General features: G+C 68.3%; 109 protein-coding genes (2 of these 109 only partly in view). 72 read left to right on the forward strand and 37 right to left on the reverse strand.

Features of this window, described 5'->3' with window-relative positions:
• From VMT65_RS27715 to VMT65_RS27800, 18 genes are all read left to right on the forward strand, one after another.
• On the forward strand, positions 1-307 hold the 3' portion of the coding sequence (locus tag VMT65_RS27715; RefSeq protein ID WP_326311387.1) for a TetR/AcrR family transcriptional regulator. Its footprint begins 302 nt before the window's first position; only the last 307 of its 609 coding nucleotides appear in the window; its start codon lies beyond the left edge, outside the window; its stop codon occupies positions 305-307.
• Between the two features lie 48 nt (positions 308-355).
• Positions 356-1,789 carry an MFS transporter gene (locus VMT65_RS27720; RefSeq protein WP_326311388.1) on the forward strand — a complete coding sequence of 478 codons (1,434 nt, stop codon included), beginning with the start codon at positions 356-358 and terminating at the stop codon, positions 1,787-1,789.
• A gap of 198 nt (positions 1,790-1,987) precedes the next feature.
• Entirely contained in the window at positions 1,988-2,470 is a 483-nt protein-coding gene (locus VMT65_RS27725; protein ID WP_326311389.1) for a hypothetical protein, read from the forward strand.
• Positions 2,471-2,481: 11 nt separating this feature from the next.
• The gene (locus VMT65_RS27730; protein ID WP_326311390.1) at positions 2,482-3,612 is read left to right on the forward strand and encodes an acyl-CoA dehydrogenase family protein; all 1,131 of its coding nucleotides are present in this window, start codon (positions 2,482-2,484) and stop codon (positions 3,610-3,612) included.
• A gap of 10 nt (positions 3,613-3,622) precedes the next feature.
• On the forward strand, positions 3,623-4,675 hold the full coding sequence (locus tag VMT65_RS27735; RefSeq protein ID WP_326311391.1) for an SDR family oxidoreductase: 1,053 nt from the start codon (positions 3,623-3,625) through the stop codon (positions 4,673-4,675).
• Complete coding sequence (locus VMT65_RS27740) at positions 4,672-5,958, forward strand: aspartate aminotransferase family protein (RefSeq protein WP_326311392.1); 1,287 nt, start codon at positions 4,672-4,674, stop codon at positions 5,956-5,958. Before VMT65_RS27735 ends, VMT65_RS27740 begins: the two co-directional genes overlap by 4 nt.
• A 12-nt stretch (positions 5,959-5,970) precedes the next feature.
• On the forward strand, positions 5,971-6,429 hold the full coding sequence (locus VMT65_RS27745) for a type II toxin-antitoxin system RatA family toxin (protein WP_326311394.1): 459 nt from the start codon (positions 5,971-5,973) through the stop codon (positions 6,427-6,429).
• Complete coding sequence (locus VMT65_RS27750; RefSeq protein ID WP_326311395.1) at positions 6,426-7,463, forward strand: DUF2156 domain-containing protein; 1,038 nt, start codon at positions 6,426-6,428, stop codon at positions 7,461-7,463. Before VMT65_RS27745 ends, VMT65_RS27750 begins: the two co-directional genes overlap by 4 nt.
• Positions 7,464-7,474: 11 nt before the next feature.
• On the forward strand, positions 7,475-8,872 hold the full coding sequence (locus VMT65_RS27755; RefSeq protein ID WP_326311396.1) for an NAD(P)/FAD-dependent oxidoreductase: 1,398 nt from the start codon (positions 7,475-7,477) through the stop codon (positions 8,870-8,872).
• Entirely contained in the window at positions 8,869-10,179 is a 1,311-nt protein-coding gene (locus VMT65_RS27760; RefSeq protein ID WP_326311398.1) for an NAD(P)/FAD-dependent oxidoreductase, read from the forward strand. Before VMT65_RS27755 ends, VMT65_RS27760 begins: the two co-directional genes overlap by 4 nt.
• A gap of 6 nt (positions 10,180-10,185) precedes the next feature.
• A complete protein-coding gene (locus VMT65_RS27765) occupies positions 10,186-11,124 on the forward strand; it encodes an alpha/beta fold hydrolase (RefSeq protein ID WP_326311399.1) in 939 nt (312 codons plus the stop codon).
• On the forward strand, positions 11,114-12,034 hold the full coding sequence (locus VMT65_RS27770; protein ID WP_326311400.1) for an alpha/beta fold hydrolase: 921 nt from the start codon (positions 11,114-11,116) through the stop codon (positions 12,032-12,034). The genes VMT65_RS27765 and VMT65_RS27770 overlap by 11 nt, the downstream gene beginning before the upstream one ends.
• A gap of 5 nt (positions 12,035-12,039) precedes the next feature.
• Positions 12,040-13,845: an NAD(P)/FAD-dependent oxidoreductase gene (locus tag VMT65_RS27775; protein ID WP_326311401.1), complete on the forward strand. Its 1,806-nt coding sequence runs from the start codon at positions 12,040-12,042 to the stop codon at positions 13,843-13,845.
• Entirely contained in the window at positions 13,842-15,167 is a 1,326-nt protein-coding gene (locus VMT65_RS27780; protein ID WP_326311402.1) for a cation:proton antiporter, read from the forward strand. The genes VMT65_RS27775 and VMT65_RS27780 overlap by 4 nt, the downstream gene beginning before the upstream one ends.
• Positions 15,164-16,519 (forward strand): cytochrome P450, encoded by a 1,356-nt coding sequence (locus VMT65_RS27785; protein WP_326311404.1) that lies wholly within the window; start codon positions 15,164-15,166, stop codon positions 16,517-16,519. The genes VMT65_RS27780 and VMT65_RS27785 overlap by 4 nt, the downstream gene beginning before the upstream one ends.
• Positions 16,516-17,379: an SDR family NAD(P)-dependent oxidoreductase gene (locus VMT65_RS27790; RefSeq protein WP_326311405.1), complete on the forward strand. Its 864-nt coding sequence runs from the start codon at positions 16,516-16,518 to the stop codon at positions 17,377-17,379. The genes VMT65_RS27785 and VMT65_RS27790 overlap by 4 nt, the downstream gene beginning before the upstream one ends.
• Positions 17,376-18,851, forward strand: a complete 1,476-nt coding sequence (locus tag VMT65_RS27795) for a flavin-containing monooxygenase (protein ID WP_326311406.1) — start codon at positions 17,376-17,378, stop codon at positions 18,849-18,851. The genes VMT65_RS27790 and VMT65_RS27795 overlap by 4 nt, the downstream gene beginning before the upstream one ends.
• A gap of 25 nt (positions 18,852-18,876) precedes the next feature.
• Positions 18,877-19,440 (forward strand): flavin reductase family protein, encoded by a 564-nt coding sequence (locus VMT65_RS27800; protein WP_326311407.1) that lies wholly within the window; start codon positions 18,877-18,879, stop codon positions 19,438-19,440.
• Positions 19,441-19,471: 31 nt separating this feature from the next.
• Here VMT65_RS27800 and VMT65_RS27805 read toward each other — a convergent pair whose 3' ends face one another.
• A complete protein-coding gene (locus tag VMT65_RS27805) occupies positions 19,472-19,978 on the reverse strand; it encodes a pyridoxamine 5'-phosphate oxidase (protein WP_326311409.1) in 507 nt (168 codons plus the stop codon).
• A 59-nt stretch (positions 19,979-20,037) separates the two neighbouring features.
• On the opposite strand from VMT65_RS27805, the gene VMT65_RS27810 reads away from it, so the two are divergent.
• The 10 genes from VMT65_RS27810 to VMT65_RS27855 all read left to right on the forward strand — a co-directional run bounded on the left by VMT65_RS27810 (position 20,038) and on the right by VMT65_RS27855 (position 30,353).
• Positions 20,038-20,541, forward strand: a complete 504-nt coding sequence (locus tag VMT65_RS27810; protein WP_326311410.1) for a winged helix-turn-helix transcriptional regulator — start codon at positions 20,038-20,040, stop codon at positions 20,539-20,541.
• A 224-nt stretch (positions 20,542-20,765) separates the two neighbouring features.
• Positions 20,766-21,809, forward strand: coding sequence for a sensor histidine kinase (locus tag VMT65_RS27815; RefSeq protein ID WP_326311411.1), 1,044 nt, complete (start codon positions 20,766-20,768; stop codon positions 21,807-21,809).
• Entirely contained in the window at positions 21,806-22,582 is a 777-nt protein-coding gene (locus VMT65_RS27820; protein WP_326311412.1) for a LytR/AlgR family response regulator transcription factor, read from the forward strand. Before VMT65_RS27815 ends, VMT65_RS27820 begins: the two co-directional genes overlap by 4 nt.
• 23 nt (positions 22,583-22,605) lie before the next feature.
• On the forward strand, positions 22,606-23,004 hold the full coding sequence (locus VMT65_RS27825) for a hypothetical protein (protein WP_326311414.1): 399 nt from the start codon (positions 22,606-22,608) through the stop codon (positions 23,002-23,004).
• Positions 23,004-24,665: a sodium/solute symporter gene (locus tag VMT65_RS27830; RefSeq protein WP_326311415.1), complete on the forward strand. Its 1,662-nt coding sequence runs from the start codon at positions 23,004-23,006 to the stop codon at positions 24,663-24,665. Before VMT65_RS27825 ends, VMT65_RS27830 begins: the two co-directional genes overlap by 1 nt.
• A gap of 87 nt (positions 24,666-24,752) precedes the next feature.
• On the forward strand, positions 24,753-25,091 hold the full coding sequence (locus VMT65_RS27835) for a DUF485 domain-containing protein (protein WP_326311416.1): 339 nt from the start codon (positions 24,753-24,755) through the stop codon (positions 25,089-25,091).
• Entirely contained in the window at positions 25,088-26,689 is a 1,602-nt protein-coding gene (locus VMT65_RS27840; RefSeq protein ID WP_326311417.1) for a solute symporter family protein, read from the forward strand. The genes VMT65_RS27835 and VMT65_RS27840 overlap by 4 nt, the downstream gene beginning before the upstream one ends.
• Positions 26,690-26,731: 42 nt before the next feature.
• The gene (locus VMT65_RS27845; RefSeq protein ID WP_326311418.1) at positions 26,732-28,042 is read left to right on the forward strand and encodes a 2-isopropylmalate synthase; all 1,311 of its coding nucleotides are present in this window, start codon (positions 26,732-26,734) and stop codon (positions 28,040-28,042) included.
• Positions 28,042-28,989 (forward strand): ketopantoate reductase family protein, encoded by a 948-nt coding sequence (locus VMT65_RS27850; RefSeq protein ID WP_326311419.1) that lies wholly within the window; start codon positions 28,042-28,044, stop codon positions 28,987-28,989. Before VMT65_RS27845 ends, VMT65_RS27850 begins: the two co-directional genes overlap by 1 nt.
• On the forward strand, positions 28,989-30,353 hold the full coding sequence (locus VMT65_RS27855; RefSeq protein ID WP_326311421.1) for an MFS transporter: 1,365 nt from the start codon (positions 28,989-28,991) through the stop codon (positions 30,351-30,353). Before VMT65_RS27850 ends, VMT65_RS27855 begins: the two co-directional genes overlap by 1 nt.
• Here the strand turns inward: VMT65_RS27855 and rplL are convergent.
• The 3 genes from rplL to VMT65_RS27870 are packed head-to-tail and all read right to left on the reverse strand — an operon-like array spanning position 30,313 to position 31,511.
• On the reverse strand, positions 30,313-30,696 hold the full coding sequence (gene rplL / locus VMT65_RS27860; RefSeq protein WP_326311423.1) for a 50S ribosomal protein L7/L12: 384 nt from the start codon (positions 30,694-30,696) through the stop codon (positions 30,313-30,315). The genes VMT65_RS27855 and rplL overlap by 41 nt on opposite strands.
• Positions 30,697-30,738: 42 nt before the next feature.
• The gene (locus VMT65_RS27865; RefSeq protein WP_326311425.1) at positions 30,739-31,128 is read right to left on the reverse strand and encodes an acyl-CoA thioesterase; all 390 of its coding nucleotides are present in this window, start codon (positions 31,126-31,128) and stop codon (positions 30,739-30,741) included.
• Positions 31,128-31,511, reverse strand: coding sequence for an acyl-CoA thioesterase (locus VMT65_RS27870; RefSeq protein ID WP_326311427.1), 384 nt, complete (start codon positions 31,509-31,511; stop codon positions 31,128-31,130). Before VMT65_RS27870 ends, VMT65_RS27865 begins: the two co-directional genes overlap by 1 nt.
• Before the next feature lie 79 nt (positions 31,512-31,590).
• Between VMT65_RS27870 and VMT65_RS27875 the strand changes: the two genes are divergently transcribed.
• From VMT65_RS27875 to VMT65_RS27885, 3 genes are all read left to right on the forward strand, one after another.
• The gene (locus tag VMT65_RS27875) at positions 31,591-32,583 is read left to right on the forward strand and encodes a GlxA family transcriptional regulator (RefSeq protein WP_326311429.1); all 993 of its coding nucleotides are present in this window, start codon (positions 31,591-31,593) and stop codon (positions 32,581-32,583) included.
• Positions 32,584-32,598: 15 nt separating this feature from the next.
• A complete protein-coding gene (locus VMT65_RS27880) occupies positions 32,599-33,330 on the forward strand; it encodes a DJ-1/PfpI family protein (RefSeq protein WP_326311431.1) in 732 nt (243 codons plus the stop codon).
• 66 nt (positions 33,331-33,396) lie between these two features.
• Positions 33,397-34,590, forward strand: coding sequence for a cytochrome P450 family protein (locus VMT65_RS27885; RefSeq protein WP_326311433.1), 1,194 nt, complete (start codon positions 33,397-33,399; stop codon positions 34,588-34,590).
• A gap of 33 nt (positions 34,591-34,623) precedes the next feature.
• On the opposite strand, the gene VMT65_RS27890 is transcribed toward VMT65_RS27885, so the two are convergent.
• Positions 34,624-35,010, reverse strand: a complete 387-nt coding sequence (locus VMT65_RS27890; protein ID WP_326311435.1) for a hypothetical protein — start codon at positions 35,008-35,010, stop codon at positions 34,624-34,626.
• 308 nt (positions 35,011-35,318) lie between these two features.
• Here VMT65_RS27890 and VMT65_RS27895 point away from each other — a divergent pair, with 308 nt between their 5' ends.
• On the forward strand, positions 35,319-36,005 hold the full coding sequence (locus tag VMT65_RS27895; protein ID WP_326311437.1) for a hypothetical protein: 687 nt from the start codon (positions 35,319-35,321) through the stop codon (positions 36,003-36,005).
• Positions 36,006-36,192: 187 nt separating this feature from the next.
• On the opposite strand, the gene VMT65_RS27900 is transcribed toward VMT65_RS27895, so the two are convergent.
• Positions 36,193-36,681, reverse strand: a complete 489-nt coding sequence (locus tag VMT65_RS27900) for a MarR family winged helix-turn-helix transcriptional regulator (protein WP_326311439.1) — start codon at positions 36,679-36,681, stop codon at positions 36,193-36,195.
• 83 nt (positions 36,682-36,764) lie between these two features.
• Here VMT65_RS27900 and VMT65_RS27905 point away from each other — a divergent pair, with 83 nt between their 5' ends.
• Entirely contained in the window at positions 36,765-38,009 is a 1,245-nt protein-coding gene (locus tag VMT65_RS27905; RefSeq protein WP_326311441.1) for an FAD-dependent oxidoreductase, read from the forward strand.
• Positions 38,010-38,089: 80 nt separating this feature from the next.
• On the opposite strand, the gene VMT65_RS27910 is transcribed toward VMT65_RS27905, so the two are convergent.
• The 10 genes from VMT65_RS27910 to VMT65_RS27955 all read right to left on the reverse strand — a co-directional run bounded on the left by VMT65_RS27910 (position 38,090) and on the right by VMT65_RS27955 (position 48,011).
• Positions 38,090-39,124 carry an AI-2E family transporter gene (locus tag VMT65_RS27910; RefSeq protein WP_326311443.1) on the reverse strand — a complete coding sequence of 345 codons (1,035 nt, stop codon included), beginning with the start codon at positions 39,122-39,124 and terminating at the stop codon, positions 38,090-38,092.
• Between the two features lie 161 nt (positions 39,125-39,285).
• Complete coding sequence (locus VMT65_RS27915) at positions 39,286-39,897, reverse strand: HdeD family acid-resistance protein (protein WP_326311445.1); 612 nt, start codon at positions 39,895-39,897, stop codon at positions 39,286-39,288.
• 249 nt (positions 39,898-40,146) lie between these two features.
• Positions 40,147-40,761, reverse strand: coding sequence for an SDR family oxidoreductase (locus VMT65_RS27920; protein WP_326311447.1), 615 nt, complete (start codon positions 40,759-40,761; stop codon positions 40,147-40,149).
• Between the two features lie 28 nt (positions 40,762-40,789).
• Complete coding sequence (locus tag VMT65_RS27925; protein WP_326311449.1) at positions 40,790-41,470, reverse strand: SDR family oxidoreductase; 681 nt, start codon at positions 41,468-41,470, stop codon at positions 40,790-40,792.
• 19 nt (positions 41,471-41,489) lie between these two features.
• Complete coding sequence (locus VMT65_RS27930) at positions 41,490-43,142, reverse strand: sulfatase-like hydrolase/transferase (protein WP_326311451.1); 1,653 nt, start codon at positions 43,140-43,142, stop codon at positions 41,490-41,492.
• A gap of 125 nt (positions 43,143-43,267) precedes the next feature.
• Entirely contained in the window at positions 43,268-44,098 is an 831-nt protein-coding gene (locus VMT65_RS27935) for a class II fructose-bisphosphate aldolase (RefSeq protein WP_326311453.1), read from the reverse strand.
• Positions 44,095-45,045 carry a hexose kinase gene (locus VMT65_RS27940; RefSeq protein WP_326311455.1) on the reverse strand — a complete coding sequence of 317 codons (951 nt, stop codon included), beginning with the start codon at positions 45,043-45,045 and terminating at the stop codon, positions 44,095-44,097. Before VMT65_RS27940 ends, VMT65_RS27935 begins: the two co-directional genes overlap by 4 nt.
• On the reverse strand, positions 45,042-46,199 hold the full coding sequence (locus tag VMT65_RS27945) for an N-acetylglucosamine-6-phosphate deacetylase (RefSeq protein WP_326311457.1): 1,158 nt from the start codon (positions 46,197-46,199) through the stop codon (positions 45,042-45,044). The genes VMT65_RS27940 and VMT65_RS27945 overlap by 4 nt, the downstream gene beginning before the upstream one ends.
• On the reverse strand, positions 46,196-47,137 hold the full coding sequence (locus tag VMT65_RS27950; protein WP_326311458.1) for an ROK family protein: 942 nt from the start codon (positions 47,135-47,137) through the stop codon (positions 46,196-46,198). Before VMT65_RS27950 ends, VMT65_RS27945 begins: the two co-directional genes overlap by 4 nt.
• 10 nt (positions 47,138-47,147) lie before the next feature.
• On the reverse strand, positions 47,148-48,011 hold the full coding sequence (locus tag VMT65_RS27955; protein WP_326311460.1) for an SIS domain-containing protein: 864 nt from the start codon (positions 48,009-48,011) through the stop codon (positions 47,148-47,150).
• Between the two features lie 265 nt (positions 48,012-48,276).
• Between VMT65_RS27955 and VMT65_RS27960 the strand changes: the two genes are divergently transcribed.
• From VMT65_RS27960 to VMT65_RS27980, 5 genes are all read left to right on the forward strand, one after another.
• On the forward strand, positions 48,277-49,518 hold the full coding sequence (locus VMT65_RS27960; RefSeq protein WP_326311462.1) for an extracellular solute-binding protein: 1,242 nt from the start codon (positions 48,277-48,279) through the stop codon (positions 49,516-49,518).
• 62 nt (positions 49,519-49,580) lie between these two features.
• Complete coding sequence (locus VMT65_RS27965; protein WP_326311464.1) at positions 49,581-50,435, forward strand: carbohydrate ABC transporter permease; 855 nt, start codon at positions 49,581-49,583, stop codon at positions 50,433-50,435.
• Positions 50,432-51,310, forward strand: coding sequence for a carbohydrate ABC transporter permease (locus VMT65_RS27970; RefSeq protein ID WP_326311466.1), 879 nt, complete (start codon positions 50,432-50,434; stop codon positions 51,308-51,310). The genes VMT65_RS27965 and VMT65_RS27970 overlap by 4 nt, the downstream gene beginning before the upstream one ends.
• Complete coding sequence (locus VMT65_RS27975) at positions 51,307-52,098, forward strand: DeoR/GlpR family DNA-binding transcription regulator (RefSeq protein WP_326311468.1); 792 nt, start codon at positions 51,307-51,309, stop codon at positions 52,096-52,098. The genes VMT65_RS27970 and VMT65_RS27975 overlap by 4 nt, the downstream gene beginning before the upstream one ends.
• A 72-nt stretch (positions 52,099-52,170) precedes the next feature.
• Complete coding sequence (locus VMT65_RS27980) at positions 52,171-53,370, forward strand: FAD-dependent monooxygenase (RefSeq protein ID WP_326311470.1); 1,200 nt, start codon at positions 52,171-52,173, stop codon at positions 53,368-53,370.
• Here VMT65_RS27980 and VMT65_RS27985 read toward each other — a convergent pair.
• The gene (locus VMT65_RS27985; RefSeq protein WP_326311472.1) at positions 53,336-54,088 is read right to left on the reverse strand and encodes an SDR family NAD(P)-dependent oxidoreductase; all 753 of its coding nucleotides are present in this window, start codon (positions 54,086-54,088) and stop codon (positions 53,336-53,338) included. The two genes, VMT65_RS27980 and VMT65_RS27985, sit on opposite strands and share 35 nt — an antisense overlap.
• Positions 54,089-54,271: 183 nt before the next feature.
• Here VMT65_RS27985 and VMT65_RS27990 point away from each other — a divergent pair, with 183 nt between their 5' ends.
• Both VMT65_RS27990 and VMT65_RS27995 read left to right on the forward strand, forming a co-directional pair.
• Positions 54,272-55,357, forward strand: a complete 1,086-nt coding sequence (locus VMT65_RS27990) for a CSLREA domain-containing protein (RefSeq protein ID WP_326311474.1) — start codon at positions 54,272-54,274, stop codon at positions 55,355-55,357.
• Positions 55,358-55,616: 259 nt separating this feature from the next.
• Positions 55,617-56,252, forward strand: coding sequence for a hypothetical protein (locus VMT65_RS27995; RefSeq protein WP_326311476.1), 636 nt, complete (start codon positions 55,617-55,619; stop codon positions 56,250-56,252).
• Between the two features lie 82 nt (positions 56,253-56,334).
• Here the strand turns inward: VMT65_RS27995 and VMT65_RS28000 are convergent, their stop codons facing one another.
• Entirely contained in the window at positions 56,335-57,183 is an 849-nt protein-coding gene (locus VMT65_RS28000; RefSeq protein ID WP_442790316.1) for a DUF1460 domain-containing protein, read from the reverse strand.
• 59 nt (positions 57,184-57,242) lie between these two features.
• Between VMT65_RS28000 and VMT65_RS28005 the strand changes: the two genes are divergently transcribed.
• Positions 57,243-57,977: a class I SAM-dependent methyltransferase gene (locus VMT65_RS28005; protein WP_326311480.1), complete on the forward strand. Its 735-nt coding sequence runs from the start codon at positions 57,243-57,245 to the stop codon at positions 57,975-57,977.
• Here VMT65_RS28005 and VMT65_RS28010 read toward each other — a convergent pair.
• From VMT65_RS28010 to VMT65_RS28020, 3 genes are all read right to left on the reverse strand, one after another.
• Positions 57,974-59,530, reverse strand: a complete 1,557-nt coding sequence (locus VMT65_RS28010) for an AIM24 family protein (RefSeq protein ID WP_326311482.1) — start codon at positions 59,528-59,530, stop codon at positions 57,974-57,976. The two genes, VMT65_RS28005 and VMT65_RS28010, sit on opposite strands and share 4 nt — an antisense overlap.
• Positions 59,531-59,700: 170 nt before the next feature.
• The gene (locus VMT65_RS28015) at positions 59,701-59,874 is read right to left on the reverse strand and encodes a hypothetical protein (protein WP_326311483.1); all 174 of its coding nucleotides are present in this window, start codon (positions 59,872-59,874) and stop codon (positions 59,701-59,703) included.
• Between the two features lie 108 nt (positions 59,875-59,982).
• Positions 59,983-60,576, reverse strand: coding sequence for a TetR/AcrR family transcriptional regulator (locus VMT65_RS28020; protein WP_326311484.1), 594 nt, complete (start codon positions 60,574-60,576; stop codon positions 59,983-59,985).
• Between the two features lie 111 nt (positions 60,577-60,687).
• Here VMT65_RS28020 and VMT65_RS28025 point away from each other — a divergent pair, with 111 nt between their 5' ends.
• Positions 60,688-61,386 carry an SDR family oxidoreductase gene (locus tag VMT65_RS28025; RefSeq protein WP_326311485.1) on the forward strand — a complete coding sequence of 233 codons (699 nt, stop codon included), beginning with the start codon at positions 60,688-60,690 and terminating at the stop codon, positions 61,384-61,386.
• Positions 61,387-61,416: 30 nt separating this feature from the next.
• Positions 61,417-61,839: a tautomerase family protein gene (locus VMT65_RS28030; RefSeq protein WP_326311486.1), complete on the forward strand. Its 423-nt coding sequence runs from the start codon at positions 61,417-61,419 to the stop codon at positions 61,837-61,839.
• Here the strand turns inward: VMT65_RS28030 and VMT65_RS28035 are convergent.
• Positions 61,833-62,999, reverse strand: coding sequence for a glycosyltransferase 87 family protein (locus VMT65_RS28035; RefSeq protein WP_326311487.1), 1,167 nt, complete (start codon positions 62,997-62,999; stop codon positions 61,833-61,835). The two genes, VMT65_RS28030 and VMT65_RS28035, sit on opposite strands and share 7 nt — an antisense overlap.
• A 239-nt stretch (positions 63,000-63,238) precedes the next feature.
• A complete protein-coding gene (locus VMT65_RS28040; RefSeq protein ID WP_326311488.1) occupies positions 63,239-64,108 on the reverse strand; it encodes a LysR family transcriptional regulator in 870 nt (289 codons plus the stop codon).
• Positions 64,109-64,191: 83 nt separating this feature from the next.
• On the opposite strand from VMT65_RS28040, the gene VMT65_RS28045 reads away from it, so the two are divergent.
• On the forward strand, positions 64,192-65,196 hold the full coding sequence (locus VMT65_RS28045; RefSeq protein ID WP_326311489.1) for a bile acid:sodium symporter family protein: 1,005 nt from the start codon (positions 64,192-64,194) through the stop codon (positions 65,194-65,196).
• Positions 65,197-65,211: 15 nt separating this feature from the next.
• On the opposite strand, the gene VMT65_RS28050 is transcribed toward VMT65_RS28045, so the two are convergent.
• The gene (locus VMT65_RS28050; RefSeq protein WP_326311490.1) at positions 65,212-65,610 is read right to left on the reverse strand and encodes a DUF4870 domain-containing protein; all 399 of its coding nucleotides are present in this window, start codon (positions 65,608-65,610) and stop codon (positions 65,212-65,214) included.
• A 117-nt stretch (positions 65,611-65,727) separates the two neighbouring features.
• Here VMT65_RS28050 and VMT65_RS28055 point away from each other — a divergent pair, with 117 nt between their 5' ends.
• Positions 65,728-66,522 carry a maleylpyruvate isomerase family mycothiol-dependent enzyme gene (locus VMT65_RS28055; protein ID WP_326311491.1) on the forward strand — a complete coding sequence of 265 codons (795 nt, stop codon included), beginning with the start codon at positions 65,728-65,730 and terminating at the stop codon, positions 66,520-66,522.
• Here the strand turns inward: VMT65_RS28055 and VMT65_RS28060 are convergent.
• Both VMT65_RS28060 and ligD read right to left on the reverse strand, forming a co-directional pair.
• A complete protein-coding gene (locus VMT65_RS28060; protein ID WP_326311901.1) occupies positions 66,512-66,970 on the reverse strand; it encodes a CapA family protein in 459 nt (152 codons plus the stop codon). The two genes, VMT65_RS28055 and VMT65_RS28060, sit on opposite strands and share 11 nt — an antisense overlap.
• A 125-nt stretch (positions 66,971-67,095) precedes the next feature.
• Positions 67,096-68,055 (reverse strand): non-homologous end-joining DNA ligase, encoded by a 960-nt coding sequence (ligD, locus tag VMT65_RS28065; RefSeq protein ID WP_326311492.1) that lies wholly within the window; start codon positions 68,053-68,055, stop codon positions 67,096-67,098.
• Positions 68,056-68,188: 133 nt separating this feature from the next.
• On the opposite strand from ligD, the gene VMT65_RS28070 reads away from it, so the two are divergent.
• The 6 genes from VMT65_RS28070 (at position 68,189) to VMT65_RS28095 (ending at position 76,098) form a co-directional block, all read left to right on the forward strand.
• Positions 68,189-69,793, forward strand: a complete 1,605-nt coding sequence (locus VMT65_RS28070; RefSeq protein ID WP_326311493.1) for an FAD-binding protein — start codon at positions 68,189-68,191, stop codon at positions 69,791-69,793.
• Between the two features lie 72 nt (positions 69,794-69,865).
• A complete protein-coding gene (locus VMT65_RS28075) occupies positions 69,866-71,485 on the forward strand; it encodes an adenylate/guanylate cyclase domain-containing protein (RefSeq protein ID WP_326311494.1) in 1,620 nt (539 codons plus the stop codon).
• 151 nt (positions 71,486-71,636) lie between these two features.
• Positions 71,637-73,034, forward strand: coding sequence for a nucleobase:cation symporter-2 family protein (locus VMT65_RS28080; RefSeq protein ID WP_326311495.1), 1,398 nt, complete (start codon positions 71,637-71,639; stop codon positions 73,032-73,034).
• A gap of 107 nt (positions 73,035-73,141) precedes the next feature.
• On the forward strand, positions 73,142-74,659 hold the full coding sequence (locus VMT65_RS28085) for a cytochrome P450 (protein WP_326311496.1): 1,518 nt from the start codon (positions 73,142-73,144) through the stop codon (positions 74,657-74,659).
• A gap of 9 nt (positions 74,660-74,668) precedes the next feature.
• The gene (locus VMT65_RS28090) at positions 74,669-75,415 is read left to right on the forward strand and encodes a TetR/AcrR family transcriptional regulator (protein ID WP_326311497.1); all 747 of its coding nucleotides are present in this window, start codon (positions 74,669-74,671) and stop codon (positions 75,413-75,415) included.
• 80 nt (positions 75,416-75,495) lie between these two features.
• Positions 75,496-76,098 carry a dihydrofolate reductase family protein gene (locus tag VMT65_RS28095; protein WP_326311498.1) on the forward strand — a complete coding sequence of 201 codons (603 nt, stop codon included), beginning with the start codon at positions 75,496-75,498 and terminating at the stop codon, positions 76,096-76,098.
• A gap of 5 nt (positions 76,099-76,103) precedes the next feature.
• Here the strand turns inward: VMT65_RS28095 and VMT65_RS28100 are convergent, their stop codons facing one another.
• Positions 76,104-76,352 (reverse strand): hypothetical protein, encoded by a 249-nt coding sequence (locus VMT65_RS28100; RefSeq protein ID WP_326311499.1) that lies wholly within the window; start codon positions 76,350-76,352, stop codon positions 76,104-76,106.
• A gap of 389 nt (positions 76,353-76,741) precedes the next feature.
• Positions 76,742-77,620 carry an alpha/beta fold hydrolase gene (locus VMT65_RS28105; RefSeq protein WP_326311500.1) on the reverse strand — a complete coding sequence of 293 codons (879 nt, stop codon included), beginning with the start codon at positions 77,618-77,620 and terminating at the stop codon, positions 76,742-76,744.
• Between the two features lie 97 nt (positions 77,621-77,717).
• Here VMT65_RS28105 and VMT65_RS28110 point away from each other — a divergent pair, with 97 nt between their 5' ends.
• A complete protein-coding gene (locus tag VMT65_RS28110) occupies positions 77,718-78,122 on the forward strand; it encodes a winged helix-turn-helix transcriptional regulator (RefSeq protein ID WP_326311501.1) in 405 nt (134 codons plus the stop codon).
• On the opposite strand, the gene VMT65_RS28115 is transcribed toward VMT65_RS28110, so the two are convergent.
• Both VMT65_RS28115 and VMT65_RS28120 read right to left on the reverse strand, forming a co-directional pair.
• Complete coding sequence (locus VMT65_RS28115) at positions 78,119-78,766, reverse strand: response regulator transcription factor (RefSeq protein ID WP_326311502.1); 648 nt, start codon at positions 78,764-78,766, stop codon at positions 78,119-78,121. The genes VMT65_RS28110 and VMT65_RS28115 overlap by 4 nt on opposite strands.
• Positions 78,763-81,009: a sensor histidine kinase gene (locus tag VMT65_RS28120; protein ID WP_326311503.1), complete on the reverse strand. Its 2,247-nt coding sequence runs from the start codon at positions 81,007-81,009 to the stop codon at positions 78,763-78,765. The genes VMT65_RS28115 and VMT65_RS28120 overlap by 4 nt, the downstream gene beginning before the upstream one ends.
• A gap of 556 nt (positions 81,010-81,565) precedes the next feature.
• On the opposite strand from VMT65_RS28120, the gene VMT65_RS28125 reads away from it, so the two are divergent.
• Positions 81,566-83,014 (forward strand): lipase maturation factor family protein, encoded by a 1,449-nt coding sequence (locus tag VMT65_RS28125; protein WP_326311504.1) that lies wholly within the window; start codon positions 81,566-81,568, stop codon positions 83,012-83,014.
• A gap of 6 nt (positions 83,015-83,020) precedes the next feature.
• Positions 83,021-83,776, forward strand: a complete 756-nt coding sequence (locus tag VMT65_RS28130) for a hypothetical protein (protein WP_326311505.1) — start codon at positions 83,021-83,023, stop codon at positions 83,774-83,776.
• A gap of 4 nt (positions 83,777-83,780) precedes the next feature.
• Here VMT65_RS28130 and VMT65_RS28135 read toward each other — a convergent pair whose 3' ends face one another.
• Positions 83,781-86,045, reverse strand: coding sequence for a phosphocholine-specific phospholipase C (locus VMT65_RS28135; protein ID WP_326311506.1), 2,265 nt, complete (start codon positions 86,043-86,045; stop codon positions 83,781-83,783).
• 153 nt (positions 86,046-86,198) lie between these two features.
• Between VMT65_RS28135 and VMT65_RS28140 the strand changes: the two genes are divergently transcribed.
• The 3 genes from VMT65_RS28140 to efeB all read left to right on the forward strand — a co-directional run bounded on the left by VMT65_RS28140 (position 86,199) and on the right by efeB (position 90,099).
• Complete coding sequence (locus VMT65_RS28140; protein ID WP_326311507.1) at positions 86,199-86,708, forward strand: GtrA family protein; 510 nt, start codon at positions 86,199-86,201, stop codon at positions 86,706-86,708.
• Positions 86,709-86,772: 64 nt separating this feature from the next.
• Positions 86,773-88,848 carry an iron uptake transporter permease EfeU gene (gene efeU, locus VMT65_RS28145; protein WP_326311508.1) on the forward strand — a complete coding sequence of 692 codons (2,076 nt, stop codon included), beginning with the start codon at positions 86,773-86,775 and terminating at the stop codon, positions 88,846-88,848.
• Positions 88,849-88,866: 18 nt separating this feature from the next.
• A complete protein-coding gene (efeB, locus tag VMT65_RS28150) occupies positions 88,867-90,099 on the forward strand; it encodes an iron uptake transporter deferrochelatase/peroxidase subunit (protein WP_326311509.1) in 1,233 nt (410 codons plus the stop codon).
• Here efeB and VMT65_RS28155 read toward each other — a convergent pair.
• The 4 genes from VMT65_RS28155 to VMT65_RS28170 all read right to left on the reverse strand — a co-directional run bounded on the left by VMT65_RS28155 (position 90,056) and on the right by VMT65_RS28170 (position 94,255).
• Complete coding sequence (locus tag VMT65_RS28155) at positions 90,056-91,090, reverse strand: lactonase family protein (RefSeq protein WP_326311510.1); 1,035 nt, start codon at positions 91,088-91,090, stop codon at positions 90,056-90,058. The genes efeB and VMT65_RS28155 overlap by 44 nt on opposite strands.
• Positions 91,087-92,472 (reverse strand): sugar porter family MFS transporter, encoded by a 1,386-nt coding sequence (locus tag VMT65_RS28160; protein ID WP_326311511.1) that lies wholly within the window; start codon positions 92,470-92,472, stop codon positions 91,087-91,089. The genes VMT65_RS28155 and VMT65_RS28160 overlap by 4 nt, the downstream gene beginning before the upstream one ends.
• A 136-nt stretch (positions 92,473-92,608) precedes the next feature.
• Entirely contained in the window at positions 92,609-93,412 is an 804-nt protein-coding gene (locus tag VMT65_RS28165; RefSeq protein ID WP_326311512.1) for an NAD-dependent epimerase/dehydratase family protein, read from the reverse strand.
• Positions 93,413-93,430: 18 nt separating this feature from the next.
• On the reverse strand, positions 93,431-94,255 hold the full coding sequence (locus tag VMT65_RS28170) for an IclR family transcriptional regulator (protein ID WP_326311513.1): 825 nt from the start codon (positions 94,253-94,255) through the stop codon (positions 93,431-93,433).
• A gap of 215 nt (positions 94,256-94,470) precedes the next feature.
• Here VMT65_RS28170 and VMT65_RS28175 point away from each other — a divergent pair, with 215 nt between their 5' ends.
• The 5 genes from VMT65_RS28175 to VMT65_RS28195 are packed head-to-tail and all read left to right on the forward strand — an operon-like array spanning position 94,471 to position 100,198.
• On the forward strand, positions 94,471-95,349 hold the full coding sequence (locus VMT65_RS28175) for a LysR family transcriptional regulator (RefSeq protein ID WP_326311514.1): 879 nt from the start codon (positions 94,471-94,473) through the stop codon (positions 95,347-95,349).
• A 16-nt stretch (positions 95,350-95,365) separates the two neighbouring features.
• Positions 95,366-96,280 (forward strand): 5-dehydro-4-deoxyglucarate dehydratase, encoded by a 915-nt coding sequence (gene kdgD, locus VMT65_RS28180; protein ID WP_326311515.1) that lies wholly within the window; start codon positions 95,366-95,368, stop codon positions 96,278-96,280.
• A gap of 10 nt (positions 96,281-96,290) precedes the next feature.
• Positions 96,291-97,436: an L-talarate/galactarate dehydratase gene (locus tag VMT65_RS28185; protein ID WP_326311516.1), complete on the forward strand. Its 1,146-nt coding sequence runs from the start codon at positions 96,291-96,293 to the stop codon at positions 97,434-97,436.
• Positions 97,437-97,454: 18 nt separating this feature from the next.
• The gene (locus VMT65_RS28190; RefSeq protein WP_326311517.1) at positions 97,455-98,933 is read left to right on the forward strand and encodes an aldehyde dehydrogenase (NADP(+)); all 1,479 of its coding nucleotides are present in this window, start codon (positions 97,455-97,457) and stop codon (positions 98,931-98,933) included.
• The gene (locus VMT65_RS28195; protein WP_326311518.1) at positions 98,930-100,198 is read left to right on the forward strand and encodes a glucarate dehydratase family protein; all 1,269 of its coding nucleotides are present in this window, start codon (positions 98,930-98,932) and stop codon (positions 100,196-100,198) included. Before VMT65_RS28190 ends, VMT65_RS28195 begins: the two co-directional genes overlap by 4 nt.
• Here the strand turns inward: VMT65_RS28195 and VMT65_RS28200 are convergent.
• A complete protein-coding gene (locus tag VMT65_RS28200; protein WP_326311519.1) occupies positions 100,179-101,576 on the reverse strand; it encodes an FAD-dependent oxidoreductase in 1,398 nt (465 codons plus the stop codon). The genes VMT65_RS28195 and VMT65_RS28200 overlap by 20 nt on opposite strands.
• Before the next feature lie 597 nt (positions 101,577-102,173).
• On the opposite strand from VMT65_RS28200, the gene VMT65_RS28205 reads away from it, so the two are divergent.
• The 10 genes from VMT65_RS28205 to VMT65_RS28250 are packed head-to-tail and all read left to right on the forward strand — an operon-like array spanning position 102,174 to position 114,670.
• Complete coding sequence (locus tag VMT65_RS28205; protein ID WP_326311902.1) at positions 102,174-104,717, forward strand: sensor histidine kinase; 2,544 nt, start codon at positions 102,174-102,176, stop codon at positions 104,715-104,717.
• A complete protein-coding gene (locus tag VMT65_RS28210) occupies positions 104,714-105,139 on the forward strand; it encodes a roadblock/LC7 domain-containing protein (RefSeq protein ID WP_442789961.1) in 426 nt (141 codons plus the stop codon). Before VMT65_RS28205 ends, VMT65_RS28210 begins: the two co-directional genes overlap by 4 nt.
• Complete coding sequence (locus tag VMT65_RS28215) at positions 105,136-105,492, forward strand: DUF742 domain-containing protein (protein ID WP_326311520.1); 357 nt, start codon at positions 105,136-105,138, stop codon at positions 105,490-105,492. Before VMT65_RS28210 ends, VMT65_RS28215 begins: the two co-directional genes overlap by 4 nt.
• Complete coding sequence (locus VMT65_RS28220) at positions 105,473-106,057, forward strand: GTP-binding protein (RefSeq protein ID WP_326311904.1); 585 nt, start codon at positions 105,473-105,475, stop codon at positions 106,055-106,057. Before VMT65_RS28215 ends, VMT65_RS28220 begins: the two co-directional genes overlap by 20 nt.
• 14 nt (positions 106,058-106,071) lie before the next feature.
• On the forward strand, positions 106,072-107,853 hold the full coding sequence (locus VMT65_RS28225) for a gamma-glutamyltransferase family protein (protein ID WP_326311521.1): 1,782 nt from the start codon (positions 106,072-106,074) through the stop codon (positions 107,851-107,853).
• A gap of 57 nt (positions 107,854-107,910) precedes the next feature.
• Positions 107,911-109,548, forward strand: a complete 1,638-nt coding sequence (locus VMT65_RS28230; protein ID WP_326311522.1) for an ABC transporter substrate-binding protein — start codon at positions 107,911-107,913, stop codon at positions 109,546-109,548.
• A gap of 5 nt (positions 109,549-109,553) precedes the next feature.
• Positions 109,554-111,200, forward strand: coding sequence for an ABC transporter substrate-binding protein (locus tag VMT65_RS28235; RefSeq protein WP_326311523.1), 1,647 nt, complete (start codon positions 109,554-109,556; stop codon positions 111,198-111,200).
• A gap of 6 nt (positions 111,201-111,206) precedes the next feature.
• Positions 111,207-112,163, forward strand: coding sequence for an ABC transporter permease (locus VMT65_RS28240; RefSeq protein WP_326311524.1), 957 nt, complete (start codon positions 111,207-111,209; stop codon positions 112,161-112,163).
• Between the two features lie 16 nt (positions 112,164-112,179).
• Positions 112,180-113,034, forward strand: coding sequence for an ABC transporter permease (locus tag VMT65_RS28245; protein ID WP_326311525.1), 855 nt, complete (start codon positions 112,180-112,182; stop codon positions 113,032-113,034).
• A 10-nt stretch (positions 113,035-113,044) separates the two neighbouring features.
• The gene (locus VMT65_RS28250) at positions 113,045-114,670 is read left to right on the forward strand and encodes an ABC transporter ATP-binding protein (protein ID WP_326311526.1); all 1,626 of its coding nucleotides are present in this window, start codon (positions 113,045-113,047) and stop codon (positions 114,668-114,670) included.
• On the opposite strand, the gene VMT65_RS28255 is transcribed toward VMT65_RS28250, so the two are convergent.
• Positions 114,654-115,343, reverse strand: partial view of an EI24 domain-containing protein gene (locus VMT65_RS28255; protein ID WP_326311527.1) — the 3' portion only. The gene runs 84 nt beyond the window's last position; 690 of the gene's 774 nt are visible here — the last part of the coding sequence; the start codon falls outside the window, past its right edge; it ends in the stop codon at positions 114,654-114,656. The genes VMT65_RS28250 and VMT65_RS28255 overlap by 17 nt on opposite strands.

A 115,343-nucleotide genomic window follows, 5' to 3' on the forward strand; every position in this document is an offset into this window, starting at 1 on the left:
GCCCCTCTTCGCGGGCGGCTGTTTCCAGGCCGCCAATCTCGCCGAGTTCGACAGCAGGCCCGGCCCCGTGCGTGACGCGCTCGTCCGCACCCAGCGGGCCTGGATCGACCTGCTGTCGACCGAACTCGGCCGGGCCGTCGCGCAGGGCGAAATCGCCGAACTGGACCGCGATCTCGTGGCCTTTCAGATCGATGCCGTGCTGCGCGCGGCGAATACGGAATTCCGTCTCGGGCACGAGGGTGTCGGCGACTGGATCCGGCGTTCGGTGGAGGGCCTGCTGGTTCCGCGGAATCGATTGCGCGCGTAGTTCATTCCCGCGGTTGTTAATACATACGAGCGACCGTATTCTTTTGGTATGACCCTCTCTGAACCAAGGCAGACCGCCACATCCGTGCCAGTGCCCGAACAACGGGAACGGGACCGCTCGACGCTGATCCTGCTCACGCTGTGTTCGGCCGCCTTCATGGCCATGCTCGATGTCTTCGTCGTCAATGTCGCCTTCCGGTCCATCGGTGAAGCCTTTGCCAGATCCTCGCTCTCGAACCTCAGCTGGATCCTGAACGGGTACACGATCGTGTTCGCGGCCCTGCTCATTCCGGCCGGGCGACTGGCCGACCGCTACGGCCGCAAGGCCGGATTCATCGTCGGGCTCTCGGTGTTCGCGGGGGCCAGCCTGGCCTGCGCGCTGGCACCGAACCTCTGGTGGCTCATCGCATTCCGGGTCCTGCAGGCCGCGGGCGCGGCGGCCCTGCTGCCGACCAGCCTCGGGCTGCTGCTTACCGCGCTGCCGGTGGAACGGCGGGCCGGGGCGGTGAAGATCTGGGCCACCTCGACCTCGCTGGCCGCCGCCGTCGGGCCGGTGGTCGGCGGAGCGCTGGTGAAGGCGTCGTGGCAGTGGGTGTTCCTGATCAATGTTCCGATCGGCGTGCTGGCCCTGATCGGTGTCGTCCTCCTGCTGCCCGAGACGAAAGGCCCGGTGCAGTCCAAGATTCCGGACATCCTCGGCGCTGCCGTTCTCGCCCTCGCCCTCGGTGCGCTGTCACTGGCGTTGGTGAAGGGCCAGGAATGGGGGTGGAGCGGGACCGCGACCGTGGTCTCGTTCGTGGTGGCGGCGATCGCGTTCGCGACGGTCGTCGTGCGCGTCCTGCGGCATCCCGCACCGATCATCGATCCGACCCTGCTGAAGGTGCGGTCCTTCTTCTGGGCGAACGTGACGACCATCCTGTTCTGCACGGCCTTCGGCGCGGTGCTGCCCAGCGTGATCTTTCGACTGGAGACCGGCGCGCACTACGACACCCTGATCACCGGCTTGGCGGTGGCGCCCGGGCCGCTGATGGTTCCGTTCTTCGCCGCGGTGAGCCAGCGGGTCGGCCGCTACCTGTCGGTGGCCTGGGTCGTCGCGATCGGCAACGTGCTCGTCGGCCTGGGCGCGGTGGTAATGGCGGTGAGTGCGCGCGAACAGGTGCACTACGCGACGCAACTGCTGCCGGGCTGGCTCATCGTCGGTATCGGCGTCGGCTTCACACTGCCCAATCTGTTGGCCAAGGCCACCGTGGACCTGCCGCCCGCCCAGGTGTCGACGGGTAGCGCCATCGTCAACACCAGCCGTCAGCTGGGCTACGTCTTCGGCGTCGTCATGCTGGTCGCGATCCTCGGCACCTTGACCGCCGCGACGAATTCCGATGCGCTCGACTCGTTCCGCTGGGGCTGGTGGGCCATTGCCGCGGTCGGGTTGCTGAGCACCTTCACCGCGTTCGGCATCGCGCCCGCGCGCAGCGCCGACAAGTAGATATACCGAGTTCCACTGATTCACCGGCTGCCCACCGGCGCGTTCACTCGCTGAACGCCGGTGGGTAGCCGTTTTTTCATATGCGTTTGCAGCCCGCCGCGAAATTTGAGTTTTTGACAAATTCGCATTCCCATGCCTGTTTTGAATCGTCTTTGTGGTCGCTTGACGTTCGGCGCGAATCGGCTGATTCTCTTCGCTATGGACAATGTGAACCGATTCGAGACCAAGGCCACCCATACGCTCGCTCGTGCCGAGTGGTTTCTCGGGTTGGTCACCGCAGTTGTCGTTGCTATCATCCATATCGGCCAGATCAACTGGGCGGTATTCATCGGACTATTTCTGGTCATTGATCTCATCGGGTACATCCCGGGTGCCATCGCCTATCGGCGTAGTTCGGACCATCGAATCCCCAAGGGCTATTACGTCGCCTACAACGTGATGCACAGCCTCCTGACCTCGGGAGCGATTGCCGCGATATGGTCGCTGATCTTCGGTCCCGAATGGGCACTGCTTGCCCTACCTATTCACTTGTTCGGCGATCGCGCGCTTTTCGGGAATACCATGAAGCCCTTCGGCATCTCGTTCGAGCCGGTGAAACTCCCGCAGTTCGAGGGTTTCGAGCGCGCCTACCGCCGCGTCGATTCCGCGCCCAGCTCGTCCAGTTCGCTGGCGAATTTCTGAGAGCTCATGACATGTCTTTTCTGCAGCGCGAACGAATGGCCCTGGAACAGTTCTTCCCCGGCCTCGACAAGGCCTTGGCCGATATTCTACTCGACGACCTGGAAAGCCCCGGATCGCCCGGCATCGAATTGCTGAGACAGGCCGGGGGAGTCGGCCTGGTCATTCCGGTCGAATTCAAGGGCAAGGGGGCGAGCGCCCTCGACGCGGTCCGCGTCCAGCGCGCGCTGGGCGCCCGGTCACCCTCGCTGGCGGTCGCTTCCACCATGCACCACTTCTCGGTCTCGAGCCTGGTGCTGCTGGCCGCGAACGGCGGCAAGGAATGGCTGCTGCTCGAGGCCGTCGCCGCCAACGACATGCTGGTGGCGTCGGGCTTCGCGGAGGGCCGACCGGACGGCCGCATTCTGGCGCCGACCATGGACGCCACCGTGGTTCCCGAGGGCGTGCGGGTCAGCGGGCTCAAGCGTCCGTGCAGCCTGGCCCGGTCGATGGATCTGCTCACCGCCAGCCTGCGCCTGCCCGCGCCCGACGGCAGTGGCGACCGGCTCGCCGTGGCGCTGATCCCGGCCAAGGACCCCGGGGTCACGGTCTCGCCGTTCTGGTCCAGTTTCGCGCTCGCGGGCGCCGAGAGCGATCAGGTGCGCATCGACAACGTCTTGGTGCCCGAGGCGCTGGTGGTGCTCACCGAGGTCACCGACGAGGGTCGTCTCGACAGCATCCAGACCGCGGGGTTCGTCTGGTTCGAACTGCTCATGTCGGCCTCCTACCTCGGTGCGGCCAGTGCCCTGGTCGAGCAGTTGGTGGATGTCGATCAGGTATCCGAAACCGAACGGCTGCAGCTGATCTCACGGCTGGAAGGGGCGGCCGCCGGTATCGAGAACATCGCCCGCCAGGTGCCGGACTCGGTCACCGATTCGCGGCTGCTGGTCGACACGCTCCTGGTGCGCTACGCGGTCCAGGACGCCATTGCCGCCGTGGTTCCCAAGGCGGTCGAGCTGCTCGGCGGCTTGCGGTTCATGACCGCGAACGACATCGGATACCTGTCCGCGGCCGTCCACGGCCTCGGCTTCCACCCGCCGTCCCGGGGGCGGATGGCCGGACCGCTCACCCGGTATTTCGCCGGTAGCCCGCTCGAGATCGTCTGAAGGACAAGCGATGACCACAGAGATGACGTGGCGTAAGAAGACCATTCTGCTCACCGGCGCGGCCGGAGTCGTCGGCCGGGCCCTGATCGATGAACTGGCACCGGATTTCGACATCGTGTGCATGCGCCATCGCACCCCGGTCGCCGATGTCCGGGTCAGCGAATTCGGCGGATCGTTCGACGAGCCGCGGCTGGGGATGTCCGCCGACGACTACGCGGTGCTGGTGCGTCGGGTGGACGCGATCGTCCACGCGGCGGCGGCCACCAGTTGGAAGGAGGACCCGGCCCGGATCCGCGAGGTCAATCTGGGCGGACCGACCGCGCTGTTGCGGCTGGCCGAGCAGGCCTCGGTACCGCTGTATTTCCTCAGCACCGCATTCGTGGCGAATCCGCCAGCGGCGAACGGGCATTCGCCGGGAGCCGCCGCCTACGTGCACTCCAAGATCGAGGCCGAGGAGCTGGTGCGGTCGCATCCGGCCGCCAGCGTGATTCTGCGACCCTCGATCATTACCGGTGATTCGGTGGACGGCCGGATGTCCCAATTCCAGGGCATCCATGCGGTATTGGGCGCGATCGTGCGCGGGGCCGCGCCGATGATCCCCATGCCCGCGGACGCGTTGATCGATTTCGTGCCACAGGATCTCGTGGCGGCGGTCATCGGCAAACTGCTCCGCGAGGGCGTCGAGACCGGCGAATTCTGGCTCACCGCGGGCGATCAGTCCCTCAACGCCCGCGACATCATGGACCTGTGCATGGGCCTGGCCGCCGAGCTGGGGCTGGCGACCAAGGAGCCGCGCCTCATCCCGACCGAGGCCGTGGACCGTTTGATCATTCCGCTGCTCGAGGATTCGCTGCCGCCCAAGCTGGCGGCGAAGTTCCGCGACCTGCTCGAGTTCTCCTGGCTGTTCCAGAGCGCCGAGCCGCTGCCGAATTCCCTGCCGGAGTTGGGATTCGGCAAGCAGATCGAAAAAGACGCGCTGCATCGGGCCGCCTACAACTCGATGTACTACTGGGCCCGGGTCAAGGGGCTCGCCCCGGCCGACGGCAAGGTGCGGGTCGCATGACCGCCCTCGAGAACGACACGTGGGCGGGCGAATTCGATATTCGGTCGCGTCTGGACGAGACCGAGGCGCTGTGCCGGGCGCATTCGGGCGTCGGGCGCGCCGCGCTCGGACGTCTACTGGGCGGAATGCAGGAGATCGCCTCGCAGGGTGCGTGGGTCACCGTGCACGACGGGCGGCGCTTCCTCAATTTCGGCGGGCACGGGGTGTATCTGCTCGGACACCGGCACCCGGTCGTGACGGCGGCGGTGCACCGGCAGATCGACGAGCATCCGATGTCCACCCGGGTGTTCTTCGAACCGGTCGCGATTCACGCCGCGGCGGATCTGGCCGCGGTGGCACCCGCCGGACTGGACCTGGTGCACTTCGTCAACTCCGGCGCCGAGGCCACCGAGGCGGCGCTGAAACTGGCTCGCGCACACGGCAAATCCGCGCTCGTCACCACGCACAACGGGTTCCACGGCAAGACGCTCGGGGCCTTGAGCGTGACGGCGCGGCGGGTCTTCCAGGAGCCGTTCGAGCCGCTGCTGCCGGACGTGACGGTGGTGCCGTACGGGGATGCCGACGCGCTCGACACGGCGCTGGCGGCGGTGGCGGGGCGCGGTGTGTTCATTGTCGAACCGGTGCAGGGCGAGGGCGGGGTGATCGTGCCTCCGGCGGGTTACCTTGCCGCCGCGGCGGATTCGTGCCGTCGGCACGATGTGCTGCTGATCGTCGACGAGATCCAGACCGGACTGGGTCGGCTGGGCAGCTGGTGGGGTGTCGACGATGAGGGCGTCACCCCCGACATCATGCTGGTCGGCAAGGGCCTGTCCGGCGGGGTGGTCCCGATCGGCGCGGTGGTCACCACCGCGCAGCTCTACGCGCCCTTCGCCAAGGACCCCTACCTGCACTCGTCGACCTTCGCGGCCTCGCCGATCGCGTGCGCGGCGGCGTCCGCGGCGATCCGTGCCCTGCGCGCGGAGAACATCGTCTCCCGAGCCGCCGGGCTGGGTGAACGGCTGATCGACGCGGTGCGCGAGATCGTTTCGAGCCACCCCGGGTCCGGTCCGATCGAGGTGCGGGGCCGGGGCCTGCTGATCGGCATCGAATTCCCGGAGCCGGGACTGGTCGGCGATCTCTACCTGAACCTGGTGGATCGCGGTGTGCTGGTCAATCATTCGCTCAATTCCCCGACCGTCCTGCGGCTCACGCCGCCCGCGGTGCTGTCGGCGGACGAATTGGATTTGTTCACAACGGTATTCGCCGAGGCATTGGCACAGACCCTGTCGCGGTCGGCGTCGTAGCGAGGAATCATCATGCGCACTGTCACTCTGTCCTTCGTCTGTCCGGGCATCGATCCGGTCGCCGCCTTCGATCGCATCAGCGACTTCGAGAGCTATCCGAACCTCACCGACGCGGTGGTGGCCGTCGAGATCCAGCCCGGCGAGGGTGTCGGGGTCGTCTCGAGCTGGACGGTCAAGTTCCGCAAGGGTCTGCTGCGCTGGACCGAGCACGATGTGCTCGATCGCGAGGCCGGCGAGATCGAATTCCGGCAATTGGAAGGGGATTTCGAGATCTTCGACGGTGCCTGGCGGGTGCGCCCGGCGCAAGCGGGTTCGGAGGTGGTCTTCGACGCGCGTTTCGACCTCGGGATCCCCTCGCTCGCCGAGCTGCTCGATCCGGTCGCCGAAGCCGCGCTGAGCGACAATATCGCGCTCATCCTGGCGGGCCTGTTCGGCGAGATCCGCCAAGTCGCGCCGATGGTCAGATCATGACGGTCACGCAGGGGCACGCGCCCGGCCCCCGGGACGTGCTCGGCCAACGTGACGTGCTCGACGTCGTGCGCGATCTGGGGCAGAGCTCCTCGGTCTTCCTGGCGCTCAACGAGGGCAACCGCTATTTCACGGTGCCCGAGCGTCGGGGCCTGATCACCTATCGGCCCGCGGGCCGCCGGTACTGGGTGCAGTTCACCGGGGCCTGTGCCGCCGAGGCCGATCGGGCCGCGCTCGATCACGCCTTCGCCGCCGCGGCCGGGGACGCCGGAAAGCGGGTCATCGCCGTGCAATTGGGCCGCGGCGACGCCGAACGCGCCGTCGCGGATCACTGGGTGGTGAATCAGTTCGGGTGTTCCTACAGCATCGATTTGACGGTGTTCGGGCTGCGCGGCCAGAAATTCGTCAAGACGCGCAATATGATCACCCGCTCGCGACGCGAGGGCGTCACCGTCTCCGAGGCCGCATCGGGGCGGCTGGCCGATCCGGACTTCGCCGCGCAGCTGGACGGCATCGACGCCGCCTGGCTGCGGAACAAGGGCCGCCACGTCAAGGAACTGCGGTTGATGATCGGGGAGCGCGGTGGCGCGGTCCAGGGTCAGCGCCGGTTGTTCGTCGCCGAGGCGGGCGGCCGGGTCGTGGCCTACATCTCCTATTCGCCGGTCTTCGGCGACCGGGCGGGGTGGCTCTACGACCTGACCCGCCGCGCCCCCGACGCGCCGCCGGGCGTGATCGAACACGTCTTCGCCGAAGCGGCGCAGACCTTCAAGGACGAGGGCGCGGGGTGGCTGCATCTGGGCCTGACGCCGTTCGTCGGACTGGAACCGAGCTACGACCTGCCCGGCGCGTCCCGGCTGTTGGCCCGGGCGCTCGCGCTCATCGGCGAGCGCGGCGCGGCGCTGTATCCCGCCAAGACTCAACTGGCTTTCAAACTCAAGTGGCGTCCGCAACTGGTGACGCCCGAATACATCGCATTCCCCGGCCGCATTCGCTTGCGAGACATCTGGTGTCTGGCCCGGGCGACCAATTCGCTCTGAAGGAAACAATCATGGTTGACGCAACCAGGTGCCTGGACACCGCACCCATCTGGGTTCAGCTGTCCGATTACGTGCCGACCGGACCGGCCCTGCGCGGCTCGACCCGTGCCGATCTGGTCATTGTCGGCGGCGGGCTCGCGGGCTTGGCCACGGCCTACTACGCCGCCCTCGCCCGGCCCGATCTGAAGATCACCGTGCTGGAGGCGGGCCGCATCGGCGCCGGTGCGACCGGCGCGAGCACCGGCATCGTCGGTCCAGGTCTGAAGATGGCGATTCCGGTGCTCCGCAAGAAATACGGGGATACCTTGGCGCGGGCCGCGTTCGACGCCTCGCAGCACGGGGTCGAGCTGTTGGCCGAGCTGATTCGCGCGGCGGCCATCGAGTGCGACGCCCGGCCCGAACCGCACACCCTCGCTGCCCTCACCCCGCGTCAGCGCGACCGGATGGCGGTGCATCTGAGTCACCTCGAGCAGCTCGGCCGCGGCATCGGCTGGCTGGACCCGGAGGAGCTGACCGAGCGCGCCGGGCCGGGCTTCCTCGCCGGATTCTCCTACGACAACGTGCTTTTGGTGGACCCCTACCGATTGCTGGTGGGTCTGGCCGACACCGTGCGCGAGCTCGGGGTGCAGGTGCACGAGTACAGCCGGGTGCTGGAACTGATTCCGGCGCGCGGGCAGACCACCAGGCTGACCACCACCGCAGCCGACATCACCGCCGATCGGGTGCTGCTGGCCGTCGACGGCTATGCCCGCGACCTGAACCCGTTTCCGCATTCGGTGGTGCCGATCCGGGCACACGTGCTGGCCACCGCACCGCTGACCGACGACCAGATGGCCGGACTGGGCTGGAATGGGCGCGGCGGAATCATCGACCAGCGCAACTATTTCAACTACTACCGGATGACCGCCGACCGGCGGCTGGTTTTCGGCGGCGGCCCGGTCATCGTCCCGACCGGTGATCCGGTGCACGACGCGCGCAGCGCCGACGCCGTGCATCAGCGACTGCTTCGCGAGATGACCGCCAGATTCCCTGTGCTGCATGACATCCCGGTGGTAGCGCGCTGGACGGCCCGGGCGGCGAGCACCCAGGACCGGCTGCCGGTGGTCAGTCCCGTGCCCGGCAAACCGGGGGTCTACCACGCGGGCGCGTGGTGCGGCCACGGCTTGTCCCTGGCGGTCGACTCCGCCTGGCGGTTCGGCGGATTCCTCAGCGGCCGTACCGATTCCGAGCTGCCGTGGACGCAGCCGCGCGGGTTTGCGCTGCCCAAGCGCGCGCTCGAGGCCGGTACCCGTGCCTACCTGCGCGCACTCGACATCGCCGACCGGCAGGACATGCGCGATGCGGTGCCGGTGACGCCCGCCGCCGCGCCCGCACCGAGGACTTCGTCGAAGGAGGTTGTCCACTCATGACCGAGTCGACTATTACCAACGAGCCGACCATTACGAAGGAGACCGCCGACATCGTCATTGTCGGCGCGCGAATCGCCGGATGCGCCTTGGCCATTCGGTTCGCCGAGGCGGGCAAGCGGGTCGCGCTGCTGGATCGCGGCGAGCGCGAGACCGATGTGCTGTCCACCCACTATCTACAGGACCTGCGGCTGTGGGACGAGCTGGGCGTGCTGCAACAGCTGCACGAACTCGGGGCCCCGCCCCTGCACGCGACCCGCACCGTCATGGACGGCGTGGATCTGTCGGTGTATCACCCACAATGGCCACGAATGTGCGTGCGCCGCACCGGACTCGATGAAATGCTGCGCCGTCGAGTGGAAGCGGTCGGGGTGCGGGTCCGCACCGGGGTGACGGTCAACCGGCTGCTCGAGGAGCGCAACGGTCGGGTCGGCGGCGTGGTGGCCACCGGACCGGACGGCGAGCGGCTGCACATCTCCGCGCCGCTGGTGGTCGGGGCCGACGGCCGCAACTCCACGGTCGCGAAGCTGGTGGGCTCGAACAAATACGCCGTCACCACCAACGACCGCGACGCCATCTGGCGCTACTATCGAAACCTTCCCGTACCACCGGAATTCCAGCTGGTCCGCGACGGCCGCGAGATCTTCTTCATGGTGCCCTGCGACGACGGCATCACCCTGGTAGTCGCCCAGCCCACCCGCGACGATCCCCGCGACTACCGCGACCGGCAGGTTTTCGAGGAGTGCGCCCAGCGCATCATCCCCACGCTGCGCGGCCTGATGGACGGTGCGCAGCAGGTGGGCGAGGTCCGCCAGGTGCGCCGGATGAACGGCTACTTCCGGGAGGCGGCGGGCCCGGGCTGGGTGCTGGTCGGCGACTCCGGGCATTTCAAGGATGTCATTACCGGGCAAGGGATCTCGGATGCGCTGCGACAGGCGCGCGCCCTGACCCGGCGGCTGCTCCCGGAATGGGGCAGCCCGCGCACCATCGACCGGGCCACCGCGCGCTGGTGGCGCGAACGCGATGCCGAGGCGCGCCCGATGTACTACTTCTCCCGGTCCATCGGGCTCGGGTTGGCGACGAATTCCGTTGACCTCGAACTGTTCCGGTACATCAGCGCCTCACCGCGCCGCCGCGACAACCTCACGCTCATGCTGCGCCACGAATACAACCCCCGCCGCCTGATGGGCCTGCCCGCGGCGGTGTCCATGGCGAAGGCGATGAGCCGCTCCGGCAATACCGTCACCGGCGTCATCGGCGATGCCCAGGCCTCCCTGTACCGCCAGTTCGGTCGCAAGCAAGCGAAGTGAGATGTGATGTCCCGCAACCGATATGAACCAGGCTGGCGACACGAAGAGCTGGGTGCGCCCGGGACCGTCCCGATCGCGTCCGGCGCGGTGCGCTACTTCGAACGCGGCGCGGGCGAACCGATCGTACTGGTGCACGGCGCGATGGTGAACGCCAACCTGTGGCGGCGGGTGGTGCCGCTGCTGGCCCGCCAGTTCCGGGTCGTCACCCTGGATCTGCCGTTCGGATCGCACGATCACGCCCTCCCGCAGGTGGATCTGTCGGTCCCCGGCATCGCACAGCTCGTCATCGAATCCCTCGAGACGCTGGGACTGGCCGGAGCGACCCTGCTGGCCAATGACACCGGGGGAGCGGTGGCCCAGGTGGTGGTGGCCGAGCGTCCGGATCTGATCGGCCGGCTCGCGCTCACCTCCAGTGACGCATACGAACACCTGCCGCCCCCGGCATTCGATTACCTGAGACTGGCGGCGGCGATCCCCGGCGCTCTTTTGCCGATCCTGGCACCCTTGCGCATTCGCGCCCTGCGCGGACTGCCGATCGCGCAGGGGTGGCTCACCCGTCGCGCCCTGGATCCGGTCGTCTCGGATTCCTATGTGCTGCCGTCGATCACAGACCGCGGGGTGCGCCGGGACCTCGCCCGCGTGCTGGTCGGGCTGCAGTCGCGGCACACCCTCGCGGCGGCCCTGCGCTTCGCGGACTTCCACCGTCCGGTGCTGATCGCGTGGTCGCGGGAAGACCGATTCTGTCCGCCCGCCAATGCGCACCGGCTCGCCCGGGACTTCCCCAATGCGCGCCTGGAGTGGATCCGGGACTCCTACACCCTCTCGCCGGAGGACCAGCCCGAACGCGTGGCGGCGCTGGTCTCGCACTTCATCCTCACCACCGAAACCGCAGAATCCACCGAATCCACCGAAACCACCGAACCTGGAGTCGCACATGTCCGATGACCATCGCGCCCGGTGGCGTCACCGCAATCTCGGTGTGCAACGGGAGCTTTCGCTGTCCAGCGGTCGGCTGGCCTATTTCGAGGTCGGCGACGGTGAGCCGCTGGTCTTCCTGCACGGCCCCCTGATGAACGCCAATGTCTGGCGCAAGGTGATAGGCGGTCTGTCCGGGCGCTTCCGCTGCATCGCCCTGGACCTGCCCTGGGGAGCGCACGCCATCCCGATGCCGAATGCCGACCTGTCCTTCGCCGGGCTGGCCGCATTGGTGGCCGAAGCGCTCGAGCAGTTGAATCTCGCCGGCGTGACGCTGGTCGGCAGCGACGGCGGTACGCCGCTGGCCCAACTGCTGGCGCTGTCCCGGCCCGATCTGGTGGGCCGGCTGGTGTTGACCTCCGGCGGGGCCTACGACAATGCCCCGCCGCGCAGGTACCGGCCGGTCATGTCGGTGATCTCGCACGTCCCGTTCGCCCGCGAACTCGTGCTGGGGCCCTTGCGCATTCGCGCGCTGCGGCGGCTGCCCTTCGCCCAGGGCTGGCTCGCGCGTCGCCCGGTGGAGGCCGCGACCTCCGATTCCTGGGTGCTGCCCGCCCTGATCGACGACGAGATCTACGCCGACCTGCGCCGTGCGCTGCGCAGCCTGGATCCGGGCGAGGTGCTCGCGGCGTCGAAACGGCTGCGCGAGTTCACCGAACCCGTGCTCATCGCGTGGGCGGCGCGGGATCGGCTCTTCCCGCCCGCGCACGCCGAACGCCTGGCCGACGACTTCTTCGACGCCCGGCTGGAATGGGTCGCCGATTCGCATGCCCTGGTACCCGAGGATCAGCCCGCGGCCCTGGCCGGTCTGATCGCCGATTTCGTACCCCGCACCCGACCGGTGCGGGTGACCCCCCTCTCCCTCGTGAACGAAAGCTGAAGGCGATGCTCGAAATCAGTAAGTCCGATGTCGGAAACGGCAGCCGCTCTTTCGATGTGATGATCATCGGCGGTGGTATCGGCGGCACCACCCTGGCCGCGATCCTGGCCCGGCACGGGGTGCGGGTGGGCCTCATCGAGGCCGGGGGTCATCCCCGGTTCGCGATCGGTGAATCCACCATTCCGGAGACCATCGTCGGCCTGCGGGTGCTCGCGCGCCGCTACGACGTTCCCGAAATCGGGTACCTGGCCGGGCATCACACGCTGCGCCGCAAGGTCAGCGCGTCCTCCGGGGTGAAACGGAACTTCGGTTTCGCCTATCACCGCGAGGGTGAGCCGTTCCGGGCCGAGGAGTGCACCCAGCACCCGACGTGGAGCCCCCCGATCGGGCCGGACTCCCACTTCTTCCGCCAGGACATCGACGCCTACCTGTTCCAGGTGGCGGTGTCCTACGGTGCCACCGGCCTGCAGTACACCCCGGTGACCGGCGTGGATTTCGACTCCGACGGCGCGACCGTGCGCACCGCGAGTTCCGGTGAGTACCGGGCGAAGTACGTGGTCGACGCGGGCGGCATGCGCAGCCTGCTCGGTGAGCAGTTCGACCTGCGCATCCAGCCCGCGCCGTACCAGACCCGCTCGCGCACCATCTTCAACCACTTCGTGGGGGTGGAGCCCTTCGACGATGTGATTCCCTCCCGCAAGGAACATCTGATGCCGAGCCCCTTTTCCCAGGGCACCCTGCATCACCTGTTCAAGGGCGGCTGGGCCTGGGTCATCCCGTTCGACAATCACATCGGCACGACCAGCCAATTGTGCAGTGTCGGAATCAATCTGGATTTGGATCAGTACCCCAGGCGAGACGGCGAGTCGCCGGAGGACGAGTTCTGGGCGCACGTCAATCGGTTCCCCACCTTCCGCGCCCAGATGCGCAAGGCCCGCGCGGTGCGGCCCTACACCTCCTCGAACCAGAGTCAGTTCGCGTCCAAGCAGATCGTCGGCGACCGGTGGTGTCTGCTGCCGCACGCCTCGGACTTCATCGATCCGCTGTTCTCGAGCGGCCTGGCCGTCACCATGATGATCCTCAACGCGCTCGGCCACCGGCTCATCGACGCGGTGCGCGAGGACGACTTCGCCACCGAGCGTTTCGAATACGTGCAGACCTGGACCAAGAAGTCGTTCGCCTACTACGACAATCTGGTCTCCTACTCCTACACCTCCTGGGACAACTTCGATCTCTGGAACGCCTGGCATCGGGTGTGGTGCGTGGCCACCATGTACGGCGCGAACTCCCAGATGCAGACCGTCTTCGACTACGAGAAGACCAAGGACAAAAGGGCTTTCGACCGGTTGGAACAGGCGCCCTACCGGGGTCTGCAGGCGGTCGACAACCCGCAGTTCGCCACGCTGTTCGAGACGGCGTGCGCGGCCATGCAGTCCTACCGGGACAAGGACATCGACGCCGCCGAGGCCGGTCACCGGATTCACGTGGCACTGCGCGACAGCGGCCTGGTGCCCTCGCCGCGCTGGACCGGTTGGCGCGCACTCGATCCCGACAACCGGCTCCCCACCGGGGCGTTCACCCTGCTGGGCATGACGCGCGTGCTGTTGTGGGGCAAGTTCGCCAGCCCGGCCCATGTGCGCGGCACGTATTTCACCAACGGATTCACCGGGGTCTCGAAGGAGGCCGCGAAGCTGTATCTGAGCGAGGTGGCCCGCGGTGCGGGATTGGGCACCCAGGTGGCGCGCGACATGCTGACCTACCGAAATCGCGACTGGCGCAAGGTCGGTGGGCTGGACAGGCGCGCACGATGACGGTCGCACTCGGCTCCTTCGCGCCGCTGCCCGCGCACGCTCTGCTGGTGTTCTTCGCCGAGGTCGCCGTGCTGCTGGTCGCCGCGCGGCTGCTGGGTGCGCTGGCGCTGCGGATCGGGCTGCCCGCCTTGGCCGGTGAACTGCTGGCCGGGCTGCTGCTCGGTCCCTCGGTGCTGGCCCATCTCGCGCCGGGCGCATGGGGGTGGCTGTTCCCACCCGAGGTCGCCCAGATCCATCTGCTGGACGCGGTCGGGCAGATCGGCGTGGTGCTGCTGGTCGGTCTGGCCGGAATGCAGTTGGACGTCAAGCGATTACGGGCCCGGGCCGGCGCTGCGGCCCGGATCAGCCTCACGGGCCTGGTGATTCCGCTCGCGCTGGGCATCGGGATCGGCCTGGTGTTGCCGACGCCCACGCGCCCGGACACCACCCGCCCGATCGTCTTCGCCCTGTTCCTCGGGGTGGCGGTCGCGGTGACCGCCATCCCGGTGATCGCCAAGGTGCTCATGGAGCTGCGGCTGACCCACCGCAATATCGGTCAGCTCATCCTCGGTGCCGCCATGCTCGACGACATCGTCGCCTGGTTCCTGCTGTCGCTGGTCTCGGCGCTGGCGACGGCCGGAACGCTCGGCGTCGGCACTGTGCTGCCGCCGATCGGATACCTGTGCGGGGTCGCGCTTTTCGCGGTCACGGTGGGCCGGGTGGCGGTGCGCCGGGTGCTGCACCGGGCCGAGGCCAGCGCGGACCCGGCGGCGACGTCGGGCACGGTCGTGGTGCTGCTCGTCGCGGGCGCGGCGGCGACCCAGGCCATGGGGCTGGAGGCGATTCTGGGCGCCTTCGTCATCGGCATGGTCATCGGGTCCAGCGACCTGCGGCCCGCGGCGCTCGCGCCCTTGAACTCGGTGGTCATGTCGGTGCTGGCACCGCTGTACTTCGCGACGGCCGGACTGCGCATGGATCTCTCGGCGATCGGCCGGCCGCCGGTACTGCTCGCGGGGGTCGGAATTCTGGCGGTCGCCATTGTCGGCAAGTTCGCCGGGGCCTTCCTCGGCGGCGCGTGGAGCGGCCTCAACCGTTTCGAATCCCTCGCGGTGGGAGCCGGAATGAACGCGCGCGGCGTGGTCGAGGTGATCGTCGCCACCGTGGGCCTGCGGCTGGGAGTGCTCGGCACCGAGGCCTACACGGTGCTCATCCTGGTCGCCGTCGTGACCTCGATCATGGCCCCGCCGATCCTGCGCCGCGCCATGGCCCGCTCCGAGGTGACCGCCGAGGAAAACCTGCGCGCCCAGCACCTCGCGCCCCTGCTCGGAGAGGAAGCACTATGACCATCTCGGACATCGAAAAAGGCAGCGATACCACGACATTGCCGCCGGGGCCGAAGTTGCCCGCCGTGGTGCAGACGCTGCTGTTCACCCTGGCCCGGCATCGGATCTACCCGATCTTCACCCGACGCTACGGCAGCACCTTCCTGATCAAACCGACCGCGCCCTACCGGAATATGGTGGTGCTCGGCTCCCCGGAGGACATCAAGACCGTGTTCGCGGGCAGCCCCGCGATCTATCACGCCGGTGACGGCAATGCCATCATGCGGCCGGTCATGGGTCCGCACGCCGTGCTGGTCACCGACGAGGACGAGCACAAGCGGGTCCGGCGACTGCTCACGCCCGCGTTCGGCGCGCGGGCGCTGAACGGATACCGCGACGGTGTGACCGAGCTGGTCCGCGCGCAGGTGGCGAGTTGGCCGGAGGGCCGCCCCTTCGCCGCGCTGAACCGACTGCAGGATCTCATGCTCGAGGTCATCCTGACCGTCGTCCTCGGCGTCACCGCCCCGGATCGGCTCGCGCAACTGCGCCCCGCGATCCTGCACATCACCGAGATCGACCCGATCACCCTGATGGGCCTGCACTATCCGAAGCTGGCGCGGGTGCGGCCGTGGCGCACGCACTGGCGACACCAGCGCAAGTTCGACGAGATCGTCTACGCCGAGATCGCCGAACGCCGTGTGGCCGCGGACCTGCACGAGCGCACCGATGTGCTGTCGCGGCTGGTGCAAGCGGCCGTGGCCGACCCCGACGGCGGGCTCAGCGATGCCGAGTTGCGCGATCAGCTGATCTCGCTGCTGTTGGCCGGACACGACACGACCGCGGTCGGATTGGCGTGGACGCTGCACGAATTGGTGCGCCGCCCGGATCAGCTGGCCGCCGCGCAACGGGCGGCCGACGCCGGCGACGACGAGTATCTCGGGGCGGTCGGCAAGGAGGCCCTGCGCATCAAGCCGGTCATCCAGGATGTCGCCCGCCAGCTCACCGCGCCGGTCGAACTCGGCGGCTATCGGCTGCCCGCGGGCATCACCGTCCTGCCCGCCATCGGCATCGTGCACGCCGATCCCGGGTATCACCCCGAGCCCAGCGAGTTCCGGCCGGAACGGTTTCTGGGTGAGCAACCGCCGGCCAACACCTGGATCCCCTTCGGTGGCGGCGCGCGCCGCTGCCCGGGGGCCGGGTTCGCGGCCATGGAGATGACCGTCCTGCTGCGAGAAATGCTCTCCACCTATGACCTTCGCCCCGCCGAGGCCGCGGCGGAGAAGCCGAAGGCCCGCAACATCCTGACAGTTCCCGCCAAGGGCGCCCGCGTGGTGGCCCTGCGGCGGCGCGACCCGAAAGCGGTGACACCGTGAGCGAGAACGTATTCGCGGACAAGACCATTGTCATCACCGGCGCCGGTTCCGGCATCGGGCGGGCGCTGGCCGACCGGTTGGCCGGGCACGGCGCGCGGCTGGCCCTGTCCGACATCGACAAGGACGGCCTGACCGAGACCGCCGAGCGGCTCCGGTTCCGTGGCGTCGAGGTCCGCGCCGATGCCCTCGACGTCACCGATCGCGACGCGGTGCTGCGCTACGCCGACACCGTGGCCGCGGAATTCGGTGTGGTGCACCAGATCTACAACAATGCCGGGATCGCCTATTTCGGCAGCGTGCTGGATTCGGAGCTCGAGGACATCGAGCGGGTGATGAACGTCGACTACTGGGGCGTCGTGTACGGCACGAAAGCCTTTCTGCCGCACCTCATCGCATCCGGTGACGGCCACGTCGTGAACATCTCGAGTCTGTTCGGACTGCTGTCGCTGGGCGGTCAGAGTGCCTACAACTCCGCGAAATTCGCGGTGCGCGGGTTCACCGAGGCATTGCGCCAGGAGATGCTCGCCGAGCGCTTGCCCGTGCGGGTGACCTGTGTGCATCCCGGCGGCATCAAGACCGCGGTGGCCCGCAACGCCACCACCGCCGCGGGGCTCGATCCGGACAGCGTGTCCTCGATCTTCGACCGGCGCATGGCATTTCATTCGCCGGAGATGGCGGCCCGGGTCATCGTCGCGGGGGTGGCGCGCGGCAAGGCGCGGGTGCTGGTCGGTTGGGAGGCGCGGGCGCTGGATCTGGTGCAGCGCATCGGCGGCGCGCGTTATCAGCGGATCCTGGCGGTCACCAATCCGTTCAATGCCGTGTCGAAGAGTGTTGCCGTGTCGAAGCGGGAGCGACCATGACCGTCGACGAACATCACGATGTGGTGATCGTGGGCGCGGGGCTCTCCGGTATCGGGGCGGCCCGGCGGCTGCGAGCGGAGTTCCCGCACAAGACCTTCGTCATCCTGGAGGCCCGCGCCACACTCGGCGGGACCTGGAACCTGTTCCGGTATCCGGGCGTGCGCTCGGACTCCGACATCTTCACCCTCAGCTATCCGTTCAAGCCGTGGCGGGGGCCGGATTCCATCGCCGACGGGCGGGCCATCCTCGACTACGTGGCGGAGGCCGCCACGGAATCGGGCATCGACCGCAAGATCCGCTATCACACCAAAGTCGTGGCGGCGTACTGGAATTCGGACACCGCGCGGTGGACGCTGACCCTGGAGCAGACGCTCGGCACCGGGGAGACGGTGCGGCGCACCATGACCTGCGGATTCCTCTACGCCTGCGCGGGCTACTACGACTACGACCGCGGCTACACCCCGGAGTTCGACGGTCTCGAATCGTTCACCGGCACCGTGGTGCATCCCCAGTTCTGGCCCGAGGAGCTGGACTGTTCGGGCCAGCGGGTGGTGATCATCGGCAGCGGCGCCACCGCCATCACCCTGACCCCCGCGCTGGCGGGCGAGGCCGCGCACGTGACCATGCTGCAGCGCTCGCCGACCTGGATCTTCCCGGTGCCGCGGCGCGACATCGTGGCGGATCTGCTGCGGGCGGGTCTGCCGAGACGGTTGGCGCACCATCTGATTCGAGCGAAGAACATCGCGATGACGGGCGGTCTTTACTGGTTCTGTCGCGCGTACCCCCGGGCCGCCGGGACGGTGCTGCGGGCCCTGGTGCTGCTCGCCCTGCGGGATCGGCGCGCGGTGGCCGAACATTTCACGCCCACCTACGCGCCGTGGGATCAGCGTTTGTGCGCGGTCGTCGACTCCGACCTGTTCACCGCCATCCGGCGCGGGGCCGCCTCGGTGGTGACCGATCGCATCGATTCCTTCGAGCCCCGTGGCGTGCGGTTGCGGTCGGGCCGGGTGCTCGACGCCGACATCGTCGTCACCGCGACCGGACTGCAGATGACGGTCTTCGGCGGCATCGAATTCCGGGTGGACGGGCGCACCGTCAAGATGGCCGAGGAATTCCTGTGGCAGGGCGCGATGGTCACCGGGGTGCCGAACTTCGCGGCCGGGATCGGATACGCGAACGCGGCGTGGACATTGCGCGCCGATCTCAATGCGCGGGTGGTGTGCCGGGTCCTGCGCCATATCGAGCGCAATGGCGGTGTGCCGGTGGCGCCGAAGCTGGATGGGCCGCTGGGTGAGCGTCCCTTCCTGGAGCTGTCCTCCGGATACATCCAGCGCTCGGTCGCGGAGTTTCCGCGCCAGGGCGATCGCGCCCCGTGGCGGGCGGTGAACTATGTGCGCGATTCGCTGGCGATCCGGCGTACTCGGCTGGCGCGGTCGCTCGACAGCGTTGTCCCGCACAAACATCCGAACTGATCCGACACTGAGGAGTGGTCCGACGATGCCGAACAACAGCACGCGAGGCGAGCGCTACAGCACGCGAAGCGAGGGCGGTGCGCCCGCGGGCGTGACCCTGGACGAATTCCCGGACCGGTTGAGCTTGGAGCCCGAACGCTCCAGGCGACTGTTCCGCAAGCTCACCGCCGGTGTCTCGGTGGTCTCGGCGCTGGGCGCGGCCGGGCCGGTCGGGCTGACGGTCTCGGCGGTCACCTCGGTGTCGTTGCGCCCGCCGCTGCTGCTGGTCTGCCTCGCGGCGCAATCGACGACATTGCGTGCGATAGAGCGCAATCGCAGTTTCGCCGTGCAGCTGCTCACCGAGGACCAGCGCGCGGTGGCCGAGGACTTCGCCTCGCCCACCGGTCGGCGCTTCGCCGGGCACGACCATCGCTATATCGCCGGGGTGCCGGTCCTGGACCGGGCGCTGGCCTGGTCGGTATGTCTGCTGTCGGACGCCCGGCGCTACGGCGACCACGTGGTCGTCATCGGCGAGATAGTCGCCGCGCACACCGGATCGGGGCGTCCGCTGGTCTGGCATGGACAGCGCTTCGGCAATCTGAGCGCCTGAACCGGCGGCGCGGGCGGCACGCCGAAGGTGCTCAGTCCCAATGGATTCCGTACAGGCGTCGCAGGTCGACGAGGACCGCGACGCGCTGTTCGCGGCGCATGGCGGCATCGTATTCGGGCCAGTCGGGGTGCTCGCCGCCACCGGCCCGGCGGAAGATCTCGCGCAGCAGTTCGGCATACCGTGCGGCGTCGAGTCGCAGCGCGTGATCCGGGCCGACCTCGTGCCAGGGTCCGAAGATCAAGTCCGCGTGGCCTTCCGCGGTCAGCCACCGACGCCCGTCGTGCACGGTCAGCGAGGCCTGCGGAGTCACCGCGAGCCGGGCCACCCGCCGCGAATCGCGGTAGGCCACGTGCGCCAGCGTCGGAGCGCCCGAGACCGGATGCTCGACCAGCCCGGCATTGACCAGGCTGGCGGGGACCCGGCCGTTCGCGACACCCGCGAACACCATCAAGCCACCGGCCTGTTCGGTCAGCACCCGGAGGGTCTGGACGAGTGGATCGTCCCATCCGGGGTGAACGGCGTTCTTCCGCAGCGACATGAGGCCACGCTAGAAGCTGACTCTAGTCAGGTCAAGCCAAGGGGATTAATCTCGGTGTCATGGCAGCCGTCATGGAAGGCCCACTGGCCGATCTCAGCTCCTGGAAGCCCAGGCACTGCTCGATCGAGAAGGCGCTCGAAGTCGTCGGCACCCGCTCGGCCATGCTGATCCTGCGCGAGGCCTATTACGGGACGACCCGTTTCGAGGGCTTCTCCGCGCGCGTCGATGTCGCCGAGGCCGCGGTCGCCACGCAGCTCCGAAAGCTGACCGCCGCGGGGATATTCGAGAAGGTGCCCTATCGCGAACCCGGTCGCCGCACCCGTCACGAGTACCTGCTCACCGACATGGGTCGAGACCTGCTGCCCGTCGCCGTCGTCCTCATGCAGTGGGGCGACAAATGGCTGCGGGCCGGTCCCGGCCCGCTCCGCATCGCGGACGCCGCGGGGCGCCCCGTCTCCATTCGGGTGTGCGGCGAGGACGGGCCACTGGAATTGGAGGATGTGCACATCAGCGTGAACGCGGCGTGGTTGGCGAATCATGCTGGGATGGGCGAGGATTCGTGACTGAAACAGCAACGGACTCTCTCATTCTCGCATCGCGCACGTTCGGCGAGATGGATTCACCGTAATTTTTATGTGTAACCAAACATGTTGGGTCGCAGCAACTTCGGTGTCTGCCTTGCGGTGGACCGAAGGGGCGCAGCGGATTATGCTTTCTGGAGAAGGTTCCGTTTAGTGGATATTTACCTCCTCTTTGCGGAAATTCATGCGGCAGGGGGTTGTTGACTGTGCCAACGTGGCTGCGGCGGGAAGTGCGCGCCGATCCGATCACGGCCCTGGGTGTCGCACGGCAGGTTTCCGCGCATCTGGGGGAGGGACTGCGCGGTCCCGGCGGCCGGGCGGCGGCACGGCGATTGCGATGGCTGCTCCGGGTGCGCGCGGTGGGCCTGGCCGGACCCGAGGGAGCCATCGAATGGTCGGGGCCGCCGACCGACGCGGCGGCGGCGCTGGAGCTGGTCGGGTCCGTGCTGAACCGCGGGAAATCGGCCACCCACGGGGAGCTGGCGGCGCGTCCGCTGGTCGTCGATCACGACGTGGCCGGAGTGCTCGTCGTGGACGGTGTCGGCGCGGCCAAGGCCGTGCGCGAGGCCGCGTGGCTGGTGGAGAACGCCCTCGAGCGCGGGCGGTTGGAGCTCTCCGAGCAAGAGGCCGCGCGCTCGGAATTGCGCGCACTGCGGGCGGAAATGTCGCCGCACTTCGTCTACAACGCGCTGACGGTGATCGCCTCCTCGGTGCGATCGGATCCGGAGCTGTCGCGGGAGCTGTTGCTCGACTTCGCCGACTACGCTCGCTACAGCCTCGGACGGCACGGTGAATACACCACGGTGGCAGACGAATTCGAGGCGATCGAGACCTATCTGGTGTTGCAGCGGGCGGTGATGGGCGACCGGTTGCAGGTGCAGATCCGGGTGGTGCCCGATGTCCTGGCCGTCCCGCTGCCCTATCTCGTGCTGCAGCCGTTGGTGGAGAACGCGATTCGGCACGGCCTCGAGCCGCTCGGGGGCGGCGGCACCGTCTCGGTGCACGGCGAGGCCCGCAACGGCGACTGCATGATCAGCATCGAGGACGACGGTGTGGGCATGGCTCCCGCCCAGGTCGAGCAGATCCTGGCCGGAAAGGCCAGCAACCGCGTGGGATTGAGCAATGCGGATCGACGGCTGCGGACCGCCTACGGACCCTGGTACGGGTTGGTGGTGGAGACCGAGCGCGACGCCGGGACCCGGGTGGTGGTCCGGGTGCCGCTGTCGCAGCCGGGAGTGAGGCCGTCATGAGAAACGCCGAACGCCGACTGCGGGTGCTGGCCGTCGACGATGTGCCGTCCGCGCTGGCCGATCTCACTCGCGTGCTGGGGAATGCGCCCGAGATCGCGGAGGTGGTCACCGCGGGCGATGCCCTGGCCGCCCTCAAGCGTATTCAGAACGAGCATTTCGACGCGGTGTTCCTGGACATCTCGATGCCGGGACTCAACGGGCTCGAGCTGGCGGGACTGCTGGCCAAGCTGAGCGAGCCGCCGGTCATCGTCTTCGTCACCGCCCACGACCGGCACGCGGTGACCGCGTTCGGCATCGGCGCGGTGGACTACCTGCTCAAACCGGTGCGCGCGGAACGGGTTTCGGCCGCGCTCGGCAAGGTGTTGCGCATGCTGCCGCACGACCCGGCCACGGCGGTGTCGCCGGACCTGACCGACGCGATGTCGGCGCTGCCCGTGGACAGCGGCGGCCGCACCCGCTACATCCGGCGCAGCGAGGTGAAATTCGTCGAGGCCCAGGGCGATTACGTGAAACTCCACACCGCCTCCGGCGCGCACCTGGTCCGCATGCCCATGTCCCGCCTCGAAGAGTATTGGGAGCCAGCCGGTTTCCTCCGCGTGCACCGCGGATTCCTGGTCGCCCTGGACGCCATCCGGGAACTGCGCACCGACTCGGTGCACGGCCTGCAGGCGCACACCGACCTGGGTGATGTGCCGGTCAGCCGCCGTCACGTTCGCGAATTGCGTCAGCGCCTGCTGAACTCGGCGCGACATACCGAAGCGCAGCGCCGCTGATGGCCGTCCGCCGAGCCGTCGTGATGAGCCCGCAGACCCGGCTGGCTCAGGACCTCGGCCGCCGCCGAGTCCGCCGCCCGGTGTCGCCGACGGTCGCCGATCCCGAACGGGCCCTGCGCAATTACCGCGCCCAACGCCGACGCGCGATTCCGGTGCTCGGGTTGCTGGCCTTGCTGCTGATCGGAATTCCCGTGGCGATCACCGTATTTCCCGCGCTGGACGAGGTGCGGGTGGCCGATGTCCCGGTGTCGTGGGTGATGCTGTGGCTGCTGCCGTATCCGGCCTTCTCGATGCTCGGCGGTTGGCACCTGCGCCGGGCGGAGGCGGTCGAAACCACCCGGGGGGCCGGGGAACACAGGGGTACAGGGGAGTACAGGCACACGGGGGAGCACAGCGGCGGCCATGCCGATCGGGATGGCTGATGGTCGGATTGACAGCAGCCGCGGCGGTCATGATCGCGACACTCGCGGTCGGGTTGCGCGGGGTCGCGGCCATGCGCACCACCTCGGATTTTCTGGTGGCCTCGCGCCGCACCTCGCCCTGGCTGAATTCGGCGGCGGTGGCGGGGGAGTACCTGTCGGCGGGGTCGTTCGTCGGGGCGGCCGGGCTGGTGGTCAAGGACGGCGTCGGATCACTGTGGTACCTGGTGGGATTCGCGGCCGGATACGTCACCATGCTGGTGTTGGTGGCGGCGCCGATCCGGCGCTCGGGTGCCATGACGGTACCGGATTTCGCCGAGGCGCGGCTGGGATCAGCACTGCTGCGCCAACTGTCGGCGGTGGTGGTGTTGGTGATCAGCACGCTGTATTTGGTGCCCCAGTTCCGGGCGTCGGGTCTGGTGCTGAGCGTGGTGAGCGGAACGCCGTACTGGGTCGGCGTCGCGCTGGCGGCCGTGGCCGTGAGCGGCACGCTGGCGCTGGGCGGCATGCGGGCCGCGACCTACGTGCAGGCCTTCCAATTCGTGCTCAAGACGGTGTTTTTCGCGGTCCCCGCGATCTGGCTGGTGGTCAGCGTCGGCGCGGCGGTCCGGACCCATGCCCTGCACCCGGTGGAGTTCACGCATTTTCCGCGCGATACCAAGGTCGTCTTCCGCGACGACGTGTCCGCCGACGGTGTGCACTATCGCGCCGGACAGGTCGTCACCTTCGCGGCCGGTGCGCCGACCCCGCACCTGACCGGACTCGACGTCCCCGGCAGTCCCAGCTGGCGGCGCCCGCTCTTCGACGTCGGCAACAACGGCTACCCGCTGCTGGGCACGCTGTCGGTGCTGTTCGCCACCATGCTCGGCACCATGGGCCTGCCGCACATGGTGATGCGCTTCCACACCAGCCCGGACGGCCGGGCCGCGCGCCGCACCGCGGCCCTGACCATTCCCCTCATCGGGACCTTCTATTTGTTCCCCGGGATCTACGGCGTGCTCGGCGGTGCGCTGGTGCCGCAGTTGTACCTGTCCGGCTACACCGACACCGTGGTGGTCGCGCTGCCGACGCAGGTCGATACCGGTTGGCCGGGGCACCTTTTCGCCGGTCTGCTCACCGCGGGCACGTTCGCCGCCATCATGACCAGCTCGCTCGGCCTGCTGCTGGCGCTCTCCGGCGCCATCTCGCACGATCTGGGCCCCGGCGGCCTCGGACGGCTCCGCCTGACGGTGGTGGGCTCGGCGTGCGCGGTCATGCTGCTCGCCCTACCCGCCGCCCGCCTGGATGCCGGACTCCTGGTGATGTGGGCCTTCGCCGTTGCGGCGTCGACCTTTTCGCCGCTGCTGGTGCTGGGCATCTGGTGGCCGCGGCTGACGGCGCGGGGTGCGCTGGCCGGGATGCTGGTGGGGCTGTTGGTCTCCTCGACGGCCATCGCGGTCACGGTACTGGTGCACTCGCTGCGGGGCTGGCCGGCCGTGCTGGCCGCGCAGCCCGCGCTGGCATCGGTTCCGCTCGCGTTCCTGACCATGATCGGGGTGTCGCTACTGGGCCGTCCGCCGGAGTGGGCGCTGGCGGCCATGCTGCGGTTGCACGTCGACGAGGACTCCGACGACCGTTCGTCGCGGTCGAACGGTCGGTCCCGGACCGCTCGTCGCACCCGCTGACGGTTCGTCCGTCAGCCCTGGGAGCGGCCCCGAGATCTCCCTAGCGTGAGTGATATCAACCGACATCGCTTCACCAGGGAGGGCCGCGTGACGCGCACCGACCGGGAGCGCACGGAAGCCGAGGAATGGACCCGTGTGCACACCAGCCCCGAATTCACTTTGCTGCGACGGAGCCTGCGCGGCTTCGTATTTCCGGTCACCGCGCTGTTCCTAGGCTGGTATCTGCTCTATGTCGTGCTAGGCGACTACGCGCACGGATTCATGGCGACCAAGGTGTTCGGCAATATCACCGTGGGATTGGTTTTCGGGTTGCTGCAGTTCGTTTCGACCTTCGCGGTCACCGGGCTGTACGTGCGCTACGCCCACCACCATTTGGACCCGCTCGCCGACCGGATTCGTGACGGTGTCGAAGGGGGTCGGTGGTGAGTTCCGGACTCCCGGGTGGCAACGCGTCGCTCAATATCGGCATCTTCGTCCTGTTCGTCGCGGTCACGCTGGTCGTGGTGTTCCGCGTCGGGCGCGGATCCCGCACCGCCTCGGACTATTACACCGGCGGGCAGGCATTCACCGGCCGTCAGAACGGCACGGCCATCGCGGGTGACTACCTCTCGGCCGCGACCTTCCTGGGCATCACCGGTTCGATCGCCATCTACGGCTACGACGGGTTCCTGTATTCCATCGGTTTCCTCGTCGCCTGGTTGGTCGCGCTCTTGTTGGTGGCCGAATTGTTGCGCAATACCGGCAAATTCACGATGGGCGATGTGCTGGCGTTCCGCATGCGCCAGCGTCCGATCCGGGCCGCCGCGGCCACCTCGACCATTACCGTGAGCCTGTTCTACCTGCTCGCGCAAATGGCGGGCGCGGGCATTCTGGTCTCGCTGCTGCTCGGCATTTCCGGCGAAGCCGGGCAGGCCGCGGTGATTTCCGTGGTCGGCGTGGTGATGATCCTCTACGTCCTGGTCGGCGGCATGAAGGGCACCACCTGGGTGCAGATCATCAAGGCGGTGCTGCTCATCGCCGCCGCCTTCGGCATGGCCGCCTGGGTGCTCGGCAAGTACGGGTTCGACTTCTCGCGGCTGCTGCAGGGCGCGGTGGACCATCCCGGGTCCAAGGGGGAGAGCCTGCTCGCACCGGGCGGAAAGTACGGCGTCAGCGGCACTTCCAAGCTCGACTTCCTCTCGCTGGGTCTGGCCCTGGTGCTGGGCACCGCCGGTATGCCGCACGTGTTGATGCGCTTCTACACCGTGCCGACGTCCAAGGAGGCCCGCAAATCGGTGGTCTGGGCCATCGCGCTGATCGGGTCCTGCTACCTGTTCATTCTCGTCATCGGTTACGGCGCGGGCGCGCTGGTGGGCCCGGCCAAGATCAATGCCGCGCCCGGCAAGGAGAACGCGGCCGCGCCGCTGCTGGCCCAGGAATTGGGCGGGCCGGTGCTGCTGGGGATCGTCTCGGCGGTCGCCTTCGCCACGATTCTCGCGGTGGTGGCGGGATTGACCATTACCGCCTCGGCCTCGTTCGCCCATGACATCTACGCCAATGTCATCAAGAAGGACCGGATCGAGGACAAGGACGCGGAGGTCCGGGTCGCCCGAACCACCTCGGTCGTGATCGGCGTGATCGCCATCGTGGGCGGCATTCTCGCCAAGAACCAGAACGTGGCCTTCCTGGTGGCCTTGGCGTTCGCGGTGGCGGCCTCGGCGAATCTGCCGACGATCCTCTACTCGCTGTATTGGAAGCGCTTCAATACCCGCGGTGCGCTCTGGAGCATTTACGGCGGCGGCGGTATCGCGGTGGCGCTGATCATCTTCTCGCCCGCCGTCTCCGGCAATGCCAAGGCCATGTTCCCGCACGCGAGCTTCGATTGGTTCCCCCTGCAGAACCCCGGTCTGGTGTCCATTCCGGCCTCGTTCCTGCTGGGCGCGCTCGGCGCGCTGCTCTCCGGTGAGCGCGCCGACGACAAATACGCCGAAATGGAGGTGCGGGCCCTCACCGGCGCGGGCGCGGAAAAAGCCGTAGCGCACTGACTTTCGGAAGCCATATCCGCTGATAATCACGAGGAGACACCTGTGCTCACCTTCCCCGTCGGCCATCAGCCGCGGTACCAGAACTTTTCCATCAAGGCGATCTCGGACGAGACGATTCGCGAAGGCTGTGAGCGCGCCCCCTACGGTGCGGGCGACAAGGGCAAACTGGCGCTGATCGAGGCGGTCACCAATGCCGGTGTCACCGATATCGATGTGGGCTCGGGAATCACCGAACCGGCCTTCGTGCGGTCGGTACTGGACGACAAATTCCTCGTGGGCCGGATTCCCGAGGCCGCGCAGTTCTCGTTCAATCTGACCCTCAAGACCTGGGAGCCGCTCACCGAGCAGCTGGCCAAGGAACTGCCGCCGGAGTACCTGAGCGAGATCTACGTCAGCATCGGGATGATCGAGATCGATTCCGACAAGCGGCTTTTCGAGCGGGTCGTGGAGCGGCTGCACTCGATCGGCGTGCGCAAGCTGCGCTCGAGCCTGCTCAACGCGTTCTCGATCACCGTCGACGAGGACAAGTACGAACACCTGAACCGGCAGATCGATCGCTGTCGCCAGCAGGGCATTTCGCTGATCCGCATCAACGACTCGGTCGGCACGCTGGTGCCCGACGCGACGGCGGTGCTGGCGGCGAACCTGGTGCACGACAATCCGGATTTCACCTTCTACCTGCACGGCCACAATGACCGCGGGCTCGGCACCGCGAACTCGCTGACCTCGGTGTTCCACGGCTTCCAGATGGTCGAGGGCGGTGTGGCCGGTGTCGGCAACCGGGCCGGGCTGGCCGAGATCGAATCCATCGCGGCCACCTTCGCGGACAACAACATCTCCGTCACCGACGGTGCGCTCGACATCGAGAAGCTCAGCGAGGCGGCGCGGCTGTCGGAGGTGGTCTTCATGACCGCGCCCAGCCCGTACCGCCCGGTCAGCGGCTTCCTGGTGCGCAATGAGAACGCGGGCATCGTCAACGTCCCCGACTATCTGGGCGTGGCCCGGCCGGTGGACTACTTCTTGAACCGAATCGGCCTGTTCCCCACCTACATTCGCCAGATCCTCGCCGAGCGGGGCATGGATCCGCGGGTGCTGGCCGACGACGACTACGTCAACGACGTGTACCGCCGACTGGCGGCGCACATGGATGAGCTCTTCGAGCGGAAGCAGAGGGAATTCGATGAACTGGTCGACAATATCGAGGACTTTTACCGGGATATGGTCCGGCTGGACGAAGTTCAGCACTTCGCTCTGGAAGCTCTACGAGATCGAGAATTCTCCCCGCGCCTGAGCGACGCGCAGGACTCGCGTACCGACGAGCCGGAAATCAGCGTCGAAGCCGCAGTGGCCTGATGAACGTCACGGTCTTCGGCGCGGGCGGGATGGGGCTGTACTTCGCGGCCATGCTCGCCCGCGCCGGGCATCGGGTCACGGTCGTCGGCCGGGCGGACACCGTCGCGGCCGCGGCCGAGCCGCTGGTGCTCGAGGTTGGGGCGCAGACGATCTCGGTGCCCGGGGTGCGGGCGGTCGCGGACGTGCCGGTGGACGCCGAGGCCGCCGATCTGGTCGTGGTGGCCGTCAAGGCGTGGCAGGTGGCCGAGGCCGGCAAGGCCATCGCGCCGCTGGTGGGGCCCGGCACCGTGGTGCTGCCGGTGCAGAACGGTGTGGAGGCCGGCACGGATCTGGCCGAAACCCTCGGCGCGGCAGCGATTCTCGGCTGCACGTGCGTGGTGATCGCGCAGCGGGTCGGGCCGTGGGCGGTGCGCTGCCTGGGTGCCCACGCCACGGTCGAAATCGGGGCGCTGGCACCGGAATTCGAGCCCGCGGGCGGTCGCTTCGACGGGGTCGCGGCGGCGCTGTCGGATGCGGGGATCGCCGTGACGCGGTCGGCCGATATTCAGGCCACGCTGTGGCGCAAGCTCATGCTCATCGCGTCCTATGGCGGGGTGGGCGCGCTGGCGCGGCAGCCGGTCGGTGTCACCCGCGCCGAACCCGTCACGGCGGAGCTGGTGCGGGAGGCGATGCTGGAGGTGCTGGCGGTGGCCCGGGCGCGCGGCATCGCGCTGACCGAGGCCGATGTGGATCAGATGATGGGCGTCTATCGCGGATTCAGTTCCGACACCACGTCTTCCATGCAGCGCGATCTGGCGGCGGGACGCCCGTCGGAACTGGAATACCAGAATGGCGCGGTGCTGCGCTTCGGTCGCGCGGCCGGGGTGCCCACGCCCATTCACCGGACCATCTACGCCTCGCAATTGCCGGGGGAGTTGGCGGCCCGGAGATCGGAAGGACCACGCTAGTGACCGAACTGCGAACCACGGACGGCGTCGCCACGACCACCCAGCTGGGTTTGGCCGGTGTGATCGCCGTCAGCATCGGCAATTTCCTGGTGGCGTTCGACGCGTCGGCGGTCAATGTCGCCCTGCCGACCGTGACCGGCGAACTGCACGCGTCGGCGGGAGCCGGGCAGTGGTTCCTGGACGGCTACACCATTCCGCTCTGTGTCTTCCTGATGGTGTCCGGGGCGGCCGGTGATCGCTTCGGCGCGGCGCGCGTCTACAAGGTCGCGCTCATGGTGTTCCTGGTGGCGTCGGCGCTGTGCGCGGTGGCGACCACCGGCCCGGAATTCATCGGCGCGCGTGTCCTGCAAGGCGCCGCGGCGAGTTTCGCGCTGCCGATGACCCTCGCGATTCTGGGCAAGGGCATTCCCGACGTGAAACGCCGCGCCCGCATGATCGGGGCGTGGGGTGTGGTCGGCGGGGTCGGCATCGCGTCCTCGCCGGTGCTGAGCGGATTGGTCACCGGGCACCTGGGCTGGCGGTGGATGTTCGCGGTCAATGTGCCGGTGTGCCTGGGCGCGCTGTGGATGCTGCACCGGTTCTCCGACGCGCCGGAAGCGGTGCGGCGCAGGGTGAATCCGGTGTCGCAGCTGCTGCTGTGCGTGGTGCTCACCGCGGTGGCGGCCACGCTGATCGAGAGCCGGCACGGGGCCTGGCCCGCGGGGTGGCTGGTCGTGGCGGGCGTGATCGCGGTACTCGCTGCCGCGGGACTGCTGCGCATTGAGCTGGGATCGGCGAATCCGACTGTCCCGCCGGAGCTTTCCCGCAATCGGCCCTATCTCATGGTGGCGCTGGCCGGGGGGTGCTATCAGTTCGCGTCCTACGGGTCGCTGCTGGTGCTCGCGCTGTTCCTGCAGCAGAAGCACGGTCTGAGCGCCGAGCGCACGGGCTATGTGCTGCTGGTGTGCGCCATCGCCTGGTTCCTCGGCAATGTGACCGCCTTGACCATCACCCCGGCCCGCCGCGACCGCGCCATCCTGGCGGCGGCGAGCCTGGGCCTGGTCGGTGCGCTGGGCGCGGCGTTCGGGTCGGTCGGCGGCAATCTGGTCGCGGCCATGGCACCGACGGCGTTGATCGGTTATGCCGCAGGCATTCTCGCGTCCTCCCTCAGTGCCGCCGCCATGCATCTGAGCCCCGCGTCGGTCGCGGGGACCGCCGCCGGGTTGCTCAATACCAGCCGCCAGTCCGGCATGGTGATCGCGGTGGCGGTGCTCGGCGGGATGGGCTTCTCCCACGAACTGCTGTGGCCGATGCTGTTGGTCGCCACCGCGTTCGCGGGCGTGCTCACCGCAGTGCGGCGCGGGCTCCGGCGGCCTCGAGCTTGATGCGGGCCGCCTCGGCGGCGTCCTTGTCGACCTTCTCCAGGACCGCCTTGGGCGCCGCCTCGACCAGATCCTTGGCCTCCTTGAGGCCGAGGCCCGGGATGATCTCCCGCATGGCCTTGATGACCTGAATCTTCTTGTCCCCGAAGGATTCCAGGATCAGATCGAATTCGTCCTGTTCCTCTACGGCCTCCACCGCGGGTGCGTCGGCCGCAGCCTGGACGGCCACCGGCGCGGCGGCGGTGACGCCGAACTCCTCTTCGAACGCCTTGAGGAACTCCGAAAGCTCCAGCAGCGTCATACCTTTGAACACGTCGAGCAATTCGACAACGGTCATCTTGGCCATGATGTAACCCCTTGCGACGCTGACCAGGCGATGACATCAATTCTAAGCGCGTGGGGCGGCCAAGGTCATCAAATATTCGCGTTCGCTATCGGTGAGCGGGCGCGGCGCGCCGCCGTCGATGGCGACCAGGGTGGAAGTGGCGGCGAGATACAGGTTTTCATGATCACGCACCTCGTGCGCGAGGGTGAACGAGGTGGTGCCGATGCGCTCCACGGTCGAGGTGACGCGCACCGGCGCGTCGCGGAACAGCAGCGGCATTCGATAGGACAGGCGCTGACCGGCGACCACCACGTGCCAAGGGGCGTCGGGGGACTCGTGTCGATCGAGCAGATTCGAGCGGGCCTCGTCCAGGAACTGCGCGAAGACCACATTGTTCACGTGCTGCTGCGCGTCGATGTCGGTGCGGCGCAACTGGATGTCGTAGGTGTGCATCAGGGTTCCAGATCCTTCAACACGACCCGCTGGTCCTCGGGCAGGGGACGCGAGCTCTGGGTCTCCGGATCGAAGGCGACCATGGTGCACACGGCCGTCGAGTAGACGACATCCTCGTCCCGGATCTCGTGCCGCAGCGCGAACGACGAGGTGCCGATCTTGGTCACCCAGGTCTCCACCCGCACCGGCTCGGTCCGATAGCGCAGCGGTGTCAGGTAGTCGATGTCCATCTGCGCGACCACATTGGACCCGCCGAAGCCCCGCGTCCAGAACAGGTCGATCCGGGATTCCTCCAGGTAGCGCAGGTGCGCCGCATTGTGCACATGCCCGTCGGCGTCCATATCGGACCACCGCAGCGGGCAGTGGAAAAGGTGTCGAGCCACCCGGCATTCATATCAAGCGTGCGCTCAGCGCAACCGTGCGGCCACCGCCGCCATGGCCGAATCTGCAAGAGTCGTGTCGTTGACGCCATGGGGTCCGGGCAGCAGGCTGGACGGTATGCGGGTGGTGCTGATCGTCGTCTTCGACGGCTTCCAACTGACGGATCTGGCCGGTCCGGCGGATGTTTTCAGCGGTGCCGCCGTGCTGGGCGCGACCCCGGGCTATCGGGTGGAGTTGGCCGCGGCGCAGGCCGGGCCGGTGCGGTCCTCGTGCGGGATCGAGGTGACCGCGACCCACGGGCTCGACGGCTGGGACGAACCGGTCGACACGCTGCTGGTGGTGGGCGGGCTGAGCGTGTTCGCCGCGGCCGACGACACCGCGTTGGTGGACGGTCTGCGGCGCGTGGCCGGTGCCGCGACCCGGGTGAGTTCGGTCTGCTCGGGCACCTTCCTGTTGGCCAAGGCCGGACTGCTCGACGGCCGCCGGGCCACCACGCACTGGGCCGGGGGTGAGCTGTTGGCCCAGCAGTTCCCGGCCGTGACCACCGAACCCGACCGGATCTATGTGCGTGACGGGCCCATGTGGACCTCGGCCGGGGTGACCGCGGGCATCGATCTGGCCCTGGCCATCGTGGCCGACGATCACGGTCCGGATCTGGCGCGCGAGGTGGCGCGCTGGATGGTGGTGTATCTGCATCGGCCGGGTGGGCAGAGTCAGTTCAGCGCGCCGCTGGCCGCCAATCCGCCCAAGCGCGATTCCCTTCAGGCGCTGCAGGTCTGGATGGAGGAGAACCTGGAGTCCGACCTGTCGCTGCCCGCGCTGGCGGCGCAGGTGGGGATGAGCACCCGGCACTTCTCCCGGGTCTTCGCGCACGAGACCGGCACCACGCCCGCGCGCTATGTCGAACAGGTCCGCATCGCCGCCGCGCGGCGCATGCTCGAGACCACCGATCAGCCGATGGACCGGGTGGCCACGGCCGTCGGGCTGGGCTGTCCCGAGACGCTCTATCGAATCTTCCACCGGCATTTGGGAATACCTCCGGGCGAATACCGCGCCCGGTTCACGAAGTTCTGAAAGGGGCACTGTCCCATGACATTCCAGATCGCCATCGTGTTCTATCCGGGCATGACCGTGTTGGACGCGATCGGACCCTACGAGGTGCTGCGGTCGCTGCCCGACAGCGAATTGCGGTTCGTCTCCAATGAAGTCGGCCCCATCGTCTCCGATAGCGGGGTGCTGGCGCTGGGGGCGACCCACACCTTCGCAGAGACGCCCGCGCCGGATCTGGTGCTGGTGGGCGGGTCCGAGGCGTCCACCACCGACGCCATGGCCAATGGGGAGTTGATCGAGTGGCTGCGGCAGGTGCATCCCGGCACGCAGTGGACCACCTCGGTGTGCTCGGGCGCGCTGATCCTGGCCGCCGCCGATATTCTGCGTGGGCATCCGGCCACCACGCACTGGGCCGCCCAGCCCGCGCTGGCCGCGTTCGGGGCGGAGTCGCGGCCGCACGATCGCATTGTGCGCAGCGGCAAGATCGTCACCGCCGCAGGGGTTTCCGCGGGGATCGACCTCGGGCTGTGGCTGGTGGGGGAGATCGCGGGCCGGGAGTTCGCCGAAATGACCCAGCTGGGCATCGAATACGATCCGCATCCGCCCTTCGACACCGGCCATCCGGACAAGGCGTCGCCCGAGCTCATGCGCAAGGCGCGGCTCGACATGACCAAGCGGGCCGCCAAGCCGCGGGTTCCGGTCGATCTGGCCACCACCTTCTGGCGGCTGACGCTGAATCGCATTCGCGATCGCGCCGCCGCCCGGCGCTGAAATCGGGTACTCGACCGGCACCGATTCCCGTACCCGCCCGGCGCTGATTCCCGTACCGTCGAAAGGGTGACCGACCTGCTCGACGATCGCTTCTTCGCCAATCCCCATGCGTACTACCGGCATTGGCGCGAGGAAGGTCCGGTGCGCCGGGTGCATTTCGGCGACGGCGTCGACCGCTGGCTCATTCTCGGCTACGAGGAGGCCCGGGCGGCGCTCGCGGATCCGCGGCTGTGCAAGGACATCGACGGTCTCGAGGCCGCGATCGAGCGCAAGTACGACGGCAAGTGGGAGCGCCCCCGCACCCACGATGGCCTGCGGCACATGCTCAATGCCGACCCGCCCACCCACACCCGACTGCGCAAGGCGGTCTCCCAGGCGTTCACCGCGCGCCGGGTGGCCGCCCTGCGCCCGGTCATCGAATCCACCGCGCACGAGCTGCTCGACGCCATGGCCGAGCACGACGAGGTGGATCTGCTGCAGGCCTTCGCGGTTCCGCTCCCGGTGACGGTCATCTGCCATCTGCTCGATGTGGATATCGAAGACCGCTCCAGGTTCCGCGAGTGGACCAAGGCGTTGGTCGGGACCCTCGACCCGGACATCGATCGGGCGCGGGCGCACGACGAGATGGTGTCGTTTCTGCGGAATATGCTGCAGCGCAAGCGGATCGAGCCGGGCGAGGACATGCTCTCGGCGCTGGTCACCGACGAGGACGCTCGGCTGAACGAGGGCGAACTCATCGGCACGGCCCTCCTACTGCTCGTCGCAGGCCACGAAACAACGGTCAACCTGATCGGCAACGGCACCCTCGCCCTCCTCCGCGACCGCCCCTGGCTCGACCGCCTCTGCGCCGACCCAACCCTCATCCCCGCCGCCGTCGAGGAATTCCTCCGCTACGACGGCCCAGTGAACACGGCCACCCTCCGCTTCACCACCGAACCGATCACCATCGGCGACACCGTCATCCCCGCAGGCGAAATGGTCCTGATAGCCCTGGCCGCCGCCAACCGCGACCCCCACCAGTTCACCGACCCCCACAACCTAAACCCCTCGGCCGACCGCCCCGCCCACCTGGCCTTCGGCCACGGCATCCACTACTGCGTAGGCGCCCCGCTAGCCCGCCTCGAGGGCCAAATCGCCTTCGCAACCCTCCTACAACGCTTCCCGAACCTCGAACTCGCCGTGGATGATTCCCACCTCCACTGGTACCCCAACGCCGTCATCCACGGCCTGAAAACCCTCCCGGTGCGCCTACAGAAATAACCAACACCCGACCCATCTCCGATCCCGGGGCCGTCACGGCTCGTCGGGTTCGGGGCGCTCGGCCCCGATTTGAGTATCGAATGAGCAGCCGCAGTACCAGTGTTCGATCTCGTCGACTTCGGACCATCCCGTGGGTTCGGCCATGCGAATCCGGTCGCGCGTAACCAGCACCTTGGTAATCCCACCGCACTCGTGGAACAGGACCAGCTCGACATTGTGCTTCCACGACGGAGTTTCGTTCAATACCCGCTGCAGGTCGAGAAAGAGCCGATCGTCCTTGGAGCCGTAGAACTTGCGTTCACTGCGACTCGCGATCGGCAGGCCAGGCGATCCGCCCCTGTCGTTGCCAAAGTGCAGCTCGGGATGGGCTTCGACAAACCACGCCGGCAACGCAAACGGCAGATCCTCAGAGATCACCACACTTCTAAACCCCACACCAACCCTCGCCTCGTCTCGTTCGTGCGCAGTATTCCCCCAAACGCGATATTCGGCAGAGTAGCGTGTTCCGCCTGGTCAAGCTCCATCCGCTCAGCGTTGCGTTGAATCGATATGCCTGGTCACAGGGTTAGGGTCGCTGGATGGGCGGAATCATGCAGATGAAGAACGCGCCGGTGATCGCCAAGGGTCGGTGATTTGTGCACTTCCTGGCGATCGTCGTCGGTCCTCACGTACAGCGGCAGCTGGCGTTTTGGAGCACGCGTACGCGGCTCACGCCCTACCGCCAGTATGTGACCGCCGACGAGCTCGAACGTCATCAGAGCTACGCGCGCAGGCATCCGGTCGACGATGTGGACCCGGACGATATTGCCGCGGTTCTGCGATGGGCGGAAGCGGAGTCGCTGGCCTCCGAGGGAGTGGGCCAGGACGAGCAGGGCTGGTATTTCTGGACCACCGAGAATTGGAAAGCCCGGTGGGACTACTGGACTGTCGGTGGTCGTTGGTCGCAGCACCTGATCATCCGCGAGGGTGGCGTGGCGGTGCGCGCCGATGATGAGTTTTACATGGGAGCCCCCGACCCTCAGCAGACCGACTTATGGGAACAGGCACCATCCGGTGAACGGTTGTGCGCAGCACAAACTCTCAAGCGCCACATCGATTTCGATGCGATGGAACATCGAGCCGAACAGAGCGCCGGACAACAATGGGACGACTATCAAGCCGAACTCCGCGAAGGGCGACGAGACTCGTTGATGGACAGGTACATCAACGGTTTCACCCGAGAGCAGTACCTGGCGCGCACAACCTGGCATCCGGCCTACCTCGTCATCGACGGCCTCTGGCACGAACGCGGCGACCTCGGCCTGCGAGCCGATGTCAGCGACGAGCGGGCCACAGAATGGACAGCGTTCGTGACCGACCAATTCGCACGCCTACCGGACGACACCCTGATCACCTGCATCGACTGCCACACCTGACAATCAACCGTCCCGCCGAGCATTGGGTAATCGCCAGTTCAGTTCCTTTGGCGGACCGCTTTGAATCGCATTCCTCGTTGTGCGATCGCTTGGCATGGAATGACTTCCAGGTGGCGTGAACCGGCACCGTGAGAGGTCCGGGTCGGGACATAGTCTCGGGTTGTGGCCAGGTATTCGGAGTGCTCCGTCAGGAGTTTGTGCCTCGAATTGTCTTGGGGAGGGCTGAGATTCGTTCGCGGTGGCGCTGTTGTAGGGCGCGGCTTCGGGATAGGAAGTCCAGGATGGTGTGGAGCTGGTCGGCGGTGTAGGCGGCCATTTCGGTGGCACCTTCCTGGGCGATCGGGCCGTAGATTTTCCAGGCCTCGGCCTTGGTCTCCGGGGTCATGCGGATCAGGACCTTGCGGCGGTCACCGGGTTCCGGTTCGCGGGTGACGTGGCCGAGCTTGGCCAGGCGGTCGAGCATGGTGGTGACGCTGCCGCTGGTCAGGCCGAGTTCGGCGGCCAGCGCGCCGGGGGTGGACTCGCCGCGGATCAGGACTTCCAGGCAGCGCAGGTCGGTGCGGTTGACCCCGAGCGCGGTGGCGGCGGCCCGATCGACGTCGTCGACGGCGGCCTGCAGCGCCTGGGACTCCCGTCCGACCTGGGCGCGCAGCTCATCCAAATTTTCTCTTGACATTCAAACCTCTTGATCGTCAAACTACATATGTCTTGATAATCAAGATACAGCACGATCAAGGTACTTCAGGAAGAGGCACAGCGATGAAGAAAGCACTGATCATCGGCGGCGGCATCGCCGGTCCCGTCACCGCCATGGCATTGCAGAAGGCGGGTTGGGAGCCGGTCGTCTACGAGGCGTACCGGGACGCGGCCGCCGAGCAGATCGGCGCCTACCTCACGGTCGCGGTCAACGGGCTCGCGGCGCTGGCCGAGATCGATGCCCACCACGTCGTCATGAACACCGGCCATGCCACCGACACGCTGTCGTTCTATACCAGCGGCGACAAGCTCATCGCCGATATGCCGATCGGCGGCACCCTGCCCGACGGCACCGTGACCCACAGCGTCAAGCGACGCGATCTGTACCGGGCGCTCAATGCCGAAGCGGTGCGCCGCGGGATCCGCTTCGAATTCGGCAAGCGTCTGGTCGATGCGCAGGAGACGGCGGATGGCGGTGTGGTCGCGATGTTCGCCGATGGCACCCGGGCCGAAGCGGATCTGCTCGTCGGCGCGGACGGGATCCATTCCCGCACTCGCGAAATCCTCGACCCGAACGCGCCGAAGGCGCACTACCTGGGCATCTATGGGCTGGGTGGCTTCGTCAGCGATCCGGGTCTGCGGGCAGAGCTCGGAGTTCGTCCCGGCGCCTACGGCATGATCTTCGGCAAGAAGGCGTTCTTCGGCTACCTGGTCGCCCCGGACGGCGAGATCTGGTGGTTCGCCAACATGCCCGGCGCGCAGGAACTTTCGAAGCAGACCCTCGCCGAGACCACACCCGCGCAGTGGCGCGAACGACTGGTGACTCTGTTGGAGGCCGACCGTGGCCCCGCGGCCCGCATCGTGGCGGCGACCCCCGACGCCACCTTCGTGCCCGGCTTCAACCAGTACGACATGCCGTCGGTCTCCACCTGGCACAACGACACCATGGTGATCGTGGGCGATGCCGCGCACGCGGTCGCCTCGTCCTCGGGCCAGGGCGTCTCCATGGCGGTCGAGGACGCGGTCACCCTTGCCCTGTGCCTGCGCGATCTGCCCGATACCGCTTCGGCGCTGGCCGAATTCGAGCGCCGCCGCCGCGATCGCGTCGAGCGTGTGGTTGCTCACGGCGCGGAGACCAGCGGTGACAAGGCCCAGCACGGCCTGGCCCGCGTCTTCGTCCGGTTGGTGACCCCGTTCTTCCTCAAGCGGGCGGCCAAACAGGGCATCGGCTCACTGAACTGGATGTTCGACCATCGAATCAGCTGGTCCGACAACACAACCCCCCACCCCGCCGCCGTCGAGCAATGAACGACTTCCGAAACTCGGGCATGAGGGTGCGTTCGCCGGGGCCGCCACGCTGACCGGCCGACGGCTGCGGCACTTGGTGTTCAAGCGTCGTCGAGGGTGGGGAAGAGCAGTTCCGAGGCCAGCAGTTGGAGCGTGGCCGCGGCGGGGATTGCCACCAGGGCGCCGACCACCCCGAGCAGGGCCGCGCCGACGAGCACGGCCACCACGGTCACCCCGCCCGGGACGCGCACGGCCCGGCCGATGATCTTCGGTGTCAGCACGTAGTCCTCCGCCAACCGGAAGACGACGTAGAACCCCACCGTGGCGATTGCGATCGGTATCGAGACGATCAGCGCCACCAAGGCGACGACGAATCCGCCCACCGTGGAGCCGTAGGGGAACAGATCCACGATCGCGACGAACGCGCCGAGCAGCAACGCATACGGGACGTGCAGCGCCAGGCACCAGACGAACGTCGCCGCTCCGGCGATAAGTGAGGTCAGCACGTTACCCAGGACGTAATCGCCGATCTTGGCGGTGATTTCGTCACCGATGCGGATCGCGTGAGACCGCCGCGACTTCGGTACGAACCGATACATCGTGGTGCGGATCCGCGGCAGGTCGGCGAGAAAGTAGACGGTGAGCACCCCGACGATACCCACATCCGACACCACCCCGAACACCGTCTCGCCTGCGCGGAAAACCGTTCCGACCGCCGGTGCCCCCAGACTGTCGAGTGCGGTGGTGATCCGCTGTTGGACATGAAAGCGCTCGTTGAGCCTGCCGAGCGCAGTGGAATGGCTCTGCGCCTGCTGGAGCAGATGCGGTGCCTGATCGATGAACTGGCGGGTCTCCTGAATCAGGAGCGGAATCGCGGCCGCGAGCAACGCGGTCAGCACACCGACAACCGCGGCGATCACCAGCGTCACAGCCGCCCATCGAGGAATCTTGCGGCGGACCAGAGCCGTCACGGCGGGCTCGAGACCGAGGGCGAAGAACATTGCCGCGCCGACCAATACGCGCACCGAGGACACCGTTCCGAGCAGTCGCACCGCGCCGATGGTGACGGCGACCCCCGCCGAAGCGGTCAGTCCGATGAAGAAGGGCGATCGCCGATCGAACGGCCGACCACGCACCCCGAGCAGCCCGGCTCCCGTATGTGGCTGTGCCGCAGAATATTCCGCATCTGCGGTCTCCTCATGATCGGCTCGGCTGCTCGGCTCGGTGCGATGGTGACTACTGCTCGACGCCGTAGTGGCACAACCCTTTTCGTAGCAAGAACGCATCAGGCGACCGGTCAACCATGGGACGGAATCGCTCCGTCACCGAAAATTCTCGAGGCCGCCCGCTCCCCGCTGCTCACAGCCGCGCGAGACATGAACGCCGACGCGATCTCGAAGGCGCCCAGTGCGACCAGCCAGATGCCGGTCACGACCGTGAGGACGACGATCGAGTCGAACGGCCACGCCAGGACGACCACGCCGGCGATCATGCTCATGACTCCGAAGAAGACATGCCAACCCTGGCCGGGCAACTCGGAAAAACTGAGTGCCGTCGCAGTCTCGGCCACGCCCCGAAACAGGAAGCCGACTGCGATCCAGATGGCGAGCAACAACACCGCGTAACCCTCACCGAAATGCCGAAAAGCCAAGACCCCCAGGGCAATCGACAGGGCTCCGGTCAGGAACAACAGCACCCGGTAGGGCGCCGAGGCATACAGTCCGAAAGCGAAGGTGATCTCCACCAGACCCGATGCCACCAGGTAGATTCCGAACAGCACGGCCGCGGCGAGAATCGAGATGCCGGGCCACACCAGGACCAGCACCCCCAGCACCAACGCCGCGATTCCGGCCCCCAGCTTGACCTTCCAGAAATGACGCATGAGATCGGACGTCTCGACAGTCGACATGTCAGCTCCTTCCTCCGACTGCGATCCCTCCATGGTTTCCCCGCACCGAAACCCGTCATAGGGACGAAGGCCCCCGATCCGTCGAGGCAATGGACTACACCTACGCCCCGACGGATCTCACCGCGTATGGACGCACACGGCGTTGCAGGTTGCCGACTTCGATGGCAACCGTTTGGAGTTCGTGCACAAGGCCTGGAATCCGCCTCGGTAGGGGTGCGACACCTTTCCTCGTGGTGCTGGGGGTTTCGGTCAGTCGGCGGTTAGGGCGGTGAAGGCGGAGGGCCAGTCGACGGGGGTTGGGGCGTCGTAGAGTTCGAAGGTTTTGTTGTGGGATTCGGGGTGGAGGAGGGCGGCTACTGCGGCTTGGGCCACCGTTTCTCGGCTGATGCGGCCGTCGCCGTGGTCGCCCTGTTCGAGGCGGGCGCCGGTGGCCGGGGCGTTGGTCAGCCAGCTGGGGCGGACGATGGCGTAGGGGGCGCCGCTGGTGCGGAGGGCCTGTTCGCCGGCGGCGCGGGCGCGGATGATGGCTGCCATGTCGGGGTGCTCGTCGGCGCGGGTGATGTAGATCTGGGAGACGAGGATGACCGGAATCTTTTGGGCGGCAGCCAGTTCGGCGAGGCGGGCTACGCCCTGGTGCATGACGGCGTCGGCCCCCGCATCGTCGGTCGGCGGCTCCACCGAGACGATGATGCCGTCGATGTCCGCGAAGACCTGGGGATCGAGGGGCGTCGCCAGGTCGATCGCGCGGCTGTGTTCGTCGCGGGGACGGCGGGTGCCGATGACGACTTCGTGGCCGAGGTCGCGCAGCTGGGTGACGGCGTGGCCGCCGGTGCGGCCGGTGCCGCCGATGACCAGGTACTTCATGGGAACTCCTGTACTGCTGGGGGATTCGCTACCAGGGGAGGGGGTGGCCGTCGCGGAAGAAGCCGCCGGTGGGGCCGTTGTCGGGGAGCGTTGCGGCCCAGACGATTCCGGCCGCGCCCTCGGCGACGGGGCGGCCGCCGGGGCCGCCCATGTCGGTGGCGACCCAGCCGGGGCAGATGGAGTTGACCAGGATGCGGTCGGGGCGCAGTTCGGCGGCGAGCATGCGGGTCAGCGCGTTCAGGGCGACCTTGGTGGTGTTGTAGGCGGGGGTTCCGCCACCCATGCCGGTGAGGGAGGCGGCCTCGCTGGAGACGTTCACGATGCGGGGATGCGCGCTCTTGCGGAGCAGTGGCAGGAAGGCCTGGACCATGCGCCAGGGGCCGTAGAGATTGGTCTCGGCGGCTTCGCGGACCACCGCCAGATCCGCGGTCGCGGCGCGCTGCCAGGTGTCGTAGGTGATCGCGGCATTGTTGATCAGGACATCGAGTCGGCCGTGCCGGCGTTCGACCTCCCGGGCCGCCGCCTCGATGCTTGCCGGATTGGTGACGTCCAGCCGCAGCGGCAGCGCGCCCACCTCTTCCGCCGCGGCCTCGGCGGCCTCCTCGGAGCGGGCGGTGAGCAGCACCGTGAGGCCGCGCTGCGTCAACTGCCTGCAGACCTCCCGGCCGAGACCACGATTGCCGCCCGTCACCAGCGCGATATCGCTCATGACAGTTGATCTTGCACGGTCAGCGCGGCGTGAGGAAGTCCTCCAGGAATCCACCCAGCCGCTCGGCGCGGCTGGCGATGCTGCGACTCGATTGCAGATAGTCGTCGAAACCCTGCTCCTGGGCGTCCTTCAGGTAGGCGGGCAGCGGCTGTTGGATCTCGGTATCGAGAGCGCGCGCCAGCAGCTGTTCCATGCTGGCGCGCAAGGGGTTTCCGGCCCCGGCCTGATTGTCGAGCTCGAGTCGGCCGTTGTCGGTGGAGTAGTCGTAGAGCTCGAACTCCTGCTCGGCGTCGGCGTCGATCTGAATGCGGCCGTCCACCCACTTGGAGTAGGAGGCGAATTTGGCGTCGGCCGTGCGCACCATGGCCACGTGCCCGGGCGCGTTGTGGTCGAACAGGATCGCCGCCTCTTCGATGGTCGACTCGTCGGTGGTGTGCGCGATGAAGGGCCGACCGGCGGCGGAGCCGTTGCGGCACAGGGCGGCCAGATCCAGTCGGGACCGCAGATGTTCGTAACGGTCCTCCGCGCGCCAGTCCGCGCCGCCGGTGGCGATGGTCAGCAGCAGTGGTGCGAGGTCGACGCTCGAGGTGAGTTGCGTTCGGGTGCTGAGGGAATCGGTCGGGCTCAGGTACCCGCGCGGGTCGTGCACGTACAGCGGCACCCGCACCGCCTCGTCGTACGCGCCGCCGCCCTTGCCGTGCAGACCGTGGGAACCGGCGTAATCGCCGTGGTCGGAGGTGAAGACGATGACGGTATTGGCCGCGACATCCGGTCGGGAGTCCAGCGTGTCGAGCACCCGGCCGATCTGGATGTCGACCTGCTGCTGCAGCCACAGGTACAGATTGCGCATGTCGATCCACGCCCGCATGGCCTCCGGCGTGCCGTACGGTGCCAGCCCGAAGGCGATGACCGACGCCTGAACCAAGGCCATCTGGAGTCGCGGCTTGGCCGAAAGCTGTTCCAGCGATTCGAAATTGCCCGGCAGCTGATCCACCCACTGCGGGATGTCGAGGTTGGCTTGATCGCGACGCGTCCAGCGCGGCCAGTACTGGATGTCGTGCGGATTCACCAGCGACACCGTGGTGCACCAGGGCGAGCCGCCGGAATCGTGGTCGAACCAGTCGACGAAATCATCGACGATCTTCGGATCCGATTGCAGCCCTTGGCCCGGAGCGCCGTTCGGGGACGGGTAGGTGCCGCCCGCGAAACCGTAGGCCTCCAACGCGCCCGGGGTGCGGTCCGGGTAGTGGCCCAGATGCCACTTGCCCCACCAGGTCGTCTCGTACCCGTGCTCGCGCAGCATCGAACCCCAGGTCGGAAAGCGCGGGGACAGTGTGGATTCCGAGACGACCATGCACCCGGTCTGGTGGCTGTAGAGCCCGGTGACGAGCGCGCCGCGCGAGGCCGTGCAGTCGTTGGCGGCGGTGTAGTGCTGTTCGAAGGACACGCTGCCGTGGCGAATGCGGGCCAGATTGGATAGCAACCGGTCCAGAGTCGGCTGATCCGGAAACCACACCGGGGCGCGCATCTCGTCGACGATGACGACGAGAATGTTCGGCCGCGACGGGTCCACGTCCGCGCGTGCCCTGGCCGCCGGTCCGGCCGTCGTGGCCGCCACGGCGGCACCGACCGACGCGGCCGCCCCCGTCAGAAATCCGCGCCTGCCGAACAACTGGTCCTCCTCCGCCGGAATGGGCTTGCACCGGCAGCGTAGGCCCACCCGGACCCGCGATCATCACGCGGACGTGGGACACGCCATCCCCCGAGCGGGGGATATCCACGGTGCGGATTCTCCGATCACCGCAGCGCGAGGACCTCGAGGCAATGCTCGACCTCGCGGCGGACGGCATCGCGTCCGGGACCCAGATAGCGGCGGGGATCGGAGAGCTCGGGACGGTCGGCCAGCGCGGATCGGACCGATTGGGTCAGAGCGATATTCAGTCGAGTGGCGATATTGATCTTGGCCATGCCGTGGCGGACCGCCGCTTGCAGGCCGGAGTCGGGCACGCCCGAGGAGCCGTGCAAGACCAGCGGGACGGGAAGTTTCGCGGACAGGCGGGCGATGAGGTCGGTGTCGAGGCGGGCGTCTCGGGTGTGCATGGCGTGGGAGGAGCCGACGGCCACGGCGAGCGCGTCGACGCCGGTGGCGGATACGAAGGCCACCGCCTCGTCGGGATCGGTGCGAACCCCCGGGGTGTGCGCACCGTCCTTGCCGCCGATCGCGCCGAGCTCGGCCTCCACGTGGACGCCGCGTTCGTGGCACCGGGCGGTAATGGCGGCGGTGGCTTCGACATTGGCGGCGTAGTCGAGGGCGGAGCCGTCGTACATGACCGAGGTGATGCCGAGTTCCATTGCCTCGGTGATCAATTCGTGGGAGGTGGCGTGGTCCAGGTGGACCGCGAGCGGGGCCCGGCTGTCGGCGGCCAGTTGCAGGCAGGCGCGGGCCAAGGGCCGCAATCCCCCGTGATAGTGGACGGTGTTCTCCGAAATCTGCAGTACCGCAGGACGATTCCGCGACTCGGCGGCCGCCACTATGGACTCGGCGTGTTCCAGGGCGATGACATTGAACGCACCCAGGCCACCGGGACGGGCGGCGGCGAGTAGGTCGGGGACAGGGCACAGCGTCACTGATGCGGCTCCGAAGCTGGCGCGTCCACGGGGGTGACGCGGACGGTCGGGGTGAGGCGGTCGCGCAGGGTCAGGTCGATCTCGCCCGCCACCGGGATGACCACGGCCGCCGCGGAGGTCGCCACGGCATCGGTCAGCACGGCGGGCCAATCCGGCTCGCGGTCGGCGGCGAGGGCGCGGATAACCGCGGCGGTGGCGGCGTCACCCGCACCGGTCGGATTGCCCGCCAAGGGCTCTCGCAGTTCCGCCGACCAGGCTCCCGTCGCGGTCACCGCCACCATGCCCGCCGCGCCCCGGGTGGCGATCACGGCGCGCACGCCCGCGTCGAGCAGCGGGCGGGTGGCGGTCAGAACGGCCTCGGGACGCTCGGCGACGACGCCGGTAAGCCGTTCGAGCTCATCCTGATTGGGCATGAGCACGATGCCCGCAACGGCGGCGGCCAGCTTCAAGGCCGGGCCGTCCACATCGCAGACGGTGGGGACACCCGCCGCGACGGCAATGCGCGCCAGGTCGGCCGGGACGTTGTCGTCCACCCCGCCCGGCAGCGAGCCCGAGATCACCAATCCGCGAAGTTCGGGGAGCAGGAACTGGATTCGATCCCGGAGGCGGTCCACCGCGTGCAGTTCGTGGATGTACGCACCGGGCTCCCAGAGACCGGTGGCGGTGCCGTCGCGGGATTCGCTGACGACCACCGTCCGGCGCACCCAGGGCAGGGCCGGAACGAAGTCGGCGGGGAATTCGTCGGCGGCCGCGGCGGCGAAGGTGTGATCGGCGAATCCCGTTGCGCACGTGGAGCTGCCGAGCTGACGCAGAACGCGGGTGACGTTGATGCCCTTACCGCCCAGCCGCTGCTCGACCGACAGCACCCGATGGGCGCGACCGCGTTCGAGCCGTTCCAGGCGATAGGTCATGTCGTAGGCCGGATTCATGGTCACGGTGAGGATCACGCCAGCCACCGCCCTCGGCGCAGCACGCGGCGCGGTTCGAGGTCTTCGTCGAGGACGACCGCGTCGGCATAGAGACCCGGGCGCAGGTCGCCCACCTCGGACAGTCCGGCCGCCTCGGCGGGGGTGGCGGTGACGGCGGAGACGGCCTCCGCCAAGGGCACACCGCACTCTCGAACCGCCCAGCGCAGGCCCTGCAGCAGGGTGGAGGTACCGCCCGCGAGCGAGCCGCCGGGCGCGCGGGCCACACCCTCGCTGACGGTGACGGTCCGCGGGCCCAACCGATACCGGCCGTCGGGCATTCCGGCCGCCTGCATGGCATCGGTGACCAGCGCGACCCGACCCGGTGCGGTGGCGAAAACCAGTGCGCCGAAACCGGAATCGACGTGCACGCCATCGCCGATGAGTTCCACGAAGGCATGCCGGTGCGCCGCCGCCACCAGACCCGCCGCCACCGGTCCGGGCGCGCGATGGTGCAGGGGCGGCATGCCATTGGCCAGGTGGGTGACCAGGGTGGCGCAACCGTCGGGGCCCAGCGCGGAGCGGAAGCGGGCGAAGCTCGCATCACTGTGGCCGAGAGCCACCACCACCCCGGCGTCGGCGAGCTGTTTGGCCGCGATGTCGAATCCCGCGCGTTCGGGCGCCAGCGTCATGACCCGCAGCCGCCCGTCGGCGGCCCGCAACAGGCGGTCGACGAACGCCGGGTCGGGATCGGTGAGATGGTCGAGATCGTGTGCGCCACAGCGTATGTGCGAAAGAAACGGTCCCTCGATGTGTATTCCCGCGATCACGCCGTCGGAGACCAGTGCGCTGAGCGTTCGAGCCTGCGCCTCCATGGCCTCGGGTGCGGCCGTCACGATGCTGGCGAGGACGGTGGTGGACCCGTGCCGGTGGTGGAAGGCCGCGGCGGCGCGGGCCTCCGCGGGATCCTCGGTGTCGAATCGATGGCCGAATCCGCCGTGGGTGTGAATGTCCACCAGCCCGGGTATCACCGTGCCCACGTACTCGGGCGGCAGTTCGCGATGGGTGGTGGCCCATTCGGCCGCCGGGCGCACCGCGGCGACGCGTTCACCCTGGACGGTGACCACGGCGTCGTCCAGGACACCGGCCCGGGTGACCACCCGGCCACGGAGTTCGAGTCCGCGTCTGCCGTTCATAGCAGCGATCCCGCCCGGGCCAGGTGGGCCGCGCCGATCAGACCCGCGCGAATACCGAACTCGCCCAGCGTGATCCGGGGCACCGGGGCGACCCGGAGCAGCTCGGTCAGGCGCGCGTGCAGGGCCTCGGTGAGCACCGTGCCCGCGCGGGCCAGACCCCCGCCCAGGACGATCAATTCCGGGCAGCTGGCGTGCACGACGCCGAGCAGGCCCGCGGCCAGCGCGTCGACGGCATCGTCCACGACCGCGCGCGCCCGCGGGTCGGTGTCCATCGCGGCGAAAACCACCTCCGCGCCGGGGATCTCGCGACCCGTCCGGGCGGCGTAGGCGCGTGCGATGGCAGGTCCGGAGGCCACGGTCTCGACGCAGCCGACATTGCCGCAGGGACAGGGCAATCCGTCCCGATACCGCACCGGAATGTGGCCGTACTCCCCGGCCTGAGCCAGACCGGTCTGACCGGACGAGGCGCGCACCAGGCGGCCGCCCACCGACAGGGTGCCGCTGATCCCGGTCCCGATGATCAGGACGCACACGTCGTCGGTCCCGCGGCCCGCGCCGAAACGCCATTCGGCCCAGCCCGCCACCGTCACATCGTGATCGATCAGGACGGGCATGCCCCAGCGGGTCGCGAAACGATCGCCCACCTTCACATTCCGCCAACCGAGATTGGCGCTGAACACCGCGATGGACCGTTCGGGGTCGACCAGCCCCGGCAGGATGACCGCGGCCCGGCTCACCCGCTCGCGCTGCCGCGCCGCGAGTCCGTCGAGCAACTCGAGGCCCAACGCTTCGATCGCGTCGAACGCGGATTCACCGTACGGTGTCTCGATGGTGCTCGTGCACAACACCATTCCGTCGGCGTCGGTGATCTCGCCCTTCGTGGTGCCGCCGCCGACATCCACGGCGAGCACCAGATCCGTTGCTGCGTCGGCTAACACGGGACACCCATCAGCCCAATATGACCGATCGACTCAGGTTGCGTGGGCGATCCGGATCCAATCCCAGGTCGGCGGCCCGCAACAGGCACAGCCGGTGCACGCGCACCAGCTCGGCCAGCGGATCGAGGGCGCGGTGCTCGAAATGTGCTCCGGTGCGCAGGATCTCGTCGACCAGGCCCGGGATCACCGGACCGAGGGCCCACACCGCCCGGCCCGGTCCGGCCAGGCTGATCGGGCCGTGACGGTACTCGGTGGCCAGGTAGGAGTCGGTCCAGGAGCGACAGGACTCGCGCAGCTTCAGCGCCGCCTCGTCGGCCAGGGCGGCGGCGAAACCCATTCCCACGAAGGCGATCTGCTCGGCCTGCCGCACATTCGCCAGCGCCTCGGTATCGGTCTCGGCGAGCGCGTCGCGGGCCTGTGCGATCACGGGGCCCAGGTCCTCGCCCAGGTGCCAGCGCAGCAGGGCCAGCGTCGTGGTGGCAAACCGGGTTTGGACCACCGAGCGCTCGTCCACCTCGTCGATGAGGATCGGTTCGGCCAGCGACAGGGCGGGTGTGCCGGGGCTGGAACTGATCACCGTGCGCGGAATCGCCTCGGGCAGTGCGGAGATGGCGGTCAGCACCTCCGTGGTGGTGCCGGAGCGGCAGATCACCAGGTATCGGTCGTACTCGCGTCCGCTCGGCACCGCGCTCGCGGGCCAGGCGTCGGTCAGGCCCTGACCCGCCGATTCGCGCAGCGCCGCGAAGGCCCGGGCCATGAACAGCGAGGTGCCGCAGCCGATCACGGCCACCCGTTCGCCCGGGGCGGGCAGCAGGTCCCGGTGGGCGGCGGCGGCGCGGGCGGCGCGGGCCCAGTCGTCGGGCTGGGTGGCCACCTCTGTGGCGAGATGGGTTGCAGGCGCGAGGTGGGTCGCGGGGGCCGGAGGGGTTGCGGGGGCGGAGATTCGATTCGCCGGGGAAGGGATTCGGTTCGCATCGGGCGGCACCCACCCAGGATCGACCCGGTGATCGTTCATGTCAATTTTACAGTCCAAACGATCACATTCGAGCAGTCTTCACGTTAGATTCAGACAATACGAATCGTTCGCTACATCATCCGCGATTCGTGTCGCGGGGTGTGCAGATTGAGAGGCCCTTGTCGTGAAACGTCCACTGCGCGGCGCGCTTTCCTCGGTTGCGCTGGTCACCGGCCTGGTTCTGACGGTGTCGTCCTGCGGGTTCGGCGGTAGTAAGTCGGACGACTCCGACCCCAACTCGCTCACCTTCCTCGCTCCCACCTACAGCGACGGCACCAAGGCGCGCTGGGACGGCATCATCGCCGACTTCCAGAAGGCGAATCCGGATATCAAGGTCAAACTCTCGATGGAGTCCTGGGATTCGATCAAGGACGTGGTGCGCACCGACCTGCAGGCCAATTCGACCACGCCCGACATCCTCAACCTCGACGCCTACTCGACCTTCGCCACCGACGGAAAGCTGTACCCCGCCAGCGACATCGTGGACGCCTCGGTGCTCAGCGACATTCAGCCGGGCTTCGCCAAGAACGCCTCGATCAACGGAACCCAGTGGGCGCTACCGCTTTTCGCCTCCACCCGCACGCTGTTCTACAACACCGATCTGTTCGCGAAGGCCGGAATCGCCGCTCCGCCCAAGACCTGGGCCGAGCTCACCGACGACGCTAAGAAGATCCAGGCCCTCGGCGGCGTCTCCGGCTACGGGCTGCCGCTGGGCAGCGAGGAGGCGCAGGCCGAGACCTCGATCTGGACCTTCGGCGCGGGCGGAACCTGGTCCGATGGTGACAAACTCACCATCGACACGCCCGCCAACCTCGAAGGTGTGCAGGCCATGAAGGCCATCGCGGACGCCAATGCCACCGAGGCCAATCCGGGTGCGACCAACCGGCTCGACGTCATCAACACCTTCATCCAGGGCAAGATCGGCATGATCGAGGGCCTGCCGCCGACGATCAGCCAGATCGCCGAGAAGAACCCGGGCCTGAAGTACGCCACCGCGCCCACGCCCACCAAGACCGGTGCTCCGGTGACCCTGGGTGTGGCCGACCACCTGATGGCCTTCAAGAAGGACGGCAAGAAGTCGGCCGCCATCAAGAAGTTCCTCTCCTACTTCTATTCGGCCGCCGTCTATTCCAAGTTCGTCAGCGGTGAGCACTTCATCGCCGTCACCAACTCCGGCGCGGCGGCCCTGGCCGACGATCCGGTCACCAAGGCGTTCGCGGCCACCCTGCCGACGGCCAAGTTCTACCCCAGCAACAACCCGAAATGGGGTGCCGCGCAGGGCGCGATCGCGCAGCAGATGGGCACGATCACGCAGGGCGGCGATCCCGCGTCGGTGCTGCAGAAGATTCAGCAGGCGGCGAGTTGAGGGGCGTCGCCTCCCCACGATCCACGGCCACACCGCATCGGTCTTCGGCCACACTGCGGGCGTTGCCGTGGATCGGCCCCGTGCTCATCCTGATCGCCGCGGTGGTCGGGTTCCCGGCCGCGTACATGTTCTGGACCTCCACCCGGGACCTGAGCCCGTACGGCGAGGATCGTGGCGCGGCGGGATTCGCCAACTTCCGCAGGCTCTTCGCCATCGAGGAACTGCCCTCGATCCTGATGCACACGGTGGTGTGGGTGGTCGCGGTCGTGGTGATCACGCTGGTGCTGTCGGCGGCGCTGGCGCAATTCCTGAACAAGGACTTCCCGGGCCGGACCGCGGTGCGGCTGGCGATTCTGGTGCCGTGGGCGGCCTCGGTGGTGATGACGACCACCATCTTCGAGTACATGCTGGATCCGAATGTGGGCATAGCCAACCGGTTTCTGGTCGATCTCGGGGTGCTGGACCGCGGATTCGGGTTCACCAAGCAGCCGGGACCGGCCTTCCTGGTGGCCATCGGGGTGGCGGTGTTCGTGTCCATTCCGTTCACGACGTACACGATTCTGGCCGGGCTGCAATCGATTCCCTCGGATATCGACGAGGCCGGGCAGGTGGACGGGGCCAGCTCCTGGCAGCGGTACCTGTATTTGACGCTGCCGCAACTGCGTCCGGCCATGGCGGTGGCGACGGTCATCAACATCATCAACTCGTTCAACTCGCTGCCGATCCTGCAGGTGTTGACCGGCAGCATCGCCGGGTTCTCCGCGGACACCACGACGACCTTGACGTTCAAGCTGATTCGGCAGAATCAGCAGGTCGCCACGGCCGCGGCCATGAGCGTGCTGAACTTCGTGCTGATCCTGGTGATCATCGCGATCTACGTGAAGCTGATCCGGCCCGCGGGCGAGGAGGCGCGATGACGGCCCCGACGGCGCAGCGGACCTCGACGGCGGTGCGGACCCCGACGGTGCGGCACCGGCGGCGGTGGGGACTGACGGCGGTCGGTGTCGTGCTCGCCGCCCTGTTCCTGCTGCCGTACCTGATCATGCTGCTGGGTTCGCTCAAGCCGCGATCGGAGATCCTGCGGATTCCACCGACCTACATTCCCGAGCAGTGGCGTCCGGACAACTACGCCACCATGTGGCACACCCCCGAGACGCCGCTGCCGTTCAATCTGATCAGCACCGTGGTGATCTCGGTGTTCGGCACGCTGCTGGTGCTGGCCGTCGCCATCCCGGCCGCGTATTACACCGCGCGGCGGCGGTTTCCGGGCAAGGGGCTGTTCCTCGGACTGGTGCTCATCACCCAGATGCTGCAGCCGACCGTGCTGGTCACCGGCCTGCTGCGCGAGTTCTTCACGCTCGGCATCAATGACACCTGGCTGGCCATGATCCTGGTGAACGGCGCGTTCAATCTGTCGTTCGCGGTGTGGATCCTGCACAGCTTCTTCGCGGGCATCCCGATCGAGGTGGAGGAGGCCGCGCAACTCGACGGCCTCAATCGCTGGCAGATCCTGACCCGGGTGAGCCTGCCGCTGGTGTGGCCCGGCATCGTCACCGCCACCGTCTTCGCCTTCGTCTCCTGCTGGAACGAATTCGCCGCCAGCCTGGTCATTCTCACCACGCCGGAGAATCAGCCGCTGTCGGTGGCGCTGACCAAGTTCGTGGGCCAGTACGACGTGGCTTGGCAATACGTCTTCGCCATCTCTACCGTCGGCATCGTGCCCGTAGTCATCCTCTTCGCGCTCATCGAGAAGCGCCTGGTCGCCGGTCTCACCGCCGGTAGCGTCAAATGACCGCTCCGACCGACCGTTCCCAGCGGTGGAGTCGGCTGCTGGGACTGCTCGCCGAGACCGGGCGGCTCACGGTGGAGGAGGCGTCGGCTCGGCTCGGCGTCTCGGCCGCCACGGTGCGCCGTGACTTCACCGCGCTGGCCGATCAGCAATTGGCGACGCGCACGCACGGGGGCATCGTGGCCACGGCCGTCGCCTACGACCTGCCCGCCCGCTACCGCGGCGGTGCCGACGACGCCAAGCATCGGGTGGCCGAACATGTTGCGGCCCTGGTGGATCCGGCCGAGGTGGTGGCGCTCAACGGCGGCACCACGACGACGGCGGTGGCCCGTGCCATCGCGGGCCGCACCGATCTGCCCACCTCCGCCGACCATGAGCTCACCATCGTCACCAATGCGTTGAACATCGCCGCCGAGCTGGTGCTGCGCCCGCACCTGCGCACCATCTGTCTCGGCGGGATGGCCCGGCGTGAGTCCTATGAACTGCACGGGCCGCTGGCGGCGCTCGCCCTGGCCGAATTGCGGTTGGACACTTTGATTCTCGGTGTCGGCGCGATCTCCGCCGAGGGTGGGGCGCAGTGTCGCCATCTCGACGAGGCGGGCATCAATGCCGAAATGGTGCGCCGCGCGCGCCGGGTCATCGCGGTGGCCACGGCCGACAAGCTCGACCACACCGCCCTGGCTCGCATCTGCCCGATCGAATCGATCGACATCCTGGTCATCGATCGCGATGCCGCCCCGGCCGCACTCACACCCATACGCGATGCGGGAGTGGAAGTCCGTCTGGTTTAACGGCGGCACCGATGAATTCCGCGCGGGTACCCCGTCGATACCCCTGGACGCGACAAGAAAGCGGGAGGCGCTGTGAGCGGTACGAAGATCTTGGTGGCCGGGGCGAGCATCGCGGGACCCGCGCTGGCCCACTGGTTGGTGCGACGGGGAGCCGAGGTGACCGTGGTGGAACGGGCCCCCGAGCTGCGACCCGGCGGGCAGGCGGTGGACGCGCGCGGGGTGACCAAGGAGGTCATTGCGCGCATGGGCCTCGACGAGGCCGTGCGCGCGGCCCGCACCGAGACCGCGGGCGCGAACACCGTGGACGCGGACGGCACGGTGCTCGAGACCTTCCGCGCCGAGGACGACGGCGGCGACGGGTACGTCTCGGAGATCGAGATCCTGCGCGGGGACCTGTCGCGGGTGCTCTACGACGCCACGCGCGACCGCGTCGAATACCGCTTCGGTGACCGGATCGCCGAGCTCACCCAGGACGCGGACGGCGTCGATGTGGTCTTCGCGGGCGGCGACCGGCGCCGCTTCGATCTGGTGATCGGAGCCGACGGCCTGCATTCGTCGTTGCGCGAGATGGTCTTCGGGCCGCGTGAGAAGTTCCTGCGCCATCTCGGGCATGTGCTGGCCTTCTACAGCGTGCCCAACGAGTTCGAGCTGGATCGCTGGATGATCGAGTACAAGGAGCCCGGTCGCTCCGCCATTCTGCGGCCCATCCCGGATGTCACCCGGGCGATGGCCATCTTCTCCTTCGCCTCGGCGGATCTGGATATCGACCACCGCGATATCGAGGCGCAGAAGCGGCTGCTGCGCGAGCGCGTGTCCGATATGGGATGGCTGACGCCGCGCATTCTCGAGCATCTGGACGACACCCCGGACTTCTATCTCGACCAGGTCGCCCAGGTGATCATGGACAGCTGGTCGAGCGGACGGGTCGCGCTCCTGGGCGACGCGGCGTTCAGCTCGTCGCCGCTGTCCGGGCAGGGCACCGGCCTTGCCCTGGTCGGGGCGTATCTGCTGGCCGGAGAGCTGGCCTCCGCCGACTGGAATCCGGGGATCGCCTTCGCCGCCTACGAGGATCGGATGCGCTCGTTCGTCGAGGCCAATCAGGAGATCGGCCGTCTGCACGCGCGCAGCCTCGAGGTCCCCGATCCGGACGCCGAGCCGAGCCCCGAACCCGAGTGGGATTTCGAGCTGATCGACCGCGCCCTCAATGGCATCGAACTGCCCGACTACGAAACACCGATCACGGCAGCAGGTGCCGACCGCCATCGACCATGATCCGTTGCCCGGTAATGAAACCGGCTCCTTCGGAGGCCAGGAAGCTCACCGCGTGTGCCACCTCGTCGGGCGTCCCCATGCGCCCGACCGGCACCGACAGCCGATAGGCCTCGCGCTCCGCGTGCGGCACGTCGGAATGTCGTTCCACCGGAACGAATCCCGGAGCGACCGCGTTGACCGTGATCCCGTCGGCCGCGAGCTCGCGGGCCCAGCTGCGGGTGAGTCCGATCTGTGCGCTCTTGGCGGTCGCATAGGCCGATCGGCCGGGTGGGGAGTGCAGCGCGACCTCGGAGTCGATCTGCACGATCCGGCCGAACCGGCGCTCCCGCATGCCCGGAATCACGGCGTGGCCCAATAACACCGGGCTCTTGACGAAGAAGTCGAGCTGGGCCAGGTGATCGGCCCAGCCGACCTCGGCCAGGGGCGCGTTGGGCTGCGGGCCGGTTGCGTTGACCACCAGCACGCCGATCGGACCCAGGGTCGCCTCGATCGCCGCGACCAGCTCGGCCACTTCCCTCGGATCCGTGACGTCCGCCGGAAAAGCCTCCGCCGCAGCGCCTTCCGAGCGGATTGCCGCCGCGATCGCCGCCGCCTGGCCGCTGTCGTGCCGTTCGTTCACCGCCACCGCGAAACCATCCCGGGCCAGCCGGTGTGCGATGGCCACGCCCAGCCCACGCGAACTGCCGGTCACCAACGCGACCGCGGAGGTGTCGGGCATGGTCCCCCCTCGCTGCTCGGGCGGCGGACCTCGGCACACCGCTTTCTTGTTCGAGGGTAATGAATTGTGCGGGGAGACAAGGCAGTTGTGCAGTTGGGAAGGGATGGGTGAATTCGCTTCGCGGGCGGTGCCGCGGTTGTTAGAACGATCGGTGTAGTCACGCACTCTCGTGGGAGCACGCCGATGTGGGCATCGCGTTTCGCAATCCTTGGTACCGCCGCGTTGAGCAGCGGGTTCATCGCGGCCGGTGCCGTTGTGGCGGAGGCCGATTCGGTGGCCGGGACGACATTCGTCGTCACGACCACGGCCGATGGCGCGGCGGCGGATCCGCTCTCGGGCGACTGCCGGACGCGGGCGGGGGAGTGCACGCTGCGGGCGGCGGTGCAGGCGGCGGACGTGCGGCCGGGGAGCACGATCGTGGTGCCGCCGGGGCACTACACCTTGACCATCGCGCCGAATCCGCTGAATACCGAAGGGCCGGTGGTGGATCCGACCGCCGGGGACCTGGATGTCACCGCCGACACCACGATCGTCGGCGCGGGACAGCAGGAGACGATCCTCGACGGCGGGCATCGCGATCGGGTGCTGGTCACCACCGCGCACGTCTCGATCAGCGGGTTGACGGTCACCGGCGGGAACGCGGCCGAGCACGAAATCCCCTTGTACGACACCGGGGGTGGCGGGATCGCGAACTCCGGGAAGCTGCGGCTCGACCACGTCACCGTGACCGGCAATGCGGCCGACTACGGCGGCGGCATCTTCAATATCCCCATCGCCGACCTGGTGATGACCGACAGCATCGTCACCGGCAACGCGTCCGGTGAGGCGGGTGGCGTGCGGTGCGACAACACCTGCACCTTCACCCGCACCGCGATCACCGACAACCGGGTGACCAACCCCGGACGGTGGTATCGGCCGGGCGGATTCGCGGGACGCGGGGGCGGGCTCGATATTCGGGGCATCGGGCAGGTGGTGCTCATCGATTCCGTCGTCACCGGGAACTCGGCCAGCGACGGCGGCGGCGGCATCAATATCGCGCCCGCCTATCTCGACACACTGCCCTACCAGCTCACCGACGTCTTCGATCCGGCCCTCGGCACGCTGATCCTGCGCGGTTCCACCATTGCCGCGAACACCTCGGGGGTGGGGGAGCAGAACTGCAAGAAGGTGTTCGCGCAGATCATTTCCACCGGCGGCAATCTCGGCAGCGACAACACCTGCGATCTGACCGCCACCGGTGATGAAGTCCGCCCGGACGCCGGGCGCTGAACCACTCACGAAGGGTCGAACACCATGGGCTCGTTCAATGTCGGCGATTGGATGACCAATCTCGGTCAAGCCTTCGCCTGGGTCGTGTCGGTCGTCGTCTCCGAGGCCTCGAGTCTGAGCTCGGGCAGGGGTTGACCAGGGCAAACCTCGTGTCAGCGGGGGTGTCAGGTCGCTGTCAGGGCGGTGTCAGCCGGGCTGGCGAAAGTACTCACATCACCAACGCAGCGGAACACCGCAGCAGCGACAAAGGAGTACAGCAATGACCGTCTTCCAGACCCCCGCCCCGATCGCCGCCGACATCGAGGTCGCCCTCGGCACCGTCACCGTGATCGCCTCCGACCGCGACGACACCGTCGTCGACATCCGCCCGACCGACGCCGCCAAGAAGGCCGACGTGAAGGCCGCCGAGCAGCTGCAGGTCGAGTTCGCCGGGGGCGTCCTGAGTGTGGCGCTGCCGAAGGGCCGACGGCTGCTCGGACCGGGCAGCGGCAAGGGCTCGGTCCAGGTGACCGTCCAGGTGCCCAGCGGCTCCGGGCTGAAGGGCAGCCTCGCGGTGGGCGAGTTCCGCACCGCCGGTGCCTTCGGTCCGATCGAGGTGGAGGTGGCGACCGCCGACATCGTGATCGGTCAGGCCTTCGCCGCGGTGACCGCCAAGGCCGCCAAGGGCGACATCATCGTCGAGGACGCCGTCCGCGGGGTGCTGCGCCTGGACACCTCCGTCGGCGACCTGCGCATCGGCATCCACCCGGGCAGCGCGTCGCGGGTCGAGGCCAACAGCCCCAACGGCGGCGTGAGCAACCAGCTGGGTGCGGTCGATTCGGCGCAGGAGAACGTGGTCGAGGTGTACGCGCACACCGCGACCGGCAACGTCACCGTCGGAAACGCCACCGTCTGAACGGAATAGAACGACGGACAACAGAAAAGGGAAACACAAAAGGCGGCACCCGCACTGGGTGCCGCCTTTGGGTTGTCGGGTGCTAATTCGGGCGCAGGACCACCAGACCCGGGATGGTGGTGAGGTACTGGGTCAGCGGCGTGTCGACGACCTGCTCGTTCGCGGCGAGCGACGACGCGTTGCGGAACATCGGGCCGTTCGGCGTGCTGATGAAGATGCCGACGTGGGAGACGTCGAGACCGGCCTCCTCGGTGTACGCGCCGAGGAAATCCCCGGTGCGCAGCTGGGAGATGACCTGGTTGTCCACCGCCGCGCTGGGGATGTAGGTGATGTCGCGGTCCACCACCGGCAGGCCCGGGAGATAGTTGCCGCTACCGGCTTTCGCGTTCAGCTGCTTGGGCACCGTCACCGCGGCCCGGGTCAGCGTGCCCGTGATGTCGGTGGCGGCCACGCGATTGCGGTAGGCCCAGTCGGTGAAGAAGTGCTTGCGGTTCAGGAATTCGACCTGGCCGTCGACGTAGCGCGTGGCGATCAGGTTCTGAATGAACTGGGCGCGATCGGTGGAGCGGCTCAACGCCTCCACATAGTCGAGATAGGTGAAGCAGTCGACGCGGCGGAGGTCGACGACCAGCTGTTCGGGCTGATTCGCCGAGCCGATGAGCATGTTCGCGCCGTACGGGGTGCCGAGAAAGCGGCTCGAGAGCTGCGCGAGGGCCTCGGTGCGCGGGCCCTGAATCGAGTTGCGCAGGGCCAGAAGTTCGTCGATGCGCTGGGAGGTGGTGTCGTCGAGCGCCGGATCGGCGGGGGTCGCCATGGCCTGGGAGGGCAGCAGCGCGAGCGCGGAAACGAGCGTGACCAGCATCAAGAGAACGCGGGTGAAAGTGCGCAAAACCCCTCCATCGAAACGAGACGTGCACAGCGAACCTAGCATCGGAATTCTGTCCCAGACAATCCTTTCGCCGTGCCCGATCGATGCGTAAGGTCGGCCCCATGATCGCTACCCAGCAGCGCATCGCCGAACTGCTCGAACTCGAATCTACCGCCGTCGACGGCTATCTCGATGTGCTCGGGACGGATACGCCGCCCATCAAGGGCATTGGCCAGGCCGCCATGCGGGTGCCGCTGGTGTCGCGCATCTACGAACCCATCTGGCGGAACTTCTTCCGGCTCGCCATGGGCAGCAATGCCGTCGGCGTGCGCAAGGAGAAGGAGCGGGCGGTCGCTTCGCTCGATATTCGGGAAGGTGCGCTGGTCCTGGATGTGGGCTGCGGGCCGGGACTGTTCACCCGCGCCTTCGGGCAGGCCGCCGGTGCGACGGGGCTGGCCATCGGGCTGGACGCCTCACCGTCCATGCTGGCCGAGGCGGCCCGCACCAATGCGGTCGGCTCGACCGGATTCGTGCGCGGCGACGCCGGGCGACTGCCGTTCGTCGACAAGACCTTCGACGCGGTGGCCTGCTTCTTCGCCCTGCACTTCTTCCCGGACGCCGAGGGCGCGCTGGTCGAGATCGCGCGGGTCGCCAAGCCGGGTGGGCGCATCGCGGTGACCGCGCTGGCCCACCCGGACGTGGTCGACTACCCGCTGTTTCGGCGCGTCTACGAGATCGGCGGGGCACGCAGTCTCGCCTATCACGTGGTGCCGGACATTCTCGCGGCGGCGGGGTGCGAGATCACCGGCCGGAAGTCCTCCGGCGCGGTGCAATTCGTGACCGCGGTCAAGCGCTAGCCGAGAATCCCGCCCAGGAATCCACCGGACTGCCCGGCCTCCTGACCGCCGCCGGTGCCGCCGATGAAACCGCCCGGCGGCAGTTCGGAGGGCTGCACGATGACGAAGCCGCGACCGGAGAAGGACAGGGTCAGGCCCTCACCGGTGCTGCGGCCGATCAATCGGCCGAGCCCGAAGGAGTCATTGCGCTTGATCCCGGTCTGCAGGCTCGACGACCACGCCACCGCCGCCTGCGGATCGGCGTAGGTCGGCTGATCCACATTGAGGACCACCGGCGAACCGTGCGTGGTGATGGCGATTCGGCCGCGACCGGTGAAGACGCAGTTGAAGAAGCCCGCGTTGCTGGCGTAACCGGCCGCGCCCTGCACCCGCTGGATGTTGTAGGTCAGCGTCGAATCGAAGGCGAGCACATTCGCGCCATTGATGGTCAGCCCGTCGGTGCCGTCCAGATCCACGGTGTGCACATCCGCGGCGGCATTGGCCAGGAACAGATCCCCGCGCCCCGACACCTGCATGAGCGGCACACCCTCACCGGTGAGCCGCTGCTGAATGGCGCGCCCAATACCACCGGACCCCAGCGCCTTGAAATGCAGATCCCCCTGATAGGCCACCATCGACCCGGCCCGCGCCAGCGTCTCCCCATTCACCGCGACCCGAATCATCTTCCCGCCCTGCTTCTGAATACCGAACCCACTGACCTCGGCGTGAATCGGTTGGAACAGCTCGCTCTGCACGGACGGAACTCCTTGTGGGGCGGGGATATTCGGCATGGTGGCCGCGGGCGGATACGGCTGCGACGGGACAGGCTGCCCCCGCGTGAACGGCTGACCGGGAGTGAGAGGTTGGCCCGCGGCCGGTGGCTGGGCTGGCGCGTAAGGCTGACCAGGCACGAAAGGCTGGCCGGGGGTGGAAGGTTGGCCCGGGACATGGGGCCGGGGCGGAGGGAATGCCTGGGTGGGCGGGGGCCCGCTCGGGTTCAACGCCTCGGTTGGGGCGGTCCGCGATGTCGGATAGGGCGGGGGCGGCGTGGGTTGGGGCGGTGGGAATGATTGCGGCGGGGCACTCGCCTGCGTGGGCGCGGCGGGTTGGGGTGGGGTGTCGGGTTCGTCGTCGATGTTGACGCCGAAAGCGGCTGCCAGACCGGCCAATCCATTGTCGTAGCCCTGGCCTACCGCGCGGACTTTCCAGGCGTCACCGCGGCGGTAGATCTCGACGCAGACGACGGCCGCCTCGGTGCTGAGTCGATCCATGGGGAAAGTCAGTGTGCCCGAATCGGATCCGATGGTGGCGACCAGCGAGCCCACCGCGGCGAAGGTCGCGGGGCCGCTGCCGTCGAGGCTCGCGGTTATCGCGACCTTGTCCACGTCGGCGGGTAGCGCCGAGGTCTGGACGTCGACCATGTCCCCGGCCCCGCGCCCGTGTCGATACACCACGCCCGGCGCGACCGGCTGATTGAAGAACACGAAGTCGCCGTCCGAGCGCACCCGGCCGTTCGCGCCCAGCAGCAGCGCCGACACATCGACCGCGGCCGAACAGGTTACGGTGATCGTCATTCGGTCGGCGGGCGCCGGCCGATTCTCCCCCCGGGCGAGCGTCGTCACCGCGCCCCCTCCTCATCGCTGCGGACCTGTTCGCGTGATAGACGATTCACAGCCCCCAGTCTGTCGAAGATCCGCGCCCGCGGCCATCGGGAAAGTCCCTGAGACGTTGCCGTCCGGTTCGACTACGCGGCCTCGTCGCGATCGACGCGCTCCGCACCCGGGACATCGGCCTCGTACATCTCGCGGTGAATGGCGCACCGGTATTTCGGGCCCGGCTTGATGAAGGCGGGGTCGAGACGCTGAGCGAACGTGAGGTTCTCACGCCGCCAGCAATCGATGCACACCGGCTCTTTCATGGCGTCCTCCTCGGTTGTCGCTCGCGAAAGGTATGCGACAGAGGGATTCCCAACGCAGGCTCGATTCGGATATAGGTTGTGGAACTCTTCCGTAACGGATGCGGCCGATTAGCCGACCGGTCGGTTGGATAGCAGGTGTTCGCGGGCCGCCGCGAGAATGCGTTCGGACAGCTCGTCTCCGGCGCTGGCACGCGAGAGCAGCAGCGCGCCCGTCATGAGCGCGAGCTCCACCAGCGCCTCGTCGGAGGTCTCGTTCTCGGGGCGTTCGCCCAGTTCATCGAGCTGATCGGCGAATTCGCGCAGGCCCGTCAGAAAGGCCTCGCGCAGCGCGCCGTCGGTGTCGGTGCGCGCCACATCGCCTGCGAGCGCGGCGATTCCGCAGCCCTGCGACGGGGCGTCCCGATGGATCGGCGACAGGTAGTTCCGCACGAAGGTCCGCCGGGCCGTCTCCACATCGGGCGCGGCCGCGAGAATTCGGGCGCGCTCCTCGTTCTTCTCGGCGCAGGCCGCGGTGCACGCCTGCGCGACCAGGTCGTTCTTGGATCGGAAGTGTCGGTAGAAACCGCCGTGGGTGAGTCCGGCGGCCGACATCACCTCGGGCACCGTCACGCCGCTGATTCCGCGCCGGCGAACCAGCGCCGCGGCCGCGTCCAGCACCTCCTGGCGGTGCGATTCGGCCTGGGCTCGGGTTGCTCGTGGCATGGCGATCCCTTCCTCTCGGACTTCGCGATCCGGTCTTGCCACCCAGGATAGATGATGCTCATAATCTAATCGATAGATGATGATCGTAATCTTAAAATGGGAGGCATCGACATGACCGAGATCGACGGCGCGGTAGCCCTGGTCACCGGTGGGCAGCGCGGGCTCGGGCTCGCATTCGTGGACGAACTGCTGCGGCGCGGCGCGAGCAAGGTGTACGCCACCGCGCGCAATCCGGTGCCGAGCGCGGATGCGCGGGTGGTGCCGCTGGCGCTGGAGGTCACCGATCCGGAATCCATTGCCGCGGTCGCGGCGCGGGCCGCCGATGTCGGGATCCTCATCAACAACGCGGGCGTCCTGCATCCGTCGCCGCTGCTGACGGCCGATATCGACGATGTGCGAGCCACCTTCGAGACCAATGTGTTCGGCCCGCTGCGCATCGCGCAGGCCTTCGCGCCGGTGCTGGCCGCGAATGGCGGTGGGGCGCTGGTGGATATCCACTCGGTGCTGTCCTGGGTCGCCGGGGGAGCGGCCTACGGCGCGTCCAAGGCGGCGTTCTGGTCGCTCACCAATTCGCTGCGCCTGGAGTTGGCGGGGCAGGGGACGCAGGTGGTCGGCGTGCATCTGGGCTTCGCGGACACCGACATGGTCAAGGGCGTCAGCGCCGAAAAGATCAGTCCCGCACAGGTTGCCGAGGCCGTGCTCGACGGGGTGCGGAAGGGCGAGCCGGAGGTGCTCGTCGACGACCTGACCCGGCGGGTGAAGGCCGCGCTGTCCGGGCCCGTGGAAGAGCTCGCCATCCGTATTCGCTGACCGGCACACTCGAGAGAACAGGACAGTTCAATGCCGTTGTGGCACATCTACCATCCCGCCGAGGTCTACACCGAGCAGGACAAGCAGGACCTCGCCGCCGAGATCACCGAGATCTACACCCGGGTGGGTCTGCCCGCCTTCTACGTGGTCGTGCAATTCCATGAGATGCCCGCGTCCACGATGTTCGTGAGCGGCAAGCCCGCCACGGACACCGTGCGCGTGGTCGTCAAACATCTGGCGCGGCATCTCGACGATCCGGAACGGCGCAAGCGGATGACCGAGTACATCGACGGCGTGCTGCGCCCGTACACCGGGGATCGCGGCCTGCACTGGGAATTCCACATCGAGGACACCCCGCGCGACCAGTGGATGATCGCGGGCTTCTGGCCGCCCGCCGCGGGCTCCGACGCGGAAAAGGCCTGGGCGCAGGCGAACCGGGCCATGCCCTACTGAGTATCGAGCGCGGGCCGGGTGCGCAGCCGGTAGATCACAGAGCCGATGATGACCGCGTACACGATCACGTAGCAGTTCAACAGGATCTGCGCGATGGGCCAGGACGGCGGGAACAGGAACCAGCCGACCACGACCCAGGTGTCGTTCCAGTGGTAGGACCACGCGCCGGTGGCCAGGTAGAGGAATCCCACCGCCGACCACCAGCGTGGGTTGGTCTCGGCACGCTGGACCAGGTAGACGAACAGCGGCAGGAACCAGACCCAGTGGTGATTCCACGAGAACGGTGACACCGCGCACGAGGTCAGTCCCGCCACCGTCACGGTGAGCAGCCGCTCGCCGCGGTTGTAGAGCGCCGCGGCGAGCAGCAGGCCGCCCACGGCCACCGGCACGGCGAGCAGCAGCCACAGCCATTGCGGCACTTGATGACCCGTGAGATGGGCGATCACGCCGCGGATGGATTGATTGGCCGGTTGGGCGTCGGGGGCGATGCGGTCGGACTGGAAGAACGTCTTGGTCCAGTACTGCTTGGAGTCGTCGGGCAGCGCGATCCAGGCGATCACGATCGTCAGCACGAAGGTCGACGCGGCCACCAGCGCGGCCCGCCACTGCCGCAGCACCAGGAACTGCGCGACGAAATACAGGGGCACCAGTTTGATACCGCTCGCCAGTCCGACACCGATGCCGCGCAGTCGACCGCGTTCCGGGCGGGAGAAATCCCAGAGGATCAAGGCCATCAGCACCAGATTGATCTGCCCGTAGTACAGCGTCGTGCGCACCGGCTCCAGGAACATGCAGGTCGCCGTCAGCAGTGCGCTCATGCCCGCGAGCCGCCAGGTGAGGCGGTGGCCGAGGACGCGCCAGCACAACAGAACACACACGTAGAGCACGCAAATGTTCACTGCCAGCCAGGTATTGGTGACGGCTTCGAACGGTATCCCGAGCAGCGGCAGGAAGATCAGGGTGGAGAACGGCGTGTAGGTGTAGGACAGGTCGCGATGGGTGGTCTCGGTATAGAGCGGGTGGTGGTTGTAGATCTTCCACGCGCCGTCGCGGTAGACGTGGACGTCGAAGCCGCCCGCCAGGAATCCCACCTGGTCCAGCCACGGATCCACGGTCATGAAGATCAGTACCAGCGACAGCACCGCGCCGAAGATCAGCACGAACAGCGTCGTCCGGCTCCGGATCGGCGCTGACGCACGGGAATCGGCTCTTGCCGTCTGGGAATCAGCACTGGCCGTGTGGGAATCAGCAACGGCCGTACGGTCTTTCGTCCTTACACCGATCAAGAGCAACCCACCTCAGATGCGCGATACCACCCTGTCGAGCTCCATAAACCGCTGAACACGAAAGGCTTCAGCCTGCCCGCTCAGCACCCTACAACGCGTCGCGGGCGGTTTCGTCACGCGCCCGACCGTGTGGTCTGGAGTGATAGGCGGCGGGTATTGGCCGTGATGGCATCGGCGAGGGCCTGTTCCGGGTCGGTCAGGCGGGTGCGGCGGTGCATGAGGACGAAATCCAGATCGCCCAATTCGGGCAGTCGGGGGTCGGTGAGTGATACCAGTCCGTCGGGCAGAACACCGGCGGCGTGCACGATGACGCCGAGGCCCGCCAGCGCGGCGGCCCGCAGGCCGAGGAGGCTGTCGCTGACGCATGTCACCCGGCAGGTGCGGCCCGCGTGTTTCAGGGCGCGCAGGGCCAGCTGCCTGGTCAGGCTCGGCTTCGGATAGGTGATCAAGGGCACAGGGTCGTCGAATTCCGTTGTGGCGCTGCGGCCCGCCCAGATCAGTTTGTCCCGCCACAGCAGCGTGCCGTGTCGCTCGCCGGGCAGGCGCTTGCCGAAGACCAGGTCCAGTTCACCGGCGGCCATGCGGGACTTGAGGTTTTCGCTCAGGCCCACGGTGAGCTCCAGATCCACGCCCGGGTGCGAGCGCTGGAATTCGACCAGGATGTCGGGCAGTTCGTGGGCCATCACATCGTCGGACGCGCCGAGACGGACCAGGCCGGTGAGGGTGGAGCCGGAGAAATAGGCCTCGGCCTGCGCCTGCGCGTCGAGGATCGTGCGGGCGAAGCCGATCATGGCCGCGCCGTCCGCGGTGAGGGCCAGATTGCGGGTGTCGCGGCGGAACAGCTCGCGCCCGGCGGCCTGCTCGAGGCGGGCGATATGACCGCTCACGGTGGACTGGCGCAGACCCAGCTGTCGGCCCGCGGCGGTGAAGCCTCCGGCCCGCTCGACGGCCAGGAAGGTGCGTAGCAGTTCGGGTTCGAACACGGGGTAATTATCACGTATCGCGTTCGGAGATATCGGATCGAACGACTATCGCGATCGGTGTCGGCGTCCCTACCGTCGAATACGTGCAGCTACTGGCCAAACTTCGGATCGACTCGTTCATGCTCGGCATCCTCGCCACGGTGGCGCTGGCCGCCGTGCTGCCCGCTCGCGGGGGCGCGGCCGAGGTGCTCGACTGGGCTACCAAGATCGCCATCGCGGTGCTGTTCCTGCTCTACGGTGCGCGTCTGGAGCCGCGCGAGGCGCTGGCCGGACTGCGGCACTGGCGACTGCACGCGACGGTGCTCGGTGCGACCTTCGTGCTGTTCCCGCTGCTCGGGCTCGCGTCGCGGGTGCTGGTGCCGTCGGTCCTCACGCCCGACCTCTACACCGGCGTCTTGTTCCTGTGCCTGGTGCCTTCGACCGTGCAGTCCTCCATCGCGTTCACCTCGATGGCGCGCGGGAATGTCGCGGGTGCCGTGGTCAGTGCCTCGCTGTCGAATCTGATCGGCGTGTTCGCCACTCCGCTGCTGGTGATGGCGTGCATGAACACCACTGCGGGCGTGCATGTTTCGCCGTCGGCGATCCTGGCCATCGTCGTGCAGTTGCTGCTGCCGTTCTGCGCCGGGCAACTGCTGCGCCCGCACCTGGGCTGGCTGCTCGCCCACCCCGCGGCGACCAAGACCGTCGACCGCGGGTCGGTCTACCTGGTCGTGTACGCGGCCTTCAGTGCGGGTGTGGTGCAGGGCATTTGGCACAACCTCTCCGCCCGCACCCTCATCTCCACCGCGCTGGTCTGCGCTGTCCTGCTGGCGATCGTGCTGTCCGCCACCACGTTCGGCAGCCGACTGCTGGGATTCTCCCGCGAAGACGGGATCGTGGTGACGTTCTGTGGTTCCAAGAAGAGTCTCGCCACCGGTCTACCCATGGCCTCGGTCCTGTTCGCGGGCCACCCCGTCGGCCTGATCGTGCTGCCCCTCATGCTCTTCCATCAAATCCAGCTCTTCACCTGCGCCGCCCTGGCTCAGCGCTACGCCCACCAACAGCCCCTGACACAGAGTGAACGGCCCGAGATGGCCTCGGGCCGTTGATCTTCGGAAACACCCCTAGTTGACCGAGTTGGCCAGCCGATCGGCGTACGGGGCAACGAATTTGCCGACCAGGGGAAGCTCCGCCCGCACCCCACCGGTTTTGTTCGCCTGAACCATGGCCATGATCCACACGACGACCGCGAGGATCCAGACGGCCAGCCCGGCGAGACTGAAGATGATCCCCACGGCCCCGAGCAGCGATCCGACGACGCTCAGCACGATATTGACCACCGAGATCGCCCCGAAGAAGACGATCGACTGCGAGGCATGGAATTTCACGTCGGGGTCGTTCTTCCCGACGAATAGGAAGATGACGCCGGTGACCCAGCCCAACGCGTAGGACAGGATCGCGCCGGTCTTCTTGTCGACTCCGGCGGACTGCGGCTGGTTCATGGGAGATTGAGAAAATGTCATGCGGCAAGTAGATCCGCGCGCTGCCGCCTACCGATCCCAACTTTCTCCCGACACCGATGAGTTCGACCGGCGCGGCCCGTCCTATCGAACGCGACCACCTTCGGAAAGGACACTCCCATGATCGAACTGAACGCCGACCGCACCCGGCAGGCGATCGTCGACCACACCCGACGGCTGGCCGAGGCGGCCGCCGCGGCCGGACCGGACGCCGCCGTCCCGACCGCCCCGAAGTGGACCATCACCGACCTGGTCGAACACGTTGGCCAGACCCAGAACTGGGTCGCCGAGATCATCGAGCGCCGCATCGCCGACCCTACGCAGCTGCCCACCCAGATGGCCGTCCTCCCCACCGATCCCGGTGAATGGCAGGCGTGGCTCACGGGTTCCGCGCAGCGCGTCGCGAACGCGTGCTCCGACGACGCCCTCGACGCACCGGTATTCAACCCCGCCGCCGACGGTCGCTCCGGAACCCGCTTCTGGCTGACCACCATGCTCAACGAGGCCGTCGTCCACGGCTTCGACGCCACCAACGCCGCCAACCACCCGACCGATATCGCCCCCGACATCGCCGCCGCCCTCATCACCAACCACTTCCGAATGCTCACCTCCCCCACCTGGGAGATGCAGCGCCCCGACTCCGCCCAAGCCCTCCGCGGCACCGGCCAAACCCTCCAATGGCAAGCCACCGACCTCCCCGCCGACACAGCCACCTGGCTCATCGAACGCCACCCCGAAGGCGCAACCTGGCATACGGCAACCCAACCCGCCGACGTGACAGTAACCGCCCCCGCCGAAACCCTCCTCCTAACCCTCACCCGCCGCATCCCCCTCACCTCCCCGCAAACCACCATCCACGGCAACATCCCCCTCGCCAACCACTGGCTCGACAACACCGCCCACGTCAGCGGCTAACCCCTAGCCAGGAAAGCGGAGGCTGCCGCGCCCGCCCTCGACAGTGATCGCGGTCCCGAGTGATTCCGAGATGGCCGCCAGTTCCTCGAGCAAGGCGACAGCGGTTGCGCCATACAGAACTTGCGCGGTGTTGTTCTCGTCGCGAGCCCCCGCAGTGCGCGATCCCGGCCCGATCGAGCACCTCCAGACTCGCCAGCGTCGCCCAGGCCGGGAAGGTCACATTGTTCGCACAGGAGACGACATCGATCCCCGCCCACGTCAATGCCTCCACCATGGCCGGATCGGCATGCGTCCAGTTGGGTTTGTGCGGTATCACCGGCCCGTCTCCACAGAGCGGGCCCTCCAGATTCACGAACCGAAAGTCGGCCTTCGTCAACGTATCTCGAATCCCAGCGAATGCCTCCGTCGGCTTCGACCGCCGCTGAACGTTGACATCGCCCCCGAAAATCCCCTTCCTACCCCCACCCCACCACGCCGCCGGCCCGTGTGCATCCCGGCGTCATTCCACGAGCATGCAATCGGGCAGGTCTCTTCTCGGCGTTTGTCTGCTGAATTGCATGCTCGTCGAAGGGGTTAGGGTTCTTCGTCCAAGTCGACTTCGAGGTTGTCGCGGGTGGCCCATTCGAGGAGGGGGGTTAGGTCGAAGACTGCTTCGTCTATGCCTGCGTGGAGGTCGCCCAGTTCGGCGTAGCGGGTGGGGACGGTTTTGATGGTGAAGTCGGTGGGGTGGATTTCGGGGATTTCGGTCCACGCGATGGGGGTGGAGACGGTGGCTTGGGGGATGCCGCGGACGGAGTAGGCGGCGGCGATGGTGTGGTCGCGGGCGTTCTGGTTGTAGTCGACGAAGAGTTGGTGCGGGTCGCGGTCCTTGCGCCACCAGGTGGTGGTGACGTCTTTGGGGGCGCGGCGTTCGACTTCGCGGGCGAAAGCGAGGGCGGCGCGGCGGACGTCTTGGAATCCGAATTCCGGGGCGATGCGGACGTAGATGTGTAATCCCTTGCCGCCGGACGTTTTCGGCCAGCCGACCGCGCCCAGTTCCTCGAGCACCTCGTGGGCCACCTCGGCCACGCGCTGCACCCGCGACCAGGGGCAGTCCGGCATGGGATCGAGGTCGATGCGCCATTCGTCGGGCAGCTCGGTGTCGAAGCGGCGCGAGTTCCAGGGGTGGAATTCGACCGTCGACATCTGGACCGCCCAGATCACGTCGGCCAACTTCTCCACGCAGAGTTCGTCGGCGGTGCGGCCGTAGCGCGGGAAGTACAGCTCGACGGTGGGAATCCAGTCCGGCGCACCGCCGGGCAGTCGTTTCTGATGCACCTTGCCGCCGGGCAGGCCCTTGGGGAACCGGTGCAGCATGCACGGTCGGTCCCGCAGCGCGTTGACGATGCCGTCGCCCACGCTGAGGTAGTAGTTCACCAGATCGAGCTTGGTCGCCCCGGTCTCGGGGAAGTAGACCCGATCCGGATTGGACACACGCACCGTGTGCTCGCCGACCGCCACCTCGATCGCCGGAGCAGCTGACTTGCTGGCCACCCGTCCGACGGTAACCGGCCGCGCGGTCTTCCGCACGCCCCGACGCGGGCAGACATCCCGAACTAGAACACGTTATAGTTCAGTGATTCGGGCAGTGCTGGTCGGTATTTCACGCGGGAAGGCGGTCGCAACGGTGCGAACCTGGGACTCTTCGGCCGATGTCGTGGTGGTCGGATACGGCGGCGCGGGAGTCGCCGCGGCGCTGGCGGCACGGGAATCCGGGGCCGAGGTACTCGCGGTCGATCGCTACCTGGGCGGCGGGGCGACCGCGCTGTCGGGCGGGATCGTCTACGCGGGCGGCGGCACCTGGGTGCAGCGGGCGGCCGGGGTCGACGACGATGTCGAGAACATGCTCGCGTATCTGCGCGCGGAGGTCGGCGACACGGTGAGCGAGGCGACGCTGCGCAGGTTCTGCGAGGAATCACCGGCCATGATCGATTGGCTGACGCGGCACGGCGTTCCGTTCCAGCCGTCGCTGTGCCCGTTCAAGACCTCGTACCCGACCGATGATTACTACCTGTATTACTCGGGCAGCGAAAACTCCGGCGGTTTCCGGGAATTGGCGAAGCCGCGGCAGCGCGGACATCGTGCGCACGGGCGGGGAGTATCGGGTAAGAAGCTGTTCGGGCCACTTGCCGCCTCGGCCGCACAGCATGGCGTCGAAGTCCAAACAGGCACCAGGGCAACACGACTTGTCGTCGAGGACGGCCGGGTGACCGGCATCGAGGCGACCACGATCAGCAATGCGCCGCTCGCGGTCCAGCGACGCTTCGCCGCACTGGCCCGCATTTCCTCGAAACCCGGTGTGTACCATCAGGGTTCGCGTAAGGCCGTGCAGGCACTGCTCGCCCGCATCGAGCGCCGCTACGGCGTGCCGGTCCGAATCCAGGCCCGCTCGGGCGTCATCCTCACCACCGGCGGCTTCATCGCCAACGGCGACATGGTCGCCGAGCACGCGCCGAACTACCCTTGGGCCGAGGGACTTCCGCTCGGCACCGCCGGTGACGACGGCAGCGGTATCGCCCTGGCCCAGGCCCTGGGCGCGGCCACCGGCCGCATGGACGTGCTCTCGACCTGGCGGTTCATCGCCCCGCCGAGCGCCTTCTTCGGCGCGATCGCCGTCGACGCGAACGGGCAGCGCGTGATCGACGAATCCCGCTACGGCGCGGCACTGGGTCAGGCCATTGCCGCCAGCCCCGGCCACCGGGCCTGGCTGCTCGTCGACGCCGGACTGGCCGCCGAGGCCCGCCGTCAACTGCGCAAACAGTCGGTGTGGTTCCAGCGCATGCAGGCCGAGCGACTGATGAAGTTCGGCAGTGTGACCGGTCGCAGCGTCGAGGAGGTCGCGGCCCGCGCGGGCATCGAACCGGCGGCCCTGCGCGAGACCGTGGACGCGCACAATCGCGCGATCGAGCAGAATCTCCCCGACCCGATGGGCAAGCCGGACGATCTGCGCCGCCCCCTGCACTCGGGACCCTTTGCGCTGCTGGACATCTCGTTCAAATCCCGCCTCACCTACCCCATGCCCATGCTGACCCTCGGCGGCCTGGTGATCGACGAGGAGACCGGCGCGGTCCGCACCGAATCCGACACCACCATCCCGGGCCTGTTCGCCGCGGGCCGGGCGGCCGTCGGCATCTGCTCGAACGGCTATGTCAGCGGCCTGTCCCTGGCCGACTGCATCTACTCGGGCCGCCGAGCGGGCACCCACGCCGTGGAACGCGCCGCCATGCATTAGCCGACCCCGCGGTCCCGCGGCCATCGGAGCGCCGGTCCCGGCTTCCGATCGCACACCGCCTACGCTGCGACTATGGCCGCTGACAAGGTCACGACCGCCGCGCCCACACCCGCGCCCTGGGGATCGCGCCTGCTGGGACCGGCCGAGGAACAGGCCTGGATGCGGCATATCCGGGTGCAGGTTCTGCTGACCGTGGGGCTGGTCGTGGCCAATGTGATCGGGATGGCCGTGACCACCGCGCTGATCGCCTTCGTGCTGCCGGGTCCGCCGCTGCTGACCCGGCAGATGGTGGCGCTCAACTTCATCGCCGTGCCGCTGATCAGCCTCTCGGCACTGGCATTGGGCCTGGGCTGGGGCACCGTCTTCGGTTTGCGGACACTGCGCTGGGCACGGGAACCGGATCGGGTGCCGACCCCGGCCGAACAGGCGGCCACCGCGTCGGTACCGCGGAAGCTGGTGGTGTCGCAGGCGCTGCTGTGGTCGTTCGGTCTGGTCGTGATCACGCCGCTGTATGCCCGGGTGGATGCGGCGTTCGCGCCGAAGGTGATGCTGGGCATCGTGTTCAGCGCGATCGTGGTGTGCGCCAACAGCTATCTGATCGCGGAGTTCGCGCTGCGTCCCATCACCGCCCGGGTGCTCGAGGCCGCGCCGTCGCGCCCGCGGCGGGGACTGGGCGTCTTCGGCCGCACGGTGGTGGTGTGGGTGCTGGGCACGGGTGTGCCAGTGGCACTCCTCATGTCGGTGGCGGTGCTGATTCTGGCGGGCTGGCCCGCCAGCAGTGAGCGGCTGGCGGTGGTGGTGCTGGCGCTGGGCGGGGCGACGCTGGTGTTCGGGCTGCTGCTCATGATGCTCACGCTGTCCTCGGCCGTCGCGCCGATCCGGGCGGTGCGCACGGCCATGCGCCGAGTCGAGGACGGCGACCTGCGGGTGGAGGTCACCGTGTACGACGGCACCGAATTGGGTGAATTGCAAAGCGGTTTCAACCACATGCTCTCCGGCCTGCGCGAGCGCGAGAAGATGCGCGACCTGTTCGGCCGCCACGTCGGGCACGATGTCGCCGCGGTGGCCCTGACCCGCGACCCCGAACTCGGCGGCACCGAATGCGAGGCGGCCGCGCTGTTCATCGACATCATCGGCTCCACCACAATGACCGCCACCCGCCCGGCGGCCGAGATCGTCGCCATCCTCAATGACTTCTTCACCATCGTGGTCGACGAGGTCGAGCGGTGCGGCGGTCTGATCAACAAGTTCGAGGGCGATGCCGCGCTGGCCGTATTCGGCGCTCCCGCAACACATCCCGACGCCGCCGGGGCCGCCCTGATCGCGGCGCGCAATATTCGCAGGCGGCTGGCGTACGCCGCCACCGAATTCGACGCGGGCATCGGTGTGGCCGCCGGAAAGGTGATCGCGGGCAATGTGGGTTCGGATCGGCGCTACGAATTCACCGTCATCGGCGACGCCGTCAACGAGGCGGCCCGGCTGTGCGAACTGGCCAAGAACGACGAGCTGCGGGTGCTGACCTCCGCGGCCACGATCGCCGCCGCCTCGACGCGCGAGCAGATCCATTGGCGGCTGGGTGAATCGGTGACCCTGCGCGGTCGCACCCGCCCGACCCGGCTCGCTCGCCCGCGCACCCCCGATCGCGTGGGCGGTTCGAGCCATCTGGGCGATTCTGTAGGAAAATACGAGTAGGGCCGGGAGCCACGCCGATACGGCTGGACAATCGAACAATCTGCTGCGGGACAGGTATTTCCTGCGCCATTATTCGGGTCGTGGTCGCGACCAGCCTCCCCCTTCGAGGCGAATCACGGTCGTCGCGCTCACGTGTTTCAGGAGGCTTCTCATGCACCTGCGCTTCTCGCGCCCCTCCCGCCACCCCGATCTCGGTGACGCGACTCCACCACCACCGCATCCCGTCGACGAAGTGCCCAAGCCGCCACGGCTGGCGCTATTGGGCCTGCAGCACCTCGCGATCATGTACGCGGGCGCGGTCGCGGTCCCGCTGCTGGTCGGCGGGGCGCTGAAACTCTCCGGCCACACGATTGGCCTGCTCGTCAATGCCGACCTGCTGGTTTCGGGCATTGTCACCATCATTCAGGCCGTGGGCATCGGCCGGATTCTCGGTGTCCGGCTGCCCGTGGTCGCGGGTGCGACCTTCACCGTGGTCTCGCCCATGATCCTGATCGCGCAGGACTTCGGCGGCGGCGAGGCCGGACTGCCCACGGTCTACGGCGCGATCCTGGTCTCCGGCGTGTTCGGCCTGATCATCGCGCGGTTCTTCGCCAAGGTGGTGCGGTTCTTCCCGCCGCTGGTGTCCGGCTGCGTGATCTGCGTGATCGGGTTGTCGCTGATCGGCGCGGACGCCGGTCTGATCGCCGGTGATGATCCGAAATCCGCCGACTACGGCCAGATCTCGCACATCGGGTTGGCCGGGCTGGTGATTCTGCTGATCGTGGTCATCCACCGCTTCGCCCGCGGTCTGATCAGTCAGCTGGCGGTGTTGATCAGCATGGCCATCGGCACGCTGGTCGCGGTGCCCATGCACCTGGTCGACATGTCGAATGTGGGGCCCGCCGCCTGGTTCGGCATCTCCAAGCCGTTCATCTTCGGCGCACCCGAATTCCATATCGGCGCAATCATTTCCATGTGTGTGGTCATGCTCGTCACGTTCACGGAGAGCACCGCGGACATGGTCGCCGTCGCCGAGATGGTCGACAAGGAACTGGAACCCGCCGATCTGGCGCGTGGTCTGGCCGCCGACGGATTGTCCGCGGTGCTGGCCGGTTTCATGAACTCCTTCCCCGACACCGCCTTCGCCGAGAACGTCGGTCTGGTGGGCTTGACGGGAGTGCGCAGTCGCTGGGTGGTCGCGGCCTGCGGCGGCATGCTGGTCGCCCTGGGTCTGGTGCCGAAGGTCGGCAGTGTGGTCGCGGCCCTGCCCGGTCCGGTGGTCGGCGGCGCGGCCACGGTCATGTTCGCCATGGTGACCGCGGTGGGACTGCGGGTGCTGCACAAGGTCCAGTTCGAGGGCACCAACAACATGCTGATCATCGCGGTCACGCTGTCGGTGGCCCTGCTTCCGGCGGTCGCGCCGAACATCTACACGAAGTTCCCGACCGATTTCCAGATGATCGCCAGCAGTCCGATCACCTCGGCGGTGATCGTGGTCTTCGTGCTGAACCTGCTGTTCAACCATTGGAATGTGGGTAAACGACCAGAGGTCACGGCCGGGACGCACTGACCTCTCGCGGCCCGTATCGGCCCGCGGCAGCCATTGACTGGGGCATGCTGTCTCACTACTTTGAATGAGACAGCATGTCTCATGTTCGCACGGCAAGGGGCCGCGAAATGACCGATTCCTCGACGACATTGCATCCGCCCAAGTGGGCCCCGACCTTCCTGCGCTGGCACGACACCCGCATCGGCTGGTGGCAGTCCTGGCGGCTGGCGCTCGGCGTGATTCCGCGGGTGCGCGATCACACGGTTCTGGACTACGCGGCCGCGCTGCCGGGAGCCGACGACGTGATCGTGGCGCGGGTGCCGTTCGCGCGATTCGTCATCGTGCGCAGCCCGGAGCTGGTGCGGCACGTGCTGGTGACCAATCAGAACAACTACGCGAAGAGTCCCGAGTACGACATGCTCGCGGTGGCCTTCGGGCGGGGGTTGGTCACCGACTTCGATGAGGAACAGTGGCAACGCAATCGGCGACTGGTGCAGCCGATCTTCGCCAAGCGCAATGTGGACGGGTTCGCGCCGGTCATGGTGGCGGCCGCCCGGGACGCGGTGGAGCGCATTCGCGCCTCGAGCGCGGATGACGGCGTCGTCGATGTCGGTGCCGAAATGAACCGGCTCACTTTGGATGTCACGTCGCGGACCATGTTCGGCACCGATATCACCGGACCGATGTCGGAGGTGGTGCTGGCGCGCCTGCTGCGGTTCTTCGGGCGCGGGTTCATGACCAACCTCAGCCATCCCATGCACAACATCTCCACCTGGATTCTGCAGCGACGCGGCCGCAGCGATGCCGCCAATTCCCGTCTGCCCCTGCGCATCATGCGGGCCAGCGGCTGGCTCGTCGAGCCGCGGGCCATGCGCGATCTGCGGCATGCCGAGCGCGTGGTGGACGGGCTCATCGCCGACCATCGCAGCGGGCGGATCGCGCGCAAGGACAATCTGCTGGCCCTGCTGATGGACGCCGAGGATCCCGAGACCGGATACCGCTACAGCGATCAGGAGATCCACGACGAACTCATGACCTTCATCGGGGCCGGAATGGAGACCACCGCAACGGCTTTGAGCTGGGTGTGGCAGCTGCTCTCCGAGCATCCGGAGGCTCGGGAGCGGCTGGGGCAGGAGGTGCGCACGGTGCTCGGCGACCGGCCCGCCACGGCCGCGGATCTCGAACGACTGCCGTGGACGCAGGCCGTGGTCGCCGAGACCATGCGACTGCTGCCGCCCGTCATCGGATTGGCGAGGACCGCAAAGGGTTACGACGACCTCGGCGGGTATCGCATCGAGCCGGGCACCACGGTCGCGGTCATCCTGCACGCGCTGCACCATCACGGGCGGGTCTGGGAGCGGCCCGAGGAGTTCGATCCGAGCCGATTCCTTCCCGAAAACCTTGCGCGCGAACAGAAGCGGGCCGCCATACCGTTCGGGGCGGGCAAGCGCATGTGCGTCGCGTCGGGCTTCGCCAGCATGGAGGCGGCCCTGGTGGTCGCCACTTTCGCCCAGCACCTGGAGTTCGACGCCGTTTCCCCCGAGCGTGTCCGCCGCCAGATCTCCTTCACCGGCGGCCCCGACGGCCCGCTCCCCATGCGCGCCCGCTTCCTACCGCGGGCCCGCCCCGTCGACACCGCCGTATAGTCGAATCCCGTGAAGCCGCCCCCGCATCTGCGCTCGCACCGTAGGCGTTCGGGCGGTCAACGCTGGGACGAGCACAACACCACCCGCCGCGCCGCCATCCTCGAGGCCGCGCTGGCCCTCATCGAGGAGAACGCGCCCGGCGCGGAGATCTCCACCCAGCAGATCGCCGACCGCGCGGGCCTGGCCCGCTCGGTCGTCTACCGGCAGTTCCAGAACCGCGAGGATCTCGACGCCCGAGCCCGCGAATACATCTTCGACCGCTACCTGACCGAGCTGGAGGCAATCCTCGTGCTCGAGCCGTCGAAAACCGTCGAGGCCATCATCTTCGACATCATGTCCACCCTTGTCGCCTGGACCGCCGACCACCCCAACCTCTACCGCTTCGCCCAAACGGGCCCCCTCCCAGGCCACCCCGCCCCCGACACCCTCACCACCTTCCGCCAGCGCGTGGCCGACACCCTCTGGCACCGCTTCGCCTCCTGGACAGCCATTCTCGGCATCGACATCACCCCCTTCCGCCCCCTCAGCTACGGCATAGTAGGCCTGGTCGAAGGCATGATGACCCAATACGTCTCGTCCCCGGCGACTTCCGACCACCCCGACCAGGAGACCCTGGCCCGCCTCCTCACCTCCTCCACCTGGCACCTCTTCGACGGCCACGCCCGCGACCTAGGCCACACCTTCGACCGCACCGCCAACGTCGCCACCACCCTGGCCACCCTCTTCGCCACCTCCGCCGACCTCCCCCCGGCCTGAACCCTCGACGAGCATGCAATTCAGCAGGCAAACTTCGAGAAGAGGTCTGCTCGATTGCATTCTGGTGGGAGGGTGGAGGAATGTCTCAGGTGTTTCTGACCATGGCCATGTCACTCGACGGGTTCATTACCGGGCCGGATGACAATGCCGAGAATCCGGCGGGCACCAATGGGATGCGGCTGATGGATTGGCTCGGTGGGGGTGCCGAGCCTGGGGCGGAGGGGCCCATGGCCTTCCGGCCCAAGTACCCCCATAGTCAGCTGGTGTTCGACGAGGCCATGGCTTCCGGTGCGGTGATCACCGGAAGGCGGACAGGCGATTTCGCCGGGTATTGGGGCGGCGATCACCACAACGGGGTGCCGATCTTCGTGCCGACGCACCATCCGCCGGAGCACAATCCCTACGAGCGGGTTCGATACATCACCGATGGCATCGCTTCGTGTGTGGAGCAGGCGAAGAAGGCCGCGGGCGACCGCGATGTGATGATGCACGGCGCCTACACCGGGCAACAGGCCCTGAAAGCCGGTGTGCTGGACCTGATCGACATCCAGCTCCGGCCCGTGCTGCTCGGCCAAGGTCGACGGTTGTTCGATGGACTCCCGCCCGAGCACATCGAACTCGATCTGATCCGCGCACTCGAGGACCCCGGCGTCCTGCATCTGCGCTACCTGGTCCGCAAATAGTCTCGCTAGTTGCGCCGACGGGCCCTGCCGGGGTGGAGGCGGAGGCGAATGCCCTTGTACACCACGGTGTTCGGCGTCTTGTCGTCATTGTCCGGGTCGCCGGAGTCCGAGGGATCGGGCAGTTCGGCGCGCTGTTCGATGACAATCTGTGCGCGTGCCGCGCCGGGGTCGAACATCTCCTGGAACGGCCCGACGAACGCACCTCCGAGGCCGCGGCGCTTCGCTCGAGCGGCTGCCCACCCGAGTACTGCCATCGGGCCGAATGTGGCGGTCAGTAGTAGAAGCAAGTCCCCACCCATGGTCACGAGCGTACCGAGAACTTTCTCCACTCTCCGTGCTGAGATATGCATCCCATTGTGCGAAACGGCATTTCATGGCTCGGGCTGGTGACGATGGCGGTTGTCGGGGCTATGACGTGGGGTTGAGCAACTTTCGTGGGCGGATTGAGCGGTTGATATCGGTCTTCCCGGTTGTGTGAAGAGATGCTTTATGGCTTTCGAGCTCTACCCATACCGTCGCATTCATGCAGTGGAATTTGCTTTCGGCCGAAGAGCTTTCAGTCGCCTTGCGTGGCTCCTCGTGATGAGACGAAGGACTTTCGATCGTCTACAACATGGCTGGGCTGTGCACCGAACCGATCGCATCAGCTTCCCGCCCGTGCCCCGCGTGCTGCGGGAGCCGCGGCGAGGAAGGGTTCGAGGAGTTCGAGTAGTTGCGAGGGGCGGTCCAGCGTGATGATGTGGCCGCAGTCGGGAATGACGTGTGCGGTGAGGTTTTCGGCGAGGGGCCGCAGTTGGCGGGCGAGCGCGTTGCCGACGGGGTGTGCGCCGATGGCCAAGGTGGGCATGGTGAGCCGAGTGGTTGCCGCGGCCCGGGCGATCTGGTGGCCGGTGGTCGGCAGCGCGCGGTAGTAGGAGAAAGCGCAGCGCAGGGCCTCGTGTCCGGTGTACGCATCGACGAACGCGTCACGGATGTCCGGCGGCACGCCCCGGCCGCGGGTGCCGGTGCTGAGAAACCATTCGATATACCGCGCCTCGTGGCCGAGCAGAACCGTTTCGGCGAGGTCCTGGACGGCGTGGAATCCGAACCACCACGGCGGACCCCCGGCGAGGAAGTCCTCCGCACCGGGGAGCGTGCCCAGTAGTCCCTCCATGACCACCAGCTGTCGCACCCGGCCGGGGTGCCGCAGGGCGAGCAGGGCCGCGACCGGGGTTCCGGCATCGATCCCGACCACGGCCGCGGTGGATTCGCCCAGGGCATCGAGGATTCCGGCGATATCGGCGGCCATGGTGGCGGCGTCGTAGCCGCCCGGTGCGCGGCTGGTGGCGCCGAATCCGCGCAGGTCGGGGGCGATGACACGGTACCGCGCGGCCAGCGGTCCGATGATCTTGCTCCACACCCGCCAGGTGTGGGGAAAGCCGTGCAGCAGAACGAGCGCGGGTCCGGTGCCGGAGATCGCGACATTGGCGTGGATGCCGTTGGTCTCGATCTGGCGCGTCTCGATCGGTGCGGCGTGGGTCATGGCGCCTCCTGGCGGTCACTTTTGGTTACCACCGCACGGTAGGTAACCTCGTTTGTGCTGCCAAGAAGGCACATTGGCGACAGGTGGTGAGGTCCAGGTGACTACTCGATCGGCGCGGGCGAGGCCAACCGAGCGCGGTGATCTGTTCGATTCCCAGTGCCCGACAAGGCAATTGCTCGACCGCATCGGCACGAAATGGACCTCGATGGCGGTCAAGGTCCTCGCCGCGGCCGCCCCCGGCGAGGTGCGGTTCGCCGAACTGCGGCGGCGCATGCCCGGTGTCTCCCAGAAGATGCTGTCGGTGACCCTGCACAGCCTGATCCGCGATGGCCTGGCCACCCGTCGCGTGGAGCCGACGGTGCCGCCGCGCGTTTACTACCGGCTCACCGAACTGGGCTTGTCCCTGGAGGTTCCGCTGGCCGCGCTGCGGACCTGGGCGGAAGAGCACATGGCCGAGATCGACCGTGCCAACGCCATCGACGACGCGCGAGCCCGGGGTTAGAGCTCGTCGGTGGTGATCAAGCCGTCGCGGATGGCGCGGGCTACGAGGGCGGCCTTGGTGGGGGCGGAGCGGCCTACCGCGGCGTATTTGGCGCGGATGCGCTCCAGGTGGGTGTTGACGGTGCCGACGGTGATGTAGAGCTGTTGGGCGACCAGGGCTTTGGACTCGGTTTGGAACCAGGCCAGCAGGACTTCGCGTTCGCGGTGGGAGAGTTTGGGGCGGTCGTCGGCGTCGGTGCTCATGGCGCGGGCCATGGTGGGGCTGAGGTAGGGGCGGACGTCGGCGGCGGCGTGCAGGGCGGCGATGAGGTGTTCGCGGCCTTCGGTTTTGGACAGGTAGGTGACCGCGCCGAGGTCCAGGCAGTCGCGGACCAGGTGGGGTTCGGTGTGCTGGGAGTAGACGACCACCCGGTGCCCGCGCGCGCAGATGGTGGCCAGGGCGGTGAGATCCGGTGCGCGCTGGTCGAATTGGAGGTCGAGGACAATGGCGTCCAGATCGCCGCGGTCGGGTCCGGTGGCGGCCAGGAAGGCGGCGGGGTCCGGGTGATCGGCCGCCACCAGGATGTGCGGCTGCGCCGCCGCGCACCAGCCGCGCACGCCGTCGCGAATCAGCGGATGGTCGTCGACGATGGCGATGCGGATCACCGGGCTCCCTCCAGGTCGAAGCTGTGATGCAGTCGCGCCCAGAGCAATTCGCCCGCGGTGACCACCTCGGTGTGCACCGACGAATCGGTGAGGGTGGACAGTCGGTCGAGGGTTTCGGCGGGGCAGTCGCCCAGGGCGCTGACGGTGCAGCCGGACGCGTCGGCGGTCACCACCACGCGGGCGCGGGAACGGCTGGCGTCCAACATGATCCGGGCGGCCGCCACCAGGTGACCGCGCACGGCGTCGGGCAGCTCGCGATGGGTCGGCGTGGCCTCCACCGACACCGCCACCCCGCGGCGCTCGGCGGCGTCGATGCCGGTGCGCAGGTCCGCGAGCAGCGGATGCCCGACACCGTCCTGCTGGGTGAAAAGCCGTCGCAGCCGGGCGTATTCGGTCCGGGCCGCGGCCCGCACACCGGGATCGCCGGGGTCCAGGGTGCCGTCGGCCAGGCCGCGCAGCAGCGGCGTGAAGTCGGCCACCAGTTCGTGGTAGCGGCGCAGGCACTCCTGTTCGTGCATGCGCCCGACGGCGTCGGCGGTGCGGTGCCGCAACCGTTCCCGATGCAGTGCCGCCGCCTGCCGGGCCGCCCGGTCCAGGGTGGCCGCGAACCACGCGGTGAAGGTCTGCAGGAAGAAGATGGCCGCCGTGTGGTACCCGAGTACGGTGAGGTTGTCCGCGCTCGGGGCGCGCACCAGGATCACCGCGCACACCAGCACCCACCACGCGGTCAGGGCCGAGAGCGCCAGCCGCGGCGGCAGCCGAAAGCCGAGTGCGACAACGGCCCAGCCGGACGCGCCGATGGACCAGTTCGCCCCCGCCAGCACGGCATCCACCGGGAGCCAGGCGGTGAGCACCAGCGAGGCCGCGATGGCGACACCCATGAGCGCCACCGTGACCGGCTCGCGGCGACGCGGAATCAGCGCGGCCAGAGCGCATCCCACATTGACGGCGACCAGCATCGCATCGACCGCGGGCGGCGGGGTCGCGGCCGCCGTGGTGAGGGTGGACTGGAGCAGGGTGTCGGCCACCGCGATGCCCACCATGCCGTGCCCGAAACTCCGGCCGAGCCGGTCGATTCCGGCGGCGGCTTCCGTCTCGTCGAACGAGTCGTCCTCGGCGGCAACGACTTCGGCGACCGGCCAGCGGAGCCGGATCTCGGTACCGCTTCCGGGTGCGCTGGTGATCTCGGCGTCGCCGCCCACCTCCCGCAGCCGCTCGACGATCGAGTGCCGAATGCCGTAGCGGTCCTGCCCGGGTGTCCCGTCGAAGCCGATGCCGTCGTCGGCGATGACCAGACGACCCGGGCCGGCCTCGACCACGACGCCGTTGGCGCGCGCGTGCCGATCGATATTCGTGAGCGCCTCGCGGGCGGCGGCGGTGACCGTCCACGCCAGCCCGCGGGGGATCGGCAGCGGCCCGTCGACCCGCAGGGTCACCGGTGTCACGCACTCGGCGGCCAACTCGCGCAGCGATTCCGACAGGTCGGCCTCGGATTCATCGCCCGGCACCGGAATGCCCGACTCCAGCACGCCGAGGTCCCGCGCGGCCTGCCGCGCGATCCGTTCGGGATCCGCGGCCGCGCCCTGCCCGACCATGAGCAGGGTGGCCGCCGCGGTGTCGTGCATGACCGCCCACTGCTCGTGCTCGTAGCGCCGCCGCGCCGCGGCCACCCGGCTCGCGATCCGGGAGTCGGCGGCCGCGGACACGGTCCGGTCGTGCACGGTCGCCGCGCGCAGTACCACCCGGCGCACACCCACGGCCAGCAGCCACTCCACCACCAGGTAGGCGACCGCCAGATCGGAGAGGAAACTCCACGGCGTCAGGCCGGGCGTCTGCCGATTGGCGTAGTAGAGCAGCAGCAGGACCAGCACGGCCACCCCGGCCGACACCCGGACCCGTTCGGCGATGCCCACCGAGATGACCGTCGCCGCAACGACCTTCACATCGATGAGGTCCTTGGTCCCGATCCCCGAGGCCGCGACGCTGACCGTCCCGAGCAGATAGGTCGCCACCACCGCGATATCGGCCGCGGTCCACCACGGCCCGAGCCGTCGTCCCCACAGTCGACCGGCGGACCACACCGCCAACACGATCGTGACCGCCCGGCCCGCCGTCGGATCCGGGACCCCGCTCGCCAGATGCACGACCGTGAGCAGCAGGCAGGCCGCGTGCCGGAATCGAATGGCCAGCCACATGGCCTCCTGCGCGACCGCGGCGTGGGTCGGGTCGGGGTCGCGCAGCACCCGGTCACGGTACCGGACCGCATTCGAACCAGCATGGCATCCGCCGACCCGGATCCGCTGTCCGTCGAATGTCGGACAGACAGAACGATTCGCCTGGGGGATTGTCGATCCCGCAGACGGGTGTGCGGGTCCGGCCCGCCCCGCCGCTGCGCCCGCGGCCGTTGGCGGGCGGGGAGTCAACGGCCGCCGGGGTCGACACCGTGGGCACAGGTGAGCGCTGACGCCGTGGCCTGGCCGCGACCCCGCCGGACGATCCCATTGGGCCCGGCCTCCCGGATCTCACGCCCTCGACCGCATAGGCTGTGCAGTGATTTCGCACAGGTAGTCCTCCCTATCACGACGCTGTCTTAGGAAGAGGCCCCGATGAGTTCCGAAATCCTGTCGCTCGGTTCGTCCGCGCTGAATCTCGCGGGCACGGTCACCGGCATTGTCGCGAACGTGGTCGGCATCATCAGAGCGTTCATTCCGATCTGATCGATCCGAACCGGTACCCATACCCGGCCCGAAAAACGGGTATCCGAGTCGAGATGACACAGACCGGCCCGGGAGGCGCGGGATGGAGTGGTTCATCGCACCGGAGTACTGGTTCGCCCGACAGGTGATCGAGCGCGGGGTCGCCGCGATCTATGTGATCGCGTTCGTCGCGGCGGCCCGGCAGTTCAGGGCGCTCCTCGGGGAGCACGGTATGACGCCGGTGCCGAGCTATCTGGCGCGGCGGCCGTTTCGGTTGTCCCCGAGCCTGTTTCACCTGTACTACTCCGACCGGTTCTTCGCGTCGGTGGCGTGGTCCGGCGCGCTGGTGTCGGCCGCGCTGGCGGGTGGTGTCGCGGATCTGCTGCCGCTGTGGGCGGCCATGGGCGGCTGGCTGCTGGTGTGGGCGCTGTACCTGTCGATCGTCAATGTCGGCCAGGTCTGGTACTCGTTCGGCTGGGAGTCGCTGCTGCTCGAGGCCGGGTTCCTGGCGGTCTTCCTCGGCAATGACCGGGTGGCCCCGCCGGTGCTGGTGGTGTGGCTGGCGCGATGGCTGGTGTTCCGGGTGGAGTTCGGGGCCGGACTGATCAAGCTGCGCGGCGATCGGTGCTGGCGGGATCTGACCTGCCTGTTCTACCACCACGAGACCCAGCCCATGCCGGGGCCGCTGAGCTGGTTCTTCCATCATCTGCCCCGGCCCCTGCATCGAATCGAGGTGGCGGCCAACCACTTCGCGCAATTGGTGGTGCCGTTCGGGTTGTTCGCCCCGCAGCCGGTGGCGAGCGTGGCGGCGGCGATCGTGATCGTCACGCAGCTGTGGCTGGTGCTGTCGGGCAATTTCGCCTGGCTGAACTGGTTGACGATCGTCCTGGCATGGTCCGCGGTCTCGAATTCGACTGTGGCGAAGATGCTTCCGATTCCCGACGCACCGGAGTTTCCGGCCTCGCTGCTCTGGTTCACGGTGCTGGTGTTCGTCTTCGCGGGCGGCACGGTGGCGCTGAGTTATCTACCGGTGCGCAATATGCTGTCGAGTCATCAGCGGATGAATCAGTCCTACAACCCTTTTCACCTCATCAACACCTTCGGTGCCTTCGGCAGCATCGACCGCACCCGCTACGAGGTGGTCGTCGAGGGCACCTCCGACCCCGAGCTCACCGCGCACACCCGCTGGCGCGAGTACGAGTTCAAGGGTAAACCCGGTGACCCGCAACGGCTTCCACGCCAGTGGGCCCCCTACCATCTGCGCCTGGACTGGCTGATGTGGTTCGCGGCCCATTCGCCGACCTACGCCCGGCCCTGGTTCGGTCCCTTCCTGGAGCGCCTGCTGCGCAACGACCGCGCCACCCTGCGACTGCTGGGCCGCAATCCCTTCCCGGACGCGCCGCCCCGCTTCGTGCGCGCCCGCCTCTACGAGTACCGCTTCACCACCGTCCACGAATGGCGCGAGACCCGCGCCTGGTGGGTGCGCAGCGTGGTGGGTGACTATGTGCCACCGATTTCTCCGGGGCGCGCATCCCTCGCGCGGCGGACATAATGCGGCATGGGATTTTTTCGTCCGCGCGCTCCGGTGGACGAGCTGGAACGCATCTGGATCGAGGAGATGCTGCGCTGGTGCGCGGCGCAATTCGGACCGCGCACCTTGCGCACGCCGGTGATCCTCCCGACGGACGACTATTTTCCCGGGGCCTACAGCGGAACCGAATCCCAGGTGCGGGCGGTGGTCGAGCGGGTGGCCGGGTACATGGGGGTGGGCCGGGATCGCTTTGTGGTGGAGTTCGATTCGGCGACCGACGCGATTCCCCCGGACCTGCCCGCCTTCCTGCACGCGCCCAGCCACGGCGAGGCGGGGCACTATCGCCTCGAGCACGGGCGCGCGGTGGTGTCGCTCGAGCTGTCCCGCATGCGGTCACCGGTCACCCTGGTGGCGACCGTCGCCCACGAACTCGCACACGAGCGGCTGCTGGGGGAGCGGCGCATCGACGCCGAGCGACGTGACGGGGAACAGCTCACCGATCTGGCGACCGTGTATCTGGGTCTCGGGGTCTTCAATGCCAATGCGGCGTTCCAGTTCTCGCAGAACCACCGCGGGTGGGGTTGGCAGCGCCTGGGGTACCTGTCGCAGCCGATGTACGGGTACGCGCTGGCCTGCTGGACGGTCATGCGCGGGGACTCGAAACCGACGTGGGCACACCACCTCGACACGAATCCCCGCGTCTACATGAAACAGTCCCTCAAATACCTGCGCGCCAACCCCGACGCGCTACCCGAATGGCATGCCGCCGCCTTCGGGTCCTGATCGGCTACCCGGTGCTGCTGGGGCTGCCGTTCTCCAGGTGACCGGCGAAGTGCCTGCGCCAGCCGGAGTTTCCGGAGACGGTGAGGGTCAGGTCGTACCAGCCCTCGTCGAGCGGTGCCGGGAAGTCGTGCGTGGCTCCGGCATTGATGGTCGTCTTGGATCCGCCCACCTCGATCGTCACCGCCGCCGAACCGGTATTGCATACCGTCACAACGAAAGTGGGGCGATCGGGACTGCCGCCCACCGCCGCCGTCGCGCCGATGCCCGCGGTGTCGGCCCCGCCCGTCGCCTCGACCAGAAAACCGTTGGGCGTGTGCACCGCGAAGTCGTACGCGCCGCCGAGCTGAAATCGCTCCTGCGCGGTGCCGCCGGGATACACGACCGTCTGGCGCACCGAATTATCGTGGTAAGCATAGGTTTGGAACGGCATGGCGACCGTGCCCTGATTGCCGAAGCGGACCGTCGCGCCGCCCGCGGCCGCCTCCACCCACGCGACCGGCTGATACGGCAGTGCGCGCGCCTTGGCCCGCCCGCCGTCCTGCACCGGCATCTGCTGCCCGGCCGGTGACGGCGGGGTCGCCTTGGGCAGATTCTTCTGTCCGGCCGCCCGGGCCCGCTCGGCATTCGCGTCGGGCAGGGTCGGAATGCTGGTGTCGCGCTTGCCGAAATCGAAACAGCTGGTCAGATCGCCGCACACGGCCCGCCGCCAGGCGGAGATATTGGGCTCGGCCACACCGGTCCACTGCTCGAGGAACTGCAGCACCGAGGTGTGGTCGAACACTTGGGAATTCACCCAGCCGCCCCGGCTCCACGGCGAGATCACCAGCATCGGCACCCGCGGCCCCAACCCGATCGGGGCCTGACCGCCCAGCAGCGCGCCCGCCCGGCCGATGAGGGTGTCCATGACGGCCGAACCGGAACCCGAGCCCGACCCCAGACCCAGTGTCGCCGACCCCGAATTCAAGTCGCTGCCGGTGATTTCCAGCGCGGCCAGCATCTCGTCGGGGGTGCCGGGCGGCGCGGTGGGCGGCACCACGTGATCGAAGAAGCCGTCGTTCTCGTCGTAGTTGACCAGCAGGACGGTGGACTCCCACAGTCTCGGGTTGTCCCACAACGCCGTCAGCACCCGCTGCAGGTACGCGGCACCGTCGGCCGGACGGAAGGCCGGATGCTCGGAGTACCCGGCGGGCGCGACCACCCACGACACCTGGGGCAGCTTGTTGGCGGCGCAGTCGGAAATGAACTGCTGCAGAACGTAATCCACATTGGTGCCGTCGGTTCCGGCGGGCGCGGGCGTCATGCCCGTGGTGGTCACATTGGCGCGGTCGGCCAGCTGCCGAATCGCCGGATCGGACGATTTCGCGGCATCGTGATAGGCCTGGAACAGCCACAGCGGATTGTCACCGAAGTCGGCCAGGAAGTCACCGCCGCTGTGATTGTCGGCGTACACCTGCCACGAAATCCCCGCCTGCTGTAGGCGTTCGGGATAGGTGGTCCAGCGATACACGGGCCGATAGTCGGGCGGATTGCTGACCGCGGGCCCGCCCAGGCTCCCGCGCGGATCGATGGTGCCGGTCCAGTGGAACAGCCGATTCGGTGTCGTCGGACCCTGGATCGAGCAGAAGTAGTGGTCGCAGACGGTGAAAGCCGCGGCCAGCGCGCGGTGGAACGGGATATCGGCCTCGGTGAAGTAGCCCATCGTCATCTTGGACTTCGACGCGATCCACGAGTGGTAGGCCCCGTCGGCCCACGCCAGATGCGTGGTGTTCCAGTCGTGCGCCAGATCGCCGAGATCCTGGCCGTCCACCCGCGTGGTGTCCACATGCCACGGCAGCAGAAATCCGGTGCTGCTGAAGGCATCCGGCTGATGGAACGCGTCCCGTGCCCCGCCGCCGCTCCCGCTGTCCGCCGATCCGCTGGCGCTGCCGGTCCCCGCCGACCCGCTCGCCAGATCGGTGCCGATACCCGCACCCGCCGCGGTGTCCATGGCCAGCTGCAGCACCGGGTCGTACCCGCCCGAGGGCAGTCGCACCGCCCGCTTGTCCCCGAAACCCCGTACCCCGCTCATGGTTCCGAAGTAGTGATCGAAGGACCGGTTCTCCTGCATGAGAATCACCACGTGCTCGATCTGCCCGAGCGTGCCCGCGCGCCGAGGTTCCGCCAGGGCCTCCGCCATGCCCTCCGGCAGCCCGGCCACCCCGGCCGCGCCCGCCGCCAGCATCGAACCCAGCACGGTCCGCCGATTCGTTTCGGCGAATCTTGGCCTCATCACTTGCTCTCCGATCGGTCACCTGTTCCCAGCACTCTCGGCGCGAGAGACGCTACCGCCAGCTCCACCGATCCGACGGGGGGAAATTCGGCCGCGGTCTGGAGTTGGTTCGGTGATCATCTGGGGGCCATCTGACGATGCGACGGTGATCGGGTGGCAGCTGATCGCGCGGCAGCGCAGACGATTGCGCGACCCGGCCGGGCCGTCCGGTGGTTTCACCGGGCGTGCGAGGCGGTGGTCGCGGCGCTGCCGTTCGGGCTCGGACGATTCGTCGCGCCGACCTTCGTGGGATATCTGGCGGTGAGCGGGTTCACCTTCGCGACGGATCTGTTGGTGCTCACCGCCCTGCATGGGTGGCTCGGGGCGGCCCTGCCGCTCGCGGTGACCGTGGCCTACTGCGCGGCGTTCGCGCTGAGCTACGTGCTGAACCGGACGCTGAACTTCGCCTCGCATGCCGCGGTCGGGCCGCAGGTCGCGGTGTATGTCGTGGTGGTCGCGGTGAACTATCTGGTGTTCATCCTGGGCGTGACCAGTGTGGTCGCGGCGCTGGGCCTGGACTATCGACTCGCTCGCATTCTGGGCGGACTCGGCGAGGGCCTGTTCATGTACGCCTCGATGCGGCTACTGGTTTTCACACCGCGGAGATCCCGGGACCAGCGCTGACAGGTCACCGAGAGTTCGACGGGCCGGACTGGACCATGAAATAGGTATGGCTTACCTTTGGCCCGTGAGCGTTGCCGAGGCTGTGCCCAATCTACTGATCTGCCTGCGGGAGGGACTCGAGGCGGGTCTGGTGGTGACCATTCTGCTGGCCGCCGTGCGGCGGCTGGCGACACCCGAGCGGCCGGTCTCGACGACTCCGGTGTGGCTGGGCGTGCTCGGGGCGGTGTCGGTGGCGGGGAGTTTCGCCGCCGTGCTGACCTATTCGACGGCCGCGCTGACCAGCTCGGCGCGGGCCGCGGTCGCGGGTGTGCTGAGCGTGCTGGCGGTCGCCCTGGTCACCGCCATGATCTTCTGGATGCGGCGCACCGGGGCCTCGCTGTCGGGCCAGCTGCGGGGCGAGGTGGCGCGGGCCGCCGGGCTCGGCGCGGGCGTGCTCGCGGTGACGGCTTTCCTGGCGGTCGGGCGTGAGGGGCTCGAGACCACGCTGTTCGTGTGGACCGCCATCAAGGCGGCCGGATCCACGGCCGCGCCGCTGGTGGGTGCGGCGCTCGGGCTGCTGATCGCCTTCGCGCTGTGCTGGTTGCTGTTCCGGCAGTCGGTGCGGTTGAACCTCGGCGTCTTCTTCAATCGAACCGCCGTGCTGCTCATCGTGATCGCGGCCGGGGTGCTCGCCTACGGTCTCGGCGATCTGCAGGAGGCGGGCTGGCTGCCCGGCGCGCGGTGGATCGCGTTCGACCTGACCGCGCACATCGATCCGAACTCTTGGTGGGTGTCGATCATCACCGGCGTCACCAATCTGTCGCCCAAGATGACGGTGCTTCAGGTCGTCGCGTGGATCGCCTACCTGGCCACCGTGATTCCGCTCTTCCTCCGCGCGGGCCGCACCGCGCCGACCGAAGCCACGAAGACCGAACCCGCGAAGGCGGCCTCGGAAGACGAACCGCATCACCCGGATTGGTGGGAGCGCATTGCCGGTCCGCGCCCGGTGCTGGTCGGCGCGACCCTGGTGCTGGTGCCCGTGCTGGCGGCCGCCGCCGCCATCGCGCTGCTGCCCGCGGCCGATTCCGGTGCCGCCCGGAAGGTCACCGTGACCGCCGATCACTGTGCGCCGGAATGGACCTCGGCCACGACGGGCACCCAGACCGTCTCGGTCCACAATTCCTCCGGCAAGTCCGGCGAAATCGATCTGGTCGACGCCGACGGCGCGATCGCCGGTGAGATCGAGAATATCGGTCCCGGCACCACCGCCGAGCTGACCGCGACCCTGAATCCGGGCAGCTACACCATCATCTGCCTGATGTCGGGCAGTCCCGCGCTGTCTTCGCCGCGCGCGCAGGCCACCGGCCCGCAGACCGACGCGCCCCAGGCCTTCAAACCCATTCGCACCAGCGATCTGCGCGGCCCCAACGACGCCTACCAGAGCTATGTGCGGCAGGTGCTGCCCCGGCTCACCGCGGCCGTCGACGCGGTCGGGCGGGATCTGCGGGCGCGCAATATCCCGGCCGCGCAGGCCGATTGGCTGCTCGCGCAGCAGGAGTGGGAGCGGGTCGGGGCGTCCTACAACAGCTTCGGCGATGCCGGGACCGCCGTGGACGGACTGCCCGGCGGCCTGCCGGAGGGCGTGAACGATCCGAGCTTCACCGGTTTGCACCGCTTGGAATATGGCCTCTGGCATGGCCAGTCGCCGGAGCAGCTGCTGCCGGTGATCGACAAGCTCGGCACCGATATCGCCGCCATCGGGGACAACCTGACCAGCACCGATATCGCGGGCAATCCCACCACCCTGCCGATTCGCGCCCACGAGATCCTGGAAGACGCGCTGCGCGACCACCTTTCGGGGCTCGACGATCAGGGCGCGGGCGCGGCGTATCCGATGACGCTGGCCGATGTGGAGGTCACCCGCGCCGTGCTGGATCAGCTCGGCGCGCTGCTCGACACCCGCGATCCGAAACTGCGCCCCGAGCTGACCGCCAAGCTCGACACGCTGCGCACGGCCCTGCTCGCCACCCAGGACAACGGCCGCTGGCGTGCCCCCGCCCAGACGCCGCACGCCGCCCGGCAGGCCGTGCTGGCCGCGATCGGCGGCGCGCTGGAATCGCTGGATCGTGTGCCGCGCCTGCTGGAAACCCGAGCGAACTGACCCGAAGGACCCATACCGATGACTGTCAGCCGCCGCCGCTTCCTCTCCGGTGCCGCCGTGGGCGCCGCCGGAACCGCCCTGACCGCGGGCGTCCTCGTCGAGGGCGCGCGCGTGGATGCCGCCGCCGCGGGCGGGCACGCCACGCCCGCACCGGTTTTCCCGTTCCACGGCGAGCATCAGTCGGGCATCCTGACGCCCGCGCCCGCCGACAAGCAGAGCGCGTCCTGCTTCGCGGCCTTCGATGTGACCGCCGCGAATCGCGCGGAGCTCACCGAGCTCATGAAGACGCTCACCGGCCGCGCCCGGGTGCTCACCGCGGGCGGCCCGGCACCGGACCTGGGTGTGGGCGAGCCGCCCGCCGACAGCGCGGTGCTGGGGCCCGACATTCCCGCCGACGGTCTCACCGTGACCACCGGGGTCGGCGCGAGCCTGTTCGATCAGCGCTTCGGGTTGGCCGACCGCAAGCCCGCCCACCTCACGCCCATGCGGACCTTCCCCGACGATTCACCCGATCCGGCCTGGATGCACGGTGATCTGCTGATCCAGCTGTGCGCGCACAATCCCGACACCGTGCACCACGCGATTCGCGACATCACCCGCCACACCCGGGGCGCACTCCAATTGCGGTGGAAGATCCAGGGTTACAACTCGCCGTCGCGTCCGTCGGGGACCGGTCGCAATCTGCTCGGCTTCAAGGACGGCACCGCGAACCCGGTCGGTTCCTCGGCCTCGGAACTGATCTGGGTGGACAGCGCCGACGAGCCCGCGTGGACCAAGGGCGGCACCTACCAGGTGGTCCGGCTGATTCGCATGCTCGTCGAATTCTGGGACCGCGTCTCGATCGCCGAGCAGGAGAACATGTTCGGCCGCCGCCGCGAATCCGGCGCGCCCCTGGACGGCAACAAGGAAACCGACACTCCCAACTACGCCGCCGATCCGGACGCCACCGTCACCCCCGCCAACGCCCATATCCGCCTGGCCAACCCGCGCACGCCCGAGACCGCGAACCAGCAGTTGCTGCGCCGCTCCTACAACTACGACCTGGGCATCGACCCCAATGGCAATATGTCCGCGGGTCACATCTTCACCTGCTTCCAGCAGGACATCCAGCGCCAGTTCGAGACCATTCAAACCCGTTTGGCCGGTGAGCCTTTGACCGACTACGTCCAGCCGTTCGGCGGCGGGTACTTCTTCACGCTGCCCGGGGTCAGGGATGCCGGGGACTGGTATGCCCGCGGCCTGTTGAGCTGACGATCTGCACCCAGTTGGGGTCGCGGCCCACCGGATAACGGGCGAGGGTCGTCAGTGCCCCCGTCCCCGGGGCGATGGCGTGCACGGTGAGGCTGTCGGACTCCTGACCGGCCGCCACCAGGTAGCGGCCGGTCGGGTCGATGTCGAAGCCGCGCGGGCAGGTTTCGGTGGCGGTGTGGCCGAGGGGATGCAGTGCGCCGGAGTCGGAGTCGATGGCGAATCCGGCGAGGGTGCTCGAACGACGTTCGGAGACATACAGATAGCGGCCGTCGGGTGTGCAGCGCAGTTCGGAGGTCCACGGCTCCGGGTAGCCGTGGGGAATGACGGTATAGGTGTCGATCGCGGTGAGATCACCGGTGTCGTTATCGAATTCGAAGGCACTGACAGTGCCGTCGAGTTCATTGCTGACGTAGGCGAACCCCCCGCTCGGGTGGAACAGCAGATGTCGTGGTCCCGCACCGGGTTTGGTGCGGATGGACGCGCCGGGCTCCGGGGTGAGCAGGCCGCCCTCGGCGTCGAAGCGGTATCGCAGGATCACATCGCCGCCGAGCGCCGTCGCGAAGACGAACCGATTGGTGGGATCGGCGACGATCGAATGCGCGTGCGGCGGTGTGGATTGCACGGCAACCGATTCGGCGGCGCGGCCATCGGCGCGCAGAGCGCTGACCGAGACGACATTGCCGGTGTAGGAGGCCGCGAGCAGGTACCGACCGCCGCGGTCGACCGAGAGATAGGCCATATTGTCCGGCAGCGGCACCGTCGCCAGCTCCGTCAATTCCCCTGTCCCGGCATCGATGTCGAAGCAAGCCACGGAATACGGCACCGAGCGCAGCGAGGCGTACAGGCGGTGACCGCCGGGCGCGACGGCCAGCGGCATGACCGCGCCGCGGACCGGGATCGTCCGCGGCGGTCGCAGGGTGCCGTCCGGGTCGAGCCGGAGTGCGGAGATCTCCGCACTACCGGCGTTGGACACGTAGACCGTGGTGGTCACGCGGCGGCTCCCGGCACCCGCGCCCGCAGGTCCAGTTCGATCTGTTCCAGGCTGCGGCCCTTGGTCTCCGGCACGAACCGGCGCACCAGGACGAACAGCACCACGCTCACCGCGGCGAAGATCCAGGCCGAATACGCCAGTCCCAGATGATCGTTCATGACCGGGAACAGGAAGGTGATGGTGAAGGTGGCCGCCCACAGCACGGTGCTGGCGGTGCCCATGCCCACGCCGCGCACCCGCAGCGGGAAGATCTCGGCCATCATGACCCAGACCACCGCACCCCAGCCGAGCTCGTAACCGACCCAGTAGAGATTTAGCAGGACCAGCGCCACAATGCCGGTTCCGGTGCCCTTGTCCATGCCGAGTACGGCCGCGCCCAACAGGAACAGCGCCAGCGCCATGAGCACATTGCCGATGAGCAGCAACGGTTTCCGGCCCCACTTGTCCACCACCAGGAACACCCAGGCCGTGAAGATGACCTTCACCGTGCCCATGATGATGGAGGCGAGCAGCGAGTTCGAGCTCGTGAGTCCCAGATCCTTGAACATGATGGGCGCGTACAGGTTCACCGCGTTGGTGCCCGCGAACTGCTGGCCGACGGCGAGGATGAGGGCCACGACGAGCGCCGGTCTGGCCCAGGGCGCCACCAGATCTCGGAATCGACCCTGCTGGGCGGCGTCGAGCCGGATCACCTCGCGAATGCTGTCGAGTTCGGCCTCGATATCGTCCTCGCGGTGGGTCTGCTCGAGCACGACGCGGGCCTGTTCGTCGCGTCCGGCCTTGACCAGCCAGCGCGGGGTCTCCGGCATGCCGATCAGGCCGAAGAACAGGATCACCGCCGGGACCGCCGCCAGCGCGAACATGAGCCGCCAGTTCTGCGCCCCCGACAGCGCCCAGTCGATGATGTAGGCGATCAGGATGCCGGACACGATCATCAGCTGATTCAGGGTGGACAGCGCGCCGCGCACCCGGGTGGGCGCGAGTTCGGACAGATAGGTCGGGACCGTCGCCGACGAGCAGCCCACCGCGATGCCGGTAATGAACCGGGCCACCACCAGCACGCCGAAACTCGGTGCGACGGTACAGCCGAGCACGCCGACGGTGAAGACCGCGGCCGCCACCATGATCGACCGGCGGCGACCCCAGCGGTCGGTGATGCGGCCCGCGCAGGCCGCGCCGAGGATGGCCCCGGCCGCCAGGCAGCCGCCCACCACGCCCTGCGCGACCGAGCCGAGGTGCCAGAGCGGCTTGATGAACAACAGGACCCCGGAGATGACGCCGAGGTCGTATCCGAACAGGATGCCGCCGAGCGCGCCGAAGAAGTAGAGATACGAAACGCTGATTCGCCTCGGCCGGGCGAGCGCCGTTGCCGACTGCTGCATGAGGGTGCTTCCTTCACTGCCAAACAAGTGTGCTCAGGGTCACATGCCCGTAGGGTGAAGGCAATACGCATTCTGATTCAAATTCGGTATCACGCAATGCATTCACATATCTGAACGCCGAGCGGACGAAGTGAGATCAGAGTGGATTGGCGAGACCGAGCGGAGTGGTGCAGAAAGCGCCCCCGATGAACTCGCCGACGTCGCCGGAGGTCACGTCGTCGGCGAATTCCTCGGCGTCGTCGCGGCTTTCGTAGCCGATTTCCCGTGCTTCGCGCAGCGACACGATCGAGCGGGTGTTGTTCGAGACACCCCAGACGATGCGGTAGCCGGGTTTGCCCGTGGCCAAGCAGGATTCGAGCAGGCGGGCGCAGTCGTCGGGGGAGAGCCAGAGCGAGAGTTGGCGGGTGTCGGCGGGGCGCTCGAAGCAGCTGCCGATCCGCAGGCAGGTCACGTCCATGCCGAAGCGGGAGTGGTACAGGCTCCCCAGTGCCTCGATCGCGGCCTTGCTGACACCGTAATAGGTGTCGGGCCGGGGACTGCTGTCGCCGGGCAGCCCGTCCGGGCCCGCCTCGCCGATGCGGCGAAAGCCGACGGCGTGATTGCTCGAGGCCAGCACCACGCGCGAAACCCCCGCCGCGCGTGCGGCTTCCAGCACGGTATGGGTGCCGTCGATATTGATCTCGAGCAGCCGTGCCCAGCTGTCCTCGCGGCTGAGACCGCCGAGGTGGACGATCGCGTCGACCCCGTGGCAGGCGGCGGCCATGGCGTCGGGATCGGTGACGGACGCGGTGACGAGCTCGACCCGCTCACCGGGCGCCGCCGGTTCCAGGGGTGCGACATCGAGCAGTCGCAGCACGCGCCCGGCGCGGGCGAGCCTGGGCCGCATGAGTTTTCCGACGACACCGGCCGCGCCGGTCAGCAGAACGCGTTGATCGGACATGGTGGGACTCCTCGTGGATCAGCGGATACCGGCGCGGCGCAGGGTGCGCGCGAGTTCGGCGGCGGCCTGCGCCAACAGCGCCCCGATGCGGTGTTGTTCGCCCTCGGTCACCCGGTCCAGCGGCATGGAGCAGCTGAACGCGTCGGTGGCCGGAATGCGGTAGGGGACGGCGGCGGCCACGCAGGCCACCCCGGCGGTGCCCTCCTCGCGCTCGGTGGCGTAGCCGCGGGTGCGGACCACCTCCAGCTCGGCGCGCAGCCGGTCGCGGTCGGTGACGGTGTGGGCGGTGAGCGCGCCCAGGCGCGGCGGCAGCAGCCCGGTCAGCTCCTCGTCGGCCAGCTCGGCCAGCAGTGCCTTGCCCAGGGCGGTGGCGTGCGCGGGCAGGGCGCGGCCCACCCGCGAGACCAGGTGGGCCGAGCTGCGGGACTCTCGGGTCTCCAGATAGACCACCTCGGTGCCGGCCAGCCGGGCGTAGTGCGTGGTGAAACCGGTGTCGTCACGCAGTCTTTCGAGCAGGGCGGTCGCGTGCGGCATGGCCGGATCGCGGTCGAGGTAGGCGGTGCCGCAGACGAGGGCGCGCACGCCCAGCCGGAAGCGGGTGCCGGTCTCGTCGGCGTCGATCCATCCGGCATCGCGCAGGGTGCGCAGCAGGGCGTGCAGGCTGGAGCGGGGAAAGCCGGTGGCCTCGTGCATCTCGGCGAGCGAGAGCCAGGATCGATTGGCCGCGAACACCTCCAGCAGGGTGATGGTGCGGCGCGCGGATTTCACCCCGGCCGCGTCGGTCTCGGGTCCGCGGTTCGAGTCCGGTGCGGCGGGCTGATCGGTCCGGCCGGGGCGGGGCATGGCTCTCCTTCGATAGGAATGAGTGCGAGGCTAGTTCGCTTCGAGGCTGTTCTCAATCGCGAATTCCTCCCTATAGTCAAAGGAATTCACATATGTGAACTCGAAATCGATACCGCTTCAGCATCACCCGATGCTCGATTGATGTTGGACCGGTATCACCGATCTCACCTAGCCTCCAGGGGAGGCGATCGGGCGAACCGAGGAGGGCCACCGCCATGTTGTCCCTGGAACAGGTGCACGGCTTCGTCGTGGTCGCCGAGGAGGGCAGCTTCCGCCGGGCGGCCGAACGCCTGCGCATGACCCAGCCCCCGCTCAGCCGCCAGATCCAGAAACTGGAACGCGATGTCGGCGTGCAACTGCTGGACCGCACGCAGCGGCAGGTCGAGCTGACCCCGGCGGGCGCGGTGTTCCTCGCCGAGGCCCGCCGGCTGCTGGCCCTCGCCGACGCCGCCCCGGGCACCGCGCGCCTGGTGGCCGCCGGACACACCGGTACCGTGCGGATCGGGTTCACCGCCACGGCCGGATTCGGTTTCCTGGGACCGTTTCTCAATCGGATCTCGCACGCGCTCCCGACCGTGGAGCTCTCGCTCGGCGAGGCCGTGAGCGCGCGCCAATTCGAGGAATTGGCCAGCGGCAAACTGGATCTCGGACTGTGCCGCCCGCCCTTCGACCGCACCGAATTCGACGGTGTGCTCGTGCACCGGGATCCGCTGGTGCTGGCCGTCCCGCAGGGGCATCGGCTGCCCGACCGGGCCGTCGCCGTCGACCAGCTCGAGGGTGAGCGGTTGCTGGTGTACGCGCCCGGTCCGGCCCGCTACTTCGCCGAACTCATGGCGCGGGTGCTGTCGGGGGTGTCGCACGACGTCGGCGATCGGGTCACCCAGGTGCACACCATGCTCGCGCTGGTGGCCGCGGGACGCGGGGTGGCCCTGGTGCCCGAGACGGCCAGCCACCTGCACCCCGAGGGCGTGCGCTACCTGGCGCTGACGGGTGTGCGCGAACGGGCCGAGCTGTACGCGGTATGGCGCGGGCATCCGGCCAATCCGGCCCTGCGCCGCGTCGTCGACCTGCTGGAGACCTGGCACGACGCCTGATTCGAGGAGGAAAACCATGTCATCGATATCCGCCGAGGAACTCGGCGCGGTGCTGGGCCGGGGACTGCTGTCGTTCCCCGTCACCCATTTCGACGCCGACCTCGCCTTCGACGAGCCCGCCTATCGCGAGCACATCGGTTGGCTGGCCCAGTACGACGTGGCCGGACTGTTCGCGGCGGGCGGCACCGGGGAGGGCTTCTCGCTGACCTCGGCCGAGATCGACCGGGTGCTGCGGGCCGCGGTGGCCGAGACCGCGGGCCGGGTGCCGGTGATCGCGCCCGCCACCGCGGGCACCGCCGTGGCGGTGGAACAGGCCCGGGCGGCGGAATCCGCCGGGGCGCAAGGGATTCTGCTGCTGCCGCCGTATTTGACCGAGGCCGGGCCGGACGGGCTGGTCGAGCATGTGGCGGCGGTGTGCGCGGCCACCTCGCTCGGCGTGATCTTCTACAGCCGCGCCAATGCCGCCTGCGACGATGTGACCGTGGCGCGCATGGCCGAGCGGTGCCCGAACCTCGTGGGCTTCAAGGACGGCGTCGGCAATATCGAGACGATGACCCGCATCTACGCGCGACTGGGCGACCGGCTCACCTATATCGGCGGGCTGCCCACCGCGGAGACCTTCGCCCTGCCGTACACCGAAATGGGCGTCACCACATACTCTTCGGCCATTTTCAATTTCGCGCCGGAGTTCGCGCTGGCGTTCTACAAGGCCGTGCGGGCGCACGATCGCGAGGAGGTGTATCGCAGGCTGCGCTCGTTCGTGCTGCCGTATCTGGACATTCGCGATCGCGCGCCCGGATACGCGGTGTCCATCGTCAAGGCCGGCCTGCGGGCGGCGGGGCGACCCTCCAGCCGGGTCCGGCCGCCGCTGACGGATCTGACCGAATCCGAACTGGCGGAACTCATCTCGCTCGTCACGACCATTGTGTGAGGGATCGACCGTGCAACACACGAATACCGACACCGCGATTCTGGACCGCATCACCGCGATCGAGATCTCCTCGGTGGTGGTGCCATTGCCCACCGGCATCAGCGACGCCAAGGTGCTGACCGGCCGTCAGCGACCCATGACCGAGGTGGCGGTGATATTCGCCGAGATCGGCACCGAGGCGGGCCTGACCGGCATCGGCCTGGGCTACTCCAAACGCGCCGGGGGACCGGCCCTGTTCGCGCACGCCCGCGAACTCGCCCCGGAACTGCTGGGCGAGGACCCCAGCGATATCGGCAGGCTCTGGAACAAGCTCATGTGGGCCGGGGCGTCGGTGGGGCGCGGCGGGCTCGCGGCCCAGGCGATCGCGGCCTTCGATATCGCGCTCTGGGATCTGAAGGCCAAGCGGGCCGGGCTGCCGCTGGCGAAACTGCTGGGCGCGTACCGGGATTCGGTGCGTTGCTACAACACCACGGGCGGCTTCCTGCATCTGCCCATCGAGGAGGTGTTGGAGCGCGCGGCGCGATCACTGGCCGACGGCCTCGGCGGAATCAAGATCAAGGTCGGGCATCCGGACCACGCCGTCGATCTGGCGCGGGTCGCCGCCGTGCGCGAGAAGATCGGTGACCTCGTACCGCTCATGGTGGACGCCAATCAGCAGTGGGATCGGAGCACGGCGCGGCAGATGTGCCGGGCCCTCGAGCCGCTGGGGCTGGAATGGATCGAAGAGCCCCTGGACGCCCACGATTACACCGGTCACGCCCGGCTGGCCGCCGACTTCGACACCCCGATCGCGACCGGCGAGATGCTCACCAGCGTGGCCGAGCACGCCGAACTGATCAGGGCCGGAGTCGATATCGTGCAGCCGGACGCGCCCCGGGTCGGCGGCATCACCCGATTCCTGGAGATCGCGGCGCTGGCCGAGCGCGAACATCTCACGCTCGCACCGCATTTCGCCATGGAGGTGCACGTGCACCTGGCGGCCGCCCACCCGAGCGAGCCGTGGGTGGAGCACTTCGAATGGCTCGAGCCGCTCTTCGACGAGCGCCTCGACATCCGGGACGGGCGCATGCACCTGTCGGCGCGGCCCGGGCTGGGCGTGACGATCAGCGAGCAGGCCCGCGCCTGGACCGTCGACCGCCATCGCATCCGACTCTGACAACCGGTGGAGGACACCATGATCGACGAGACAACCGACGGCGAGATCGACCGCGTCATCGCCGCCGCGGCGGCGGCCGCGCAACCGCTGGCCGCCACCACGCCCGGGCAGCGGGCGAGCTGGCTGCACACCGCCGCCGATGCGCTGGACAAGGCCGCCGAGGACCTGATTCCGGTGGCGGCGCGCGAAACCCAGCTGCCCGCACAGCCGCGCCTGCGTTCGGAGCTGGTGCGCACCGTCTTTCAGCTGCGGCTGTTCGCCCGGGTGCTCGAGGACGGCGAATTCCTCGACGCCGCCCTCGATCACGCCGATCCGAACTGGCCCATGGGCCCGCGACCGGATATTCGGCGCGCCATGGTGCCGATGGGGCCGGTGCTGGTCTTCGCCGCCGGCAACTTCCCCTTCGCGCTCAGCGTGGCCGGACACGACACCGCCGCGGCCCTGGCGGCGGGCTGTCCGGTCGTGGTGAAGGCGCATCCCGGGCATCCAGAACTGTCGGCGCGGACTCGGGATGTGCTGGTCGAGGCCTTGGCGCGGGCCGGTGCACCGGCCGGAACATTCGACATGATCACCGGTGTGCGGGCCGGGGTGACGGCGCTGCGGCATCCCGCCCTCGCAGCGGCCTCGTTCACCGGGTCGGCGGCGGGTGGGCGGGCGCTGTTCGATATCGCCAACGCGCGACCCCGGCCCATTCCGTTCTACGGGGAGTTGGGCAGCGTGAACCCGGTCCTGGTGACCGCGGGCGCGGTGCGCGAGCGGGGCCGTGCGATCGCCGAGGGATTCGTCGGCTCGTTCACCCTGGGCGCGGGACAGTTCTGCACCAAGCCCGGGCTGCTGCTGCTCCCGGCGGGCCACGGTCTCGACGCCGTGCTGCGCGGGTCCGTGGAATCCGTTTCGCCGCAGGCGATGCTCAACGATCGCATTGCCGACGGCTATCTCGCGGGCGTGCGGCGACTGCGCGAAAACTCCGCCGTCACAGTGCTTTCCGCGCCGGGTCCGGGCGACGATCCATTCCGTCCCACCCTGCTGAAGGTGGCGGCCGCCGACTTCACCCGCGCCGCCGAGGAATTGGGCGGCGAATGCTTCGGGCCGACCTCGCTGATCATCGAATACGACGGCGAGGCCGAACTGCGGGCGGTGCTGGACGCCCTCGAACCCGGCCTCACCGCCACCGTGCACGCCGAGGACGCCGAGATCGACCGGGTGCGCACGCTGCTCCCGACGCTGACCCGCCTGGCGGGCCGTCTGCTCTGGAACGGCTGGCCGACCGGCATCACCCTGTCCTGGGCACAACAGCACGGTGGCCCCTATCCCGCCACCACCGCACCGGGTTTCACCTCCATGGGCACGGCCGCCATCGCGCGGTTCCTGCGCCCGGTCGCCTGGCAGGGGTTCCCCGACGCGCTGCTGCCGCCCGCGCTGCGCGAGGACAACCCGTGGGCATTGCCGCGACGCGTGGACGGCATCCGCGTCGCCGGACGGGAGACCGATCGATGAGCATCGAATTCCCCCGCATCACCGAGGTTCGGCTGACCCCGATCCTGATCGCCGACCCGCCGCTGCTCAATCGGTCCGGCGTCCATCAGCCGTATACGCCCCGACTGATCGTGGAGGTGGAGACCGACGGCGGTGTCACGGGACTGGGCGAAACGTACGGCGACACGGTGTATCTCGACCGGGCGCGGGACCTGTCCCGGGATCTGATCGGCAGGTCGATCGGCGCGGTCAACACCATCACCGGCATCGGCCGATCCGCGAGCGCCCTGCTCGACGCCGAACCCGCGGCCAGCGGACTGCGCGGCGCGCTCACCACCGACAAAGTGCGACTGAGCGTGCTGTCCGCCTTCGAGGTGGCCGTCTTCGACGCCTTGGGACGGCATGTGGGTGTCCCGGTGCACACCTTGCTGGGCGGCAAGGTGCGCGACGCCGTCGACTATTCCGGCTACCTGTTCTACAAGTGGGCCGAGCATCCGCTCGCCGAGGCCGAGCCCGACGACTGGGGTGCGGCGCTGGACCCGGACGGTGTGGTGCGTCAGGCCCGGAAGTTCCTCGCCCACGGCGGCTTCGGCTCGCTCAAGCTCAAGGGCGGGGTCATGCCGCCCGAGGAGGAGATCGCCGCGGTCCGGGCGTTGGCCGCCGAATTCCCGGGCGTGCCACTGCGCCTGGACCCGAACGGGGCGTGGTCGTTGGAGACCTCGGTGCGGGTCGCCGAGCAACTGGGCGATCTGCTCGAGTACCTCGAGGATCCCACCACCGCCCTCGACGATCTGGCCGAGCTGCATCGACGCACCGGAATCCCCTTGGCCACCAATATGGTCGTGACCGCGCTGGACGAGGTGAAGCCCGCCTTCGACCGCGACGCCGTCCAGATCGTGCTGTCCGATCACCACTACTGGGGCGGCCTGCAGGCCACCCGGGACCTGGCCGCGGTCTGCCGGGCCTACGCCAAAGGCATGTCCATGCACTCCAATACCCACCTCGGCATCAGCCTGGCCGCCATGACCCACGTCGCCGCCACCGTCGCGGAGCTCGGCTACGCCTGTGACACCCACTACCCCTGGCAGTCCGAGGACGTCCTCACCGAACGCCTCACCTTCCGCGACGGGGCCGTGACCGTCCCCGAAACGCCAGGGCTGGGTGTGGATCTGGACCGCGAGGCCCTGACCCGATTCCACGAGCGGTGGAAGGCGATGCCGCACTATCACGTCCGCGACGATGTGGCGGCCATGCGGCGCGCGGGAATCAAGGCTTCAGCACCGTGAGGATCCGGTGGTCGGGGTCGATGGTCCGGCGCAGGGCGGCCAGGCGCGGATAGTTGTGGGCGTAATAGCGGGTGAGGGGATCGCCGGGTTCGAGGTAGTTCACGTACGCGCCCGCCGAGACGGGCGAGACGAGGCTGTGCGCGGCCCAGACCCAGGCCGCGGCGGTGTCGTGCGGGATCGGTTGGTAGGCGCCCCATTCGACCAGGGCGGCATGCTCGCGCCAGGGGAAGGCGCTGGCGGTGGGCGCGGTGTCGCGGATGGCGCCGTCGAGGGGGTTGATTTGGACCCAGCCGGTGCCGCCCGCCCGCGAGAAGGCGGTGAGGGCCTCGACAATGCGGTCGATGGCGTCGGAGGTGAGGTCGGCGACCACGTCGGAGCCATTGGTGAAACTCGCCCGGGGCGTGGTGGAGCCGCCGCCCGCCAGCAGGGTGACGGTGTCCATATGACTCAGGGTGCAACGCTCGACGGTCAGCGGGGCCGAGCCGATGGCGTCGGTCAACGCGGCGGCGGCCGCAGCGCCGTTTCCAGCCGGGCAAACCACCTGCATCCAGCAGTCGAGTGCGCCGTTGCCGTCGGCGTCGACACTGACGTCGGCCCACTGCTCCCGGTCGGCGGACGCCAGCCAGCGCGACCACCCGGCGATCACCCGGGCGGCTTGATCTCCCGGAAATGTCAGTCGCACAACATCTTTGGGAGTCGCCGGGATGGTGTCGTAGGTCAGTGAGGTGACGATGCCGAACAGCGGCCCGCCGCCGCGCAGCGCCCAGAACAGATCGGGCCGCGAGGTCGGCGAGACCTCGACGGCGGTGCCGTCGGGCAGGACCAGGGTGGCCGCGGCGAGCCGATCGCAGGTGAGACCGTACGCGCGGGATTCGAAGCCGAGGCCGCCGCCCAAGGTCAGACCGGAGATGCCGACATCGGGGCACATGCCGGTCGGAATGGTCAACTCGAAGCCGTCCAGGTTCCGGTAGACCTCGTACAACGTATGACCGGGTCCCACGATCGCCTGTCCGCCATCGACATTCACCCCGGTGAGCTGCCGCACGTCGATGATCATGGCACCGGTCGCCGTCGAGACCCCGGCGTAGGAGTGGCCGCCGGATCGCGCCGCGACCGGGAGGTGATATTCGGCCGCGAACGCCATGGCCGCGGCCACATCGGCGGTGGTCGCGACTTGCACTATGGCAGCGGGTGTTTCGCCGTCGAACCGGGTGTTGAAGACCTGCTTCGCCGCCGGGTAATCGGCGTCGCCGACACAGCACACCCGCCCCGCGATGCGCCGCTCCAACTTGCTCCAATTCGGTTTCGCCACACCGGGACCGGAGGAAATGGCGACCGGATCGGCGGCCGAACCACCGGCCAATCCCCATCCGGCCACCGCGATTCCCAGTGCACCGCAAAGAAAGCGGCCGCGCGTGAAGCGAGCGCTCCCCGCGAGCGGACCGGAGCTCGTATCGCGCACGTGCCCTCCAGGCTGGTGAGCTGGCCGGAAACCCATGGTGGGCACATTGTGCCGAGGCCGCCGGGGCGCGGCGCGAGTTCGGGCAACACCTAAGGCAACTCACAGGCAACCGTGACCGAACTGTCCGCGAGTCTCCTCTTGGCGGAAGATGTCGGTCGAATCCGCGCCCCGGGCGGGCATTGTCGGGCGATAAGCCTCAGCGTGATTCCATTGCGCTGACCGTTCGTCTGTTGCTAACCTGCGCGCCATCTCACAATGGCAGGGTTGCCCGGTTGGCCCGGTCGTCCTACCATTCTCCCGCGGTCCCGCTCGGTGGGATGGAAAAAACTGTCGGGCAATAGGATTCGAGATTCCGCGTGGACCCCGCGAGCTCGGTCTAGAGTTTGGCTCGATCATGCGGAGGAGTTGCGGTTAGTGCGTTCAGGTCTACGGGGCTTTATCTCTGGGGGGATCCTGCGGCCGCGGACAATTCGTGGACAGCTGTCTCGAATCCTGGCCTTCGCCTTGATTTTGGTGGTCATTCTGCTGGCCGCGACCGTCGATCGCGCCTTCGCGGATTACAGCGAGTCCGAGAACACCTCGCGGGCGGTGACATTGGCCCTGCGGGTGCAGGACCTCACCGACCAGATCCAACGCGAGCTCGGTCTCAGCAATGGCCTGCTCGGCGGTGACACCGGCGAGCAGCAGCGGCTCAAGGCCCAGCGGTCCAGCGTCGACGCGACCCTGGCGGCCGTCAAGACCGCCGCCGACTCCGACGCCCCGGGCGCGGATCAGGTGCGCGCCGCCCTGGGACAGCTGAACCTGCTGGCCAACACCAGGACCCAGATCGACACCCACCGGATCAGCCGACCCGTGGTGCTCCAGTTCTACAACGACGCCCTGGCCTCGCTGAACCGCCTGGCGCTGGGCCTGGACCAGGCCTCCGACCCGGATCTGCAGCGCGGCCTGCAGGCGTTCTACGCGCTGGGCGCGGCCAAGGAGCAGTTCGACAAGGAGCGCGGCTTCCTCAACGGCGTCTTCGTCGCGGGCCGCTTCTCCGGCGGCGAATACGGCCAGTTCATGGAGATTCGCGCCGCCAAACAGGATGCGCTGCAGCTGTTCTCGCGGCTGGCCGGCAAGAACCGCCAAGGCGACCTGGACGAGGCGATGCGCGGCGACAATGCCGTCGCGGCCGATCAGGCCGAGAGCGTGGCGCTGGCGTCGGGCGACGGCCCGCTGGTCCGCCCGGTCGACGCGGCGAACTGGTGGTCGCGCATGACCGGCCTGATCGAGGGGCAGCGCACCGTCCAGCAGGCCGTCGGCAATGACATTCAGGCCCGCGCCAATTCGCTGCGCAATACCGCGCAGACCCGCCTGATCGCCTTCCTGGTCGGTGTCGCGATCGCCGCCGTGGCCATGATCGCGCTGGTGCTCACCTCGGTGCGAGATCTGGTGCGGCCCTTGGCGGCCCTGGCCGGGGAGGCCGACGATGTGGCGTCGCGGCGATTGCCGCAGGTCATCGACGCCTGGTCGCATGTGGAGGACACCCCGCCGGACGCGCCGGAGCCGGTGCGCACCCCGCCGGGGGCCAGCACCGAGATCGCCGCCGTGGCAAGCGCTCTGGACCGCGTGCAGACCACCGCCTTCGAACTCGCCTCGCAGCAGGCGCTGGTGCGCCGCAATACCACCGAGTCCATGGGCAACCTGGCGCGGCGCAATCAGAACCTGGTCCGCCGCCAGCTCGCGCTGATCAGCGAGTTCGAGCGCGAGGAACTCGACCCGCAGGGTCTGGCCAATCTGTTCGAGCTCGACCATCTGGCCACCCGCATGCGCCGCAATGCCGAAAGCCTGCTGGTGCTGGTCGGGGAGGGCACCCCGCGCGGCCTTGGCGAGCCGATCGGCCTGATCGACGTGATTCGCGCGGGCATGTCCGAGGTCGACGACTACCGGCGCGTGGTGCTGCGCCGGGTCGAGGACGTGCTCATCGTCGGCTCGGCGGCCAGCGAGCTGTCGCACATGCTGGCCGAGCTGATCGAGAACGGATTGGCCTATTCGCCACCGGATCTCGAGGTCGAGGTCTACGGCCGGATGTCGCCGCAGGGCTATCTGCTCGCGGTGCTCGACAATGGCGTGGGCATGTCGCCCGAGCAGCTGGCGCAGTCCAATGCCAAGCTGCGCGGCGAACAGGACTTCATCGTCGCCTCGACCCGCTACCTGGGCCACTACGTGGTCGGTCGCCTGGCCCAGCGGCTGGGCATCAGCGTGGAACTGCAGGCGTCTCCGGTCAACGGCATTGTCGCCCGCCTCACCCTGCCCCCGGAATTGCTTGCCACCGAGCAGGATCAGCACCGCACCACGGTCCAGGCGCTGCTCCCGGCGGAGACGGTGGAACCGAAGTGGGGCGCGGACTCCGAGGCCGCGCGCGCCACGACACCGACGGCCCGACACGCCGCGCCGGCGCATCCGACAGCCCTGCCCGCCGCACCCGCGCGCACGCCCGTGGAGCCCGCGTATCGGCCTGTCGGGCACGCGGATCCGCACCGGACCACGTGGCAGCCGACCGCACCCACCGAGTCGGCGGCCATGCCCGTCGGCGCGAGTCCACCCGTCGATCCGCCCGAGGGTCCGAGACCGCCCGAGGGTCCGAGAGCGACGGAGCGCCCGAGACCGACCGGCGAATACGCCATGACGACCGGCGAATTCAGGGCGCTGATCGGTGACTACGAGCCGACGGGTGGTTTCGCAGCCCACCCGTCCGCCCCGGAACCGCAGGCGACACCGCAGCCATCCGAGCCCGGGTCGCTCACCACGCGCAATGGTTTGACCAGGCGCAACAAGCGGTCTCGCGGCGAGCAGTCGCCGGCGCGGCACGCGGCCCCACGGCCCGAGCCCGCGGACGCGCCGGACCCCGTGCCCTACACCGATAGGTCCCCGGCGGAGACACGCAGCATGCTGGCGTCCTTCCGGGCCGGGCACGAGCGGGGCGCGACGACCCCGCAAACCAACGATATCTATACGCGCGCAGGCGATTCGGCGTCGACCGCCGCGTCCGTGCCGACCGCAGAGGAGATCTGGTGACTGTCCTGCCGAGCACCGAGCCGCATGCCTTCAGCTGGATGCTGGCGAATTTCGTTCGAAATACCGCGGGGGTGCGCGATGCGGTCGCGGTGTCCTCGGACGGTCTGCTCATCGCCATGTCCGAGGGCCTCGATCGCGCCGCGGCCGATCGCCTCGCGGCCATGGTGTCGGGTCTGACGGGCATTGCCCGCAGCGCCTCGCGCAGTTATTCCTTCGAGGGCCTCAAGCTGATCATGATCGAGATGAAGCGGGGCTTCCTGCTGGTCACCGCCATGGGGACCGGCAGCTGCCTCGGGGTCATCGCCGACGGCCGCTGCGATGTGGGCCTGGTCGGCTACGAGATGTCGGCGCTGGCCGAACGCGCCGGCGCCCTGCTGGATCCGGCCCTGATCGCCGAATTGCGAGAGGGTCTACGCAGATGAGGGACTACGACCCGGGCGAGAGTGCCGCCAACCGGCGCGATTTCGTCCGCCCCTTCATTGTCACCGGCGGTCGCACCACCCCGATGGTCGACGGTCTGCGCATCGAAACCCTGGTGCAGGCACCGCCGTCGGCGTTGTCCGCGCCGCTGCAGCTCGAGCAGCGCACGGTCGTGCGGCTGTGCCAGCAGCCGCGCTCGATCGCCGAAATCGCCGCCGAACTGCATGTTCCGGTCGGCGTCGCCAAGGTCGTGGTGAGTGATCTCGCCGCCGCCAACTACGTGACCGTGCGCGAATCCACGGAACTGTCCATCGCCGCGATCGAGAGGATCAGGGATCTTGTCCGGGCACTCTGAGTTGCGCCCACCGAGTCTGCCGTCCTCGGTGAAGGTCGTTGTGAGCGGCGGATTCGGGGTCGGCAAGACGACCTTCATCGGCGCGATCTCCGAGATCGAACCGCTGGTCACCGAGGCCGCCATGACCGAGGCCGGGATGAATGTCGACGATGCCGGGCGGCGTGCGGACAAGACCCAGACCACGGTGGCGCTCGACTTCGGTCGCATCACCCTGGATCAGTCGGTCATCCTCTACCTGTTCGGCACGCCCGGGCAGGAGCGGTTCGTGTTCCTGTGGGACGACCTGGTCGACGGCGCGCTCGGCGCGGTGATCGTGGTGGACACCAGCCGGATCGACGACTGCTTTCCGGTGCTCGACTACTTCGAGGAGACCGGCACGCCGTTCGTGGTCGTGGTCAACCGCTTCGAGCACGAGCAGCACTTCGATCTGGACGAGGTGCGCGAGGCGCTCGAGCTCGAGCCCGGCATCCCGCTGGTGGAATGCGATGCGCGCAGCCGGGAATCGGTGAAGAACGTCCTCGTGGCCCTGCTCGAGCAGGTGCTGACCCTGTACGTCGCGGCGTGAAGGAGATCCGGCCCTTGTTCACCACCCGTCCCACCCTGCAGGGCACCTTCGGCATGGTGTCCTCCACCCACTGGCTGGCCTCCGCCGCCGCCATGGCGGTGCTCGAGGCCGACGGCAACGCCTTCGACGCCGCCGTGGCCGCCGGGTTCGTGCTGCACGTGGCCGAGCCGCATCTCAATGGCCCGGCGGGCGAGGTGCCGATCATCTTCGCGCCCGCCGACGGACCGGCCCGGGTGCTGTGCGGGCAGGGTCCGGCGCCGGCGGGCGCGAGCATCGAGCACTATCGGGGGCTGGGACTGGACCTGGTGCCGGGCACCGGTCCGCTGGCCGCCGCGGTGCCCGGCGCGTTCGACGCGTGGATGCTGCTGCTGCGCGACCACGGCACCAAATCGCTGGCACAGGTCCTCTCCTACGCCATCGGCTATGCGGAGCAGGGGATTCCGGCGGTGGAGAACATCGGCCGCACCGTCGCGGAGGTCGCGGAGCTGTTCACGACCGAGTGGACCACCTCGGCCGCGCTGTACCTGAAGGACGGCAAGCCGCCGGCTCCCGGTGCGCTGCTGCGCAATCCGGCGCTGGCCGCCACCTGGCGGCGGGTGCTCGCCGAGGCCGAGGCGGCCGGACCCGGCCGCGAGACGCAGATCGACGCGGCCCGCCGGGTGTGGCGCGAGGGCTTCATCTCCGAGGCGCTGGCGGCCGCGGCCGCCCGGCCCGCCATGGACACCTCGGGCGAACGGCACGCGGGCACCCTGACCGGCGCGGATATCGCGAATTTCGAAGCCACGTACGAGGATCCGGCCACCTACACCTGGAACGGCTGGACCGTCGCCAAGTGCGGGCTCTGGAGCCAGGGCCCGGCGCTGCTGCAACAGCTGGCGCTGCTCGAGGACGTTCCCGACTACGGCACGCCCGAGTACTACCACGTGCTCATCGAGGGCTCGAAGCTCGCCATGGCCGACCGTGAGGCCTGGTACGGCGACAATCCGCGGGTGTCACTGGACGCGCTGCTGGCACCCGAATACAACGCCGAACGCCGAAAGCTGATCGGCGACACGGCATCGGCCGAGCTGCGTCCGGGCAGCCCGGACGGACTGACCCCGCGCCTGGCCGAGTTCGTGACCTCGAATGCCGCCGCGGCGGTGGCGGTTCCGATCGGGGCGGGGGAGCCGACCGTCGGCTCCAATGGCGCCACCAAGGGCGACACCTGCCACCTCGACATCGTGGACCGCTGGGGCAATATGGTCGCCGCGACGCCCAGCGGCGGTTGGCTGCAATCGAATCCGGTCGTCCCCGAACTCGGCTTCCCGCTCGGCACCCGCCTGCAGATGGCGTGGCTGGAACCGGATCTGCCGAACTCGCTGACGCCGGGCCGTCGCCCGCGCACCACGCTCAGCCCGTCGCTGGCCCTGCGAGATGGCCGGGCCGTCATGGCATTCGGCACGCCCGGCGGCGATCAGCAGGATCAGTGGAGCACGCATTTCCTGCTGGCCGTGGCGCTGCGCGACCGGGTGCGCGGCGGGCTGGATCTGCAGGGCGCGATCGACGCGCCGAACTGGCACCAGGAGAGCTTCCCGGGTTCGTTCTACCCGCGGACCGTGAATCCCGGTGCGGTGGTGGTGGAGTCGCGGATCGGCGACGAGGTGATCGAGGAGTTGACGCGGCGCGGGCACCGGGTGGCGGTGGGCGGCGCATGGTCGGAGGGCCGATTGTGCGCTGTCGCACGCGATCCCGAGACCGGTGTGCTGTCGGCCGGGGCGAACCCACGGGGAATGCAAGGTTACGCATCGGGGCGATAAACCTGAATCCTCTGTTCCCAGACGAAGTTTCTAAAACGTTCGAGTAGGTTGTTGCACATGCGCGTTCGCCTGTCCAGGCTGTTGGTGTTTCCCGTGGTCGCCGTCGGTATTGCCGCTCTCGCCGCTTGTGGTTCGGTGCAGAAGACGGACGGATCCGCGACGCACACGGATGATTTCGGCACGCCCGTCGGCACCCAGAAGGTGCGCGACGGCGGTGAGCTCGTCATGGGCTTGTCCTCGGAGCCGGACCGGCTCGACCCCACCACCTCGAGTTCGTTCTACACCCGCTACGTGATGAACTCGATCTGCGAAAAGCTCTACGACAACGACTCTTCCGGCAATCTGGTCCCGCAGCTGGCCACGGCGCTGCCCACGGTGTCCGAAGACGGCCTGACGGCGACGATTCCGGTGCGCACCGGCGTGAAGTTCGCCGACGGCACCGCCTTCGACGCCGCAGCGGTGCAGACCAGCCTGCAGCGGCACTTCAGCCTGAAGACCTCGCAGCGCACCAGCGAGATGGGGCCGATCGCGTCCATCGAGGCCAGCGGGCCCTCGACCGTGGTCGTCCACCTCCAGAAGCCCTTCACCCCGCTGACCTCCGCCCTGGCGGACCGGGCCGGAATGATCATGTCCCCGACCGCGCTCGCCGCGGAGGGCGACAATTTCGGCGACAATCCGGTGTGCGTGGGCCCGTTCAAATTCTCGAAACGCGTGCCGCAGACCTCAATCGAGGTGGAACGGGACCCGCTGTATTACGACGCGCAGCACGTGCATCTGAACAAGATCACTTATCGGATCATGGTGGACGCCAATATCCGCGCGGCCAATCTGCGGTCGGGCGATATTCAAGTCGCGGACTATATTTCGCCGCAGGACGCGGGCACGCTGAAAGACGATTCGAAACTGCGCCTGCTGCGCAGCCGTGCGCTGGGTTTCATGGGCGTCTATGTGAATCTCGGGAATGTGGACGGGGCCGGTAAGCCGGTCAAACCCATCGACACCCCGCTCGCCAAGGACGCGCGCGTGCGAGAAGCCCTGTCGCTGAGCATCGATCGCGGCACGCTGGTCGATACCGTCTTCGACAAGTGGTACGAGGCCACCTGCTCGCCGATCGTGCCGCAGACCACCTACGCCACCGCGGCCGTGAACGACTGCCCCGCCTACGATCCGGCGAAGGCCAAGCAACTGCTGGCCGAGGCCGGGGTGCAGACGCCGTACCCGATCAAGCTGGCGGTCCAGACCTCCCAGGACCGGCTGCGCTACGCCCAGGCCCTGCAGAACAGTGCCGCCGCGGGCGGTTTCCAGATCGAGATCGTGCCCACCGAGTACTCCACGCTGCTGGACATGCAGAAGCGCGGCAACTACGAGGCCATGCTGCTGGGCTGGTCCGGCCGGATCGACCCGGACGGCAATATCGCCCGCTTCATGACCACCGGATCCAGCGGCAACTACAGCGGATACAGCGCACCGGCCGTCGACGATCTGCTCGGGCAGGCGGCCCGCACCGCCGACACCGCCAAGCGCGCGAACCTCTACGAGCAGGTCGTGAAGCAGATCCAGAAGGACGGCCCGTACCTCTACACCTACCGTGAGCGGTACCTGACCGCCCACACCACCTCGGTGACCGGGGTCGAGATGTACCCGGACGGCGTCGTGCGCGTGGCCAAGGCCGCGTTCCTGGGGGACAAGGGCTGAGTGCCATGCGCTTTCGCCTAGTTCCGCGCCGAGCGCTGCGGGCGCTCGCGGTGGGTGCGGTCGCCCTCGCGGCGGCCTCCTGCTCCCACGCCCACACCACGGTCCAGATCACCACGCACGCAGACGATTACGGCCAGCCTGTCGGTACGCAGCCGGTGCGCGAGGGCGGTGATCTGGTGATGGGCCTGTCCAACGACCCGGACCGGCTCGATCCGAGCACGTCGAGCTCGCTCTACATGCGCTATGTCATGAGCACCATCTGCGAAAAGCTCTACGACAACGACGCTTCCGGCAATCTGGTGCCGCAGTTGGCCACGGCGCTGCCCAAGTTCTCCGACGACGGGCTCACCGTCACCATTCCGCTGCGCACCGGTGTCAAGTTCGCCGACGGCACGCCGTTCAACGCCGACGCCGTCGAGGCCAGTCTGGAACGGCACCTGAGCCTGCCCGGATCGCAACGCACCGGCGAGATGGGTCCGATCACCGGGATCGACGCCGAGGGCCCCTCGACCGTGGTCATCCACTACAGCGCGCCGTTCGCGCCGATCACCGCGGCGCTCGCCGACCGCGCCGGAATGATCATGTCGGAGGCGGCGCTGAAGGAGGAGGGCAAGGACTTCGGCGATCATCCGGTGTGCACCGGGCCGTTCAAGTTCCGGGAGCGCGCGACCGGCAGTTCCATTGTGGTGGAACGGGATCCGCTGTACTACGACGCGCAGAACGTGCACTTCGACACCATCACCTACCGGATCATGCCCGACGCCAAGGCACGCGCGGATGCCCTGCGCAGCGGGTCGATTCAGGTCGCCGACACCATGTCGCCCCAGGACGCCGACGCGTTGAAGGCCGATCCGCGGTTGCGCCTGCTGGTCTCGGGATCGTTCGGGTTCCAGGGCTTCTACCTCAATATCGGCAACCAGGACGGGGCCGGTAAGCCGGTCAAGCCCCTGGACACCCCGCTGGCCAAGGACCCCCGGGTGCGGCAGGCGCTGTCGTTGAGCATCGACCGACAAGCGTTGGTGGACAAGGCATTCAAGGGCTGGTACGAACCCGCCTGCACGCCCATCGCGCCGCGCACGTCGTACGCGACCTCGGCCGACACCTCCTGCCCGCAGTTCGATCCGGATCGCGCGAAGAAGCTGCTCGCCGAGGCCGGTGTGCAGACGCCGTATCCGATCACCATGCAGGTGATGAACGTCTCCGATCAGCTCGACTACGCTCAGCAGCTGCAGGCCATGGTGGCGCGCGGCGGTTTCGATCTGCGGCTCGTGCCCGCCGAGTACTCGGCCCTGTTGGCGGCGCAGAAGAACGGCACCTACGAGGCGCTGCTGCTGGGCTGGTCGGGGCGGTTGGATCCGGACGGCAATATCGCGCGCTTCCTCACCACCGGATCCAGCGGCAACTACTCCGGATTCAGTTCCGCCGCCCTGGACGACGTGCTGGGGTGGGCGGCGCACACCACCAGCCCCGCGCGGCGCGGGGCGCTCTACGAGCAGGCGGTCACGCTCATCCAGCGCGACAACCCGTACATCTACACGTATCGGCTGCGGAATCTGACGGCGCACTCGGATCGGGTGACCGGTATCGAGGTGTACGCCGACGGTGCCGTCCGCCTGGGCAAGGCCGCCTTCGTCTCGGATCGGAACGGCTGAAACATCGTGTGGCAGTACGCGTTCCACCGCCTGTGGCAGTCCGCCGTCACGCTCGTGCTGGTGTCGATGATCGTGTTCGCCGGGGTGCGCGCGCTGCCGGGCGATCCGGCGACCACCATGGCGGGGCCGGGTGCGGACCAGGCCGCCGTCGACGCGGTGCGCGCCGATCTCGGGTTGGATCGGTCGGTGCCGGTGCAGTACCTCGAATTCGCCGAGCACGCCGTGACCGGTGATTTCGGTCGGTCCATCCGAACTGGAACGCCGGTGCGGCACATGATCGCGACCACGTTGCCGGTCACCGTGCAGCTGGCGGTGTACGCCATGCTGATCGCGGTGCTGGTGGGCGTGATCGGCGGGGTGCTCGCGGCGGTGTATCGGGGGCGCTGGCCGGAATGGGTGGTCAATGGCTTCTCACTGGTCGGGTTGTCGGTGCCGACGTTCTGGCTGGGGATTCTCGGGGTGCTGTATCTGTCGGTCGGCATGGGGTTGTTCCCGGCCTCGGGATACGTTTCCCTGGTAGAGAATCCGGTGCGCGGGCTCTGGTATCTCACGCTGCCCGCGCTGGTCCTGGGCGTGACCCACGCCGCTGTGGTGCAGCGCCAGACCCGGTCGTCGATGGTGGAGACGCTGTCGGCCGACTTCGTGCGCACGGCCCGGGCCAAGGGGCTCGGCCCGCGCGCGGTGATCATCCGATATGCCTTGCGCAACAGCCTGATCGTGGTGACCACGGTGATCGGTTTGCAGCTCGGTCTGCTCATCGCGGGCGCGGTGGTCACCGAACGCGTTTTCGGTCTGCCGGGAATGGGGAAGCTGACCGTGGATTCGGTGTTCACCCGCGACTATCCGGTGATCCAGGCGGTCGTGCTGGTGGTGTCGGCGTCCTACATCGTGATCAATCTGCTGGTCGATGTGCTCTACACGCTGATCGACCCGCGCGTGCGAGTGTCGGGAAGGGCGCAATGACCGTCCAGGAGAACGAATGACCGTCGGGGAGACCGCGATTCGCGGGCGTGCGCTGCGACGGCTGTGGGGCAATCCGCTGGGCAAGGTGGGCGGCGGACTGCTGCTGATCGTGCTCGTGGTCGGTGTCTTCGCGCCCCTGCTGGCTCCCTACGGGCCCGCCGAGGTGCATTTCGTGACACCGTTCCAGCGGCCGTTCACCGTCGGATTCGCCTTGGGCACCGACGATCTGGGCCGCGACATCCTGTCCCGGGTGCTCTACGGCACCCGCGCCTCGCTGGAGGTGGGCGCGCTGGCGGTGGCGTGCGCCGTGGCCTTCGGCGTGCCGATGGGACTGCTGGCCGGGTACTGGCGCTGGCTCGACCTGGTGCTGTCGCGGGTCGCGGATGTGCTGTTGGCCTTCCCCTTCATCATGATCGCCGTCGGGTTGACCGCGATCTACGGCGGCGGACTGACCCAGGCCGCCGTCGCCCTCGGTGTGGCGCAGGTGCCGGTGATGATGCGCGTCGTGCGCGCGGAGACCCTGCGGCTGCGGGAAACCGACTTCGTGCTCGCCGCCCGCGCCGCGAATGTCGGGCACGCGCGCATTCTGCGGGAGCACATCCTGCCCAACGCCCTCGGCCCGATCATCGTGCAGGCCACCGTGATCATGCCGACCGCCGTGCTCGGCGAGGCGATCCTGTCGTTCCTCGGGCTCGGCATCACACCGCCCGCGCCCAGCCTGGGCATCATGCTCTCCGACGCCCAGCAGACCCTGCTGCGCACGCCCTGGCCGGGGATCTTCCCGGGCCTCATGCTGTTGCTGATCTGCCTGGGCTTCAACCTCTTCGGCGATGCCCTGCGCGATGCGCTCGACCCGAAGACGAGCCGCTGAGGAGGCCGCGATGACCGAATCACTGTTGGAGATCAGCGATCTGCGGGTGGCCTTCGGGGACGTGACGGCGGTGAACGGGGTGGACGTGACCCTCGCGCCGGGGGAGCGGCTCGCGGTCGTCGGCGCCTCCGGATCCGGCAAATCGACCCTCGCGCAGGCGATCATCGGCCTGCTGCCCGGGGCCGGTCGGGTCACCGGCGGCAGCATTCGTTGGCGCGGTGAGGATCTCGGCGCCGCCGACGAGAAGCGAATGCGGCGCTTGCGTGGCCGGGAGATCGGTCTGGTGCCGCAGGACCCGATGTCCAACCTGAACCCGGTCTCCCGGATCGGCACGCAGGTGTCGGAAACCCTACTGGCACACGGGCTCTACGGCCGGCGTGCGGCACGCGAGCGGGCCATCGAACTCCTGGCCGAGGCGGGGCTGCCGGAACCGGCGCGCTGTGCCCGGCAGTATCCGCACGAACTCTCCGGCGGCATGCGCCAGCGCGCCCTGATCGCCATCGGCCTGTCCTGCCGACCGGATCTGCTGATCGCCGACGAGCCGACCTCCGCGCTCGACGTGACCGTGCAGCGCCAGATCCTCGACCATCTGGACAAACTCACCCGCGAACTGGGCACCGCGCTGCTGCTGGTGACCCACGATCTGGGGTTGGCCGCCGAGCGGGCGGACCGGGTGCTGGTCATGTCCGACGGGAAAATCGTCGAATCGGGGCCTGCCCGCGAGATATTGGCCGAGCCCGAAGCGGAGTACACCCGTCGGCTGGTGGCCGCGGCTCCCGCGCTCATCGCGCCGCGATCCACCGAGCGGCCCGCGGTCGAGGACAGTGCACCGCCCGCGGCCGACTCCGATCCCGCTGTGGTGCTGGAGGTTTCGGGACTGAGCAAGGAATACCGTGTGCGTGGGAGCGGCACCCGGCGCGTCGTCGACGATGTCTCGTTCACCATCGCCCGCGGCCGCACCACCGCCATCGTCGGCGAGTCGGGCTCGGGCAAGACCACCACGGCCCGCATGGTGCTCGGCCTGCTGCCGCCCACCTCCGGGACCGTCCGCCTCGACGGCACCGAGGTGGTGGGCCTGCGCGGCACCCGGCTCCAGGTCGCGCGCCGGGCCATGCAGCCGGTCTTCCAGGACCCGTACTCGTCCCTGGATCCCATGTGGACCGTCGAACGCATTGTCGCGGAACCCCTGCGCGCCTTCGATTTCGGTGACCGCGCGACCATCCGGGCCCGGGTGCTCGACCTGCTGGACCAGGTGGCCCTCCCGCCCGCCCTCGCGCAGCGTCACCCCCACGAGCTCTCCGGCGGCCAGCGCCAGCGCGTCGCCATCGCGCGCGCCCTGGCCATCGAACCCCGCCTGGTGGTCTGCGACGAACCCGTCTCGGCCCTGGACGTCCTGGTGCAGAAGCAGATTCTGACCCTGCTCTCCGACCTCCAGGACCGCCTGGGCGTCAGCTACCTGTTCATCTCCCACGATCTGGCCGTGGTCCGGGCCCTGGCCCACGACGTCATCGTGATGCGCGCGGGCCGGGTGGTGGAGCAGGGTCCGGCCGAGCGAGTACTCACCGACCCGGCCGACGACTACACCCGCCGCCTGCTCGACGCGATTCCGGGAGCCGCTCTCACGGCCGCGCTGTGACCGCGTCGACGGTCGGTTCCCGCAACAGATTCCGGGACAGCAGCGTCGCGCCCGCGATCGCGCCGGGCATGAGGAAGACGGCCACCACCGGGATCAGGAAGGCGACCGCCAGCGGTACGCCGAAACCCCACGCCAGCATGCGACGAGAACGCAAGAGCGCCAGCTGATCCCGCAGCTGCACGCCGCGGCGCTGCAACGCCACCGAGGTCAGCTCCTGGACGAGGAAGAAGCCGGTGACGAAGATCGCGATCACCGGCACCACGGTCTGACCCACGACGGGCACGAAACCGAGGACGAACAACAGCAGCGCCCACAGCAGGGCGCGGATCAGAATCCGGATCCCGTCGCGGATGGCGATCCACAATTCCCTGGGCAGTGACAATCCCGATTCGGGTGCGGTGCCGTCCGGGGAGACCGAGCGGTCGACCCGCTCGGACAGCGCGTCATAGAAGGGCTGCCCGACCAATAGCGCGGCGGCCGTGAATGTCAGCACCGCCACCAACACCACCAGCGCGATCAGGGCCACGGTGAACAGCCCCCGGAACAATCCCAGCCACGGGCTCGGCCAGCCATCGGCGAACGCGGTGAGCGAGTCGGTCAGCTCCCCGCCCCACACCACCATCGCCAGCACTGCCCCGACGTACAGCACCAAGGTGATGAGCCCCGGCAACAC

Source organism: Nocardia sp. CDC153 (assembly GCF_035818515.1).
Lineage (GTDB): Bacteria > Actinomycetota > Actinomycetes > Mycobacteriales > Mycobacteriaceae > Nocardia.

Excerpts from the sequence above, each read along its gene's own strand:
- VMT65_RS27720 (WP_326311388.1), top strand. The coding sequence starts at position 356 with ATGACCCTCTCTGAACCAAGGCAGACCGCCACATCCGTGCCAGTGCCC.
- VMT65_RS27725 (WP_326311389.1), top strand. The coding sequence starts at position 1,988 with ATGGACAATGTGAACCGATTCGAGACCAAGGCCACCCATACGCTCGCT.
- VMT65_RS27730 (WP_326311390.1), top strand. The coding sequence starts at position 2,482 with ATGTCTTTTCTGCAGCGCGAACGAATGGCCCTGGAACAGTTCTTCCCC.
- VMT65_RS27735 (WP_326311391.1), top strand. The coding sequence starts at position 3,623 with ATGACCACAGAGATGACGTGGCGTAAGAAGACCATTCTGCTCACCGGC.
- VMT65_RS27740 (WP_326311392.1), top strand. The coding sequence starts at position 4,672 with ATGACCGCCCTCGAGAACGACACGTGGGCGGGCGAATTCGATATTCGG.
- VMT65_RS27745 (WP_326311394.1), top strand. The coding sequence starts at position 5,971 with ATGCGCACTGTCACTCTGTCCTTCGTCTGTCCGGGCATCGATCCGGTC.
- VMT65_RS27750 (WP_326311395.1), top strand. The coding sequence starts at position 6,426 with ATGACGGTCACGCAGGGGCACGCGCCCGGCCCCCGGGACGTGCTCGGC.
- VMT65_RS27755 (WP_326311396.1), top strand. The coding sequence starts at position 7,475 with ATGGTTGACGCAACCAGGTGCCTGGACACCGCACCCATCTGGGTTCAG.
- VMT65_RS27760 (WP_326311398.1), top strand. The coding sequence starts at position 8,869 with ATGACCGAGTCGACTATTACCAACGAGCCGACCATTACGAAGGAGACC.
- VMT65_RS27765 (WP_326311399.1), top strand. The coding sequence starts at position 10,186 with ATGTCCCGCAACCGATATGAACCAGGCTGGCGACACGAAGAGCTGGGT.
- VMT65_RS27770 (WP_326311400.1), top strand. The coding sequence starts at position 11,114 with ATGTCCGATGACCATCGCGCCCGGTGGCGTCACCGCAATCTCGGTGTG.
- VMT65_RS27775 (WP_326311401.1), top strand. The coding sequence starts at position 12,040 with ATGCTCGAAATCAGTAAGTCCGATGTCGGAAACGGCAGCCGCTCTTTC.
- VMT65_RS27780 (WP_326311402.1), top strand. The coding sequence starts at position 13,842 with ATGACGGTCGCACTCGGCTCCTTCGCGCCGCTGCCCGCGCACGCTCTG.
- VMT65_RS27785 (WP_326311404.1), top strand. The coding sequence starts at position 15,164 with ATGACCATCTCGGACATCGAAAAAGGCAGCGATACCACGACATTGCCG.
- VMT65_RS27795 (WP_326311406.1), top strand. The coding sequence starts at position 17,376 with ATGACCGTCGACGAACATCACGATGTGGTGATCGTGGGCGCGGGGCTC.
- VMT65_RS27800 (WP_326311407.1), top strand. The coding sequence starts at position 18,877 with ATGCCGAACAACAGCACGCGAGGCGAGCGCTACAGCACGCGAAGCGAG.
- VMT65_RS27805 (WP_326311409.1), bottom strand. The coding sequence starts at position 19,978 with ATGTCGCTGCGGAAGAACGCCGTTCACCCCGGATGGGACGATCCACTC.
- VMT65_RS27810 (WP_326311410.1), top strand. The coding sequence starts at position 20,038 with ATGGCAGCCGTCATGGAAGGCCCACTGGCCGATCTCAGCTCCTGGAAG.
- VMT65_RS27820 (WP_326311412.1), top strand. The coding sequence starts at position 21,806 with ATGAGAAACGCCGAACGCCGACTGCGGGTGCTGGCCGTCGACGATGTG.
- VMT65_RS27825 (WP_326311414.1), top strand. The coding sequence starts at position 22,606 with ATGAGCCCGCAGACCCGGCTGGCTCAGGACCTCGGCCGCCGCCGAGTC.
- VMT65_RS27830 (WP_326311415.1), top strand. The coding sequence starts at position 23,004 with ATGGTCGGATTGACAGCAGCCGCGGCGGTCATGATCGCGACACTCGCG.
- VMT65_RS27850 (WP_326311419.1), top strand. The coding sequence starts at position 28,042 with ATGAACGTCACGGTCTTCGGCGCGGGCGGGATGGGGCTGTACTTCGCG.
- rplL (WP_326311423.1), bottom strand. The coding sequence starts at position 30,696 with ATGGCCAAGATGACCGTTGTCGAATTGCTCGACGTGTTCAAAGGTATG.
- VMT65_RS27865 (WP_326311425.1), bottom strand. The coding sequence starts at position 31,128 with ATGCACACCTACGACATCCAGTTGCGCCGCACCGACATCGACGCGCAG.
- VMT65_RS27880 (WP_326311431.1), top strand. The coding sequence starts at position 32,599 with ATGACATTCCAGATCGCCATCGTGTTCTATCCGGGCATGACCGTGTTG.
- VMT65_RS27900 (WP_326311439.1), bottom strand. The coding sequence starts at position 36,681 with ATGTCAAGAGAAAATTTGGATGAGCTGCGCGCCCAGGTCGGACGGGAG.
- VMT65_RS27905 (WP_326311441.1), top strand. The coding sequence starts at position 36,765 with ATGAAGAAAGCACTGATCATCGGCGGCGGCATCGCCGGTCCCGTCACC.
- VMT65_RS27915 (WP_326311445.1), bottom strand. The coding sequence starts at position 39,897 with ATGTCGACTGTCGAGACGTCCGATCTCATGCGTCATTTCTGGAAGGTC.
- VMT65_RS27920 (WP_326311447.1), bottom strand. The coding sequence starts at position 40,761 with ATGAAGTACCTGGTCATCGGCGGCACCGGCCGCACCGGCGGCCACGCC.
- VMT65_RS27925 (WP_326311449.1), bottom strand. The coding sequence starts at position 41,470 with ATGAGCGATATCGCGCTGGTGACGGGCGGCAATCGTGGTCTCGGCCGG.
- VMT65_RS27945 (WP_326311457.1), bottom strand. The coding sequence starts at position 46,199 with ATGAACGGCAGACGCGGACTCGAACTCCGTGGCCGGGTGGTCACCCGG.
- VMT65_RS27970 (WP_326311466.1), top strand. The coding sequence starts at position 50,432 with ATGACGGCCCCGACGGCGCAGCGGACCTCGACGGCGGTGCGGACCCCG.
- VMT65_RS27975 (WP_326311468.1), top strand. The coding sequence starts at position 51,307 with ATGACCGCTCCGACCGACCGTTCCCAGCGGTGGAGTCGGCTGCTGGGA.
- VMT65_RS27985 (WP_326311472.1), bottom strand. The coding sequence starts at position 54,088 with ATGCCCGACACCTCCGCGGTCGCGTTGGTGACCGGCAGTTCGCGTGGG.
- VMT65_RS27990 (WP_326311474.1), top strand. The coding sequence starts at position 54,272 with ATGTGGGCATCGCGTTTCGCAATCCTTGGTACCGCCGCGTTGAGCAGC.
- VMT65_RS27995 (WP_326311476.1), top strand. The coding sequence starts at position 55,617 with ATGACCGTCTTCCAGACCCCCGCCCCGATCGCCGCCGACATCGAGGTC.
- VMT65_RS28000 (WP_442790316.1), bottom strand. The coding sequence starts at position 57,183 with ATGCTAGGTTCGCTGTGCACGTCTCGTTTCGATGGAGGGGTTTTGCGC.
- VMT65_RS28005 (WP_326311480.1), top strand. The coding sequence starts at position 57,243 with ATGATCGCTACCCAGCAGCGCATCGCCGAACTGCTCGAACTCGAATCT.
- VMT65_RS28010 (WP_326311482.1), bottom strand. The coding sequence starts at position 59,530 with ATGACGATCACCGTAACCTGTTCGGCCGCGGTCGATGTGTCGGCGCTG.
- VMT65_RS28015 (WP_326311483.1), bottom strand. The coding sequence starts at position 59,874 with ATGAAAGAGCCGGTGTGCATCGATTGCTGGCGGCGTGAGAACCTCACG.
- VMT65_RS28020 (WP_326311484.1), bottom strand. The coding sequence starts at position 60,576 with ATGCCACGAGCAACCCGAGCCCAGGCCGAATCGCACCGCCAGGAGGTG.
- VMT65_RS28025 (WP_326311485.1), top strand. The coding sequence starts at position 60,688 with ATGACCGAGATCGACGGCGCGGTAGCCCTGGTCACCGGTGGGCAGCGC.
- VMT65_RS28030 (WP_326311486.1), top strand. The coding sequence starts at position 61,417 with ATGCCGTTGTGGCACATCTACCATCCCGCCGAGGTCTACACCGAGCAG.
- VMT65_RS28050 (WP_326311490.1), bottom strand. The coding sequence starts at position 65,610 with ATGACATTTTCTCAATCTCCCATGAACCAGCCGCAGTCCGCCGGAGTC.
- VMT65_RS28055 (WP_326311491.1), top strand. The coding sequence starts at position 65,728 with ATGATCGAACTGAACGCCGACCGCACCCGGCAGGCGATCGTCGACCAC.
- VMT65_RS28075 (WP_326311494.1), top strand. The coding sequence starts at position 69,866 with ATGGCCGCTGACAAGGTCACGACCGCCGCGCCCACACCCGCGCCCTGG.
- VMT65_RS28080 (WP_326311495.1), top strand. The coding sequence starts at position 71,637 with ATGCACCTGCGCTTCTCGCGCCCCTCCCGCCACCCCGATCTCGGTGAC.
- VMT65_RS28085 (WP_326311496.1), top strand. The coding sequence starts at position 73,142 with ATGACCGATTCCTCGACGACATTGCATCCGCCCAAGTGGGCCCCGACC.
- VMT65_RS28095 (WP_326311498.1), top strand. The coding sequence starts at position 75,496 with ATGTCTCAGGTGTTTCTGACCATGGCCATGTCACTCGACGGGTTCATT.
- VMT65_RS28100 (WP_326311499.1), bottom strand. The coding sequence starts at position 76,352 with ATGGCAGTACTCGGGTGGGCAGCCGCTCGAGCGAAGCGCCGCGGCCTC.
- VMT65_RS28105 (WP_326311500.1), bottom strand. The coding sequence starts at position 77,620 with ATGACCCACGCCGCACCGATCGAGACGCGCCAGATCGAGACCAACGGC.
- VMT65_RS28125 (WP_326311504.1), top strand. The coding sequence starts at position 81,566 with ATGGAGTGGTTCATCGCACCGGAGTACTGGTTCGCCCGACAGGTGATC.
- VMT65_RS28130 (WP_326311505.1), top strand. The coding sequence starts at position 83,021 with ATGGGATTTTTTCGTCCGCGCGCTCCGGTGGACGAGCTGGAACGCATC.
- VMT65_RS28135 (WP_326311506.1), bottom strand. The coding sequence starts at position 86,045 with ATGAGGCCAAGATTCGCCGAAACGAATCGGCGGACCGTGCTGGGTTCG.
- efeB (WP_326311509.1), top strand. The coding sequence starts at position 88,867 with ATGACTGTCAGCCGCCGCCGCTTCCTCTCCGGTGCCGCCGTGGGCGCC.
- VMT65_RS28160 (WP_326311511.1), bottom strand. The coding sequence starts at position 92,472 with ATGCAGCAGTCGGCAACGGCGCTCGCCCGGCCGAGGCGAATCAGCGTT.
- VMT65_RS28165 (WP_326311512.1), bottom strand. The coding sequence starts at position 93,412 with ATGTCCGATCAACGCGTTCTGCTGACCGGCGCGGCCGGTGTCGTCGGA.
- VMT65_RS28170 (WP_326311513.1), bottom strand. The coding sequence starts at position 94,255 with ATGCCCCGCCCCGGCCGGACCGATCAGCCCGCCGCACCGGACTCGAAC.
- VMT65_RS28175 (WP_326311514.1), top strand. The coding sequence starts at position 94,471 with ATGTTGTCCCTGGAACAGGTGCACGGCTTCGTCGTGGTCGCCGAGGAG.
- kdgD (WP_326311515.1), top strand. The coding sequence starts at position 95,366 with ATGTCATCGATATCCGCCGAGGAACTCGGCGCGGTGCTGGGCCGGGGA.
- VMT65_RS28190 (WP_326311517.1), top strand. The coding sequence starts at position 97,455 with ATGATCGACGAGACAACCGACGGCGAGATCGACCGCGTCATCGCCGCC.
- VMT65_RS28195 (WP_326311518.1), top strand. The coding sequence starts at position 98,930 with ATGAGCATCGAATTCCCCCGCATCACCGAGGTTCGGCTGACCCCGATC.
- VMT65_RS28215 (WP_326311520.1), top strand. The coding sequence starts at position 105,136 with ATGAGGGACTACGACCCGGGCGAGAGTGCCGCCAACCGGCGCGATTTC.
- VMT65_RS28230 (WP_326311522.1), top strand. The coding sequence starts at position 107,911 with ATGCGCGTTCGCCTGTCCAGGCTGTTGGTGTTTCCCGTGGTCGCCGTC.
- VMT65_RS28235 (WP_326311523.1), top strand. The coding sequence starts at position 109,554 with ATGCGCTTTCGCCTAGTTCCGCGCCGAGCGCTGCGGGCGCTCGCGGTG.
- VMT65_RS28245 (WP_326311525.1), top strand. The coding sequence starts at position 112,180 with ATGACCGTCGGGGAGACCGCGATTCGCGGGCGTGCGCTGCGACGGCTG.
- VMT65_RS28250 (WP_326311526.1), top strand. The coding sequence starts at position 113,045 with ATGACCGAATCACTGTTGGAGATCAGCGATCTGCGGGTGGCCTTCGGG.